The organism is Streptomyces spinosisporus (genome assembly GCF_022698145.1).
GTDB classification, from domain to species: domain Bacteria; phylum Actinomycetota; class Actinomycetes; order Streptomycetales; family Streptomycetaceae; genus Streptomyces; species Streptomyces spinosisporus.
Genome location: NZ_JALDAX010000020.1, coordinates 1 through 115,343, shown reverse-complemented (window position 1 = coordinate 115,343; position 115,343 = coordinate 1). Strand labels below are relative to the sequence as shown.

Genomic DNA, 115,343 nt, shown 5'->3' with positions numbered 1-115,343 from the left:
GCTCACGATGGCTGAGCTGATGGCCGGCCACGGTGCGCGTCTGCTGGAGGAGCTCGCCGGTGGCGACGGAGAGGCTGGAGAGGTACGCGTTGCCGCGCCCCGCCGCCGGGTTGGTCCTCGCGTCGTAGGCGGAACCGGCGATCTGGTAGATGACGTCGCCGTGCAGGGCGTAGCCCTGGAAGGGGATCGCCGGGTCGGGGTGGGCGCCCGTCTGGGCGAGGTCCGCGACCGGGTCGTCGTAGCGGCGGGCCACGAACGCGTCGAGGTCCCAGACGCGGTAGCGGGGCCGGTTGTGCCTGTCGCGGTAGCGGACGGCGATGCGCCGGGAGGTCATGCAGACCGACGGCTGGTTGTTGACGGAGTCCGCCACCGGGTGGCGGACGGCGACCTGCGTGTGGGTGCGGACGGCGCCGTTCCTGAAGTGGAAGCGGGTGACGCCCTGCCCGAAGCCCCGCTCGGCGTCGGCCTCGGTCCAGATCCAGGTGCTGCCGTCACGGGCGTCGCGCTGGACGCCCATGCTGACGCCGTGCCCGAAGCGTCTGAGGTACATGTGGCCGAGCCGCTTGCCGCCCAGGTCCAGCTGGTTGAGGCACAGGTCGCCGGCCGCGTGGCCGTGCGCGGTGACCTGCAGGACGTAGAGATGCCCGTTCGCCTCGTCGAAGGCGAAGGACTGCAGCACCGTCGGCTCCTTGAGCGTGGCCTTCTGCCACAGCCAGCGCGCGGACGGTACGGCGAGGTCGATCGCAGTGGACATTGGTCCCCCCATGTCCTGCGGATGCCCTCGCGGCACCCACAGGACATGAGAGCGTCAACCGCCGTTCAGCGGTTGCAATTCTGCGGACTCACAGGTTGCCGCGCTTGGCCTGCTCCCGCTCGATCGCCTCGAACAGGGCCTTGAAGTTGCCCTTGCCGAAGCCCATCGAGCCGTGGCGCTCGATGATCTCGAAGAAGACGGTCGGACGGTCCTGGACCGGCTTGGTGAAGATCTGCAGCAGATAGCCGTCCTCGTCGCGGTCGGCCAGGATCTTCAGCTCGCGCAGGGTGTCCACGGGCACGCGGGTGTCGCCGACCCACTCGCCGAGGGTGTCGTAGTAGGAGTCCGGGGTGTTGAGGAACTCCACGCCCGCCGCGCGCATCGTCCGTACGGTCTGCACGATGTCGTTGGTGTTGAGCGCGATGTGCTGCACGCCCGCGCCGCCGTAGAACTCCAGGTACTCGTCGATCTGGGACTTCTTCTTGGCGACGGCGGGCTCGTTGATCGGGAACTTCACCTTGAGCGTGCCGTCGGCCACCACCTTCGACATCAGCGCGCTGTACTCGGTCGCGATGTCGTCGCCCACGAACTCCTTCATGTTCGTGAAGCCCATGACCTTGTTGTAGAAGCCGACCCACTCGTTCATCCGGCCGAGTTCGACGTTGCCGACGCAGTGGTCGACGGCCTGGAAGGTGCGGTGGGCGGGCGGCTGGACGATGGGCTCGGCGGCGACGAAGCCGGGGAGGTAGGGGCCGTCGTAGCCGGAGCGGTCGACGAGTGTGTGGCGGGTCTCGCCATAGGTGGCGATCGCGGCGAGGACGACGGTGCCGTGCTCGTCCTTCACCTCGTACGGCTCGGCCACCGAGCGGGCGCCGTGCTCGACGGCGTAGGCGTACGCGGCGCGGGCGTCCGGCACCTCGATGGCGAGGTCGACGACGCCGTCGCCGTGCTCGGCCACATGCTGGGCGAGGAAGTGGCCCCAGGTGGTGGCGGGCTTGATGACGGAGGTGAAGACGAAGCGCGCCGAGCCGTTCTCCAGGACGTAGCTCGCGGTCTCGCGGCTGCCGTTCTCCGGTCCGGAGTAGGCGACCAGCTGCATGCCGAAGGCGCTGGAGTAGTAGTGCGCCGCCTGCTTGGCGTTGCCCACGGCGAAGACGACCGCGTCCATTCCCTTGACCGGGAAGGGGTCGGCCTGCCGGGCGGTGTCGGGAGTGTGGTGTGTGGTCTGCGTCATAGCGGCAGCCTGGCCCCCATACGCAAGGTGCGCAATAGTTCGCGTATTCGCTGGGCATTCTGCTCAGTGCGAGCCGCGTATCCACCGGCTTTCTGTACAGGATGACCACTGCCCGGGGAGGCTGATGTGGCGATCGACCGGCTGGACGGGCGGATCATCGTGCTGCTGGCGCGGGAGCCGCGGATCGGGGTGCTGGAGATGTCCCGGCGCCTCGGGGTGGCGCGCGGGACGGTGCAGGCGCGGCTGGACCGGCTTCAGTCGAATGGAGTCATCCGCGGGTTCGGGCCGCAGGTGGACCCGGCCGCCCTCGGCTATCCCGTCACCGCCTTCGCCACACTGCAGATCCGACAGGGCCAAGGCCCGGACGTACGAGCCCACTTGGCGACCGTGCCGGAGGTGCTGGAGCTGCACACCACCACCGGCAGCGGGGACATGCTGTGCCGGCTGGTGGCCCGCTCCAACGCCGATCTCCAGCGGGTCATCGACCGGGTTGTCGGTTTTGATGGCATTGTCCGGGCCGCCACCGCTATCGTCATGGAAAATCCCGTTCCGCTGCGGATCATCCCGCTGGTGGAGCAGGCGGCGGAGGAACCGGAGAGGACCTAGCCGACCCTGGGGTGAGCGCGCGTGAACTTCTGGGAGTATCTGAGCAACCGCCATCAGCAGCTGCTCACCGATGCCTACCAGCACGCGAGCGCCGTGTTCCAGTGCATGGTCGCGGCGACCGTGATCGGCGTACTGATCGGGATCGTCGCCTACCGCACCGAGTGGGGCGCGAGCCTCGCCACCACGGCCACCTCCACCATCCTGACCATCCCCTCGCTCGCCATGATCGGTCTGCTGATCCCGATCGTGGGCCTGGGCGTGCCGCCCACCGTGATCGCGCTGACCCTGTACGGGCTGCTGCCGATCGTGCGCAACTCCATCGTCGGGCTGCGCGGCGTCGACCCGTCCCTGGTGGACGCGGCGACCGGCATCGGCATGTCCCGGCTGATGCGGCTGGTACGGGTCGAGCTGCCGCTGGCCTGGCCGCCGATCCTGACCGGGATCCGGGTCTCCACCCAGATGCTGATGGGCATCGCGGCCATCGCCGCCTACGCCTCCGGGCCCGGCCTCGGCAACGAGATCTTCCGCGGCATCGGCTCACTCGGCAGCAAGAACGCGCTGAACCAGGTGCTCGCGGGCACGCTGGGGATCATCATCCTCGCCCTCCTGTTCGACGCCGCGTACGTCCTGATCGGACGGCTGACCATTTCGAGGGGGATCCGTGCCTGAGTCTTCCGACGGTCACGCGGCCACCGGCGCGACCATCGAGCTGGACAATCTGACCAAGGTCTACCCGGGCAGCCCCGCCCCGGCCGTCGACAACGTCTCCATGGAGATCAAGGCCGGCGAGATCGTCATCTTCGTCGGCCCCTCCGGCTGCGGGAAGTCCACCACCCTGAAGATGATCAACCGGCTGATCGAGCCGACCGGCGGCCGTATCCGCATCGGCGGCGAGGACGTCACCGACATGGACCCGGTGAAGCTGCGCCGCAAGATCGGCTACGCCATCCAGTCGGCCGGTCTCTTCCCGCACATGACGGTCGCCCAGAACATCGCCCTCGTACCGAAGATGGTCGGCTGGCCCAAGCCACGCATCAAGGCGCGGGTCGAGGAGCTGCTCGACCTCGTCGGTCTCGACCCGGGCGAGTTCCACGGGCGCTATCCGCGCCAGCTGTCGGGCGGCCAGCAGCAGCGGGTCGGTGTGGCGCGGGCCCTGTCGGCCGATCCGCCGGTGCTGCTGATGGACGAGCCGTTCGGGGCGGTCGACCCGATCACCCGCGACCACCTCCAGGACGAGCTGATCCGGCTGCAGCACGAGCTGCACAAGACCATCGTGTTCGTCACCCACGACTTCGACGAGGCCATCAAGATCGGCGACCGGATCGCCGTACTGCGCGAACGCTCGCACATCGCCCAGTTCGACACCCCGGAGGCCATCCTCACCAACCCGGCGGACGACTTCGTCTCCGGGTTCGTGGGCGCGGGCGCCGCCCTGAAACGGCTCAACCTCACCCGCGTACGGGACGTCGAGATCACCGACTACCCGACCGTCACCCTCGACGACCCGCTCCAGGAGATCTTCAACCGGCTCCGCGGCAGCGGCACCAACGAGATCCTGCTGCTCGACAAGCGCCACCGCCCCTACAAGTGGCTCAGACGTGGCGACCTCATGCGCGCCCGCGGCTCGCTCGCGCGCGCGGGCACCCTGGTCAGCGACACGGTGACCCGGGACGCCACCCTCCGGGACGCCCTGGAGGCGGTGCTCACCGACAACGCCGGACGGGTCGCGGTCACCGGGCGGCGCGGCGAGTACGAGGGCGTCGTCGACATGGAGACCCTGATCAACTCCGTGCACGAACTGCTGGAGGCCGACCGGCTCGACGCGCTGGAGCACCAGCACGAACTGCAGGAACTGCGCAGCGCCCAGACGCACGCCGAGCAGGAGGGCGCCGAAGGGGGTACGAAGGCGTGACCACCCCCGAGCTCGACGAGCGGGAGGACCAGGAGGAGGCCGGCGCGACCCGGCCGCCCGCGCCCGAATCCCCGAAGGCCCGCATCAGCTGGCAGAAGCTGACGATCCTGCCCGCCGTGCTCGTCGCCGTCCTGCTCGCGACCTGGCTGTGGTTCCGGCAGGCCGACCTGGACTCGATCTCCGAGAACGCCCTGTCCGGCGGCCAGGTCTCCAAGGCCCTGTGGCAGCACATCCAACTGACCGTGATCTCCACCTTCTTCGTGCTGATCATCGCGATCCCGCTGGGCATCCTGCTCACCCGCAGGGCCTTCAGGAAGGCCACCCCGGTGGCGATGGCCTTCGCCAACATGGGTCAGGCGACCCCGGCGCTCGGCCTGCTCGCGCTGCTGGTGATCTGGCTCGGCACCGGCACCAGGGCCGCGCTGATCGGCATCATCATCTACGCCATCCTGCCGGTGCTGTCGAACACCATCGCCGGCCTCAGGGCGAACGACCCGACCCTGCTGGAGGCGGCCCGCGGCATCGGCATGTCGCCGCTGGGCGTGCTGGGCAGGGTCGAACTCCCGCTGGCCGTCCCGCTGATCCTCGCCGGGGTCCGCACCGCCCTCGTCCTGAACGTGGGCACCGCCACCCTGGCCACCTTCGGCGGGGGCGGCGGCCTGGGCGTACTGATCACGACCGGCATCACCAACCAGCGGATGCCGGTGCTGATGCTGGGCTCGATCCTCACGGTCGTCCTCGCGCTCCTCGTGGACTGGCTGGCCTCGCTCGCCGAACTGCTCCTGCGGCCACGGGGGCTGGAGGTGGACGTATGAGACGGGGTACGGGTCTGCTGCTGGCCGCCGTCCTGGTGGCGGCGTCCGGCTGCGGACTGCAGAGCGGCTCGCCCATGACCGACGACGTACGGCCCGGCACGGTCGGCCGGGGCGAACCCCTCGAGGGCGCCCATCTGACCGTCACCTCCAAGGAGTTCACCGAACAGCTGATCCTCGGCGCGATGATGGGCATCGCCTTCGAGGCGGCCGGCGCCGACGTCCTGGACCGCACCGGCATCCAGGGCTCGATCGGCTCACGCGAGGCGGTCAAGGCGGGGGACGCGGACGGCGGTTACGAGTACACGGGTACGGCCTGGATCACCTACCTCGGCAACAGCAAGCCGATCGTCGACCCGCACAAACAGTGGGAGGCCGTCCGGGACGCGGACCGGAAGAACGGCGTGACCTGGCTGCCGGCCTCCGAACTCGACAACACCTACGCGTTGGCCATGAACCAGGCCAACTACAAGAAGTACCGGACCAGGAACCTGTCCGAGGTGGCCGCGCTGGCCAAGAAGGACCCGGGGGCCGTGACCCTGTGCGTGGAGGGCGAGTTCGCCAACCGGGCGGACGGGCTGCCGGGCATGGAGAAGAAGTACGGGATGAACATCCCGGCGAAGAACGTCACGCAGATGGACACCGGGATCATCTACACCCAGGTGGCGAAGGGGAAGTGCACCTACGGCGAGGTGTTCACCACCGACGGACGCATCAAGTCGATGAACCTGGTGGTCATGGCGGACGACAAGCACTTCTTCCCCAACTACAACGTCGCGCCGATGATCAACACGAAGACGCTGGAGAAATGGCCGGCGATCGCGCAGGTCCTCGCCCCGATCACCAAGAAGCTCAACAACGACGTGGCACGGACGCTGAACGCGAAGGTCGACGTCGACGGGGAGGATCCGCACCAGGTGGCGCTGGACTGGATGAAGCAGGAGGGGTTCGTGAAGTCCGGCTGAGCGCCGCGAGCGTCGTCAGCAGGAGGGGACGGAGCCCTTGCCGGAGTTCAGGGCGACCAGGGCGTCCACCGCGCCGTCCAGCGTCTTGACCGGGATCAACCGCATCCCCTTGGGCAGCTCGGACTTCGCGTCGGAGCACTCGGCCTTCGGCACCAGGAACACCGTCGCCCCGTCGCGGTGCGCGGCCTGCGTCTTCAGCGCGACGCCGCCCACGGCGCCGACCGTGCCGTCGTCGTCGATGGTGCCCGTACCGGCGATGCTACGGCCGCCCGTGAGATCACCGCCGCTGCCGTTGCCGTCCAGCTTGTCGATGATGCCGAGGCTGAACAGCAGCCCGGCGCTCGGGCCGCCGACGTCGGCGAGCTTCAGCGTGACCTTGATCCTGTCGTCGCCGAGGTGCAGGTAGTCCAGCGCGGCCCGGGTCGCGGCGTCCTGCGACTCCTTCATCTGCGCGCGGTTGTGCTCCTCGATCTCCTTGGTGGAGTCGCCGCTCGGATAGACCGAGTCCCGCGGCATGACGGCCCGGTCCGTGGCGAACCAGGCACTGACCACGTCACCCAGCGACACATCCGTGTCCGGGCTCGTCGCCTCGATCGTCGTCATCCGCAGCTGCCCGCTGGTCCTGCGGGTCTTCGCACCCGTGATCGTGATCACCGCGGAGCCCTGGTTCTCCCCGAGCACATTCGCCGTCATCCCGGGCTGCGCCAACGAGAACGGCAACGGCGCGAAGACCGCCGCAGCGATCAGCGCCACAACGGGCAGAGCACAGACAGCAAGGGCCTGGGGGCGTGTGAGGCGAGAGAGCACGGGATCAATCTAACGCCCCGGGGACCCCCGACCGGGCGCCGGGGAGCGCCGGGGGGTGCCGCTTTTCAGGGGCGCGGGGAACTGCGCGACCAGCCACGACGAACCCGCACCCGCGCACCCCCCGGCGCGACACCTCTGCAGCTAGCGCAAAGCCTCCGCAACCTCCTTGGCCGCGTGCACCACGCGAGGCCCCACCCGCTCGGGCACCGCCTCCGCCAGCATCACGACACCCACACTCCCCTCGACCCCGGTCACCCCGAGCAGCGGCGCAGCCGCCCCACTGGCGCCCGCCTCCAACTCCCCATGGGTCAAGGTGTATCCGGGCTCCCCCACGGGCATCGACCGCGCAGCGAGAATCGCCCGCCCAGCGGCCCCCCGGTCCAGCGGATGCCGGAACCCGGCCCGGTAGGCCACGTGATAGTCCGTCCAGGTCGGCTCCACGACGGCCACGGCCAGCGCGTCCGACCCGTCCACGAGGGTGAGATGCGCGGTGGCGCCGATGTCCTCGGCGAGCGAGCGCAGGGCCGGCAACGCGGCCTCCCGCACCAGCGGATGCACTTGCCGCCCCAGTCGCAGCACACCGAGCCCCACTCGGGCACGGCCGCCCAAGTCCCGGCGTACAAGGGCATGTTGTTCGAGCGTGGCCAGCAACCGGTACACCACGGTCCGGTTCACGCCCAGTCGATTGGATAGCTCGGTGACGGTCAGCCCGTGGTCCGTATCGGCCAGCAGCTTGAGGACGCGCAGTCCTCGGTCGAGCGTCTGAGAGGTCTCCGCGGTCACGACGCCCACTCCTCCAAGTGGTGAGGTCGGCGACCTTTGCGCGGCGGTGCGTCACCGAGTCCCGTCAGTGACGCGCAACAGAGGCCGCCGATCGGCCGGCGGCCCGGCCTGTACCGAGCCGCGTCGCTTCACGGCTGCGCTCCGCGGCGGCGCTGCCACGGGGCGTGTGCGTAGCGGGACCCTAGCGAAGCGGGTTCGCTCAGCGGAAGTCTCCGTCCAGAATCCGGGCACCGGCTGGTACGGGCTATGTCCGTATGTCGTGATTCGTACGGGGCGCAACAACCGGCTGCACCAGGATGCTGCGCCCCCCTGACCGGGCGTGCGCCGGGTCAGCGCATGCGGGTCAGCGCATCCGGGTCACCGCATCCGGGTCACCGCATCCGGGTCACCGCATGCGGGTTGCCCACTCCTGCACCTTGGCGATGCGCTGTTTCAGCTGCCCGGCGGTGGCCTCCGCGCTCGGGGGTCCGCCGCAGGTGCGCCGCAGCTCGGTGTGGATGACTCCATGGGGCTTGCCGCTCTGATGGACGTAGGCACTGACCATGGTGTTGAGCTTCTTGCGGAGCTCCATCATCTCCTTGTGCGAGACGACCGGGCGCCGCTCGGCGGGCATCTCCAGCAGATCGGCCTCGGCGTCCGGCTTCTTGCGGCTGTGCGCGATCTGCCGCGCCTGCCGCTTCTGGAGCAGCAGCTGCACCTGGTCGGGCTCCAGCAGCCCGGGGATCCCGAGGTAGTCCTGCTCCTCCTCGCTGCCCGGGTGGGCCTGCATGCCGAACTCGGCGCCGTCGTAGAGGACCCGGTCGAAGACCGCGTCGGACTCCAGCGCCTCGAAGGAGAACTGCTCCTGCTCGCCGGTGTCCTCGTCCTGCTCCTTGTTCGCCTCCTCCATCTCCTGCTCGGACTCGGCGTACGGGTCCTCCTCGCCGTCCTTCTTCGGCTTGTCGAGGGCGTGGTCACGCTCGACCTCCATCTCGTTGGCGAAGGTGAGCAGGTCGGGGACGGTCGGCAGGAACACCGACGCGGTCTCGCCGCGCCTGCGCGACCGTACGAAACGGCCGACGGCCTGGGCGAAGAAGAGGGGGGTGGAGATGGTGGTGGCGTACACCCCCACCGCCAGCCGGGGCACGTCGACGCCCTCGGACACCATGCGCACCGCGACCATCCAGCGGTCGTTGCTGCCGCTGAAGTCGTCGATCCGCTTGGACGCCCCGGCGTCGTCGGAGAGCACCAGCGTCGCCCTGCTGCCGGTGATCTCGCGGATGAGCTTGGCGTAGGCGCGGGCGGAGTCCTGGTCGGAGGCGATGACGAGGGCGCCGGCGTCGGGGATGGCCTTGCGGACCTCGGTCAGCCGCTGGTCGGCGGCGCGCAGCACGCTGGGCATCCACTCGCCGCGCGGGTCGAGGGCGGTGCGCCAGGCCTGGCTGATCGCGTCCTTGGTCATCGGCTCGCCGAGCCGGGCGGCGATCTCGTCGCCGGCCTTGGTGCGCCAGCGCATATTGCCGCTGTAGGAGAGGAAGATGACGGGGCGCACGACCCCGTCGCTCAGGGCGCTGCCGTAGCCGTAGGTGTAGTCGGCGGCGGAGCGCCGGATCCCGTCGTTGCCCTCTTCGTAGACGACGAAGGGGATGGGGTTGGTGTCGGAGCGGAACGGTGTACCGGTGAGCGCCAGCCGCCGGGTGGCGGGCTCGAAGGCCTCCAGACAGGCCTCGCCCCAGGACTTGGAGTCACCCGCGTGATGGATCTCGTCGAGGATGACGAGGGTCTTGCGCTGCTCCACGCGGTTGCGGTGCAGCATGGGCCGCACCCCGACACCGGCGTACGTGACGGCCACGCCCTGGTAGTCCTTGCCGAGCGGCCCCGCGCTGTACTCGGGGTCCAGCTTGATCCCTATCCGCGCCGCCGCCTCCGCCCACTGCTTCTTCAGATGCTCGGTCGGCGCGACCACGGTCACCTGCTGCACGACATGGTGGTGCAGCAGCCAGGACGCGAGGGTCAGCGCGAACGTCGTCTTCCCGGCGCCGGGTGTCGCGACCGCGAGGAAGTCGCGCGGCTGCTCCTGGATGTACTTCTCCATCGCCCCCTGCTGCCAGGCACGCAGCTTGCTGGCGGTGCCCCAGGGGGCACGGCCGGGGAAGGCGGGAGAGAGATGGTGGGAGTGCGAGGCGGAGCTGGCGGCGGTAGTACTCACGGTCTCCGGGGGTGTGGGGTCGGGCGGCTACGGGGTCTTACGACTACGGGTCTTACGGCTACGTATGACAACCGGGCCACCCTACCGGCGGCACCCCACCACAAACCTCCGCACCAGGCCGGGTCGGACGGAGGTGCGACTTACCTCACACACCCGCCGACCGCGCCCGCGACACCGCCCTTCATGAACGGCGTATGGCAGTCCCGTTGCAGCCCCACCGATGACCTTGAGCACCCTTCCCACGCCCCCGTACGGTCATCTCCATCGAGCTCGGAGCGCCCGGCCCCTCCGACCCGACCCGGCCGTGTGCCCGAGTGGCTCAGGGACTCGCCTGCAAAGCGAGTTACGCGGGTTCGATTCCCGCCACGGCCTCTGCACGAGAGTCGCTCAGCGATAGGCCCCTTTACGGGGGCCTTTCATATCGCCCCGCCCGGCTCCTCCAGCAGCGCCCGTGTCCAGTAGTGGTGGCTCGGGGGTGTTGTCGTGGTGGTGGGGTCGACGGTGGAGAGGGTGTGGAGCAGGGTCAGGGCCAGGTGGTCGTGGGCGGTGGTCCGGTGGGTCTGGTTCAGGGATTTTTCGTGGTGGAGGAGCCAGAGGGTGAAGGCCAGGGTGGAGACGTCCGTGTTCAGGGGGTTCAGGGCGGCCTCGGGCTCGCTCCAGTTGAGGACCTCGCCCGTCTCGCCGTCGACCACCAGGCTGTTGCCCTCGACGAGATGGCCGAGGCGGATCAAGTGGGAGGCCCTGCGCGGGAGTCGGGTGGGGTCGAAGCCCTCGGGCCCCTGGTAGGCGTAGTGCTCGGCGAGGGTCGGCAGGGGGACGTCCGTGTCGAGGTGGAGGAGCGTGCCGTCCTCCGGCAGGCCCGTCTCGCCGAGGAAGCGGCGGGTCGGCTCGTGGGTCAGCGTCGAGGGGAAGTCGACGTCCTCGAAGCGCCACACCTTGCCTGGGCCGAACTCCTGGTCCAGGAGGCGGGAGGGGAGGTCCAGGGCGAGTCCGGACACCGTGCCGGGGCCCGCCACGAGGGACAGGGGGCGGATCAGGGCCGCCATCCGCCAGAACGGCGGGATCTCGCCGCCCGTGCCCTCCTCGAACACCGCCAGCAGATGACGTGACGCCTCTGCCGCCGCCTTCGGGCCGAAGCGGCCGGCGTACGAGGCGAACTGGCCGCGCAGCCCCGCCAGTTCGTCCGCCGCCGCCGCGAACCGCACCAGGGTGCGCAGCGAGGGCGCGAGCGGGCGGGTGTCCATCAGATCGGGCCGGTCGTGCAGCATGTACGTCGTCGCGACCGCGCCCGTGGTGCCGTCCAGCAGCACCGACTCCCCCGCGGTGCCCCGGGGGTCGAGCAGCGCGCCTATGACCAGCTGGTCCCGCAGCCGCGCCGTCAGACGGCCGTCGGGGTCGCCGGTGGAGTCCCCCACCGTCCGCAGCCCCTGTGCGCACAGCTCCTCGAAGGTGAACAGATGGCTCTCGCCGGGCAGTCCGGGCCCGGTCAGCCAGCTGCGCGTCGGCGCGTGCGTGACGTACGGATAGAGCTGGTCCTCGGTGAGGGTGATCGCCGTCGTGGCGGCACCGGTCGTGCTCATTGCATCCCCCGCAGGTGCGTCAGCGCATGTGCGTCATCACTCGTGCCTGGGCGCACGCGCCTCGGCGCACGCGCTTGCTCACGATCCCCGAACTGGGCACGGCCGGGCGCGCGTCATGACGCCGTACGGCCCGGGCAGGCCGTCCCCACTGCCCAGAACACTACGCCCCGCCACTGACAACGCCCCTGGATCACAGGACGCTCGACGCACCCTCGCCGTTCCCTCCCCGCGAGGACCACGCCCACCATGTCGCCGGGCGCGGGCACCTGGCGGCGCGCGTCGCACGGCCCGGTCTACGTGAAGTACACGCCACCGAGCACGACGGCCAGCGCCGCCACCATGAACACCAGGAACCAGATCAGCAACTTGCCGACGCTGGGCGGGGGTTCGTACCTCGGCTCCTCCGGCCCGCGCTCCGGCGCGCTCACCGTTCCGTCACCACCGCGGCCTGCGGCCTTATCGGCAGCCGGTTCACCGGGCGGCCCGTGGCGGCGCGCACCGCGGAGGCGATGGCCGCCGGGGAGGTGACCACCGGCACCGCGCTGACGGCCTTCGCGCCGAAGGGGGCGACCACGTCGCGTTCCTCGACGAGTTTGACGATCCGGATGTCCGGCGCGTCCAGGGCGGTCGGCAGGGCGTAGCCCGTCAGGTCCGGGTGGCGGATCAGTCCGCGCGCGGTGCGCAGGTTCTCCGTCAGGGCGATGCCCACCCCCTGGGTGACACCGGCCTCGATCCGGGCGGCCAGCTGGGCCGGGTTGAGCACCCGGCCGACGTCCTGGGCGAGCGCCAGCTCGACCACGCGGACCGAGCCCAGCTCGATGTCGACGTCCACCACCGCGCGGATCGCGCAGAAGGCCATGCCGACGAACGCGTCACCCTGGCCCGCCTCGTTCAGCGGTTCCGTGGGGTGGGGGCGGCACTGGGCCGTCGCCCACAGCTCCTTGCCGTCCATCGCCTCGGAGACGGTGGTCGACAGGACGCCGTCGTACGAGGTGATCTTGCCGTCGGTGATCTGCAGGAGCTCGGTCGACATGCCGAACTTGTGGGCCAGCGGCTGCAGCAGCTGGGTGCGGACCATCTTCGCCGCGCGCTCCACCGCGCCGCCCGACACCCAGGTGTGGCGGCCGCGGCAGCCCGCGCCGGCGGGCGGCTGGTCGGTGTCGACGGGCGCGACGTGCACCTCTTCGATGCCCAGCGTCTCCTGGACGATCTGGCGGGCGAGGGTGGAGAACCCCTGACCGGTCTCGACGGCCGCGCACAGCACGGTCGCCACCCCGTCCTGGACCTTGACGGTCGCCGTGGAGACCTCGTCGGCGCCCTCCGCGCCGAGCATGTGCACCATGCCCAGGCCGTAGCCCACGCCCCGGCGCACCGCGCCCGGTTCGCCGGCGCCCTCGGGGCCGCCGGGCAGCAGCCACTCGTCCTCGGGGGTGTCCTTGGGCAGGTCGGGCAGCGGGAAGTCCCGTACCGCCTGCAGCAGTTCGGCGACCGGCGCCGGGCAGGTCACCGTCTGGCCCGTCGGCAGGACGTCGCCGGTGGCCAGGGCGTTGCGCAGGCGCAGCTCGGCCGGGTCGATGCCGAGCTTCTTCGCCAGCTTGTCCATCTGCGCCTCGTAGGCGGCGCAGACCTGCATGGCGCCCTCTCCGCGCACATGCCCCGAGGGCGGGTTGTTGGTGCGTACGGCCCAGCCCTCGATGAAGGCGTTCGGGACGACGTACGGGCCGCAGGCGAAGCCCACGGCGGCGGCCAGGGCCTCGGAGGAGGTGTCGGCGTAGGCGCCCGCGTCGAGCAGGATCTGTGCCTCGACCTTGACCAGCCTGCCTTCGGCGTCGGCGTGGTGGCGGTAGCGCAGCAGGGTCGGGTGCCGGTGGGTGTGCCCGAGGAAGGACTCCTCGCGCGTGGCGGTGAGTTTCACCGGGCAGCCGGTCTTGAGGGCGAGCAGGCCGAGCGGGAGCTGGAAGCCCTGGTCCTCGCGGTCGGCGGTGGCGCCGGGGACGCCGGTGACGACGATCTTGACGCGCTCGGGTTCGAGGCCGTAGCAGGCGGCGGCGGTGTCGCGGTCGGTGTGCGGGTCGGTGGAGGCCAGGTACAGCTCGACGCCGCCGTCGGGGCGGGGCACGGCGAGACCGGCCTCGGCGCCGATGGGGGCCGGGTCCTGGCGGCCGATGCGGTACTGGCCCTCGACGACGATGTCACCGGCGGCGTCCGGGTCGCCGTGGCGCAGCGGGATGTGCCGGATCAGGTTGCCGTCGGGGTGCAGCGGTTCGGCCTCGAAGGCCAGCTCGGGGTCGGTGACCGGGTCGAGTACTTCGTACTCGACGATGACGGCCGCGGCGGCCATGCGCGCGGTGTCGGGGTGGTCGGCGGCGACGGCGGCGATGGGCTCGCCGTGGTGGCGTACGACCTCGGAGGCGAACACGGGCCGGTCGGCGTTGCCGCGGCCGTAGCGGGCCTCGCCCGGCACGTCCTCGTGCGTGACGACGGCCCGTACGCCGGGCATCTCGCGCGCGTGGGTGGTGTCGATGGACACGATGCGCGCGTGCGCGTGCGGGGAGCGCAGCACGGCGGCCCACAGCAGGCCCTCGGCCCACAGGTCGGCCGCGTACGGGAACGTGCCCTCGGTCTTGGCGCGGGTGTCGGCGGCCGGCAGCGAGACGCCGAGGCCGTGCGGCAGCGGCTCGGGGGCGGGTACTGGCTCCGCGGAGGTGGTCGCGGTCGCCGCTTCGTTGCTCACGCCTGGCCTCCGTCCTGGCCGTACGGCTGGTCATGCGGTCCCGGTGCCGCCGGGGAAGGGGGCGAGTCGAACGCCGAGGGGTTGACCCCGCCGGCTCCCGGCCCCGCCTGGTGAGGGATACGCGCCTCGTCACCGTCCTGTTCGGAGCCGTCGCCGGACTGTGCGTCGCGTTCGGCGACGACCTCCTGGACGGCGTCCACGACGCCCCGGTAGCCGGAGCAGCGGCACAGATTGCCGCACAGGGCCTGGCGGGTCTCCAGGCGGGTCGGCGCCGGGTTGCCCTCCAGCAGGTCGTGCACGGTCATCGCGATGCCGGGCACGCAGAAGCCGCACTGCACGGCGCCGCACCGGGCGAGCGCGCGCTGCACGTCGGACGGCTGGCCGTCGACGGCGAGCCCCTCGACGGTTCGGACCTCGCTGCCCGCGGCGGTCACGGCGGGCACCAGACAGGAGGCCACGAGCCGCCCGTCCACCTGCACGTTGCACGCGCCGCACTCGCCCTGCGAGCAGCCGTCCTTGGCGCCCGCGAGGCCGAGGCGCTCGCGCAGCACGTAGAGCAGCGACTCGCCGATCCAGGCGTCCGAGACGGGGCGCTCCACGCCGTTGACGCGCAGCACGTAGGAGGCGAGGGGGTGTTCCTCGCCGGGGAACGACGAGGGCTCGGCCGCGTCGTCCGGGGCGCCCGCGGGCTCCGGGGAGGCCGAAGTCCCGGCGGATTCGGGCGTGTTGGGGGCGGCGGGCGCGGGCGCGGCGTCGGCCGCGGGCTCCGCGAGTGGCTCCACAGGCCCCTCAGGCGCCTCCGCGGCCCCCTGAGCACCCTCGGCGCCCTCGGCCGCTGCCGCGGCCTCACCGGCCCCGTGGACGCGCTGTGAGGCGGCTTCGGCGCGCTCGGCGGGTGTCTCGCCATAGGGGTCGGCGGCGCGCTCGGCGTAGGCGTCGGTGCCCGGCGGGCGGGCGGCGTCCTGCGCGGCCTGCGCGGCTTCGGCGGTGGACGCCTGCGCGTCCTCCCGCGCGCGTGCGGCCGGGTCCGGTTCCGCGGGTGCGGGGTGCTCCGGTGTGTGCTGGTCGGGGTGGGCGCCGGGGTGTGCCGGGGGCTGCTGGTACGCGTGGCCCGCACCGGCCGGCGGCTCGGCGTGTTCGCGCTGCTGCCCGGCCTCGTCGCCGGGTGCCGTCGGCTCCCCGGTCTGCGGCTGTCCCCAGGGCTGTCCCGCCCCCTCTGTCGCCCAGGGGGCGGCGGCGCCGCCCGGGAGCGTGGCGGGCGGGGTCCCGCCCCACTGCTGCACCAGGGACGACGTGGTGAACTCGCCCGATTCGTCCGGAAGGTCGCCTCCGGCCACGGGGATCGACCACTGCCCGGTCACGTCATGACCGGGAGCGGCCCCCTCGGGGCCGGAGGTCTCCTCGTAGGTCCACTGCTGGGTGGCCGCGGGGTTGTACGTGAACCGGTCGTCCGCCCCGTCCTGCGGCACGGCGTTCGGGTCGGGCCACCGGGCGCCGTCGGCGGGCGCCCCCCAGGTACCGCCGGCCGCCGGGTCACCGCCCTGGGCCGGGTCCTGGTCGGCAGCTATCGGCGGCGGCACATAGCCGTGACCGGGCGCGGCGAGCGGGTCGGAGGCGGCCAGCAGGGCCTCGATGCCGCCCTCCGGGAGCTTCACGAAGGCGGTCGCGCCGTCGTCGTAGTCGCCCTGGGGCAGCGGGTCCCAGCGGCCGCCGCTGCGGGGCGTGCCCTCTCCGTGCTGGTCGTCGGTCACGACAGCGCCCTCCCCAGTGCTCGTCGGGCCAGCGCGGCGACGGTGCGCCGCAGGTGCAGTACGGCGGGCGGAAGCGGCTGGACGGTGCCGTCCGCCTCGGGGACCGGGTCGGGGATGCAGGCCGCGGCCACGTACTCCCCGAAGGCGGCCAGCGCCTCCGGGACGATCGTGCGGCCGTTGTCCCAGTCGATGAGCCGGGCGACCCACTGCTCGGCGTCCAGCGGCCTGAGCGGCATCGGCGCTATGGCACCGACGGCGCACCGCACTCCGCGCCGGGCGGGGTCGAGCACGAGGGCGACGGACGCGACCGCGCGGCCGGGGCCGGTCCGACCGGTCGCCTTCAGGAAGACCTGCGGCGCGTGCAGCAGCGGCACGCGCACGAAGCCGATGAGCTCGCCGCCGCGGAGCATGTCCACGCCGGCCAGCAGATGCGACACCGGGAGCTCCCGGCGGGCTCCGCCCGGGCCCGCGATGATCAGCGTCGCCTCCAGGGCGGCCAGCACCGGCAGGGCGTCCCCGGTGGGGGCAGCCGAGGCGATGTTGCCGCCCAGGGTGCCCGCGTTGCGGATCTGTGGCGGGCCCGCCGCGCGCGCGGCGGCGGCGAGCGCCGGGATCAGCGCGGCGAAGTCGGGGCGGCCCATGCGCGCGTGCGTGAGCCCGGCGCCGAGCAGGGCGTGTCCGTCCAGGTACTGCCAGCCGCGGATCTCACTGATCTTGCCGAGGCCCACCAGTGCGGAGGGCCTGAGCTGCCCGGAGTTGACGGCGGCCATGAGGTCGGTGCCGCCGGCCACCGGCACGGCGGTGGGCACGGCGGTGAGCGCCGCCACGGCCTCGTCCAGCGTCGTGGGCAGCGTGACGGCCTGCGCCGCCTGCGGTGCGTGCGTGGTCAAACCGGCTGCCCCTTCCCGCTGCCCCACCTGGTCCCACCTGTGTTGCCGTACGGTACGTGCTGACAGGGCGGACGTGGCAACTCTGGCACATCTTCGCAGGGCTCGAAGACAGGGGTCCGCTAGGAGGCATTCGCCCGCCTCACCAGGGAGATGGTCCGTTTTCGCACAGCATCACCGATGAGCTCCGATTGGCACTCTTCGGTGATGCTTACGACATTTTTGCCGCGCCTGTTCGGTGGCTGCGCTGTCTGTTCGGGGCTGTCTGTTCAGGGCCGTCTGTTCGGAGCTGTCTGCTCGTGGCTATCTGTTCGGCGGCGCGCCCTCGATGGGCCGCCCGAGCACTCCGGGGCGCTGCTGCCAGGGCAGGGGCCCGGTCGGTGGCCGGTATCCCACCCCCAGGGCGTCAAGTCGCCGGTAGTGGACGGCCATCCGCCGCTCGAAGGCGGCGAAGTCCCGCTCCCCGGGGGCGGGCAGGGAGCTCCAGGCCACCTCGGCGAAGGCAGAAAGCCGCGGGTAGGACTGGTAGTCGACGCGTTCCTGGCTCTCCATCACCTCGGTCCACACATTGGCCTGGGTGCCCAGCACATGCCGGGCCTCGGCCTCGGTGAGCCGCTGCGGCACCGGCTCGAAGCGGTAGACGTCCTCCAGGGTGCGTACGTAGCCGATCGGCACCGGCTCGTCCTCGCCCGCCGCCTGCCGGTGGTCCAAGTACACGTACTGCTCGGGGCACATGACGACGTCGTGGCCCGCCTGGGCGGCGGCGACGCCGCCCGCGTACCCGCGCCACGAGGCCACGGCGGCGTTCTCGGCGAGTCCGCCCTCCAGGATCTCGTCCCAGCCGATGAGCCTGCGCCCGCGCGCGGTCAGCCATGTGTCGAAGTGTGCGATGAACCACGCCTGCAACTCGTCCTCGTCCGCGAGCCCGAGTTCCCTGATACGGGCCTGCGCGGCCGGCGACTGCCGCCACTGGTCCTTGCGGCATTCGTCACCGCCGACATGAACGAAGGCCGAGAACTCGCCCGCGTGTGCCGGGAACAGCTCCAGCACTTCCTCGAAGACCCCCTCGTAGAAGCGCAGGGTGTTGTCAGTGGGGGCGAGTACGTTGGCGGAGATCCCCCAGGTGTCGAGGACGGAGAGGGCGGTGGTGTCGATGACATCGGTGTTGCCGAGTTCGGGGTACGCGGCGATGGCGGCCTGCGAGTGTCCCGGTACGTCGATTTCGGGGACGACGGAGATATGCCGCTCGGCGGCGTAGGCGACGATCTCGCGGATGTCGTCCTGGGTGTAGAAGCCTCCGTGCGGCTTCTCGTCCCACAGCGGTGAGGCCCGGTGACCGAATTTCGTGCGTGCCCGCCATGAAGCGGTCTCGGTGAGCTTCGGGTATCGCTTGATCTCGACGCGCCAGCCCTGGTCGTCGGTCAAGTGGAAGTGGAAGACATTGAGTTTGTGCGCGGCCATCAGGTCGAGCTGGCGCAGCACGCCTTCCTTGGGCATGAAGTGCCGTGCGACGTCGAGCATGAGACCGCGCCAGCGAAAGCGCGGGGCGTCCTCGATAGTGACGTGCGGCACGGCCCAGGCGCGGTCGCGGTCGAGCGGCGCCCTGCGGTGGGCGTCGGGGCCGAGCAGCTGACGCAGTGTCTGGGCGCCCCAGAAGACACCCGCCTCGCTGCCGCCCTCGATGAGGACGCCGGTCGAGTCGCTGACGAGGCGGTACTCCTCGGGCCCGAGCCGGGGGTCGAGCTGGAGGCCGATGCCGCCCTCGGCGTCGTCGAGTTCGCGCCCCTCGCGCAGGGGCAGGCCGGTGGCCTGCCGCAGGACGGTGCGCAGCCAGTGGCCCGCGCCCTCCGTCTCGGGGGATGCGTAGATCCGGGAGCGCGCCGTCAGCCGTACCTCACCGGAACCGGCGACGACGCTGCGGGGCGCTGGAATCAGTTCGGTCACATCAGTCCTTTACCGCTCCGCCCAGCCCGGAGACCAGACGTCGCTGTACGAGTACGAAGAACACCAGCACCGGAATCGTCATCACCGTGGAGGCGGCCATGACTCCTCCCCAGTCCGGGTCGTCCGGCTTGTAGAAGACCAGCAACGCCATCGGCAGGGTCGACTGCGAAGTGTCGCTGATGATGAAGGACTTGGCGTACAGGAAGTCGTTCCAGGCCGAGATGAAGGAGAACACGCTCGTGGCCACAAGACCCGGCAGGACAAGGGGGAAAAGGATCTGCCAGAGGAATCGCGCGCGGCTCGCCCCGTCGATGTAGGCGGCCTCCTCCAAGGCCTCGGGAACCGCCTTCACAAACCCCCGCAGCATCCAGATCGCGAACGGCAGCGAGAAGGCGATGTGCGGCAGGATCAGCGAGCCCAGCGTGTTCAGCAGACCGAAGTCCCGCATCTGGAAGAACAAGGGGATGGTGAGTGCCTCGACGGGCACCATCTGGGCCACCAGAAACATGATCAGCAGGGTGGTCCGGAAGCGGAACCGGAATCGCGTCACCGCGGTCGCCGCGAGAAACGCGATCAGTGCCGAGATGAGGACCACACTGCCCGCGACCACAAGGCTGTTGACGAAATACCGACCAAAATCCTGCTGCCCGAACACGCGCCGGAAGGAATCCAGCGAAGGGGCCGAGGTCCACGGCCGCGGCTCGGTCGACTCGATCTCCCCGGCCGGTTTGAAGGCGCTCAGCACCATCCAGTAGAGGGGAAAGGCGACGACGATCGCGATCAGCAGCGCCGAGGCCTCCGCCGCCAGCCGCCACGGACGCCGCACACGTACGCCGGAAAGATTCACAGCTCCTCCCCCTGCCGGCGCAGCAGCCGCAGATACACCAGCGTCACGGCGAGCAGGATCAGCAGCATCACGATGCCGATCGCCGAACCGAGGCTGTACTGCGACGACGCGAACGCCTGCTGATAGGCGTAGACGTTCAGGACCAGGTTCTGGCCCGCGATGCCGCCGCCGTTCGTCATGACGTAGATCTGCGTGAAGACCTTGAAGTCCCAGATGACCGACTGGATGGTGACGACGGTCAGGATCGGCCGGAGCATCGGGGCGAGGACCGAGCGCCAGATGCGCCACTGCGAGGCACCGTCCAGCGCGGCGGCCTCCAGCACCTCGGCCGGGACGGCGCGGATCCCGGCGTAGACGGTGACCATCACGAACGGGAAGGAGCACCACACCACTTCGAGCAGGACGAGGAAGAAGGCGCTGATGCGCCCGTACGTCCACGAGTGGTCGCCGAGCCCGACGATCCGGTTGACCGGCCCGAAGTCGGGGTCGAAGAGGAACAGCCAGACCGTCGACCCGGTCACCGCCGGTGTCGCCCACGCCCCCAGCGCGGCCAGCATCAGCGCGAGCCGGGGCAGCGCGCGCACGCGCGTGAGCAGCACCGCGAGCGCACACCCGACGGCGAGCGTCGATGCGACACACGCCGCCGCGAACAGCACGGTCGCCAGCAGCACCCGCCAGAACTCACCGTCGGAGAACAGCTCCGAGTAGTTCCCGAACCCCTCGAAGGTGGCCGGCTCACCCCCACTGACCTGAGCCTGCGTGTAGTGGAAGAACGAGATCAGCCCGAGCTGATAAATGGGGTAGAGCAACAGCCCACCGAGGACCACGAGAGCGGGGGCGAGGTAGATCCAAGGGACGGCGGAACTCCCCAAGGGGCGCGGGGAACTGCGCGACAAGCCACGACGAACCGGCACCCGCGAACGAACAGCACCCCCCGACCCGGCAGGCGCCGTCATCCGGCGGAGCCAAACGCATCGTCCATCTTCGTCGCCGCCTCCCCCGCGGCAGCGCTCACACTCTTCTTCCCGCTGATGATCTCCTGCAGCATCGTCGGCAGCACCAGTTGCGAGTCGATCTGGGACCACCCGGGCGAGGCCGGCACGAACTTGGTCCCGGCGGCGAGGGTCTGCGCGAAGGGCTTCACATACGGGTGCTCGGCGGCCACCTGCGAGCGCACGTCCGCGAACGTCGGCAGGAAACCCATCGCCTTGAACATCTCGCCCTGTGTCTTCTTCGAGGTGAGCTGTTCCATCAGGTCGACGGCGAGCGTGCGGTGCGAGGTGCTCTTGAGCACACCGATGTTGTTGCCGCCCGCGAAGGCGGGCGCGATCGAGCCGGACTTCACGCCCGGCAGCGGTACGACGGCGTACTTGCCCTTCACCTTCCCGGCCTCGACGGCGGTGTGGCTGAAGTCGCCGCCGATCGCCATCCCCGCCTTGCCGGCCGCGAACGCGGTGATGGTGTCGTTGCCGCCCATGCCCGCGCACTTGGCGGCGGGACAGTTGTCGTCACCGAAGAGGGACGTGTACGCCTTGATGCCCTTCTGGGCGGCCGCGCTGTCGATGGCGGAGGCGTACGAGTCGCCCTTGCCAGTGGCCAGTTCGCCGCCGTTGGCCCACACGAAGGGCATCGCGCCGTAGGTGTAGGCGCCGCCGACCACGATGCCGTACAGATCGCTCCTGGCGGTGTGGATCTTGCGTGCGGTGGACGCCAACTCGTCCATGGTCTTGGGGGGTTGGAGCCCCAGCTCCTTGAAGACGTCCGTGCGGTAGTACAGGGCGCGCACGCCCACGTAGTACGGGGAGCCGTACACCTTGCCGCCGACGGTGACCGACGTCTTCGCGGTGGGGTCGGTGTCCTTGGACTCGCTCCAGGCGCCGAACTCCTTGGTGACGTCGAGGAGTCCGCCGTCCTTCACATAACCGGCCGTGTCGGTGTTGCCGAACTCCATCACGTCGGGCGCGGACTTCGGGTCGTTGAAGGCGGCCTTGACGCGCTGGGCCCTGGTCTCGACGGGGATGTACTCGACGTGGACCTTGGCGCCCTCGTGCTCCTTCTCGAAGGCGGCCACCACGGAGTCGACGGCCTTCTCCTTCGGCTTGTTGCCGACCTCCTGGAAGAGCCAGACCCGCAGGGTGCCGCTCTTGTCGTCCTTGTCCGAGGAGGAGTTGGAGGAGGTCTGGGGGGCGCAGGCCGCGGTGACGGCCAGGGCCGTGAGCAGGACGGCGAGACGCGGGGACGGCTTCATCGAGTGACCCTCCGAGCAGGCGTTGCAACATATGCAATGACAGTTTCGCTCTGCACAACACCACGGAGGCTAGGGACCACATGAACATGACCACAAGAGGTCTCAACCACTTCGTGACCGGCCGACGCATCCCCTGCAACGGCGGGCAGCACAAAGGCCCCCGAAGCGCGTCAAAACGCACCCCGAGGGCCTCACGGCTCTCAGGCGGGAGCGGGCCGTCCTACTTGTCGCCGCCCTGGTCGTCGCCGCCGGCACCCATGGACTCGTAGATCTCCTTGCACATGGGACACACGGGGTACTTCTTCGGATCGCGGCCCGGCACCCACACCTTGCCGCACAGCGCCACGACGGGCGTGCCGTCGAGGGCGCTCGCCATGATCTTGTCCTTCTGGACGTAGTGGGCGAAGCGCTCGTGGTCGCCGTCGCCGTGCGACACCTGCGGCGTCGGCTCTACGAGGGTCCCCGTACCAGTCCCGCGCTCGGGCTCAAGAGTGCTCATAAAGGCCAAGGGTACTGAAGGTCACACGGATCAGTTGAGCGACGGGTCGTCCGGATACGTGGCCACCATCGCGAGCTCGTTGCGCTGACGGCGCAGGACCTCGCGCCAGAGTCTTTCCGGCGACGGGGACGAGACATCGCCGGGCTCCGACTCGACGACGTACCACGCGCCCTCGACCAGCTCGTCCTCCAGCTGGCCGGGGCCCCAGCCGGCGTATCCGGCGAAGATCCTGAGCGAGCCGAGGGCCGAGGCGAGCAGCTCGGGCGGTGCCTCCAGGTCGACCAGACCGATCGCGCCGTGCACTCTGCGCCAGCCCAGCGGCGCGCCGTCCGGGGCCGTGCCGCCGGGGATGACGGCGACCCCGAGCGCCGAGTCGAGGGAGACCGGACCGCCCTGGAAGACGACACCCGGCTCACCGGCGAGGTCCGCCCAGCCCTCGAGGATGTCGCCGACGTCCACCGGGGTCGGACGATTGAGGACCACACCGAGCGAGCCCTCCTCGTCGTGGTCGAGAAGGAGCACCACCGCACGGTCGAAGTTCGGGTCCGCCAGGGCGGGCGTTGCCACGAGCAACCGCCCTGTGAGCGAGGACACCTCGGTCATGGCAGACATGATCCCGCATCTTGCCCCGGCGCGGGGAGGCAATGCGGGTAAGAAGGGTGATTGCAGCTCAGGGCAGAAAGAAGCATGCCCGGCGCACAATAGGAACGGTGACCCCATGTGCCCGGCCAGGAGCGGTTCGTGTTGTGACGAAGCTATGACGTAGCTGGGTGGCACTTGGGCTTACAGAAGGGGGGTGGGCGGCGATTACCCTTTCCCTTCTGGCCCCTGCCCCACTCATCGGAACGCGAGATACATGACCGTCAACGACGATGTCCTGCTTGTCCACGGCGGAACTCCGCTGGAGGGCGAGATCCGTGTCCGCGGTGCGAAGAACCTCGTACCGAAGGCAATGGTCGCCGCCCTGCTGGGCAGTGAACCGAGTCGACTGCGCAACGTTCCGGACATTCGTGACGTCCGAGTCGTACGTGGCCTGCTGCAGTTGCACGGAGTGACGGTCCGTCCGGGTGAGGAGCCGGGCGAGCTGGTGATGGACCCGTCCCACGTGGAGAGCGCGAACGTCGCTGACATCGATGCCCACGCGGGTTCGTCGCGCATCCCGATCCTCTTCTGCGGACCGCTGCTGCACCGTCTCGGCCACGCCTTCATCCCGGGCCTCGGCGGCTGCGACATCGGCGGCCGGCCCATCGACTTCCACTTCGAGGTGCTGCGGCAGTTCGGCGCGCGGATCGAGAAGCGGGCGGACGGGCAGTACCTGGAGGCGCCGCAGCGGCTGCGCGGCACGAAGATCCGGCTGCCGTACCCGTCCGTCGGCGCGACCGAGCAGGTGCTGCTCACGGCGGTCCTCGCGGAAGGGGTCACCGAACTCTCGAACGCGGCCGTGGAGCCGGAGATCGAGGACCTGATCTGCGTCCTGCAGAAGATGGGCGCCATCATCGCGATGGACACCGACCGCACGATCCGCATCACGGGTGTGGACCGGCTCGGCGGCTACAACCACCGCGCGCTGCCGGACCGCCTGGAGGCCGCCTCCTGGGCGTCCGCCGCGCTCGCGACCGAGGGCAACATCTACGTCCGCGGCGCCCAGCAGCGCTCGATGATGACGTTCCTCAACACCTACCGGAAGGTGGGGGGCGCCTTCGAGATCGACGACCAGGGCATCCGGTTCTGGCACCCCGGTGGGCAGTTGAAGTCCATCGCGCTGGAGACGGATGTGCACCCGGGATTCCAGACGGACTGGCAGCAGCCGCTGGTGGTCGCTCTCACGCAGGCGACGGGGCTGTCCATCGTCCACGAGACGGTCTACGAGTCCCGCCTCGGCTTCACCTCCGCGCTCAACCAGATGGGTGCTCACATCCAGCTGTACCGCGAGTGCCTGGGCGGCTCCGACTGCCGCTTCGGCCAGCGCAACTTCCTGCACTCCGCGGTCGTCTCCGGCCCCACGAAACTCCAGGGCGCCGACCTCGTCATCCCCGACCTCCGCGGCGGCTTCTCCTACCTCATCGCGGCCCTCGCAGCCCAGGGCACCTCCCGCGTCCACGGCATCGACCTCATCAACCGCGGCTACGAGAACTTCATGGAGAAGCTCGTGGAGCTCGGCGCCAAGGTGGAACTGCCGGGCAAGGCCCTCGGATAGAGCCCTCGCAGAGTCGTACGAACGCCGGTGGGGCGGTAACCCGAGCTCGGGTTACCGCCCCACCGGCGTTGTGCGGAAGGCGCCCCTGAAGGGGCGCGGGGAACTGCGCGACCAGCCACGGACGCACCGTCAGCCGGAGTACGGCCCGCAGTCGCCCGGCGCTCGAAGCGGAGCGCCTACTTGCCCTTGGCGGCTTCCTTGAGCTTGCTGCCCGCGGAGACCTTCACGCTGTAGCCGGCCGGGATCTGGATCGGGTCGCCGGTCTGCGGGTTGCGCGCGGTGCGAGCGGCACGGTGGGTGCGCTCGAAGGTCAGGAAGCCGGGGATGGTGACCTTCTCGTCCCCCTTGGCGACGATCTCGCCGACCGTCTCGGCGAACGCGGCCAGAACGGCGTCGGCGTCCTTGCGGGTCACCTCGGCGCGGTCGGCCAGCGCGGCCACCAGCTCACTGCGGTTCATGTTGTTACTCCCGTGTTCTTCTTGCCGTTGAGGCGTGCCACGCGGCGGAGCCGCATGTTGGGCACGGTGAAGCCGATGCTGCCAGGGTCCTCGGTGAGGCCCGGGCCCCGGGTCCGACGTCAGACCCTCGCGCCCAGAGACGCATCCTGCCCCCACCTGCGGCGCGAAAGCCAATCCGGCACCCGCAGGAGTCGTGAGAACACCCTTGGGAGTCACACGAAAAGAGGGTCTGAGCCTGGCCGACACGATAAACGTCGGCCAGAAGGGCCGGGTTCCACGACGCGCCGATGCAAGGCCTTGCCGTGGCGATCCTCACAGCCTGAGCACATCTACGCCCCTGCCACGGCCTTCGCCGCGTCCCGCACCGCCCCGGCCACCGCGCCCGCGACCTTGTCGTTGAAGACGCTCGGGATGATGTAGTTCGGGTTCAGCTCGTCCTCGGTCACCACGTCCGCGAGAGCGGTCGCGGCGGCCAGCATCATGTCGGTGTTGACCGTACGGGACTGGGCGTCCAGCAGACCGCGGAAGACGCCCGGGAAGACCAGCACGTTGTTGATCTGGTTGGGGAAGTCGGAGCGGCCGGTGGCCACAACCGCCGCCGTCTGACGGGCGATCGCCGGGTCCACCTCGGGGTCGGGATTCGCGAGCGCGAACACGATCGCACCGTCCGCCATGGCCGCGACGTCCTCGCCGTCCAGCACGTTCGGGGCCGAGACGCCGATGAAGACGTCCGCGCCGCGCACGGCCTCCTTGAGCGTGCCGGTCAGGCCCTCGGGGTTGGTGTTGTCGGCGATCCAGCGCAGCGGCGAGTCGGCGGGGGCCTGGCGCAGATCGTCCCGGCCGGCGTGCACGACGCCGTGGATGTCGGCGACGACGGCGTTCTTCACACCCGCGGCGAGCAGCAGCTTGAGGATGGCGGTACCGGCCGCGCCCGCGCCGGACATGACGACGCGGATGTTCTCGATGGCCTTGCCCGTGACCCGCAGCGCGTTCGTCAGGGCGGCGAGCACGACGATCGCGGTGCCGTGCTGGTCGTCGTGGAAGACGGGGATGTCGAGGGCCTCGCGCAGCCGGGCCTCGATCTCGAAGCAGCGGGGCGCGGAGATGTCCTCCAGGTTGATGCCGGCGAAGCCCGGGGCGATCGCCTTCACGATCTCGACGATCGCGTCGGTGTCCTGGGTGTCGAGGCACAGCGGCCAGGCGTCGATGCCGGCGAAGCGCTTGAAGAGGGCCGCCTTGCCCTCCATGACCGGCAGCGCGGCCTTGGGGCCGATGTTGCCGAGGCCCAGCACGGCCGAGCCGTCCGTCACGACCGCAACGGAGTTGCGCTTGATGGTCAGACGGCGGGCGTCCTCGGGGTTCTCGGCGATCGCCATGCACACCCGGGCCACACCCGGGGTGTAGACCATGGACAGGTCGTCACGGTTGCGGATGGGGTGCTTCGACGCCATCTCGATCTTGCCGCCGAGGTGCATCAGGAACGTACGGTCGGAGACCTTGCCGAGGGTGACGCCCTCGATGCCGCGCAGCTGCTGGACGATCTCGTCGGCGTGGGCGGTGGAGCTGGCCGCGATGGTGACGTCGATACGGAGCTTCTCGTGGCCGGATGCGGTGACGTCCAGGCCGGTCACCGAGCCTCCGTGGGACTCCACGGCGGTGGTGATCTGGGAGACCGCGGTGCCGCTCGCGGGCACCTCCAACCGGACCGTAATCGAGTAGGAGACGCTGGGCGCCGTTGCCATGGCCGACTTCCTCTGCTTTCACCGTGACGCTGGATATGCCGTCCGATCGTCGCACCTACCGTCGAGTAGGCGTTAGTCGCCCCCGATTACGGACGTTTTGTTCACGGCAAAACTCAGGCCCGCGTCACCGGGTGACGCGGGCCTGTGTGGTTCAAGTGGCACCGACCCGCCATGCTCGCCTCGCGGCAAGTGGTCGCTCGTAGCGACGAAGGTTGGGCCCGGGGGCTTGGATCGAGCCGGTGCCACGTCCAGGCTAACAAACAGATCCCGTAAGGCCATTCCCGTACCGGGACTTCATCCGCTTCTAATCCCTGAGCAGGTCGGGCACCGCGTTCGCGTCGGGTTCGTCACGGTCCGCCGAGACGATCGTCAGCTGCTGCGTGGCGCGGGTGAGGGCGACGTACAGGACGCGCAGACCGGCCGGGGACTCGTCGGCGATCTCCGCGGGCGAGACGACGACCGTCGCGTCGTACTCCAGGCCCTTCGCCTCCAGGCTGCCGAGGGCGACCACCCGGTCGCCGAGTCCGGCGAGCCAGCGGGCGGCCTCCTCGCGGCGCTGCATGGCGACGACGACGCCGACGGTGCCGTCGACCCGGTCGAGGAGACGGGCGGCCTCCTCCCGGACGGTGTGCCCGAGCAAGGAGCGTCCGCCGGGGCCGCTCTCGGTCCGTACGAAGCGGGGCTCGACGCCCGTGGAGCGGACCGCCGTCGGGGATTCTGCGCCCGGCATGGCCAGGGCGAGCACCTTGGCGGCCAGCTCGGCGATCTCGGCCGGGTTGCGGTAGTTCACCGTCAGCTGGAAGCGGCGGCGCGGACGGGTGCCGAGGGCCTCGTCGCGGGCCTCGGCCGCCTCGTCGACGTCGGACCAGGAGGACTGGGCCGGGTCGCCGACGACCGTCCAGGTGGCGTGCCGGCCGCGGCGGCCGACCATGCGCCACTGCATCGGGGTGAGGTCCTGGGCCTCGTCGACAATGACGTGCGCGTACTCGGTGCGCTCCTGTGCGAGGCGCTCCGCCCGCTCGCGCTGCGACTCCTCGCGGACCGGCATCAGCTCCTCCAGGCCGGTCAGCTGGTCGAGCGGGTCCAGTTCGCGCCTCTTCTTCGGGCGGGCCGGGGTGCCGAGGACGGCCTGGAGCTCGTCGAGCATGGCGATGTCGTGCACGGAGTGGCCGTCGCGCGCGAGCGAGCGGGCGACCCTGCGGACCTCGCCGGGGTTGAGGATGCGGCGGGCCCAGCGGCCGAGCCGGCGTTCGTCCGCCATCGCCTCCAGTACGGCGGCGGGGGTCAGCTCCGGCCACCAGGCGTCCAGGAAGTCGGTGAAGACGTCCTCGGAGGTGATGTCGTCGTCGAAGGAGGAGCGCAGTTCGGCGGCGAGTTCCGGGTCGGTGTGGCGGGCGGCGGACCCGGACTGCTCCCACAGGGCGTCGAGGAGCAGCTTGCGGGCGCGGGGGCGCAGCAGGTTCACGGGCGCGGTGCCGCCGAGCGCGGCGCGGCGGATACGTTCCAGCGCGTCCGCCTCCAGCTCCAGGCGGCGCCCGAAGGCGACCACGCGCAGCCGCCGGGGCGCGCCCTCCCGCTCCAGCGCCCCGCGCGCCGCCTTCCGCAGGACCTTGAGCATGCGGTACGAGCCCTTGGCGCGGGCGGTGGCCGGGGAGTCGTAGAGCGTGGCCTCGACGCCGTCGACGAGCGAGCCGATGGCGCGGATGGCGACCTGGCCCTCCTCGCCGAGTGAGGGCAGAACGCCTTCGGTGTAGGCGACCAGGAGCGGGGTCGGGGAGACGATCAGGATGCCGCCCGCGTAGCGGCGCCGGTCCTGGTAGAGGAGATAGGCGGCGCGGTGCAGGGCGACGGCGGTCTTGCCGGTGCCGGGGCCGCCCTCGACGTAGGTGACCGAGGCGGCGGGGGCGCGGATGACCAGGTCCTGCTCGGCCTGGATGGAGGCGACGATGTCGCGCATGGTGTGGCTGCGGGCCTGGCCGAGCGCGGCCATCAGGGCGCCGTCCCCGATCACGGGCAGCTCGTGGCCGTCGAGGAAGGCCTTGAGCTCGGGGCGCATCAGGTCGTCCTCGACGCCGAGGACCCTGCGGCCCTTGGAGCGGATGACGCGGCGGCGCACGACCCGGCCGGGGTCGACGGGGGTGGAGCGGTAGAAGGGGGCGGCCGCGGGGGCCCGCCAGTCGATGACGAGCGGGGCGTACTCGGAGTCGAGGACGCCGATGCGGCCGATGTGCAGGGTCTCGGCGATGTCGGCCGTGCCGTCCTCGCGCACGGCGCCGTCGGCGGGTTCGACGGCGGTGTAGGCGCCGTCGGGCCCCTTCTTTCCGTCCTTGCCGGGCAGCAGGTCGATCCGGCCGAAGAGGAAGTCCTCGAACTCGTTGTTGAGGCGGTTGAGGTGGATACCGGCCCGGAAGACCTGGGCGTCCCGCTCGGCGAGCGCGCCGGGGGTGCCGACCTGGCCGCGCATGGCCGCGTCGTTCATCAGGAACTCGGCCTCGTGGATCTTCTCCTCGAGCCGCCGGTACACCCGGTCCAGATGTTCCTGTTCGACGCTGATCTCCCGGTCGCGACGTGAGTCGTGATCCGAGCCGACCGCGGTTTCCTGCTGAGCCTGAGCGGCCACCGGGCCCCCTTCTGACGTGCTGGGCAGCCGTCAACCGTACGCGAAGGGGACCCGGCAAAGCTACGTAGGAGCCACAGGCTCTTGGCTACGCGTCGACCTGCACGAGCTTCTTGCCGTCGAAGGTCATGACCTCGAAGTGGTCGATCTCGTTCGGCTGGAGGGCGGCGCCGCCCTGGGCGTACAGGGGCGACTTGGCCTGTGCGACCTTGGCGTTCGGGATGCCGTAGCCCCACTTGGGGACCGACCAGGAGGACATCGTCTCGCGCTCGCCGTTCTTGCCGACGGCGATGAGCGAGCACTTCAGCGGGCCCTTGACGTTGCTGAGCTCCACCACGCCCCAGGTGCCCCAGTCCTTCTTCTCCATCGCGACGGTCGCCTTGACCTTGGTGGAGGCGTCGGTCGCCGTCACCTTGTCGGAGATGGTGCCGAAGGCCGCCTTGGCGCCGGCCGCGAGCGGGGTCGCCTCGGTGCCCGAGTCGCTCCCGCCGTTCGCCGCCATGACCGCGAGCGGGCCGCCGATGATCAGTGCGGCCGCGGCCGCCACCAGGTAGAAGCTCTTGCGGCGCTTCAGTGCCCGGCGCTCGGAGACCTCGTCGACGAGCTTCTCCGCGAGCCGTGGGCTGGGCCGTGCGGAGAGGGACTCACCGATCGCGGGCGAACCGGTCCCCGGCAGGTCCGCGAGGGCGGCGAGCATCGGCTCCATCCCGGCCAGCTCGTCGAGCTGCTGGGCGCACCATTCACAGGTGGCGAGGTGTGCCTCGAAGGCGGTGGCCTCGGCGTCGTCCAGGATGCCGAGGGCGTAGGCGCCGACCGTTTCGTGCTCGCTCGGGCCCGGAGATCCCATCATGGAGCCAGACATACCCGAACCACCTGTGCCGAATCCCTGGTTTCCCCCGTAAACACTCATCACGCCGTCACCCCCCGCTCCTCCAGTGCGAGCTTCATCGACCGCAGGGCGTAGAACACCCGTGAGCGCACCGTGCCACTGGGAATGCCCAGCGTCTCGGCCGCCTCATTGACCGTACGCCCCTTGAAATACGTCTCGACGAGCACCTCCCGGTGGGCCGGGGTCAGGTCGTCCAGCGCGTCCGACAGCGTCATCAACCACAGCGCCTTGTCGATCTCGTCCTCCGCGGGGATGACCTCCAGCGGCGACGGATCGACCTCCTGCGGCCGGGCCTGCCGGCTGCGGTGGCCGTCGATGACGATGCGGCGTGCGACCGTCACCAGCCAGGGGCGTACCGATCCAGTCGCTCGATTGAGCTGACCGGCGTTCTTCCAGGCACGGATTAGCGTCTCCTGAACCACGTCCTCGGCGCGTTGGCGATCTCCGGCCACGAGCCGGAGGACGTACGCAAGGAGAGGTCCGGCATGCTCTCGATAGAGGGCACGCATCAGCTCCTCATCTGGTTCCGAGGGCTGGGACATGCGATGTCGGGCCCTCGATCCACGTTCATTGGCCACGACGGAATCCTTGCGCACGCCCACCTCCGATGTCCGGGGGTTCCCCCAGTCGGTCGCTCGCCCCCACTTACGGATGTGGTGCGGGTCATGTTCAAAGTGAGGTGACAGTTTCCTTCGGCGTGACGTGATGAGAGGGGACATGCGGGCACATTCCCACCGTGCGATCTTTACATTTCCGCCACACTGGCAAGATCCGGCCTGGCGCCCGAGTCACGCGTGAGGCAAACGGTGTGTAATCGAAATCACTTCGAGACTCGTTTCATGGAACTCCCACAGAAACGGCATATAGGGCGTCAGGCGCGCGCCAGTGCCGCCCTCCGCCGGTGCCGGGCCACCCTCTCCCGGTTCCCGCAGACCTCACTGGAGCACCAGCGCCTCCTGCGTCCCCGGGACGAATCCACGTAGATGATCGGGCAGTTGTCCCCCTCGCACTGCCGCAGACCGGCCCGCGCGACCGGGTCGGTGAGCAGCTCCACGGCGTCCCGGGCGATCGCCCCGAGCAGCTGCGCGCACTCGGGCGGCGCGGCCAACTCCCTGATGAGCGAGCCGTCCTGGTTCCGTACGGCCCGCGGGGCGGGGGGTGCGGTACGGGCGATCTCGTTGACGCGGGCGAGTGCGATGTCGTACGAGGGGCGGGGCTCGGCCCCGAGCCGGCTGTGGATCAACTCGGCGACATGTCCGCGCAGTTCGCGGAAGGCCACCAGCCAGGAGGCGTCGGCGTGCGCCAGCGGTGTGCCGGGCGGGGCGAGACCGGCCGCGGCGATCCAGGCGCGCAGCACGTCCACGGAGTCGAACCGTTCCTCGGGATGGGTGGTCGCGAGGAGGTCCAGGCAGATCCGCCCGGCGTCGAACCGCAACTCGTAACCGACCGTGGCCGTACCCAGTGCCATGTGCCTGTCACCGCCTGGCTAGGGAACCCGAGAGGCTGGGAGAACCGATCCCTCTTACAGTGCCTGCCCGTTCCCACGGCCGGAACCCCTCGTACCGGCGGCCGGTGGACGTCTGCTTATGCGGGCGCGCGTTTCGGCGATGTTCCGCCCCGGACGCGGTGCGTTGACTTGAGGGCATGACAACCCACAGCAGGAGCACGGCATATGTACTGGGTGCGGCCACGGTCGCCATGGGTCTGATCGCCGGGACCTTCTACATCTTCGCGTGCTGTGTGATGCCGGCCCTGGCCCGCAGCGACGACCGCGTCTACGTCGACGTCATGAACGACATCAACGACGTGATCCAGAACCCGGTGTTCTTCCTCAGCTTCATCGGCGCGCTGCTGCTGACCGGGGTGTCGGCGTGGCAGCTGCGCGGACAGCCCTGCCGGTGGTGGGTGTGGGCGGGCCTGGCCGCGTACGCGCTCGGCTTCCTGACCACGATCGCCTTCAACATCCCGCTCAACGACGACCTGACGACCATGACCGACCCGACCGCCGCACGCGAACGCTTCGAGAACCCATGGGTGACGTGGAACGTGGTACGGGCCGTGTCGTCGACGGTCGCACTGGGATGTCTGGCCCGGGCCCTGGTGCTCTACGGCCGTGTGACACACGGCACTTGGGAACACCCGACAGCTGCGGTCAGCGGGGTTGGCGGGTGAGCGGGGGGCTGGCGCGTGAGGGGGGCCCGACGTGTGAGCCGGGATCCGGCGCGTGAGCCGAGTCCGACGCCTGAGCCGAGTCCGACACCCGAGCCGGGTCCGCGCATGAGCCGAGTCCGACACGTGAGCGGGGCCCGGCGGCGCGTGAGCGGGTCCGGCGCATGAGCCAGGGTCCGGCGCATGAGTCGGGGCCCGACGCGTGAGCCGAGATCCGACACCTGAGCCGAGTCCGACACCTGAGCCGGGATCCGGCGCATGAGCCGAGTCCGACACCTGAGCGGGACCCGGCGGCGCGTGAGCGGGTCCGGCGCATGAGCCAGGGTCCGGCGCATGAGTCGGGGCCCGACGCGTGAGCCGAGATCCGACACCTGAGCCGAGTCCGACACCTGAGCCGGGATCCGGCGCATGAGCCGAGTCCGACACCTGAGCCGGGCCCGGCGGCGCGTGAGCGGGTCCGGCGCATGAGCGAGCCCGACGCGTGAGCGGGTCCGGCGCGTGAGCGACCCCGGCACGTGAGCGGTTCCGGCGCGTGAGCGAGCCCGGCACGTGAGCGAGCCCGGCACGTGAGCGGGACCGGCACGTGAGCGGGACCGGCGCGTGAGTGGGGCCGGTGGCGGTTACTCGTCCGCGTACTTTGCGTCGGCCGCCGGGTCCAGGGCCAGTCGGTATCCCCGCTTGACCACCGTCTGGATCAGCTTGGGGGCGCCGAGAGCCGTGCGCAGGCGGGCCATGGCGGTCTCCACCGCGTGCTCGTCGCGGCCCGCCCCCGGCAGGGCCCGCAGCAGCTCCGCCCGGGACACCACCCAGCCCGGCCGCCGGGACAGCGCGCGCAGCAGCGCCATCCCCGCGGGCGGTACGGGCCTGAGCTCCCCGTCGACGAGGACCGCGTGACCGCGGATCTCCACCCGGTGCCCGGCGATCGGCAGGACACGTGCCCGGCCCGGCAGCTCCTGGCACAGCAGCTGGACGAGCGGCCCGAGCCGGAAGCGCTCGGGCTGCACCGTGTCGATGCCACGGGCCTGCAGCGGCAGCGCGGTGACCGGGCCGACACAGGCCGGCAGCACATCGTGGTGCAGGGCGGCGAGCAGCTCGGCCGTCAGCCCGCGCTCCTCGGCCCGGTCCAGCAGGGAGACGGCGGCGGGCGCGCTGGTGAAGGTGATCGCGTCCAGTCCCCGGGAGACGGCGGCGTCCAGCAGCCGGTCCACCGGGCCGAGGTCCTCCGGCGGCATCCACCGGTACACCGGCACCCCGACGACCTCCGCTCCCCCGGCCCGCAGCGACTCCACGAACCCGGGCAGCGGCTCCCCGTGCAGCTGTACGGCCACCCGGCGTCCGTCGACCCCCTCCTCCAGCAGCCGGTCCAGCACCTCGGCCATCGACTCGCTCGACGGCGACCAGTCCTCCGTCAGCCCGGCCGCCCGGATCGCGCCCTTGACCTTGGGCCCGCGTGCGAGCAGCTCCACCTGGCGCAGCCGGTCGATCAGCAGCTCCCCGAGCCCCCAGCCCTCGGCGGCCTCGACCCAGCCCCGGAATCCGATGGCGGTCGTCGCGACCACGACGTCCGGCGCCTGGTCGAGCAGGTCCTTCGTCGCCGCCAGCAGTTCGCTGTCGTCGGCGAGCGGCACGATGCGCAGGGCGGGTGCGTGCAGGACGGCGGCTCCCCGTCGCTGCAGCAGTGCGCCCAGCTCGTCGGCCCGGCGCGCGGCCGTCACGCCGACCGTGAAGCCGGCGAGCGGCCCGTGCCCGGCGGTGTCGGGTTGCTGCTGTTCGTCGTACATGGCTCTCGTCCCGAAGAGTCGTCGTACATGCAGTACGGCGGTACTGCCTGCATGCCGATCGAGCCTGTCAACGGTCCGTGACAGGCTCGGTTCGGCTTGATGTCGCCGGTGTTACGTCACACCTCGGCATAGCTGAGCTGGGGCTTCGCCTCTGTGGCGGCCGTCGCACCGCCCCGCGTGGCCGGTCGGCGAAGGTATACGGCCCAGGTCACGCCGAAACAGACAGCGTAGTAGGCGAGGAAGGTGACGAAGGCACCCGTGCCGGAGCCGTAGGAGAGGAACGACTGCCGGAACGCCAGGTTGATGCCGACGCCGCCGAGCGCGCCGACCGCGCCGATCAGGCCCATGGAGGCGCCGGACAGGCGCCGTCCGTGGGCGGCCGCCTCCTCGCCCTGAAGACCCTGGGCGAGGGCCTTGGTCTGGAAGATGCCCGGGATCATCTTGAACGTGGAGCCGTTCCCGATGCCGGTCAGCGAGAACAGCACCACGAACGCGGCCACGAACAGGGGCAGCGACTTCTGCGTACTGGCGAGGACCAGCACCGCCGTCGCGGCCGCCATGGCGACGTAGTTGTAGAGCGTGATCCGCGCGCCGCCGAACCGGTCGGCGAGCCTGCCGCCCACGGGCCGGACCAGCGAGCCGAGCAGCGGGCCCATGAAGGTGAGATACGTGGCCTGCAGCGGCGTACGCCCGAACTGGTTCGTCAGCACCTGGCCGAACGCGAAGCTGTAGCCGATGAACGAGCCGAACGTGCCGATGTAGAGGAAGGACATGATCCAGGTGTGCGCGTCCTTCGCGGCGTCCCTGGCGGCACCGGTGTCGTTCCTGACGTTCTCGATGTTGTCCATGAAGAGCGCGGCGAGGACGGCGGCGACGACGATGAGCGGGATGTAGATCCCGAGCAGCACCCGCGGTCCGCCACTCGCGCCGATGACGGCGAGGGCCACCAGCTGGATCGCCGCGACACCGATATTGCCGCCGCCGGCGTTCAGCCCGAGGGCCCAGCCCTTCTGCCTGAGCGGGAAGAAGGCGTTGATGTTGGTCATCGAGGAGGCGAAGTTGCCGCCGCCGATGCCGGCCAGCAGGCCGATCCACAGGAAGGTGGCGAAGGACGTCCCCGGCTCCATCACCGCGAACGCGGCGACCGTCGGGACCAGCAGCAGACCGGCGGAGACGACCGTCCAGTTCCGGCCGCCGAAGATCGCGACGGCGAAGGTGTAGGGGACGCGGACCACGGCGCCGACCAGGGTCACCATGGACGTCAGCAGGAACTTGTCGGCCGGGGTCAGGCCGTACTCCGGGCCCATGAAGAGCACCAGCACGGACCACAAGGTCCAGATCGAGAATCCGATGTGCTCGGAGAGCACCGAGAAGAAGAGGTTGCGGCGCGCGATCTTCTCCCCGGTCTCCTTCCAGAAGGTCTCGTCCTCGGGATCCCATTGCTGGATCCAGCGGCCACCGGCTGTCATGACGCCTCCACGTGCTCCGGGGTGATGCATCCCGAAGTTAGGGAGGCGGGGTTTCCGCGCTGTGGCACCGGGTGACCGGAAGGGAACGTTGCTCTCACCCGGCACGGTGGCCGGATGAGAGGTACCGGACCCTCACGTTACGAACAGCTCTCAGCGCTGGGGGGACTGCCAGTTGGGGTTCTGCTGGGGGTTGGGCTGCTGCGGCGGGTACGGCTGCTGCTGCGGGTACGGCTGCTGCTGCGGGTAGGGCTGCTGTTGCGGATACGGCTGCTGGGGGGCGTACGGGCCGGGGGCCTGCGGCTGCGGATGTCCGTAGGGCTGCGGCGGCTGCTGCGGATATCCGTACGGCTGCTGCGGGGGCTGCTGCGGCTGGGCGCCGTACGGGCCGTTCGCGAAGGGGTTGCCGCCTTGCGGCATCTGCGTTCCCGGCATTGGCGCTCCCGGCATCTGCATGCCCGGCGGGAGATAGCGCACCCGGCCCGTCTCGTCCGTCATCGGCAGGAAGCCGGCGGTCTGCAGCCGGTGCGCGAACTTGGCGTTGCGCTTGCGGTTCACCAGCAGGCCGACGCCGACGAGCGCCATGAGGATCACCCAGACGATGCCCGCGATGACGAAGTCGACCGACTCGCCGCCGAGCCGGAACCCGGCGATCGCACAGGCCACGGTGACGCCGGCCGCCGCGTACCCCATCCGCTTCTCGCCGTTCTTGCCGGTGAGGTCGAACTGGATACGGGCCTTGAGGAGTTCGACGGCGTCCGGGACGAGGGGCGGCAGGGACTCCCCGTCGCTCGCGTTCGGATACTGCGCCCAGTTCTGCGCGGCCCGCGCCCGCGCCTGCGGACTGGGATCGGGCACGATCAGCATCTTCAGCTGGTTGTTGCGCGAGCCGGTGAACCGGGCGTCCATGTACTCGTAGCCGAACTGCTGGGCCACGAAGGCGAGCCGGGCCAGCTTCTTGACCGAAGCCATCGGGCTGGTGAGCTCGACGGGCTCCCCACCGGCCATCAACCCCAGCATCTTCTGAACCTGCCGCTTGCTCATCTCTCCTGCTCCCCCGTGGGCACGCCGTTCACCTGGACAACCGGGGCAGTCTGTCATGCACGCGAGGCGCCGGGGAATCGCGGCCGCGGGTCTTGACGGGGGCTTGACCGTCGTACGCAGAGGGAAGCTCTGCCCCGGTCCCGGCTATTCTCTAGCGGACCCCGCACAGGAATGGGAGAGTCCATGTCCGCCGAGTCGAGGCCCGAACGCCCCAAGGCGCAGCGCACCGCTGCCGGGAACGTCGTTTTCGCCCTGGGGCTGATCGTCGTCCTGGCGACCACGATCCTCGGTGCCTTCGCGGCGGTGGCGCTCCTGCTCGACGCCACCGACGCGGCGCCGCTGTCCTCGGTGGTCCCCGACGACGGGCGCAACGCCCTGGTGGTCGGGGGCATCGCGCTCGGCGGGGCGACCGGGCTGGTGCTGCCGGTGGTGCTGTTCGGCATGGTGAAGGGGACGGAGGAGACACCGAGGGTCGGCGCCGGCGCGGCCGGGCGCAAGCTCCTCGCCCTGCTCGCCTTCGACGTCTACGTGCTCGTCCTCGCGGTGGTCGTGGCCCAGCTCGGCCGGCTCCTCCCCGAGGGGATCACGACCGTCGTCGCCGTGTTCGCCGTCGGGTTCAGCTGGATGCCGCTGGCGATGATCCCTCCGGAGAGGCTCGGGCTGCCCGCACGCAAGGCGAGGTGAGCGCTGCCTGCACGCAGGCGCCAGTGCTTTCACGGCAGTGCCTGCACACCAGCGTGTCTTCACACCCAGCGTGCCGTCACACCAGCTGCAGTGACCGCGCCAGCTCGTCCGCGACCTTCTCCAGTTCCTCGCCGAAGCCCAGCGTCGACCACAGCAGCCGGCACTCCAGCGCCGTGGCGTGCCCGCTCGGCAGCACGTAGTGAGCCACGCCCTCCAGGACGCCGCCGCTGTCGGACTCGGGGTCCGTGGGTTCCAGCCGGTGGACGCGCAGGGCCGGTCCGAGCGGGAGGTCGACCTCGTCGAGGGTCTGTTCCCCGAAGAACGGCCCCTCCGCCTGCTCCACCTCGGCCCGCAGCGCCGCCCTGCTCAGCAATTCCGGCGGCACCCTCAGCTCCCGCACCGTGCAGCTCGCCATGACCGCGCCGTCGGCCGGTGCCAGCAGGGCCGCGCACAGGGCGCCCTGCCGCCGCGCCGCGCCCCAGTACCAGAGCAGGTCGGCGGTGAAGGCCTCACGCCACTCGGGTCGCGCCGCGCTGTCGAGGTGCTCGTCGGCGAGGGCGCGGGCCCAGGCCTCGGGGTCCTCGGTCGCGAGGTCGAGGACCAGCCAGTTCTGCAGCGGCGGCAGCGCCACACGGCACTCGGTCCAGTCCGCGGTGGATTCCATGGCGCCGCTCACTTTCCGGCCAGGGACGCGTCGGAACCGGTGACGTCGGGCTCCGGGTCGCTGCCGAACAGCCCGATGAAGCTGTTGGTGTCGGACGCGGCGCCCGTGCCGGTGCCGCCGAGGGCCAGCGAGTTGTAGTGCATGGCCTGCTTGAAGGCGTCCGGTGTGCCGATGAAGCTCAGGTCGGACGGGTCGATGTTCTTGATCCGGCCGAGTTCGTCGACCATGCCGGGCCCGACGTACATGCTGGCAAGGCCCCGCGGACCGGCCGCGGTGTACGCGTCCCGGGCCGCCGACAGGTTGTCCCCGAACTTGAACAGGTCTCGCCAGTTGCTGCGGATGGTGCCGAGGTCGTCCGCGAAGGCACGGGGCAGCCCCCGGAAGGCCGCCGCCGCCGAGACGTCGGGCAGGGCCGCGGCGGGCGTGGCGCCGGCCCGCGCCCCGACCATCGACTCGACGAGCACGCGCCGGGCGGCCGAGGACATCCCCGGGTTCCAGCCGCGGACGTACTGCGTCGCGGCGGTCCACACCCTGCTGCGCCCGAGCGTGGCGGCGAGCTTGGCGCCCGAGGAGAAGACGCGTCCGATGCCGAAGGTCGCAAGACCGAGGACGTCCATCGCGACGTCGCCCCAGGAACCGTCGCCGTTGATGGCGAGCAGCAGGTGGCAGACCAGTGAGACCGCCGTCGCCACCAGGGCGATGGTGCCGAGCACGCCGGCCAGGGCCTGTCCGATCACCGGGATCCAGCCGACCACCAGCGACAGCACCCCGCAGACGGCGGCCACGGCTCCCGCGATGTCGGCGACGGCTTTGAGGGTGTCGCGCAGGTCGTCCAGCCACGAGTCGTTGAGGCCGTCGCCCTCGGTGGTGTCGTGGATGGCCTTGGCGGCCGCGTCGCCCGCGTTCTTGTGCCGGGTCTTCAGCTTGGAGAGCTGTCCGCGCAGTCCGTTCAGCCCGTTCTGGAGGTCGGTCACGCTCTTGTCGAGCTTCTTCTGCCCGGCGTCGTCGGTGTCCTTGGGCGGATTGTCCGCCGCGGACTTGGCCTTCGACAGCGCACCGGCCTGCGTCTCGGCCTCGTGCAGCAGCTTGTCGGCCTCGCCCTGGATGGTTGTGAGGTCGGTGTAGTACGTCTTCAGGGCGGATCCGGCGTCGGCGTAGCGGTCGTGCGCCTTGCTCACCGTCTTCGCCGTCTCGGTCGCCTTCTCGGCGAAGGCACGGCCCGCCTTGGAGTCCCAGCTCTCCAGATTCCCGAGGCGGCGCAGCGCCGCGGCGGTGTCGGAGATGGTCTTCGCGGTGAGAGCGAAGCGGCGGGAGAGCGCCTTGAGGTCGTCGACGTCGCCGGGCACCGGGTCGCTGTCCTCCCCGAGCACCTCCCAGCGGTGGTCCGCGGGCCGGGTCACTTCTTCTGCCCCTTGCCCACGAGCGCGTCGTACAGCGCGGTGTCGATCTCCTTGTAGGCCTTGCCCGCCTCATGGGCGAGGGTGCCGAGGCCCTGGATCTGCTCGATCATCTTCTTGCGGTTGTCGTCCCAGCCGTCGGAGAAGTCCTGCAGCCGCTCGTACAGCTTCTGGTGCCCGACGGTCCGGCGGTCGTAGGCGTCCATCAGCTTGTCGAGCCCTTCCAGCTCGGTCGCGACGGTCCGCAGCCCCTTGCCTGCCGTCGTCAGGTCGTCCGTGGAGACCTTGAGCTTCTCGCCGCTCACCTCTGCTCCCCCTTCGTCTCCTCGTCCGGGCGCTGCCAGCACAGGGTTTCGGCCACGGCGTCGAACAGCCCCACCATGGCGTCCGCGATCGGTTCCAGCGGTGTGCTGAACGTCAGCATCAGCACCTCGTCGCGGTCGGGCACGGGCACGAAGTACTCGACGACGGTGTCCGCGAACTCGGAGCCCAGCTTCCGTGACTGCTTGGTGCGCTCGCGCCGCAGCAGCCGGGCCGCCCGCCCCGCCGCGGGCAGCGTTACCAGGCCGACCTCGCCGGATCCGGCGAGCGCGGCGACGGCGTCCAGGCCGTCGAACCTCTGGTGCAGACGGGAGACCAGCAGCGAGGCGGACAGCGGGATGCCGCCCACTTCGAGGAACGACAGGTACAGCACCACGCCGCCCTGGTCGACCCCGGCCTGCGCGGTGTCGCGCAGCTGGGCCTCCGCCTTGCGGCGCAGCACGGGCTGGTCGTCCACGCCGGCGAACTGCCGCTTGATCAGCGCACTCACGGACGCCTCACGGCGCTCCGGCGGCTGCAGCGGAATGCGGTACCAGTCCTCGGGCGTGATCAGCCCGAACACCGGGGCCGCCCTGCCGGACGCCCCGCCGGACGTCTGTGTGATCGGCACATGTCTCAATGTGATCTCCTGCCCCCGTGATGCCTCGCGCATCTTAGCGACCGGCAGCCGACCCGCACGGAGACCACACGAACCCGTCACACCCTCCGGCGCCCCCCGCGCTTCGCCCCGTTCGGCCACAGCCGTGGGCTGCGTTTTGCGGCGATGTCCTCGATCCAGCCGAAGGCGAGGATGGCCAGGCCGATGAGGGGCCAGACGAGGACGAACATCCAGAGGGTGTAGGTGGAGTCGAGGGTCGCGGACGCCCGGTCGCTGCCCATGAAGGGCAGGCCGTACGCCTGGTCGATGATCGGGACGGTGGCCATGATCAGCAGGTTGTGCCAGAGGTAGATGGTGACCGCGCGGTTGTTGGCGAGGGTCACCAGCTTGTCCCACTTCGCCAGCCGGCCCGGGAGTTCCTGCCAGGACGGCGAGTACTGCAGCAGGATCACCACGAAGCCGAAGGACCAGGTGGCCTGGGCCAGCGGGATGTCGTTGAGGTCCCAGCCGTCCTCGCCGAGGTGGCCGGACGCCCACCACAGCCCGAACGCCATCACGAACACCGAGCAGGAGACGGCGACGTAGCGCGGGACCTGCTTGAGGACGCCCTCGTGGTGGGCGAAGCCCAGCACCCAGCAGCCGCCGTAGACCGCGAAGTCGGTGACCGCGTTGCCGGTCTCGCCGGGGATGGTCACCAGGCCCGTGCCGACGATCGCCGTCAGGCCCAGCGGGGCCAGCAGCGTCGCCCACGGCACACGGCGGAACGCCCACAGCAGCAGCGGGGAGGCGACCACGAACCACAGATACGCCCGCAGGTACCACAGCGGTCCGGCGGCCTGGTCGGCCCAGTCGGCGTCCAGCAGGCCGCCCTCGTGGCCGAGGTGCCAGGGGTAGGGCGGGGCCCCGATCGGGATGATGTAGTCGATCAGCTCGACGACGCCCCAGGTGCCGCCGTTGTCCGGGTCCTTCGACGGGTTCCAGCCCTGCGCGAACATCATGACCAGGACCACCGCGCTGAACGCCCACAGCGGCGGCAGCAGTCGGCGGACACGGCCGCGGATCACGCTCACGGCCGGGCGGCTGAGCGAGCGCGCCATCAGCGAGCCCGCCAGCGCGAACATCACGCCCATGGAGGGGAAGAGGACCGACAGCCAGGCCCAGCCGAACAGGTGGTAGACCACGACCCGGACGAGTGCGATCGAGCGCAGCAGGTCGAGGTAGCGGTCGCGGCCCGGCTTCTTCGGGGCCGACGTCGGGGACGGGGAAGGCGCGGGGGCCGCTTGCGGCTGGAACGGCCGCTGCTGCGGGACGCCGTACGACGGCGTCGACTCCGAGCTTCCGGTCGTGTATCCGTGGGTCATGCCACGGGCCTCCGATCACTGCTGCGCGTGCGCTGGGTCGGCACCGGGCCGCCGGGTGTCTCGACGACACCCGTGCGCCGCAGCTTCTGCCAGCGCAGGCGGCCGCCGGTGAGCGCCGTGATCCAGGACTGGAGCAGCACGACGTACATGAGCTGGCGGTAGAGGATCTGCTGCAGCGGCAGCGAGATCAGATGGGTCATGCGTTCGCGGTCCAGACGGAAGGCGTACGCCGCGCAGACCGCCTGGATGGCCAGCACGCCGAGCCACGCCAGGATCGTCTTCTGCGTCGGGCCGAAGACGACGCCGTAGAGCAGGAAGATGTCGATCAGCGGGGCCAGCAGCGGGGCCACCACCATGAACAGGGAGACGAACGGCAGGCCGACGCGGCCGAAGCGGCCGGACGGGCCGCGCTCCACGATCGCCTTGCGGTGCTTCCAGATCGCCTGCATGGTGCCGTACGACCAGCGGTAGCGCTGCGACCACAGCTGCTGGACCGTCTCGGGGGCCTCCGTCCAGGCGCGGGCGTTCTCCGCGTACACCACCCGCCAGCCGTCGCGGTGCATGGCCATCGTGACGTCGGTGTCCTCGGCGAGGGTGTCGTCGCTCATGCCGCCGACCCGCTCCAGCGCCGAACGCCGGAAGGCGCCGACCGCGCCGGGGATCGTCGGCATGCAGCGCAGGATGTCGTACATCCTGCGGTCGAGGTTGAAGCCCATCACGTACTCGATGTGCTGCCAGGCTCCGATCAGCGAATCCCGGTTGCCGACCTTGGCGTTGCCGGCCACCGCGCCCACCTTCGGGTCGCCGAAGGGCTGCACCAGCTCGCGTACGGTGGCCGGTTCGAAGACGGTGTCGCCGTCCATCATCACGATGATGTCGTAACGGGCGTTGGCCAGGCCCCGGTTGAGCGCGGCGGGCTTGCCCGCGTTGAGCTGGCGCACGACCCGCACGTTCGGCAGGCCCATCGCCTCCACGATCCGCGCCGTGCCGTCGCTCGACCCGTCGTCGATGACGATCACCTCGATGGGGTGCTCGCTCGCCATCAGTGAACGGACCGTGTTCTCGATGCACTTGGCCTCGTTGTACGCCGGAACCAGCACCGACACCGGTTCGGTGACCGGCGGTCCCCAGCGGAAGCCCTTGCGGCGCACCCGGCGCGCATGCGCTCCCGACAGCAGCAGCATCAGCACGAAGCGGCCGATGACCGTGGCGCCGACGACAGCCAGGGCGACCACCATCACCCCGGTGATGTCGTCCGAGGCCTGGACCAGGAAGATCCACGCCTTGCCCTTCCACAGATCGGCGCCGGTGACCTTGGTCAGGGCGCTGGGGGCGTCGAGCGCCTCGGTGAGGTTGTCGAACTCGTAGCCCTTGTGCTGCATTTCGGGCAGGAACTTGTCGAGCGCCTGGACGGTCTGGTGGCGGTCGCCGCCGGAGTCGTGCATCAGCACGATGGCGCCCTTGCCGCCGCGCGGGGTGGCGTTCTTGATGATCTTGTCGACGCCGGGCTTCTGCCAGTCCTCGCTGTCGGTGTTGTTGACGACGGTGAGATAGCCCTTGGTGCCGATGTACTCGGTCACCGGCCAGGACTTGTCGTCCATGGCGTCGGCGAAGGAGGAGTACGGCGGGCGGAACAGCGAGCTGCGGATGCCGGCCGCGCCCGCGAGCGCCAGCTGGTTCTGGGACAGCTCCCAGTCGATACGGCTCTTGGACTGGTAGGAGAGGTCGGGGTGGTTGAAGGTGTGCAGGCCGACCTCGTGGCCCTCGTCGACCATGCGCTTGACCAGGTCCGGGTAGCGCGAGGTCATGGTGCCCGTGACGAAGAAGACCGCGTGCGCGTGGTGCTTCTTGAGCACGTCCAGGACCTTGGGGGTCCAGGTGGGGTCGGGTCCGTCGTCGAAGGTGAGGACCAGATGGTGGTTCGGCACCTTCAGGCTGGTGGCGCGGCCGCTGCGGGTGTCGATGACGGGGCCGCCGTCCAGGATCTTCTCGGGGACCTTGTCGGTGGCGGCCTCGGGCTGGATGCGGTGGTCGGCGAGGATCTCGCTGTGCACGTACCCGCGCAGCATCAGCATCGCCACCAGCGCCACGAGAAGGAGCATGGGCAGCAGCAGGCGCATGGGCAGTCGGCGGCGCGGAGAGCCGCCACGGGCCGGTGCGGCGGGCCCGTGACGGCGGGTGCGTGATGCCATCAGAGGTTGTTCTCCGGGGACGATGCGGACGTAGCGGTGGGCGTTCCCGGTTCCTCGGCGACGGGCGTGGGGCTGACGGGGCCGTCGGCGACGGAGCCGGTGCCGGTTCCTGTGCCGGGGCCCGTCGTCTCGGTGGGTCCTGCGGGACTCTCGCTCACGGTCGGGTCGGGCGAGCTGGACGTCGGCGGCTGTTCGACCGAGTTCGACGGCTTCGGGTTGCCCCCGCCGCCGGTTCCCGGGTTCGTCTGGGACTTGGTCGGCGTCGGGTCGGGCTTCGTGGACGTGCCCGGGGCCGCGGGGTCGGCGGACGCGCCGGAAGAGGCGCCGCTCGTGCCCGCCGAGGGCGACGTGCCGTCACTGGCGGTCGGCGTCGACCCGGCCGGGACGCTGCCGGTGCCGGAGGGCACGGCGGAGTCGGCGGGCCGTGAGGTCGGGTCGACCTGGCCGGCCGGCTTCTCGTCCTTCTGGCCCGGTACGGGCAGCCAGGGCGCGTCCGAACTGCCGGACAGCAAGGTGATCACGATGACGACGGCGTAGACCGCGCACGCGATGCCGACGGCGATGCCCAGGCGGCGGAAGCGCCGGCTGCGGCGGCCCGACTCGTCGACGAACACCGGTCCGTCGGAGCCGTCCGAGCCGCCGGGTGTGCCCTCGGCCGTGCGCAGACGGGCGTCGTCCAGGCTCACGGCGTCGAGCTGGACGGTCACCTCGTGCGGATCGTGGGTCTGGGGGCTCTCGCCCGCCGGCTCCCACGGGTCGCGCAGATCGAAGGTGCGGTCGTGCTCCGGCAGGGGTCTGGGTCCGCCGCTCAGGACCTGGGTGCCGTCGAGATCGGCGAAGTCCCCACGAGAGACTCCGTCGACTCCGGTTCTCCCGGTGTCCGGAAACGACTGGGTGGCCGCCCGCCCTCTGACTTCCCCCGTTGCAGGAATGACCTGGGTGTCCAATGGAGCTTCGGGCCACTCCGGTTGGGCGTCTTTCCGCCACTTTTTCACGTGCACGCACATCCCCCCACGGGACAGTTCCGGGTGCGCGTACGACTCGAGCACACGTCGACCGAACCCGGCCCCCACCGGGTTCGAGCGCCCCCCTTATCACAACGTGCTCGGGGCACGAATGTAGCGCACGCGGAGGTTGTGTGTTGGCCACGTGTCAGTAGATGGACCGAACGAGGGCCTCGTCGATGGCTGGAATCCATCCCTCGGGGGGCCTTCTCAGCCACCCTTCCCCGTCCGAGAGCTCGCGTGCCGCCCGTCGAAGCGCGTCGAATTGCAGGTGCACCAGCCCCTTACGCCACACAAGGGACACCGGTGACAAAGGCACAGGCTCGGCCAATGGGCGCAGGACCGTTCTGGGCATGACCGGAAAATCCACCACGGCGAGGATCGGGTTCCGCAGCTTGGCCATGATCCGCCGGAACTCCTCGTCCCCCACCGCCAGCGGCACAGGTGACGCGATTTCGATGTCATGTCCACCAAAAACACGACGGGCCAGATCGACCCACTCCGCCGACCCTCGGGCAGCACCACCATCGGCTCGCGGCACGCGTGAAGACGCGAGGACGACCCCCGCCTGCTGCGGGACTTCGTCGCCGTCGCCGAGGAGCTGCACACCCCCGAACCCCCACCAGAACCCCACCCCCGCACAGCAATTCCCGTCCGATGCATTGACGGGCCCCCGGCCCGCACCTACCTTCGCCCGTCGAAGCGCTTCGACGTCACGCATCGAATCGATTCGACGGAGGGCACGGTCGCCGCGTGGCGCCCCGATTTTCCGCCCGGCTCTCCTGGAGGCAGGGATGTTGACGGCACGAAGGCGTGTGATGACTGTCACGGCCGCGGTCCTGGGAGGAGCGCTGCTCGCGACCGCTTGCGGTGGTTCGGGCGACGACTCGTCCTCCGACGCCAAGACGCTCAGGCTCTGGCACTACGAGGGCCCCGACAGCGCGATGGGTGTGGCCTGGAACGAGGCGATCAAGGAGTTCGAGGCGTCACATCCGGGCGTCAAGGTGAAGTTCGAGGAGAAGGGCTTCGAACAGATCCAGAAGACCGCGCCCATGATCCTCAACTCCTCCGACGCGCCCGACCTCATGGAGTACAACAAGGGCAACGCGACCGCGGGCCAGCTCTCCAAGCAGGGCCTGCTGACCGATCTGAGCGCCGAGGCCGCCAAGCGCGGCTGGGACAAGAAGCTGAGCGCGGGCGTCGCCACGACCAGCCGGTACGACACCGACGGGGTCATGGGCTCCGGCAAGTGGTACGGCGTGACCGACTACGCCGAGTACACGATGGTCTATTACAACAAGGACCTCTTCAAGAAGTACAAGATCGCCGAACCGAAGACGTTCGACCAGCTCACGGCCGCGATGGACGCCTTCGTGAAGAAGGGCGTCACCCCGCTCGCCAACGCCGGCGCCGAGTACATGGCGCAGCAGTACCTCTACCAGCTCGCCCTCTCCAAGGCCGACCGCTCGTGGGTCGACGCATACGAGCTGTACAAGGGCAAACCCGACTTCCACGACCCGGCCTGGACGTACGCCGCCGACACCTTCGCCGACTGGGTGAAGAAGGGCTACATCAGCAAGAAGTCCACCAGCACCAAGGCCGAGGACGCGGGCGTCTCCTGGATCCAGGGCAAGGCACCGATCCTGTTCTCCGGCAGCTGGTGGTACGGCCGCTTCCAGTCGGAGGCGAAGTTCGACTGGGACACCACCCTGTGGCCCGGCTCCGATCTGACCCTGGGCTCGGGCGGCAACCTCTGGGTGGCCCCCAAGAACGCCAAGAACAAGGACCTCGCCTACGACTTCATCGACATCACCCTGTCGAAGAAGATCCAGAACCTGCTCGGCAACAAGGGCGGCATCCCGATCGCCGCCGACACGAGCGCCATCACGGACCCGAAGTCCAAGAAGCTGATCACCGACTTCAACACGGTCAGCCAGAGGGACGGACTCGCCTTCTACCCGGACTGGCCGATCAACGGCTTCTACGACGTCCTCGTCTCCGAGACCCAGAAGCTGATGACGGGCAACGCCAAACCGGACGGCTATCTCGACGCCCTTCAGCAGGCCTACGACAAGGACGCACCGAAGCAATGACGGTGACCGTCGAACGGGGCGCGCGGGCCGTCGGCAAGTACCGGCAGCCCGGCCCGCGCAGCCCCCGTACCCGCGATTCGTACGCCCTCTTCCTGCTCCCGGGCATCCTCGCGTTCCTGGCGATCGTCGTCGTGCCGTTCCTGATGAACACGGGCGTGAGCTTCACCGAGTGGCAGGGAGTCGGCAGCCCGAAGTGGACCGGGCTCGCCAACTACCGCGAGCTGATGGACGACTCGGAGTTCTGGGCGTCGTTCCGGCACAGCCTGTTCATGGTGGTCGCCATGGCGGCCGTACCGACCGTCATCGGTCTCGTGCTGGCCGCCGCCCTGTTCGACTACATCGGCAGGCACTTCGGCTCCCGCTGGGCCGCGGTCCTGCGCGCCTGCTTCTATCTCCCGCAGGTGCTGCCGATCGCGGTCGCCGGCATCGTCTGGAGCTGGATCCTCGCGCCGGACAACGGCTCGCTCAACGAGCTGCTGAAGGCGGTGGGCCTGGGCTCCTGGCAGCAGGACTGGCTCGGCGACCCCGACATCGCGCCGTACAGCGTGATGGGCGTGATGGTCTGGGTGCAGATCGGCTTTCCGCTGGTCGTCTTCATGGCCGGACTGCAGCGTGTGGACCCGCAGTTGCACGAGGCGGCCGAGCTGGACGGGGCCGGCTGGTGGCGCCGCTTCTGGCACGTCACGCTGCCGCAGATCCGCCCGGAGATCTATGTCGTCCTCACCTGGTGCACGATCGCCGCGCTGAAGGTGTTCGGCGCGGTGTACGTCCTGACCAAGGGCGGCCCGGGCGGCGCCACCGACGTGCCCTCCTACTTCTCCTTCTCCACCTTCTTCGAGAAGACCCAGGTCGGCTACGGCGCCGCGATCTCCACGATCCTCACCGTGATCATCCTGGTCCTCTCCCTGATCGGCCTGAAGCTGCAGACGCGCTCCGAGGACGCGGACGAAGGGATACGGACATGACCGCTGCCCTGCGCCGCTACCCGGTGCTCATCGCCCTGTGCATCGCGGCCCTGTTCATGGTCGTGCCGTTCCTGATCGTCGCCGTCAACGCGGTCAAGTCACCGTCCGAGTACGCGCAGAACGGCCCGCTCAGCCTCCCCGACGGCCTGTATCTGGACGGCTTGAAGGACTTCTGGCAGCGGGTCGACTACAGCCAGAAGCTCGTCAACTCCGTCCTGATCAGCGGCTCGGTGGCGATCCTCGCGGCCGTCCTGTCGGTCCTGAACGCGTACGCGATCGGCATCGGCAGGGTCAAGGGCCGCACCTGGGTCCTCGCCTTCTTCGTCCTCGCGAACATGCTCCCGCAGGAGGCGCTGGTCTACCCGATCTACTACCTGAGCAAGCAAGTGGGCCTGTACGACACCAGGTTGAGCGTGATCATCGTCTTCACGGTGATCCAGGCGGCCTTCGGCACCTATCTGCTCTCCTCGGTCCTCGGCCGCTTCCCGCGCGAGATCATCGAGGCGGCCCGTATCGACGGGGCGAACAAGTGGCAGGTGCTGTGGCGGATCGTCGTCCCGGTCAGCCGGCCCACGATCGGCGTGCTGCTGGTCTTCTTCTTCATCTGGACCTGGAACGAGTTCCTGCTCCCCCTGGTCATGCTGATCTCCAACGACAACCAGACGGTGTCGGTGGCCCTCGGCGTCCTCCAGGGCCAGCGGCTGATGGACGCCACGATGACCAACGCGGCGGCCCTGCTCGGCGTGCTCCCCGCGATCGTCTTCTTCCTCGTCTTCCAGCGGACCCTCACCCGCGGCATCGCCGTGGGTGCCGTCAAGTAAGGACTCCCCACGTGAAGTTCACCGATGGTTACTGGCTGCTGCGCGAGGGCGTCACCGCGGCCCACCCGGTCGAGGTCCTCGACGTCGAGGCCATGGACGGCACGCTGGAGATCCACGCACCGACCCAGCCCATCCGCCACCGCGGCGACCTGTTGAAGGGACCGGTCGTGACGATCAGCGCGAGCGCCCCGATGCCCGACGTCATCGGGGTCACCTTCACCCACTTCGAGGGCGAACAGCCCCGCGGCCCCGAATTCGACGTCACCGGACAGGAGTTCTCGCCCCACATCTCCTACGACGAGGAACACGCGACCCTCACCTCTGGTGCGCTGTCCCTGAAGCTGGCCCGCTCCGGCAGCTGGCACCTGGACTTCCTCGCGCACGGCCGCACCCTCACCTCCAGCGGTCCCAAGGGCATGGGCATCATGCGTAATGCCGCCACCGGCGCCCACTATCTGCGCGAGCAGCTCGGCCTGACGGTCGGCACCTCCGTCTACGGCCTCGGCGAACGCTTCGGCCCGCTGGTCAAGAACGGCCAGGTCGTCGACATCTGGAACGCCGACGGCGGCACGGCCACCGAACAGGCCTACAAGAACGTCCCCTTCTATCTGACGGACGCGGGCTACGGCGTCTTCGTCGACCACCCCGGAAAGGTCTCCTTCGAGGTCGGCTCGGAGGCGGTCTCCAGGGTCCAGTTCAGCGCCGAGACACAGGAGTTGACGTACTACGTCATCTACGGCCCGACCCCGAAGGACATCATCCGCAAGTACACGGCGCTCACCGGCCGCCCGGCCCTGCCGCCCGCCTGGTCGTTCGGCCTGTGGCTGTCGACGTCCTTCACGACGTCGTACGACGAGGAGACGGTGACCTCGTTCATCGAGGGCATGCGGGAGCGTGAACTGCCGCTGTCCGTCTTCCACTTCGACTGCTTCTGGATGCGCGAGTTCAACTGGTGCGACTTCCAGTGGGACCCGCGGGTCTTCCCCGACCCCGCGGGCATGCTGTCCCGGCTGCACGAACGGGATCTGCGCGTGTGCGTGTGGATCAACCCCTACATCGCCCAGCGCTCACCGCTGTTCGCGGAGGGCAAGGCGCTCGGGCATCTGCTCAGACGGCCGGACGGCAGCGTCTGGCAGTGGGACATGTGGCAGCCGGGCATGGCCCTGGTCGACTTCACCAGCCCCGCCGCCCGCGACTGGTACGCGTCCAAGCTGGAGGCGCTGCTCGCGCAGGGCGTCGACTGCTTCAAGACCGACTTCGGCGAGCGGGTGCCCACCGACGTGGCGTGGTCCGACGGCTCCGACCCGGAGCGGATGCACAACTACTACACGTACCTCTACAACCGCACCGTCTTCGACGTGCTGCGCAAGCACCGCGGCGAGGGCGAGGCCGTCCTCTTCGCCCGTTCGGCGACCAGCGGCAGCCAGAAGTTCCCGGTGCACTGGGGCGGTGACTGCGAGGCGACGTACGAGTCGATGGCCGAGTCGCTGCGCGGCGGGCTCTCGCTCGGCCTGTCCGGCTTCGGCTACTGGAGCCACGACATCGGCGGCTTCGAGGGCACCCCGACCCCGGCGCTGTTCAAGCGCTGGATCGCCTTCGGCCTGCTGTCCTCGCACAGCAGGCTGCACGGCTCCTCCTCCTACCGCGTGCCCTGGCTCTTCGACGAGGAGTCCGTGGACGTGCTGCGGCTGTTCACCCGGCTGAAGCTGAGCCTGATGCCGTATCTGTACGAGGCCGCGCGCACCGCCCACGCCGAGGGCCTGCCGATGATGCGGGCGATGGTCCTGGAGTTCCCGGACGATCCCGGGTGCGCGCATCTGGAGCGGCAGTACATGCTGGGCCCGGACCTGCTGGTCGCGCCCGTCTTCGACGACGAGGGAGACGTGTCCTACTACGTGCCCGAGGGCACCTGGACGCACTTCCTGAGCGGGCGGACGGTGACTGGTCCGCGCTGGGTGCGCGAGCGGCACGGGTTCCTGAGCGTGCCGCTGCTGGTCAGGCCGGGTGCGGTGATCCCGGTCGGCGCGGTGCAGGACCGGCCCGACTACGACCTCGCGGACGGCGTGACGCTGCGGGTGTACGGCCTGGAGCGGGGTCGGCAGGTGACGGTCCCGGTCGGCGACGTCACCTTCACCGTCGTACGGGAAGGGGACACCCTGCGCGCCACGTGCAGTGATCCGGCGGCGGCCTGGGCGCTGGCGGCCGGGGAGCGGACGGCGCGGGCGCAGGCGGGCACCGGGTTCCTCTCGCTGGAGCTGGGCTGATGGTGAAGATCACCGATGTGGCGCGGCACGCCGGGGTCTCCCCCAGCACCGTCTCCTACGCGCTCAGCGGCAAGCGCCCGATCTCCGAGGAGACCCGGCGCCGGGTGGAGGAGGCCATCCGTGAGCTGGGCTACCGGCCGCACGCGGGCGCCCGGGCCCTGGCCAGCAGCCGCTCGAACGTCCTGGCCCTCGTGATCCCGCTCCGGGCCGGCATCCATGTCCCGGTCGTGATGCGGTTCGCGGTGTCGGTGGTGACGACGGCCCGCCGCTACGACCACGACGTCCTGCTCCTCACCCAGGAGGAGGGCGACGACGGTCTGCGCCGGGTCGCGGACACGGCGCTGGTGGACGCGCTGATCGTGATGGACGTCCAACTGCACGATCCCCGGCTGCCGTTGCTGCGCTCGCTGGAGCGGCCGTCGGTGATGATCGGCTTCCCGGCCGACTCCGCGGGCCTGACCTGCATCGACCTCGACTTCAAGGCGGCCGGCGAGGTGTGCGTGGAGCATCTGGCGCGGCTCGGGCACCGGGTGGTCGCGCTGGTCGGCTCGCCGCCGGAGGTGTATGTGCGGCGGACCGCGTTCGCCCAGCGGGTGGTCCAGGGCTTCACCGCGGCCGCGGACCGCAGCGGCCTCGCCTCCTCCGTGCACCCCTGCGAGGCCTCGCCCGCGGCCGCCCGTCTGGTCGCCGAGCAACTGCTGCGCGAACAGCCCGCGTTGACCGGGGTCGTCGTCCACAACGAGCCGCTCCTGGAGCCGTTGATCGACGCCTTCGAGCAGCTGGGGCTGCGGGTGCCCGGCGACCTCTCCGTCACCGCCATCTGCCCGGACGAACTCGCCGAGTCCGTCCGGGTTCCCGTCACCTCCGTCGCCCTGCCGTCCGCGGAGGTGGGCGAGCAGGCGGTGCAGCTGCTGATGAAGAAGCTGGGCGGCGACGCCGTGCCCGAGGCGACGCTGCTGCCGCCCAGGATGACGGAACGGGCGAGCACGGCGCCGCGGACTACGAGTTGAGCCCCCACGCCTGCCCGAGCCGGTGGGCGGCGCACAGGTTCACATCGAGGATGTAGGCCCCGGCGGTCCCGCACTGCTCGCTGCCGCTGCCGGGGTCGACGGGCTGCCCGTGTCCCATCCCGGTGATGCTGTACGTCTCGACGACCGGGTTCCCGCTGGCGTTCCTGTAGATCTGGTGCGGATATCCGGCCACGGTGTCACTGACGTCGACGCTCTGGTCGGCGCCCTGCACATCGGTCCACTGCTTCATCAGGTCGGTCATGTTGACGGGCTTGACGGTGTAGTCGGCGGTGCCCTGGAAGACGGTCAGGGTGGGCCAGGGGCCGGTGTAGCCGGGGCGGGCGGCCCGCACCCGGTCGCCCCACTGCCGCGCCGTCTGCGTGGCACCGACGTACATGCACACGTACGGCGACCCGGCGGCCTGCGCGCATCCGTACGGCAGCCCGGCGACGACCCCTCCGGCCGCGAACTTCTCGGGGTAGGCGGCCATCATCACGGCGGTCATGGCGCCGCCGGCGGACAGCCCGGTGACGTAGGCGCGCGAGGCGTCGCCGCCGGTGTCGGCGAGCTGACGGTCCAGCATCTGCGCGATGCTCGCGGCCTCGCCCTGGCCGCGCGCGATGTCCCCGCTCTGGAACCAGTCGAAGCAGTTCGATGCGTTGTTGGCGCTCTGCTGCTGCGGCAGCACGACGGAGAACTTCCACCGGTCGGCGAGCTGGGTCCACCCGCTGCCGCTGCCGTATCCGGCGGCGCCCTGGGTGCAGCCGTGCAGCGCGACGACGACGGGCCGTCCGGTCGGCAGTCCGTCGGGCACGTAGCGGAACATCCGCAGCGCACCCGGGTTGGATCCGAACCCGGTGACCTCCTGGAGGGAGGCGGCGTGCGCCCGGCCCGGCACGACGAAGGAGAGCAGGGCGACCAGGAAGGTCACCAGCAGGGCGATACGGCGGCTTGCGGCTCTGGTCTGTGTCATGGGGAGGGACCGTAGAAGCGTGAACCAGTCGCCGATATAGAGGCGGAACCCATAAAAACAGCGAGGACCCAGTGGTCCGTGACCACCGGGTCCTCGCTTGGAAAACATGGAGATTGTGGAGATGGCGGGAATCGAACCCGCGTCCAACGGTGCGGAATCAGGGCTTCTCCGTGTGCAGTTCGCTGTGATTTTCTCGGCCCCGGCGATCACGCGAACAAGTCGCCGACGGGCCCAGTCACTGTTTGATTTCCCACCGAACCCCGTGACCGGGCTCGATGGTTTAGTTCCCTAGCTTATGCCAGGGTCCGGGTCGGGAACATCCCCGGTCTGACACCCGTTAGGGCCTTCACTCACTGCTTATCAGGCAGCGAGGGCGAAGGCGCGGGAATCGCTCTTGGTATTGGCGATTATTTTTTGCGACATATGGTTAACGAGATCATTGCCGCTTCCTCGACACGCTTCCCCTGCTTCGACAGCCGCTGTCGAAACCGATCATCCCCATGTTGTGTTTTCAATCCCTCCGCAGAGGGCCCCTCCGAGGAGGGCGCGCACCCGCTGTGAGGTGCGATGCCATCGTACGTGAACAACAGGCGACGATGCCACCGTATTCCCGCGCCTAGACGCCCCGCTGCCTGCGCCGGGCCGCCGCGATCGCGCGGTCCGACTCCCGCCGGTCCTGCTGCTCGCGCAGGGTCTGGCGCTTGTCGTACTCCTTCTTGCCTCGCGCGAGCGCGATCTCGGCCTTCGCGCGCCCGTCCTTGAAGTACAGGGCGAGGGGCACGATCGTGTGGCCCGTCTCCTGGGTCTTGGCCGCCAGCTTGTCGATCTCCTCGCGGTGCAGCAGCAGCTTGCGCTTGCGGCGCGCGGAGTGGTTGGTCCAGCTGCCCTGGTGGTACTCCGGGATGTGGGCGTTGTGCAGCCACGCCTCGCCCCGGTCGATCTGGACGAAGCCGTCGGTCAGCGAGGTCTGCCCCTCACGCAGCGACTTGACCTCGGTGCCGGTGAGCACGAGACCCGCCTCGTAGGTGTCGACGATCGCGTAGTCGTGCCGGGCCTTCTTGTTCTGGGCGACGATCTTGCGCTTGCCGCCCTTCTCGCCGTCCCTGGCCTTGGCCGCCGACCCGCCCTGCTTGGGCTGGGACTCCTTCGGTACGTACATTCCCTTGCTCATAGTGCTGTCCATTTTCGCACTACGAAGGGGGGTGCGGGCCAGCCCTTAATCGGCGTCGCCCACTCCGGCGAGCACCGTCTCGGCCCGCTCGACGGCCGCCTCGCCCGGTGCGGCGACGTCCAGGTCCGGGGTGATGCCGTGGCCGTCGACGCTGCGGCCGGAGGGAGTGCGGTAGTGCCCGACGGTCAGCTCGGCGACAGAGCCCCCCGGCAGCCGGCTCGGCATCTGCACGGAGCCCTTGCCGAAGGTGCGGGAACCCACGACGACCGCACGGCCGCGATCCTGGAGGGCTCCGGTGAGCAGTTCGGCCGCGCTCATCGTGCCGCCGTCGACGAGCGCGACCAGGGGTCTGGTGGTGTCGGCGCCGGGGTCGGCGTGCAGCGCCTGCTGCTTGCCGTCGACGTCGTAGGTGGCGACGAGGCCGCCGTCCAGGAAGGCGGAGGCGGTCGTCACGGCCTCGGTGACCAGGCCGCCGGAGTTGCCGCGCAGGTCGAGGATGATGCCGGCCCCGACCGGGGCCTGCCGCACGGCGGTGCGGACGACGTCGCCGGAGCCCTTGGTGAACGCGGCGATTCTGATGACGGTGATCCCGCCGGCAAGCCTTCGGACACTGACCGAGTGTGTGGACAGCCGGGCCCGGTGCAGGGTCTTCGTCCACGCGTGCGTGCCGCGTCCGAGGCCGAGGCGGACCGCCGTGCCGGCGGAGGCGTCCTTGTCGTCGCCGCGCAGCAGGGAGACGACCTCGGTGACGGGCTTGCCGTCGACCGTCTCGCCGTCGATGCTGCGCAGCCGGTCGCCCGCGCGGATCCCGGCGCCGGCCGCGGGCGAGCCGTCGGCCACCTTGGTCACCTCGATACGGCCGTCCCGCTCGCGCCGCGCCCACAGTCCGACGCCGGTGTACTGGCCGTCGAGGGCTTCCTCGAACTCCTCGTACTCGCCCTCGGAGTAGACGGCGCCCCAGCGGTCACCGCTGCGGCTGACGGCGCGTTCGGCAGCCTCCATGGGGGACTTGCCGTCGGCCATGGCCTCCTCGGCCGCCCTGGCCACGTCCTCGTGATGACCGGCGGGCACGGCCGAACGCGCTTCGCCCGCCGCGGACTTCCGGCCGGACTCGGGAAAGGAGCCGGTCGCCGCGCCGGCGACCAGCACGCTCGCGAAGACCAATGTCAGGGCGGCCCCGCGGCGGATGCGGCGGGGCTGGCAGAACAGGTCACGACCTGACATGCCGGTGAGTCTAGGACAACGCGAAGGGCCGTACGGCCGGTTGACCGTACGGCCCCCTTGGCATGTGTCACACCTTCAGGTACTTGCGCAACGCGAAGAACGCGGCCAGCGCGGGCATCAGCAGACTCGTGGCGAGGATGAGCGGCAGTTTGGTCAGCACGGCGTCCCAGCCGATGAAGTTGATCAGATTCAGCTTGTGGGACAGATCCAGGCCGTGGTCGATGATGAAATACCGGGCGACCACCAGGAATCCACAGGCGACGCCTCCCCCGATGAGCCCGGCGACCGCCGCCTCCATGATGAACGGCGCCTGGATGTAGAAGCCCGAGGCACCGACCAGGCGCATGATCCCGGTCTCGCGCCGCCGGCTGAACGCCGAGACGCGCACGGTGTTGACGATCAGCATCAGCGCGACGACGAGCATCAGCGCCATGACGGCACGGGCCGCCCAGTTCATGCCGTTCAGCAGCCCGAAGAGGTTGTCGAGGATGCCCTTTTGGTCCTGCACGGACTGCACACCGTCGCGCCCGTCGAAGGCGGTCGCGATGACCTGGTACTTCTGCGGGTCCTTCAGCTTGATCCGGTACGACTCCTGCATCTGGTCCGGCGTGAGGGAGCTGGCCAGCGGCGAGTCACCGAACTGCTGCTTGTAGTGCTTGTAGGCCTCGTCCTGCGACTCGTAGGTCACCTTCTCCACGACCGACGACATCTTGTCCAGGTCGGACATGATGTCCTTCTTCTGGTCGTCGGTGACCGCGCCCTTGGCGCAGTTGGGGTCCGACTCGGCGTCGCTCTTGTTGCACAGGAAGATCGAGACGTTGACCTTGTCGTACCAGTAGCCCTTCATCGTGCTGACCTGGTCGCTCATCAGGAGCGACCCGCCGAACAGGGCGAGCGACAGGGCGACGGAGACGATCACCGCGAAGGTCATCGTCAGATTGCGGCGGAGACCGACACTGATCTCGGAGACTACGAACTGGGCGCGCATGGCGTCTTCTTCAGGCCTTTCCGTGGACGGTCGCGGTCAGTGCTGGTAGCCGTAGACGCCACGTGCCTGGTCGCGGACGAGGCGGCCCTTCTCCAGCTCGATGACGCGCTTGCGCATCTGGTCCACGATGTTCTGGTCGTGCGTCGCCATCACCACGGTGGTGCCGGTCCGGTTGATCCGGTCGAGCAGCTTCATGATGCCGACGGAGGTCTGCGGGTCGAGGTTTCCGGTGGGTTCGTCCGCGATGAGCAGTTTCGGCCGGTTCACGAAGGCGCGCGCGATGGCCACGCGCTGCTGCTCACCACCGGAGAGCTCACCGGGCATCCGGTCGTCCTTGCCACCGAGACCGACGAGGTCGAGCACCTGCGGCACGGACTTGCGGATCTCGCCGCGCGACTTGCCGATCACCTCCTGCGCGAAGGCGACGTTCTCCGCCACCGTCTTGTTCGGCAGGAGCCGGAAGTCCTGGAACACCGTCCCCAACTGGCGCCGCATGTGCGGCACCTTCCAGTTGGAGAGGCGCGCGAGGTCCTTGCCCAGGACGTGCACCTGACCGTGACTGGCCCGCTCCTCGCGCAGGATCAGCCGCAGGAAGGTGGACTTTCCGGAGCCGGAGGACCCCACGAGAAACACGAACTCGCCCTTCTCCACTTCCAGGGAGACATCCCTGAGTGCGGGACGGGTCTGCTTGGGGTAGACCTTGGAGACGTTGTCGAATCGGATCACGGATGCACCACGGGTCGCCGGGGGTAGGTGAGCGTGACCATACGCGAGTCGGGTGTACGACCGCAGTCGCCGGTGAGGGTTGCGTAAGACTTGTGCCTTTTGTACCGCCGGTGTCTTCACGGATGACCCTGCGACGGCAGCCCTCGGGGGCGACCCCCGCGCGGCCTCGGGAGGAACCTGGCACAGTAGAGAGGGGAACGTTCGGCGACCCGCGAGCGTTTTCCGTGTAGAGGCGTTGTCAAGGAGGGCGAGCGCATGACGTACGACCGGCTGGTGTGCGCGAACTGCGCGGCGCCCGTGAGCGAGGGCCGGTGCCCCGTGTGCCGTGCGAACCGCCAGCGGCTGCAGCAGGAGAACTTCTTCGCGGGGCTGAACCCCATGGCGCTGATCGCACTGCTGGCGGTGCTGATCGCGGCGGTGGCGCTGCTGGCGCACCAGACCGCCTGAGGCGCGGCACAAGCACCCACAGACACACAGACGCCCGAGGGGCCCGGAGCGACTTCCCGCTCCGGGCCCCTCGTCGTACGTCGTCGCACACCGTGCGTGTGCGAGCGGCTACCGTCAGGCAGCCGCTCCGCCGCGGCCGTTGACCAGACGCGGCAGCATGCGGAAGCCGATGCCGCCGGCGATCATCGTCGCGGCGCCGACCAGCAGGAAGGCGGTCTGACCGGCACCGGTCTCGGCCAGCTGGGCGCCGTTGTCGTTGGGCTGCTGGGTGTCCGTGCCGGTGTCGGTGAGGGCCGAGGAGCCCTCCTCCTGCGCGGAGTCGCCGGAGCCGCCGTCGGGGCCGTTGTTGTTGCCGCCGTTGTTCCCGGTGCCGCTGCCGTCGGTCGGGGTCGCCGTGGTGGGCTCCTCGGTCGGCTGCGTCGGCTCCTCGGTGGGCTCGGTGGGCTCCTCCGTGGGCTCGGTCGGGTCGTCCGTCGGGTCGGTCGGCTCACCGGTCGGCGGGTCGGTCGGGATGTCGGTCGGCGGGTCCGTCGGGTCCGTGGGAATGCCGGTCGGCGGGTCCGTCGGGTCGTCGTCGCCCAGGCCGGTGTCGACGTTCACGGCGACGCCGCTGTTGTCGACGCTGACGCCGAGGTCCAGAGCGGAAGCGGCACCGGCGGCGGTCAGCGAAGCACCCGCGGCGATCACGGCACCCGCGGCGATCCGTGCGACACGGATCCGCGTCTTCTTGGTCATGTGGTTGCTACCCCCAGTAGCTGATCGTCAGTTGGGCGGCGCTCGGGGCCGTGATCGACGGAGACAGCTACGTGAAAGCCCCCCGGTTCACATGCGCCCCAGAGATACGCATGCCACGCTTCACCCTTCCCATTTTTCAAAGCATCGTCAAGGCCATTGCGTGCGCAATGTCCAACTACGTGCTCTATGCCGGGCATTGAAGCCTGTGAGTGTGATGTAAAACCCAGACATCGGGCATGCAAGCGGGCACACAAAAGGCAACTGCCGCCTCGGGGGCGGCAGTTGCCTTGTCGACAAACTTACTTCTCCTGCTGCTTGCGCCAGCGAATTCCGGCCTCCAGGAACCCGTCGATCTCGCCGTTGAACACGGCCTCGGGGTTTCCGACCTCGAACTCGGTGCGCAGGTCCTTGACCATCTGGTACGGGTGCAGGACGTACGAACGCATCTGGTTGCCCCAGGAGTTGCCGCCGTCGCCCTTGAGCGCGTCCATCTTGGCCTGCTCCTCCTGGCGGCGCCGCTCGAGCAGCTTGGCCTGGAGGACGTTCATCGCGGTCGCCTTGTTCTGGATCTGCGAGCGCTCGTTCTGACAGGAGACGACGATGCCGGTGGGCAGGTGGGTCAGGCGCACCGCGGAGTCGGTGGTGTTCACGCCCTGGCCGCCGGGGCCCGAGGAGCGGTAGACGTCCACGCGCAGCTCGGACTCGTCGATCTCGATGTGGTCGGTCTGCTCGACCACGGGCAGCACCTCGACACCCGCGAAGGAGGTCTGGCGGCGGCCCTGGTTGTCGAAGGGCGAGATGCGCACCAGCCGGTGGGTGCCCTGCTCGACGGAGAGGGTGCCGTAGGCGTAGGGGACCTGCACGGCGAAGGTGGTCGACTTGATGCCGGCCTCCTCGGCGTACGACGTCTCGTAGACCTCGGTCTTGTAGCCCTTCTGCTCCGCCCAGCGCAGATACATCCGCTGCAGCTTCTCGGCGAAGTCGGCGGCGTCGACGCCGCCCGCCTCGGCGCGGATGTTGACGAGCGCCTCACGGGCGTCGTACTCACCGCTCAGCAGCGTGCGGACCTCCATCTCGTCCAGCGCCTTGCGGACGGCCGCGAGCTCGGACTCGGCCTCGGCGCGGGTGTCCGGGTCGTCCTCCTCCTCGGCCATCTCGAAGAGCACGGCGAGATCGTCGATCCGCCCCCGCAGCGCCTCGGCCTTCCTGACCTCGGCCTGCAGATGGCTCAGCTTGCTGGTGATCTTCTGCGCCTCGTCCGGGTTGTCCCACAGGGACGGCGCGGCCGCCTGCTCCTCGAGCACGGCGATGTCTGCCCTCATCCTGTCGAGGTCCAGAACGGCCTCGATCGACTCCATGGTCGAGGAGAGGGACTTGAGCTCTTCGGATACATCGACGACTGCCACGCCCTCCAGCGTAACGGCTCCGCCGGTTAGGGCGTGTCGGGCCGCCGGTGACTCGGGTGCCGCCCGCTGCCCTCGTGGCCGTGAGCTGTCGTGGCCGTCGACCTGGGGGCTGCGCCCCCAGACCCCCGCTTCGGCCCTGGACGGGCCTCGTCCTCAAACGCCGGACGGGCTGACAGGACCGGCCCGGGCTGAAAGGGCGGACTGTCGGCCGGACTGTCACGGTGTAGCCGGGGCCGAGCTGCTTCTGTCCTGGGGGGTGGCGCCCGCGTCGTCGCCCGAGGTGGCCAGCCAGGTGCCCACGCCCGCTGCTGCCGCCAGGAGCAGGGCGGCGGCGCCCAGGGTCAGGCGGCGGCGTCGGGTGACGGCGCGGTGGCGGGCGGAGCCGGGGCGGGGGGCTCCGCTGGGGCGGGGGACGCGGGCCGTGCCGCGGGCGCCGCCGGCCAGTTCGTCGGGGGCCGGTACGCGCATCGAGGTGTGGGTGTCCCGGTTGGAGTCGGCCGGCTTGGCGCCCGGCACCAGGGGGACGGCACCCCGGCGCACCTGTTCGCGCTTCGGGGCCTCGGTCTGCCCGGCCGCCGTCTCCGGTTCGTCGCCCGGTTCCGTGTCGGGCTCGTCGACGTCCAGCGGTGGCATCCCGTCGACCAGCGGCAGCAGCTCGCGCAGCCGCCCGCCCAGCTCCGAGGCCCGCAGCCGCGAGGCCGGCGCCTTGGCCAGGTTCTGCACCAGGAGCTGCCACAGCTCGTCCGGGATGCCGGGCAGCGGCACCACGGTCTCCGTGACGTGCCGGCGCAGGACGGCACCGGGGTGCCCGCCGCCGAACGGCGTGAAGCCCGCCAGCAGCTCGTAGAGGACCGTGGCGAGCGCGTAGATGTCCACGGCCGCCCGCGGGGGCAGGCCCTCGACGATCTCCGGGGCGAGGTAGTCCGGCGTACCGATGATCTTCGTCGCGCGGGTGCGGCGCGGGGAGTCGATCAGCTTCGCGACCCCGAAGTCGGTGAGCAGCGCCGGGTGCGAGCCGCCCGGGCCGAGCGGGCCCTGCATGTCCAGCAGGACGTTCTCGGGCTTGACGTCCCGGTGCACGACGCCCGCCGCGTGCGCGGCCGCGAGCCCGTCCGCGACGTCGGCGACGATCGCCACGGCCGCCGCGGGAGCGAGGCGCCGCTCGCGCTCCAGGCGGGTGCGCAGGTCGGTGCCCCGTACGAGATCCATGACCAGCGCGAGGTCGTTGCCGTCCACCACCAGGTCGCGCACGGAGACGACGTTCGGGTGGTCGAGGCCGAGCAGCGCCGTGCGCTCCTGCACGAAGCGGCCGACGAGTTCCTGGTCGGACGCGAGGTCCTCGCGCAGCAGCTTGACGGCGACGGGTCCCTCGGGCCCCTCGCCCAGCCACACCGTGCCGGCGCTGCCGCGTCCCAGGATCTGGTTCGCGGTGTACCGGCTGCCGATCTTCCGTGCCAAGACTGCTCCTACCGACCCGACGCGTGTTAATCGCTAAAACTACGCGTCCGAGGAGCCAACCTTCACCGCCGAGACCGAAATCACCCGCCAGGTGTCGACAAATCACCAAGCTCGCGGCTCAGTTGCCGCCGCCGAGCTTCCCGACCCAGTCGCTCACGGTGTCGTACATGTGGGTCAGCTGCTGCCAGTAACCCCTGGTCGTGTGCAGCCAGTCCTGCAGCGGGCTCAGCTCCCAGACCAGCCAGCCGGCCACGAACAGGATGACGATCGTGAACAGGCAGCCCTTGAGGCAGCCGAGCCCGGGGATCTTCATCGGGTTCGCGCTGCGCTGCCGCGGCTGCCGCGGCTCGCGCGCGGGCTGCTGCGGGGGCGGTGCATAGCGCTGCGGCTGAGGCTGGGGCTGCGGGGGCGGCGCGTACCGCTGGGGCTGCTGCTGCGGCTGGCCGTAGCCCTGCGGCGGTCGCTGCTGCTGGGGCCGCTGCTGCGGCCTGGCGACCTGCCGCTGGGGGCGGCGGCGCAGCGGGTCCTCGTTCGGGTCGAGGTACTGCTGGACCTGCGTCTGTTCGTTGCGGTCGCGGGCGGCGCGCAGCTGGTTCTGCCAGGGGTGCGGCTGCTCGGGCCCCGGCTGCCCCTGGGGCATCGGCGGCATGACCGCGGTCGGGTCGGCCGCGCCGGTGCTGGGCAGCACGGCGGTGGGGTCGGCGGCGCCGGCCGGGCCCGGGTGGCCGGTGGTCGGCAGGACGTTCGTCGCGGCGTTCGGGTCGTAGCCGCCGCCGGTGTGCGGCAGGACCTGCGTCGGGTCGGCGGAGCCGGGGACCGCGGCGGGCGCCGGGTCGGGGGCGAGCAGTGCTCCCACGCCCTCGGCTGCGGCGATCTGCGCGGAGTTCGCGTGCACCCCGATGCCCTCGGCGACGACGCGCAGGCCGCGCGCGAGGTTCTCGGCGCTGGGTCGCTCGTCCGGGTTCTTGCGCAGACAGCGCTCTATGACCGTCCACAGCGGGTCGGGAACCGTCGAGGGGCGGCGCGGCTCGGCGCTCAGGTGCTGGTGCAGGACCTCCAGGGCGGAGCTCCCGGCGAACGGCGGGCGGCCGGTGACCAGCTCGTACAGCAGGATGCCGGCGCCGTAGATGTCGACGGCGGAGGTCTGGGGGCGGCCCTCGGCGCTCTCCGGCGCCACGTACGCGGGCGTGCCCACGAACTCCTGGGTCCGGGTCAGGCCCGGGGAGTCGGCGAGGCGGGCGATGCCGAAGTCGGTGAGCATCGGATGCATCTGGCCGCCCTGCTGCGCGAGCAGGACGTTGGCCGGCTTCAGGTCGCGGTGGACGACGCCGTCGGCGTGGCTGGCCGCGAGCGCGTCGGCGATCTGCGCGGTGAGCAGGGCGGCGGCCACCGGTGTGAAGGGGCCGTTCTCGCGCAGATAGCGGTGCAGGTCGGGGCCCTCCACGAGGTCCATGACCAGCGCCAGCAGATCGCCCTCGACCACCAGGTCGCGGACCCGGACGATGTTCGGGTGGGTCAGCCGCAGCAGGACGGAGCGCTCGCGCAGGAACCGCATCACGATGTCGGGATCGCTTGCGAGCTCCTCCTTGAGGACCTTGATCGCGACGGTCTCGCCGGGCTGACCGGCCACGGCGGCCTCGGCCCCCGCGGTCTCTCGCTGGCGGGCCCGCCAGACGGTGCCCGTGGCGCCGCGACCGAGCGGCTCCTCGAGCAGGTACTTGCTGCCTACCGGCCGCACGTCATGTGCTCCCTGCTGCTTGCTTACCGTTCCGACCCACTGTAGTGCCGCCGCGCGGGGCACCGACCTGACACCGTCCCAGCGTCTTACGTACACATCCCGGGACATGTTCGAAGGAAAGACGCTCGACCCGGTCCGCCGGTTGCCCGAAGCGGACGTGACCGATCTCAAGCGGTCGCGGGTACGCCACCTGTCAGGCACTTTTGCGGGCAGAGCCGACCAATCAAGATCACTTGTGCCCGAGCGGCGGGCGCGTTGTCAGTGGCAGGTGCGAGGATGCCTGCAGTACTGGCCGATGTGCTCGTGAGGGGTGGGGAGCACCGTCTGATCCGTCAGACGGGCTTTGGTCCGCGTCCGGGCAGAAGGGACCGCTGACGGCGATGCAGATCCGGCTGACCGTCGTAGACCCGATGGGCCCCTCCGAGCGCGGGCGGGGCTCCACCGCAAGCTGCGACGTGCTGGTCACGGCGCCCGCCGGTACGGCCTTGTCGGTGGTGGCCTCCGCGCTGGCCTCGGCCGTCGCGGGCGACCCGGCCGCCCCGTCCGAGCGGGGCCGCGAGCCCGGAGGTCCGGTGGTGCTCTACGCGGGCGCGGAGCGGCTGGACGACCGGCGCAGCACCCTCGGCGAGCCCCCGCTGATCGACGGCGCCGTGCTCTGTCTGGGCGCCCCGGCCGAGCCCGAGCCGCACCCCGAGCTGGACGACGCCCCCACCCAGCTCCATGTGATCGCGGGCCCGGACGCGGGCGGCGTCCACCTCCTGCACGGCGGCGAGATCCGCATCGGCCGCTCCGCCGACGCCGACGTCCCGCTCGACGACCCGGACGTCTCCCGTCTGCACTGCGCGGTCACCGTCGCCGCCGACGGCCGGGTCTCGGTCGCCGACCTCGACTCCACGAACGGCTCGCTGCTGGACGGCGCCCGCCTGGGCACGCGTCCGGTGCGCTTCGCGCCGGGCGCGCTGCTGCGCATCGGGGAGTCGGCCCTGCGGGTCGCTCCGGCCGGCGGGCCGGGGGCCCGGGTGCCGACGGCTCCGGACGGCGAGGGCCATGTGCGGCTGACGCCCGGTGACGCGCCGGAGGCGGCCCACGCGGACGCCGCGCAGACGGCCCCCGCGGGCGGCGCCACGCACGCCGTTCCGGCGCCCCACGCGCGCGTGCCCGACGGCAGCGACCCGGCCGCCACCCCCTCGCGCGGCCTGCCCACCGCGCAGGAGCACGGCCCGGTCGAGCCGCCGCTCGTGCCCGAGCAGGGCAGGCCCCCGCGGATCGAGAGCCGGGGCGCGGACGTCCCCGCGGCGAGCCTCGACACGCACGCGGGGCGGTCCGGTGCGGTGGTGTGGGACACGGCGTCCGCCGCGCCGGGCGACGGCGAGGTGTCCGGCGCGCGCAAGGGCACCCCGCTGCGCGGGACGGACGTACCGCAGGGCGTGCGCAGGCGCGGCGGGCTCTCGGCGTGGGCGCGGCGGCTGGCGGGCGGACGCGGCGAGCAGCCGGCGTCGAGGGACGAGGCGTACGAGGAGGACGACGGCCACACGGCGACCCGGTCGGCGCCGCCCGCCGGACCGCAGCTCCCGGAGACCTGGCCCGACCCGGCGGCCCTGCTGCTGACGGCGCTCGGCCCCGGCCCTCGGCTCTGGGAGCGCGGCCCTGATCACCCCGAGGCGCTCACGGTGCGGCTCGGCACGGCGGACCGGGCGGCCCCCGACGGCTCCGGGCTGCTGCCCGCGGTGCCGGTGACGGCCGATCTGCGCGAGGCCGGGGCGCTGGGCCTGGCCGGTCCCCGCACCCGGCTGTCCGGGCTGGCCCGCGCGGTGGTGGCGCAGCTCGCCGCACTGCACTCCCCCGACGCCCTGGAGATCGTCCTGATCGCGGCGGACCGCTCGCGCCCCGTGGAGGAGCGCACCGCCGAGTGGTCCTGGCTCGGCTGGCTGCCCCATCTGCGTCCGGGCCACGGTCAGGACTGCCGTCTGCTGCTCGCCTACGACCGCGAACAGGCCACGGCCCGCACCGGCGAGCTGCTCCGGCGCCTGGAGGACCAGCAGGCGGAGGTGCGCAACGGCACGCGCGTGCCGGCCCGTCCCGCCGGCGGCCAGTCCCGCACCGCGCGCCGGCCATCCTGGGCCCGTGCGGACGACGGCGGGCCGGAGACGGACGGCTTCGCCGGGCCGTACACGGTGGTCGTGGTGGACGGCGACCCGGGCGGCGCCGCCGTGCGCGAGGCGGTGGCGCGGCTGGCCCTGGAGGGCCCGCGCGCGGGGATCCATGTCGTCTGCCTCGCCGAGACGGCCTCCGCGTCGCCCGCGTCACCGGTGACGGAGACGTACGAGGCGGCGTGCGCGGTGGCCCCGGCGTTCCGGGACTGCGGTGCGGTCGCGCTGCTGAGCGGGGACGTGGCGACGGCCCTGCGGCTGATGCGGGTCGCCCGCACCGCCGCCCCCGGGGCTGCCACCCCGGAACCGCCCGGCACCACCGCACCACCCGCGGGGACCGCTCCCGGCGCCACCGCACCGGGCGAGGGCTCCCCCGCGCCCGCGTCCGGCCCTGTGGGCCCCGGCACCGTGGCCGTCGTGGACGCCGTGTCGCTGCCCTGGGCGGAGCGGTTCGCGCGGGCGCTGGCCCCGCTCAGGACGGACGGTTCAGGCACCGAACGGCAGACCCGGGTCTCGGTGCCGTTGCCCCAAGCGGCCCGGCTCCTCGACGAGTTGGGGCTCGCCCGGGCCACCCCGGCGTCGCTGATGGCGCGTTGGGCGGACGCCGCGGACGACGACCGGGCGCTCGGCGGACGGGCCCGGGCCGTGCTCGGCGCCGGTGCGCGCGGCCCGGTCGGCGTGGACCTCGCCGCCGACGGCCCGCATCTGCTGATCGAGGGCCCGCCGGGCAGCGGCCGTACGGAGCTGCTGCGGGCCGTGATCGCCTCGCTGGCCGCCGCCGAGCGCCCCGACCGGCTGGGCATCGTCCTGATGGACGGCCGCGACAGCGTCGGCGCCGGGGGTGCTCCCTCCGGCGGAGGCGGCCACGGCGAGGGGCTGCGGGTGTGCACGGACGTCCCGCATGTGACGACCCATCTGACCGCCAACGACCCTGTGCGCATGCGGGAGTTCGCCCAGTCCCTCAGCGCCGAGCTCAAGCGGCGGGCCGAGCTGCTCGGCCGCGGCGAGTTCACCGAGTGGCACACCGGCCGCGAGCTGTCGGGCCGCATCGTCTCCCAGCGCACGTCCGGCACGAGCGCGGCCGGCGACCTGGACAGCCCGCCCAGTTCGACGATGCGACTGCGTCCGGGTGCGGCCCGCCGGCAGACGGAGGCGGCACCGCCGCTGCCCCGCCTCGTGGTGGTCGTGGACGACCTGGACGCCCTGGTCTGCCCCGCGCTCGGCTCACCCGGCAGGCCCGCGGCGGGCTCCGTCATCCGCGCGCTGGAGGCGGTCGCCCGTGAGGGTGATCGGCTCGGCGTCCACCTGGTGGCCGCGACCGCCCCCGGAGGCCGTACGGCCGACACGGAACCCGCGCGGCGGGCGACCCTGCGGGTGACGCTGGAAGCCCCTGCCACGGGTCCGGACGAGCCGGCTCCCGGCCGTGGCCGGCTGGTCCGGCCCGACGGCCGGTCGGCCCCCTTCCAGGGCGGCCGTGTCACGGGCCGCATCCCGCGCACGGCGACCCTGCGCCCCACGGTCGTCCCCCTCGACTGGCAGCGCATGGGCGACCCCCCGACCCGCCGACCCGTACGGGAACTGGGCAACGGCCCCACCGATCTCGCCCTCCTGGCCAGCGCTCTGGAGCGCGCGGCGCGCGAGGTGTCGGCCTCGGAGGTGCCCTCGCTCCTGTAAGAGGGGGCGCCCGCCGAGGGCAACCGTCACGAGGCGGTCACGATCCCCCGGTTGACAACCGACGCGCACTTGCCGACCCATTCGGACGGGCGTACACCAGATCCACGGGACAGCGCTCGACGTTCGACGAAGATCGCAGAACGGGGCAGTGATGCGCAGCACGAGCAGCAGGAACCGAACCACCAGGGCCGCCAAACCCGCCGCAGCCCTCCTCGCGGCGGCGCTCGCGCTGGCGCTCACGGGATGTGGCGGCAGCGACGACGACAGCGACAGCGGCGGCTCCAAGACGAGCGGTAGCGGAAGCGGCAGCAGCGTGACGCTGCCCAAGCTCGACGGCCAGACCCTCGAGGTCGCCGCCGTGTGGACCGGCGCCGAGCAGAAGAACTTCATGAAGGTCATGGACGAGTTCAAGAAGCGGACCGGCGCCAAGATCAACTTCGTTCCCACGGGCAACAACACCTCCACCTTCCTCGGTACCAAGATCCAGGGCGGCAAGCCGCCGGACGTCGCGTTCCTGCCCCAGGTGGGTGTGCTGCACCAGTTCGCGGACAAGGGCTGGCTCAAGCCCATGGGCGCGGAGGCCAAGGCCCAGCTGGACAAGAACTTCTCCAAGGGCTGGGTGGACCTGGGCGCCTGGAAGGGCAAGCAGTACGGCGTGTACGCCAAGGCCGCCAACAAGTCCCTGGTCTGGTACAACACGGCGGCCTTCGAGGCGGCCGGCATCACCAGCCCGCCCAAGACCTGGAAGGACTTCCTCACCACCGCGCAGACGCTGTCGGACGCCGGCTCCCCCGCGGTCTCCGTGGGCGGCGCGGACGGCTGGACGCTCACCGACTGGTTCGAGAACATCTACCTCTCGCAGGCCGGGCCCGAGAAGTACGACCAGCTCGCCGCCCACAAGATCAAGTGGACGGATCCCTCGGTCACCAAGGCGCTCACCACGCTCGCCCAGCTCTGGGGCAAGAACGACCTGCTCGCGGGCGGCAACAAGGGCGCGCTGAACACGGAGTTCCCGAAGTCGGTCACCCAGACCTTCTCCGGTGACAACCCGGCGGCGATGGTCTTCGAGGGCGACTTCGTGGCCGCGAACATCAACGCCGACACCAAGGCCAAGATGGGCACGGACGCCAAGGTGTTCCCGTTCCCGTCCGTCGGCGCCAACCCGCCCGTGGTCAGCGGCGGTGACGTCGCCGTGGCCCTCAAGGACGGCAAGGGCGCCCAGGCCCTGCTGACCTTCCTGGCCTCCACGGACGCGGCCCAGATCTGGGCGGCGCAGGGCGGCATCCTCTCCCCGAACAAGGAGATGGACATGTCGTCGTACAAGGACGCCATCACCAAGCAGATCGCCCAGGCGCTGCTCGCGGCCGGTGACAACTTCCGCTTCGACATGTCCGACCAGGCACCCGCGGCGTTCGGCGGCACGGCCGGCGTGGGCGAGTGGAAGGACCTGCAGGACTTCCTGCGCAACCCGAAGGACATCGCCGGCACCCAGCAGAAGCTGGAGGCCGACGCGGCCAAGGCCTACGCGACGGGCTGACGGCGCGGTCATGACGTCAGTCGCGAACACGACCGGGGGCGCCGGCGCACTGCCGACGCCCTCCGTCTCGCCGCGCAAGAGCGTCACGGGGACCCGGCTGTGGGTGGCGGTGCTGTTCCTGCTGCCCGCGCTGGTGCTCCTCGGGGCGCTCGTGGTCTACCCGATCGGGTACTCGATCTGGCGCAGTCTCTACGACGCCGACGGCTCCGGCTTCGTGGGGCTCGACAACTACGGCGACATCTTCTCCAACGACGCCACCCTGACCGCCGTGCGCAACACCGCGATCTGGGTCGCGGTCGCGCCCGCCATCGTCACCGCGCTCGGCCTGATCTTCGCCGTGCTGACCGAACGGGTGCGCTGGGGAACGGCGTTCAAGCTGCTGATCTTCATGCCGATGGCGATCTCTATGCTCGCCGCGGGCATCATCTTCCGTCTGGTGTACGAGCAGGACCCCGATCTGGGCGCCGCCAACGCGGTCGCCAAGTCCGTCCACGACACCTTCGTGTCGTCGTCGGTGTATCCGGACGCCCGGCCCAACGCGACGGCGAGCGACCTCAAGCCGTCCGGCGGCGGGTCGTTCACCACGACGGGCACCGTGCACGCGGGCACACCGGCCCTGCTCCCCCTCGTCGGCATCGCGCCCAACAGGCTGCCCGGCAGCCCCGAGAACGCGAAGGCGGCGACGGGTTCCGGTGTGACCGGAACCGTCTGGCTGGACTTCAAGCTGGGCGGCGGCGGCACCAAGGGCCAGATCGACGCCGGTGAGAAGGCGCTGAAGGGCGTGAAGGTCGAGGCGGTGAAGGACGGCAGGACCGTTGCCTCCGCCAAGACCGGCGCCGACGGCACCTTCAAGCTCCCGGACGAGGCCGACGGGGCCCAACTCCGGCTCCCCGCCTCGAACTTCTCGGCGCCGTACAACGGCATCGACTGGCTCGGCCCGACCCTGGTCACCCCGGCCATCATCGGCAGTTACGTGTGGATGTGGGCGGGCTTCGCGATGGTGCTGATCGCGGCGGGACTCGCGGGCGTGGACCGCAACCTCCTGGAGGCGGCGCGGGTCGACGGGGCCAACGAGTGGCAGGTGTTCCGCAGGGTCACCGTGCCGTTGCTCGCACCGGTCCTCGCGGTCGTCCTCATCACGCTGATGATCAATGTGATGAAGATCTTCGACCTCGTCTACATCATCGCCCCGCAGCCGAGTCAGCCCGACGCCAACGTCCTCGCGCTGCAGCTGTTCCTGTCGTCGTTCGGCGGCGGCGGCAACGAGGGCGTGGGCAGCGCGATCGGCGTCATCCTGCTGCTGCTCGTCCTGCCGGTGATGTGGGTCAACATCCGCCGTCTGCGAAGGGAGCGTCAGAGGTGACCACCCTCGACACGACCGTGCGCGCCAAGCGCTCCCTCGCCTCCCGGGTCGCGAGCAGGGCGAGCGGCGGGGTGCTGCAGATCTTCCTGATCCTGGTCGCCCTGTTCTGGCTGGTGCCCACCCTCGGGCTGCTGGTCTCGTCGTTCCGCGACCCGACCGACATCGCCACCTCGGGCTGGTGGAAGGTGTTCACCGCGCCGGGGCAGCTGACCGCCAAGAGCTACCAGTCGCTGCTGGAGAACGACGCGATCACGCAGTCCCTGCTGAACACCGTCTGGATCACGGTGCCGGCCACGCTGCTCGTGGTGCTCATCGGCGCGATGGCCGGATACGCCTTCGCCTGGATGGACTTCAAGGGGCGCGACTGGTGGTTCCTGGTCGTGGTCGCGCTGCTGGTCGTGCCCGTCCAGATCGCCCTGATCCCGCTCGCCGATCTCTTCGGCAAGATCGGGATCTTCGGCGACATCATCGGCGTGGTCCTCTTCCACGTCGGGTTCGGCCTGCCGTTCGCCATCTTCCTGCTGCGCAACTTCTTCGCCGAGATCCCGCGTGAACTGCTGGAGGCGGCACGGCTGGACGGTGCCGGCGAGACGCGGCTGTTCTTCACCGTCGTCCTGCCGCTGGGCGCACCGGCGATCGCCTCGCTGGGCATCTTCCAGTTCCTGTGGGTGTGGAACGACATGCTGGTCGCGCTGGTGTTCTCGGACTCCGAGTCGCAGCCGCTGACGGTCGCTCTGCAGCAGCAGGTACGGCAGTTCGGCAACAACATCGACGTGCTGGCACCCGGCGCGTTCATCTCGATGGTCATCCCGCTGGTCGTGTTCTTCGCGTTCCAGCGGCAGTTCGTGTCCGGTGTGATGGCGGGCGCGGTGAAGTAGGCCTCAACACAACGGAGTCGAGGGGTCGGGACGTCACGGTCCCGGCCCCTTTTGTTCACCCCGGATCCCCCGTATGCCGTAGGGGACGTAACCAAGTCACTCCATCGGCCGTTCCCGGGCAAGGCCCAGTCGTCCGCGCCGACCCATGGATGTGCCTTGCCCAGGTTCAGTGTCATCGTCCCCGCGTACAAGGTTCAGGCGTATCTCCACGCGTGCCTGGACTCGGTGCTGTCGCAGTCGTATCCCGATCTCGAACTGATCGCGGTCGACGACTGCTCGCCGGACGCGAGCGGTGCGGTCATCGACGAGTTCGCCGCCCGCGACCCACGGGTACGGCCCGTGCACCTGACCGGGAACCAGGGCCTGGGCGGCGCCCGCAACGCCGGGATGCGGCGGGCGAGCGGCGACTACCTGATCTTCCTGGACGGCGACGACACCCTCACCCCGGACGCGCTGCGCTCGATCGCCGACCGGCTGAAGGAGACGGGCGAGCCGGACGTCCTGGTCTACGACTACGGGCGCACCTACTGGTCGGGCGAGACCGTCCGCAACGTGGCCTCCGTACAGCTCACCGAGCAGGGCCCGGCCCCCTTCCGGCTGGAGGACCGCCCGGGCCTGCTGCAGCTGCTGATGGTGGCTTGGAACAAGGCCTGCCGCAGGGAGTTCGTCGAGCGCGAGGGCCTCGCCTTCCCGCCGGGCTACTACGAGGACACCCCGTGGACCTTCCCGGTCCTGATGTCCGCGGAGTCGATCACGACCCTGGACCGGGTCTGCGTGCACTACCGCCAGCGCCGGCAGGGCAACATCCTCGGCACCAGCAGCCGCAAGCACTTCGACGTCTTCGAGCAGTACGACCGCGTCTTCGCGTTCCTCGACGCACGCCCTGAACTCGCGTGCTGGCGACCGGTGTTGTTCCGCCGCATGATCGACCACCTCATCAAGGTGTTCGCCCACCGCGAGCGCCTGCCCCGCGGCTGCCGCGCCGAGTTCCTGCGCAAGGCCCGTGTCCACTACCGCCGTTACCGTGTCCCCGGCATCCAGGTCCCGCCGCGCTCCCGGGTGCGCCATACGCTGATCCGCTGCGGCCTGCACCGCACGTACCGCACGCTGCAGCTCGCGGCGTCCCTGCGCCGCAGGGCGGCCAAGCCCGTCGTCAGACTCCTGCGCGCCGCACGGGCGTCGGCGCTGCGTCTGCACTACCGCGTCCAGCTCCGTCTGCCCCTGCGCAGCGACCGCGCCGTCTTCACCGCGCACGACAGCTGGGGGAACACCTGCAGCCCGGGCGCCCTGGAGGCGGCGTTCCGCTCCGTCGTCCCGCACATCCGCACGGCGTGGATCGCCCGCCCCGAGCACCGGCGCGCGGTCCCGCAGGCCGGCGCACGCGTGCGTCCCGGAACGGCCGCCTACTGGACGGCCCTGGCCCGCTCCACGTACCTGGTCAGCGACGCCGGCTTCGACCGCCGTCTGGTCAAGCGCCGCGGCCAGGTCCTCGTCCAGACACACGCCGGCACCCCGCTGGGGCACACGGGCCTGGACCTCCAGGAGCGCCCGGCGGCCGCACGCGACACCGACTTCGCCGCGCTCCTCGACGACGTGGACAAGTGGGACTACGTCGTCTCGGCCAACCGCCACTCCACCCTGATCCGGGAACGCGTGCACCCGGGCGGCTACACGACCCTCGAATACGGCTGTCCCGGCAACGACGTGTTCCAGAAGGCGACTTCGGCGGACGTGAGCCGGTTGCGCCAGGTGTTCGGCATCCCCGAGGACAGCGTCGCCCTCCTGTACGCGCCCGCCCACCGCGACCACCTGCGCACCCAGCGCCCGGTGCTCGACCTGGAGCGCGTCCTGCGCCGGCTCGGCCCCCGCTTCGTCGTCCTGGCCCGTGTGCACGGCCCCGTCCCGCAGGGCGCACGGATCATCGACGTCACGGACCATCCGGGCGTGGAGGATCTGTGCCTCGCCTCGGACGCCCTGCTCACCGACTACGCGTCGCTCATGTTCGACTACGCGGGCCTGGACCGCCCGATCGTGATCCATGCCCCCGACGACGACTGGGCGGCGTACCAGGCCTGTCGCGGCACCTACTTCGACCTGCGTTCCTTCCCGCCGGGCGCGGTGGCCCGGAGCGAGGACGAGCTGATCGACATCTTCGCCACCGGTCACTGGCGCGGCTCCCGCTCGGCCCAGCTGCGGACCGCCTTCCGCGAGCGGTTCTGCCCGCACGACGACGGACGCGCCGCCGAGCGGGTCGTGCGCCGTGTCGTGCTGGGCGGCCAGGGCCTGCCGCCGGTGATCCCGTTCGCCGAGCGCCATCCCGTGCCCTCCGGGTCCGCCCTGCTCACGCGCTTCCCGCACGCCACCGTGCCGCAACCCGCCGGCCCGTCGACCGTCACCGACAGCCTCTGAACGCCGTTCTCACTCCGGGGAGTTCGCATGCCCTCCAGCCCGTCGCGGCCCACACCGAGCCGACCGTCCACCTGGCGTCCCGCCGGGCGGCCGGGACGCCTCGGCCGAGACGCTTCCGGGTCCTGAGGAACGCCAGTCCTGAGGAACGCCCAAAGGAAAGCACCGACAGAAAGAGCAGAATGCCCCGCTTCAGCATCATCGTCCCGTCCCATGGGGTGACAGGCCGGCTGTCCCAGGCCCTGGACTCCGTTCTCACCCAGTCCTTCGGCGACTTCGAGCTGATCCCGGTCTGCGACGCCCCCGGCTCGCCCGCGGCGGACGTCGTCGCCGGGTACGCCGAGCGGGACTCCCGGGTGGCGCCCGTGCACTCGCCCCCGTCGGGCGGTCTGGCCGGGGCGCGCAACAGCGGGATCCGGGCGGCGACCGGCACGTATCTGCTGTTCCTCGACTGCGACGACGTCCTCGCCCCCGGCTCGCTGGCCGCGCTGGACGCACGCCTGGCCGAGACGGGCGACGTGGACGTCCTGTACGCCGAGCACGAGCGTGTCCCCTGGTGGGAGGGCGAGCCGACCAACCCGGCCGCACCGCTGCTGGCGAAGGCGCCGGCCGGGGCCTTCTGTCTCGACCAGGTGCCGACGCTGACCGGAGTGCAGCTCCCGGCGTGGAGCGCCGCCTACCGCAGGGCCTTCCTCGCCGAGCAGCACCTCGCCTTCCCCGACGGCCACTTCACCGATGTCGGCTTCGGCGGTCTGGTCGCGCTCAGGGCCGAGAAGGCCGCCGTACTGCACCAGGTCCTCGTACGGCATCTGGTGCGCCGGCAGGGCAGCAGGCTCGGCCTGCCCGGTGAGCACCATCTCGAACTGCTCGCCCAGACCGACCTGGTGCTCACCCGCGCCACCGAACAGGGCCTGTCCGCCGAGCGGTTCGGCCCTCTCTTCGAGCAGCTCTTCGCGGCCGTGCTGAAGACCGCCGCCCACCCCAGGCGGCTGCCCGCACGGCGCCGCGCCTTCTTCCGGCTGGCGAGCAGGCTCTACCGCCGCCACCGCCCGGCCGGCCATCGCACGCCGGGCGGCAGCCTGGGGGTGCAGCACCGGCTGCTGGCGACCGGGGCGTACACCGCGTTCCGGGCCCTGCGCGGCGTCAACCAGTCGGCGGCCAGGGCGGCCGCGCGCCTGCCGCGCCCGCGCATGGTGCGCACCCGGCTGCGCTACGCGCGCGCCCTGCGCCGCCCCCTCGACGCCAACCTAGCGGTGTACTGCGCCTATTGGGGCCGCGGCTACGCCTGCAGCCCGGCCGCGATCCACGCCAAGACGCGCGAACTGGCCCCGCATCTGCGCTCGGTGTTCCTGGTCGAGGCGGACCAGGCGCACACCATGCCGAAGGACGTGGAGTACGCGGTGATCGGCAGCGCCGAGTACTGGGACGTGCTGGGCCGCGCCAAGTACCTCATCAACAACGCCAACTTCGCGGACGCCGTCGTCAAGCGCGAGGGCAGCGTGCACCTTTCGACGCAGCACGGCACGCCGCTGAAGAAGATGGGCGTCGACCAGGCGACGTATCCGGTGGTGGCGGCCGCGACCGGCAGCTTCGCCAAGTTGCTGGCCCGGGTGGATCGTTGGGACTACAACCTCACCTCCAACCGGCACTCGACCCAGATGTGGGAGCGGGCCTTCCCGGCCGTGCACGAGACGCTCGAGTACGGCTATCCGCGCAACGACGTCTACTACACGGCGACCGCGGACGACGTCGCCCGCGTCCGGCGGGAACTCGGCGTCCCCGAGGGCAAGACGGCCCTGCTCTACGCGCCCACCCACCGCGACCACCACACCGGCTTCGAGACGGGCCTGGACCTGGAGGCGATGTGTGAGGAGATCGGCGAGGACTTCGTGATCCTCCTGCGCGCCCACTACTTCTACGACCGGGGCGCCGCGAACAGCACCGGCCGGATCATCGACGTGACCGCGCACCGCTCGTCCGAGGACGTGTGCCTGGCCGCCGACGCCCTGATCACCGACTACTCGTCGATCATGTTCGACTACGCCAACCTGGACCGGCCCGTCGTCGTGTACGCCGACGACTGGGAGGTCTACCGGGAGCTGCGGGGCGTCTACTTCGATCTGATGGACCAGCCGCCGGGCCCGGTGGCGCGGACCCCCGGTGAGCTGGCGCGGGTCTTCGCCGACGGCTCCTGGGCGGGAGCGGAGTCCACCGCGGCCCGGGCCGCGTTCCGGGAGCGGTTCTGCCAGTTCGACGACGGGCGCGCCGCCGAGCGCGTCGTACGCCGGGTGCTGCTGGGCGAGCCGCCCGAGTCGATCCCGCCCGTGGTCCCGCTCGCCGAGCGCGTCCCGGCCCCCGCCGCCTCCACCCTCGTAAGGAGCTGAGCTCAGCAGTGCCCCGCTTCAGCATCATCGTCCCCGTCTTCAAGGTGCAGGGCTTTCTGCACGAGTGCATCGACTCGGTGCTCGGACAGTCGTACCCCGACTTCGAGGTGATCGCCGTCGACGACCGCTCGCCCGACGGCTGCGGCGCCATCCTCGACGAGTACGCGGAGCGCGACGCGCGGGTGCGGGTGCTGCACCTGCCCGAGAACGTCGGCCTCGGCCGGGCCCGCAACGCCGGTCTCGCCGAGGCCCGCGGCGACTACGTCCTCTTCCTCGACAGCGACGACTTCTACACCCCGGGGCTGCTGGCCGCGGTCGCCGAGCGGCTGAGGGGCGCCGAGGACCCGGACATCCTGGTCTTCGACCATGTCCGCACCCACTGGTGGGGCCGGGGCGGCCGCAGCGAGGCGTCCGAACTGCTGGCCCGCGCGGGCCTGGACACCTTCGACCTGCGGACGAGTCCCGAGTACGCCCGTCTGTTCCTGGTGGCCTGGAACAAGGCGTACCGGCGTGACTTCTTCCAGGGGCACGGGCTGCAGTACGCGCCCGGGCTGTACGAGGACGCGCCGGTCACCTACCGGTCGATGGTGCTGGCGGAGCGCATCGCCTGTCTGAACCGGATCGGCGTGGAGTACCGGCAGCGCCGGCAGGGCGCGATCACCAAGACGCCGGGGCGCCGGCACTTCGACATCTTTCCGCAGTACGAGGGCCTGTTCGCGTTCCTCAAGGAGCGCGAGGACCTCGCCTGGGCACGGCCGCTGCTGTTCGAACGGGCCCTGGACCACGTGCTGTTCGTGATCGCCCGCGAGGACCGGGTGACCCCGGCGGACCGCCGCGACTTCCACCGCGAGATCCGCGCCTTTTACGCCCGCCACTGCCCCGAGGGCTTCACCCCGCCGGAGGGCCCCCGCGGCACCGAGATGCGGCTGCTGGCCTCGTCGTCCTACGCGTCGTTCGCGGCCCTGCGCGGGGCGCGCGGCCTGCGCAGGCTGGCCGGGGCGGGCAAGCGCCGTACGGTGGGCCGGGCCTCGAAGGCGGCCCGACACGCCTACTACAAGGCCCAGTTGCGGCTCCCGCTCGACCCGCACCTCGCGGTGTACTCGGCGACGCATCACGCCGGCGTGCACGGTGATCCGGCGGCGATCCACGCCAAGGCCCGCGAACTCGCCCCGCACATCAGGGGCGTGTGGGTGGTGCGTCAGGACGCGGTGGACGCGCTGCCGCCCGGCATCGACCATGTGACGCCGGGCTCGCGGGAGTACTACGCGGTGATGGCGCGGGCCACGTACTGGGTGAACAACGTCAACTGGCCCGGCTCCCTCACCAAGCGCCCCGGCAGCGTCCATCTGCACACCCACCAGGGCACCCCGCTGAAGTACATGGGCGCCGACCTGCTCGACAAGCCGGGCGCCCGGCACGGGTTCAGCGTGCCGAAGATGCTGCACCGCGCGGACCGCTGGGATCTGAGCCTGGTCGCCAACCGGTACTCCGAGCTGGTCTGGGACCGGGCGTACCCCTGTCACTTCACCTCGCTGCGCACGGGCAGTCCGCGCAACGACGCGCTGGTCGACGCCTCCGCCGAGCGCGCCGCCGCGGTCCGCGCGCGGCTCGGGATCCCGGACGGGAACACGGTCGTGCTGTACGCGCCGACCCGCCGCGAGTACCGCAGGGGCGGGCATGTCGACCGGATCGACCTGGCGCGCTTCGCCGCCGACCTGGGCGCCGGCCACACCCTCGTCGTACGGCTGCATCCCTCGCTCGCGGCCGGGACGGCGCGCGGCCTGGGGCTCGCGGATCTGCATGCGCGGGGTGTGCTGGTGGACGCGACGGACGAGCAGCACGTCGAGGACGTGATGCTCGCCTCCGACGTGCTGGTCACCGACTACTCGGCCCTGATGTTCGACTACGCCAACCTCGACCGGCCGATCGTGGTCCACGCCGACGACTGGGGCGCGTACGCGGCGAGCCGGGGCGCCTACTTCGACATCACCGCCGAGGCTCCGGGCCATGTGTCGCGCTCCTACCGGGAGTTGGCCTGGCTGTTCGCCTCCGGGACCTGGCAGGACGAGGAGTCGGCGGGCCTGCGGGCCGCGTTCCGCGAGCGGTTCTGCGAGTTCGACGACGGGCGGGCCGCCGAGCGCGTGGTCCGCACGGTGCTGCTCGGTGAACAGCCGCCGCGGCCGGAGCCGGCCCCCGTGGTGCCGGCTCCGGCCGCGGAGCGCGCCCACTCGCTGAGCTGACGGCCGCCCGGCCGCCTGCTCGGGCGCTCGACTACTCGATGACGAGGTCGACGTCGATGTTGCCGCGGGTCGCGTTGGAGTAGGGGCACACCTGGTGGGCGGTCTCGACCAGCTTGCGGCCGGTCGCCTCGTCCACCGTGTCGGGCAGCTCGACGCGGAGGGTGACCTTGAGCCCGAAGCCCTGGCCCTGCTTGCCTATGCCGACCTCGGCGGTCACCGCGGCGTCGCTGACGTCGACCTTCGCCTGGCGGCCGACGAGGCCGAGGGCGCTGCCGAAGCAGGCGGCGTAACCGGCGGCGAACAGCTGCTCCGGGTTGGTGCCCTCGCCGTTGCCGCCCATCTCCACCGGCGGGGCCAGCTTGACGTCGACCTTGCCGTCGTTGGTGAAGGCGCGACCGTCACGGCCGTGGGTGGCGGTGGCGACCGCGGTGTAGAGCGCGTCCATGGGAACCATCCCTCTCGAATTCACGTTCCGGCGGCCTGTCCTGGCCGCCTCACGACCACAAGTAGAGCACACAATTCAGTTGTGCACAACTAAATGGCTCGCCAAGGGCTATCCTGGAGACATGTCCACCACGCCCGGCACCCCGACCACCGACTGGCTCCGGCTCGACCAGCAGATCTGCTTCTCGCTGAACGCCGCCTCGCGCGCCTTCGGCGGTCTCTACCGCGTGCTCCTGAAGGACCTCGGACTCACCTATCCGCAGTACCTGGTGATGCTGGTGCTGTGGGAGCACGGCGATCTGCCGGTCAAGAAGCTGGGCGAGCATCTGCGGCTCGACTCCGGGACCCTCTCCCCGCTGCTCAAGCGGCTGGAGGCGGCCGGTCTGGTCCGGCGTGAGCGCAGCGCGCGCGACGAGCGCTCGGTGGAGGTGGGGCTGACCGAGGAGGGCGCCGCGCTGCGCGAGCGGGCCGTGCAGGTGCCGCTCCGGATCGCCGCGGCCACGGGCTACGAGGTCGAGGAGATCGGCCGTCTGCGGACCCAGCTCGACGAGCTCACCGAGGCGCTGGACGCGGCTGCCGCGGCGGAGTCGGCCGGACGGCCGTGAGCGTGCGGTGCGCCCCGGGCGGCGAGGCCGCCGCGATCGCCGCACCGCGGACGTAGAGGCGGAGGGTCACCCGGCCGCTGACGAACTGCTGCCGGGCGGTGAACTGCTCCTTTACGACCGCGAGCTTGAGGCGGTCGAGCGGATTGGCGGGCTGCCGCTGGGAGTTGAGGATTCTGGAGTCGGCGACGACCCAGATCCGGCCGAGGCCGGCCAGTTCGCGCCGCAGTCTCTGCGGTGTGGTCTCCCGGCCGCTCAGCGTCCCCGACCGCGCCGCGGACTCCGCGAGCGCCACGTCCCTGGCCCCGCGGAACCCGTCCGGATACGTCAGCGCCGCCAGCCGCCAGGTCGACGGCAGATACAGCACCGGATCGCCGGGGCGGATGTCGCGGGCGGCGACGGCGGCCACCGCGGCGAGGTTCTCGGGACGGTGCGCCGGGGAGCGGTCCTGCCGGTAGAGGGGAAGGCACTGGACGAAGGCGACCACGGCGGCCAGGACCCCGGTGAGCGTGACGAGGGAGCCGTACGGCAGCCGGTACGCGCGCGGGCGCAGGCGCATGAGGCACCCGGCCACCCGGTCGAGGCCCGCGGCGGCCAGCAACGGCGCCCCCGCCAGCGCGTACAGCACATACCGCTCATGGAACAGCGGCCGGTACTGCGACACGGAGATCAGGATCGCGGGCGGCAGCACGAGCAGGGGCAGCGCGAAGGCCGCCGTCCGCCGCGCCGTCAGGCCCACCACCATCAGGGCGACGCTGACCCAGAACACCGCGCCCTCGGGACCGGTGGCGAAGTCCCGGACCAGCACATCCACCTTGCTCCAGTCGGGCGCCACCAGCCATGACACCTGCCCCGACTGACGCCGCGACACCCACACCAGCGGCAGTACGACGGCGGCCACCAGGCCTGCCGCGCGCGCCCAGTCGAGCCAGACAGCCCGGGACGCCCGCGCCAGGGCCAGGGTCGCCGCATGCGCGCACAGCGCCAGGACGACCAGCTCGTGCAGCAGGGCGGTCACGGCGACCAGGCCGCCGTAGCGCCACCACCAGCCCGGCCGGGCCCGTCCCTCCAGGACCGGCACCAGCAGGAGCGTCGCCCCCGCGACACCGGCCGAGACGATGGCGTACGAGCGCCCCTCCTGTGCGTAGTGGCCGGTCAGCGGTGTGATCGCGTAGAACAGACCGGCCCACAGCCCGACCCGCGGCCGGGCCAGCCGTGCGCCCAGGGCCCCCACGAGACCGGCCGTCGCGGCCGCCCCGCACACGGACGGAAGGCGCAGCACGACCTCGCCGGGATGGACGGCGAGGACGACGTGCATGAAGAGGTAGTACAGGCCGTGGACCGCGTCGATGCCGTGCAGCAGCTGCCAGATCTGCGGCACCGTGCGCCGCCCGACCAGGAACGTGACCCCCTCGTCGCCCCACATGCCGCCACGGTCGAGGCCCCAGAGCCCGATCGCGAGCATGACGACCGTGGGAACCGCCACGGCCACGACCTCCGCATGTGCCCAACGACGGTTCGCCCGCCCAGCGTCCTCGGTGTTCACCAAGCCGATTTTGGGCGTTAGGTGGGCTCTTACCGGGTATTGACGGTGTTTTAGCTCTTACACACCATTCGCCCGGCTTACGATCCGCCGTGATGAATGCAGTGAAGACCACCGCGCCGACCACCGACCGCACCCACCGCCTCCTCGCCCTCGCCGCGGCCTGGCTCGCCACCCGGGCCCTGATGCTGTGGCTGCTCCTGCACAACTCCGCGCCCCTGCTGGGCCACGGCTATGTGGCCCGCGAGGTCTGGCGCCTGTACCACCACTGGTACGGCGTCCTCGTGCACGGCGCCTTCCCCGCGCACGACCACCTGTGGCAGTACCCGCCGGGCGCCGGCCCGGTGCTGCTGTCGCCCGCGCTGCTGCCGGGCATGACGTACTTCCAGGCGTTCGTGACCCTCACCCTCGCCACCGACGCCGTGATCGCCCTGGCGCTGTCGCGGGCCGGCACCCGCCCCGGCCGCACCCTCCTCGGCGCCGCGCTGTGGGTGGGCGGCCTTCCGCTCATGCTGCATGTGCCGCTCGCCCGCTACGACGTGCAGGTCACGGCGTTCGCCGTGCTCTCCCTGCTGGCGTCCTCGCGCTCCACGCGCGCGTACGGCGCACTCGCCGCGCTCGGCGGGCTGGTGAAGGTGTGGCCCGCGCTGGTACTGCTGGGCGCGCCGAAGGGACGTGCGACCCGTTCCGCGTGGACCTGGGCCGCCGTCGCGGGCGCCGTCTCGCTCACGCTGCTGTCGGCGCTGTTCACCAGCCCCTTCGCGTTCCTGCGCCAGCAGAACGGCCGGGGCGTGCAGATCGAGTCCCTCGGCGGCACGGCGCTCGCCCTCGCGACGCACGCCGGGTGGCCGGGGCAGGTCCGCTACCAGTACGGCTCGATGGAGTTCACCGGTCCGCACGTGCGGACCGTCGCGCACCTGATGCTCGGGCTCACGGCGCTGGCCTTCGCACTGCTGCTGCTGTGGCGGCTGCGGGCCCGGCACTGGACGCCCGCGACGCCGTACGACGCGGCGCTGGCCGCCGTGCTGCTGTTCACCGTCACCAGCCGGGTGATCAGCCCGCAGTACATGATCTGGCTGCTGGGCGTGGCCGCCGTGTGCCTGACCTCCCGGCACACCGTGCAGCGCCCGGTGGCCGTCCTGATCCTGCTCGCCACCGCGATCAGCGCCGTCGCCTATCCGGCGCTGTACTCCGAGGTCAAGGGCTGCACCTGGACGGGCTGCGGTCTGATGCTGGCCCGCAACGGACTGCTCGCCGCGGCCGCCGTGCTGTCCTTCGTCCGCCTGTGGCGCTCCACCGCCGCTTCGCCCCCGGCGCAGCTGCGGACACCGCGCGTGGCGTCCGACGCACGGGGAGTCGTCCCGCCCGTGCACGCGTGAGGTCCCTCGCCTGCTTCACTGATACGGACCTCAGCGCACACCGCACACCACGGGCCAACTGACGAGGGGACGGCCGTACATGACCTGGTTGATCACCGGCGGCGCCGGCTACATCGGGGCGCACGTCGTCCGGGCGATGACCGAGGCCGGCGAGCGGGCCGTGGTGTACGACGACCTGTCGACGGGCATCGCCGGGCGGGTGCCGGACGAGGTGCCGCTGGTCGTGGGGTCGACGCTGGACGGTGAGCGGGTGGAGCGCGTCCTCGCGGAGCACGAGGTCACCGGCGTGGTGCACCTGGCGGCGAAGAAGCAGGTGGGCGAGTCCGTGGAGCTGCCGCTGCACTACTACCGGGAGAACGTCGAGGGGCTGCGGGTCCTGCTGGAGGCCGTGACGGCAGCTGGTGTGCCGTCCTTCGTCTTCTCGTCGTCCGCCGCCGTGTACGGCATGCCCGACGTGGACCTCGTGACGGAGGAGACGCCCTGTGCGCCCATGTCGCCGTACGGGGAGACGAAGCTGGCCGGGGAGTGGCTGGTGCGCGCGACCGGCCGTGCGACGGGCCTCGCCACGGCCTCGCTGCGCTACTTCAACGTGGCGGGCGCGGCGAGCCCGGAGCTCGCGGACGTCGGCGTCTTCAACCTGATCCCCATGGTCTTCGAGCGGCTCACCGAGAACCTGCCGCCGCGGGTCTTCGGGGACGACTATCCGACCCCCGACGGCTCTTGCGTCCGCGACTACATCCACGTGGTCGACCTGGCCGAGGCCCACGTCGCCGCCGCCCGCGCCCTGCGCTCCTCCCCCGGCCGCGACCTCACCCTCAACATCGGCCGCGGCGAGGGTGTCTCCGTCCGCGAGATGATCGACCACATCAACGCGATCACCGGCTACGACCGTCCGCCCACGGTCACCCCCCGCCGCCCCGGCGACCCGGCCCGCGTCGTCGCCTCCGCCGACCGCGCGGCCACCGAACTCGCCTGGAAGGCCAAGCACGACGTCCAGGCCATGATCACCTCGGCCTGGGAGGGCTGGGTGCGGCTGCATCCGGGGGCGGCGCGGGGCTAGCGGGTGTGGGGGGCTACGGCGCTGCAGATTCGGGCCCGCCCACGACCGGCGTCCATGCGCGGATCGAGCGGACCTCGACGCCGGGGGTGCGGCGGTAGTAGGGGTCGGTGTCCAGGATCTTCTCCAGGTGGTCGCGATCGGTCGTGAAGACCAGGAGGGCGCCCTCGTCGCCGGACCAGGGACCTGCGGCGAGGAGGTGCCCCTCGGCGTGCAGGCGGGTGAGGGTCTCGCGGTGGGCGGGGCGGGCGGCGAGGCGTTCGGGAGCGGGGGTGAAGGCGAGTTCGACGACGAGCATGGGGACCCTTTCTGAAGGCTCCGGGTGGGGTGCGACGGCCGGTGCGACGGCCTGTGCGACGGCCGCGAGACTAGGGGCGGCGTGCGGTGCTCCGCTGTATCGGCCGATACAGACACCCCGGGCGGGAGGAGACGGTGTGAAGAGCGCAGAGGGCTGGGCGCGGCTGCGGGAGGTGCCTCTCTTCGCGGCGCTGCCGGACGACGGGCTGCGGCGGCTGTGGCAGGCGTCCGTGCCCCGTCGCTACGACCGGGGCGAGGTGCTGCGGGCCCAGGGAGAGCCCGCCGAGCATCTGCTGGTCCTCCTCGACGGGCGTACGGCGGCGTCGGCCACGACCTCGGGCGGGCGCGTGGTGCGCTTCGGGGCGTGGAGCGGGCCGTGCGCACTGGACAAGGTGGCGCTGCTCGACGGCGCGGGCCACACGGCGACGTTCACCGCCCTGACGCCGTGTGCCGTACGGGCGGTGCCACGGCCCCGGTTCATGGCGCTCCTGGACGACTCCACGGCCGTACGCGCCCATGTGCTGCGTCTGCTCGCCGCGCAGGCCCGCGCCCAGCAGCACCGGCTGACCGACGCCGCGACCCTGCCGTGCGAGGCCCGCCTGGCGGCCTGGCTGCTGGACACCGCGACGGCCGACGGCCAGGTCGCCCTGGACGGCAGCCAACGCGACCTCGCCGACCTGCTGGGCGTCACCCGCGTCACCATCAACCGCGCCCTGTCCCGACTGCGCCACGACGGCCTGATCGCAGGCCCCGAGGCCGGCCGGATCAAGCTCCTCGCCCCGGAACTCCTCGCGTTGCGCGCGGGGCGGGGTGGGGGCTGAGACCCGGGAGGGGGCGAGTGATGGTGCCGCGGGACCCGGGAGGGGGGCGAGTGACGGTGCCGCGGGACCCGGGCGGCGGGGCGTCGAGGTCGAGACGGGGATGCCCAGGCCGGGGCAGGGGCGCCGAAGCCCGGATTCGGGGCGCCGTAAGGCCAGGACCAGGGCACCGGTGCCAAGACCAAGGTGCCGCGGCACCGGTGCCAAGACCAAGGTGCCGCGGCACCGGGCCGAGGTGACGGCGCCGGGTGCCGGAGACCCGACCGTGGCACCGAGGCCGGATCCCGGGCCGAGACCGAGGTGCCTCTTCAGGGACGTAGGGCGCCGGTGTCGCCGGCGCCGAGGCCGGGACCGGGTTGCCGGTGTCGGCACCGGAGCGCCATGGACGCGGGCGTCGGTCGAGCAGCCCAGTCAGAGCGCCTTGACCGCGGCCGCCGTGGCCTGTGCGAGTGAGGCCAGGTAGCCCTTGGGGAGTTTGGGGCTGCGGATGACCACCGAGCGCCAGTAGAGCGGGCCGGAGACCAGGTCGAGGGCCAGTTCGTCGTCGAAGCCCTCGCGGATCTCGCCACGTCGTTCGGCGGCCACCAGGATCTTGCTGGCCACCCCCTCCTGGCCCTCCCGCAGCGCCTTCTGCATGGCCTCGGCGATCTCGGGGTTGCGGGCCGCCTCGGCCTGCAGGTCGGGGATGATCTGCGAGGCCACGGGGTGCCGCAGCGCGCGCGACGTGACCTCGTACAGCAGCCGCAGATCGCCCTCCAGGGTGCCCGTGTCCGGCGTGGGCAGCCCCATCACCGCGATCGCCGAGACCACGTCGAGCACCAGGTGCAGCTTGGAACGCCAGCGCCGGTACACCGCCGTCTTGCCGACGCCCGCCCGCCGCGCGATCCCCTCTATGGACATCCGCGCATAGCCGACGGCCGCCAGCTCCTCGAAGACGGCAGCCCGGATGGCTTCCGTCACGTCCTCCCGGAGTACGGCCGCACCGGCGGGAGTGCGGCGGCGCGGACGCGTCTGGGGCTCATCGGCGTTCGTCGTCATACGGACCAGCATAGGGGCGTCACGACGAAACGGTTGCGTTCCGACGTCCCCACGCCCTACGCTCACGTTGCGACGATACGGTCCCGTCCCAACGTAAGAAAACGTGAAGAGAAGCGTAAGGAAACGCCGGGTGACGGACCGTCCGGTCCCCCGCCGGACGCGCGCAGTCCCACCCCCCTCCCGAGCGAAAGCAGCGGATGTGAGCCAGGTCCTCCACACACCGCCCCCGTCACCGGCCCCGGCCGACGACGACCTCGCGGCGCTCGCCGCCCGTCACGGCCTCTCGGTCAGCGGTGCCCGTCCCACACTGCCCGCGTACGTCCGGCAGCTGTGGGACCGGCGGCACTTCATCACCGCCTTCGCCACCGCCAAGCTCACCGCGCAGTACAGCCAGGCGAAGCTGGGCCAGGTCTGGCAGGTCATGACCCCGCTGCTGAACGCCGCGGTGTACTACTTCATCTTCGGCATCCTGCTGCACACCAAGAAGGGCGTGCCGGACTACATCCCGTTCCTGGTCACGGGCGTCTTCATCTGGACCTTCACCCAGAGCTCGATCCTCGCCGGCACGCGCGCGATCTCCGGCAACCTCGGCCTCGTACGCGCCCTGCACTTCCCCAGGGCCGCCCTGCCGATCTCCTTCTGCCTCCAGCAGCTGCAGCAGCTGCTGTTCTCCATGGCCGCCCTGGTCGTGATCCTGCTCTGCTTCGGCGTGCCGGTCGCCTTCTCCTGGGTGCTGGCGTTCCCCGCCCTGGTGCTGCAGTTCACCTTCAACGCCGGCGTGGCGATGATCATGGCCCGGATGGGCGCCAAGACCCCGGACATCGCGCAGCTGATGCCGTTCGTGCTGCGCACCTGGATGTACATCTCCGGCGTGATGTGGAACATCGACAAGCTGACCGGCGCGGGCAGCGGACTGCCCCACTGGGTGGCCCCGGTCCTCAAGGCCAACCCGGCCGCCGTCTACATCGACCTGATGCGCTACGCCCTGATCGACAGCTTCCACGCCCACCAGCTGCCGCCGCACGTGTGGGCGCTCGCGACCGGCTGGGCCCTGCTCGCCGGCGTCGGCGGCTTCATCTACTTCTGGAAGGCTGAGGAGACGTACGGCCGTGGCTGATCACACGAACGACCCCCGCACCCCCACCGTCGTCGTCGACTGCGTCGACATCGTCTACCGGGTCAACGGCACCGGCGCCGGACGCGGCAGCGCGACCGCAGCCCTCAACCGCATGCTGCGCCGGGGGCACGCAGAGCGGGCGGCAGGCGTGCGCACGGTGCACGCCGTCAAGAACGTCTCCTTCGTCTCCTACAAGGGCGAGGCCATCGGCCTGATCGGCACCAACGGCTCCGGCAAGTCGACCCTGCTCAAGGCGATCGCGGGCCTCCTGCCGGTGGAGAACGGCCATATCTACACCGACGGCCAGCCCTCCCTGCTCGGCGTCAACGCGGCCCTGATGGGCGACCTGACCGGCGAGCGCAACGTCTTCCTCGGCGGCCTCGCGATGGGCATGTCCCGCGAGGAGATCAGGTCCCGCTACCAGGACATCGTCGACTTCTCCGGGATCAACGAGAAGGGCGACTTCATCACCCTCCCCATGCGGACGTACTCCTCCGGCATGGGCGCCCGGCTGCGCTTCTCCATCGCCGCCGCCAAGGACCACGACGTCCTGCTGATCGACGAGGCGCTCGCCACCGGCGACCGGTCCTTCCAGAAGCGCTCCGAGGCGCGCATCCGCGAACTGCGCAAGCAGGCGGGCACGGTGTACCTGGTCAGTCACAACAACAAGTCCATCCGCGACACCTGCGAGCGCGTGCTGTGGCTGGAGCGCGGCGAGCTGCGCATGGACGGCCCGACCGAGGAGGTCATGAAGGAGTACGAGGCCTTCACGGGCGACAAGAGCGACAAGGCCAAGCCGAAGCCGAAGCCCAAGGCGACCGCACCGAAGGTGCCGCAGCCGAGCTGAACTCCCGCACGCGAAGGGGGCGCCCCGAGCCCGACGGCTCGGGGCGCCCCCCTTGTCGTAGTGCCCGTAGTGCCTACGAGTGCGTGCGCAGCAGCGTGCGCATCGTCCGCATCGCCACCGACAGGTTGGCGAGGTCGAACGTCTCCGAGCCCTGGATCTCGTCGAGGGTCGTGCGCGCCCGGCCCAGGATCGCCGCGTTCTTCTCCTGCCACGTCTTGAAGCGCTGCTCGGGAGTCGAGGTGCCGTTGCCGACGGCCAGGACGTCCGCGGTGAGTGCCGCGTGCGCCGCGTACAGGTCCTCGCGGATGGAGGCGCGGGCCATGGACTGCCAGCGGTCGGAGCGGGGCAGCTCGATGATGCGGTCCATCAGCTGGGTGATGTGCAGCCGGTCGGCGAGGTCGTAGTAGACCTCGGCGACGTCCATCGGCTCCTTGCCCATGCGGTCGGCGATCGAGACGATGTCGAGCGCCGGGAAGGCGGAGGAGAACCCGGCCACGCGCGTGGCGAGTTCCTCCGGCACGCCGGAGTCGGTCAGCTCGTCGTGGATCTGCTGCCACCACTCGAGGTCCGCGCCCCGCAGCAGCTTGGTCAGCTGCTGCCAGACCAGCTCGACGCGCTCGGCGAAGAAGTCGACCGTCTCGGCGAGCTGCAGCGGCTGCGGCCGGTTGTTGAGCAGCCAGCGCGTGCCGCGCTCGACCAGTCGGCGCGAGTGCAGCCGGATCCGGGTCTGGACGTCCGCCTCGACCTTGTTGTCGAGAGCCTCCACCGCGTCCCACACCGGCGCCGAGCAGAAGATCGTGCGGGCCGCGGTCTGCGCCCTGACGATCTCCTCCAGCGAGGCGCCGGTCTCCTCGCGCAGCCGGTGCAGATACGTCGTACCGCCCGTGTTGACCGTGTCGTTGACCAGGACCGTCGTGGTGATCTCGCGGCGCAGCGGGTGGCTGTCGATCCGGTCGGCGAACTCGCTGCGCAGCGCCGACGGGAAGTAGGCGTGCAGCAGCGTGCGCAGATACGGGTCGTCCGGCAGCGAGGTCGCAAGGAGCTCGTCGGCGACCGTGATCTTCGTGTACGCCAGCAGGACGGCCGTCTCCGGGCTGGTCAGGCCCTGGCTCTGGGCGAGCCGCTCGCGGATCTGGCGGTCGGTGGGCAGGAACTCCAGCGCCCGGTCCAGGTGGCCCTCGCGCACCAGGTGCTTCATGTAGCGCTGCTGGGCGTGGAGCATGTCCTTGGACTGGGCGAGCGCGTTGGCGATCGCCGTGTTCTGCGCGTAGTTGTTGCGCAGGACCAGGCTGCCGACCTCGTCGGTCATCTGCGCCAGGATCTTGTTGCGCTGCTTGACGGTCATGTCGCCGTCCGCGACCAGGCCGTTGAGCAGGATCTTGATGTTCACCTCGTGGTCGGAGGTGTCCACGCCCGCGCTGTTGTCGATCGCGTCCGTGTTGATCTTGCCGCCCTGGCGTGCGAACTCGATCCGGCCGAGCTGGGTCAGGCCGAGGTTGCCGCCCTCGCCGACGACCCGGACGCGCAGGTCGGCGCCGTCGACGCGGATCGGGTCGTTGGCCTTGTCGCCGACGTCCGCGTGCGTCTCCGTGGAGGCCTTCACATACGTACCGATGCCGCCGTTCCACAGCAGGTCCACCGGCGCCAGCAGGATGGCCTTCATCAGGTCGGCCGGCGTCATCTTGGAGACCTTGCCCTCGATGCCGAGGGCCTCGCGGATGTGCGCGTTGACCGGGATGGCCTTGGCGCTGCGCGGGAAGACGCCACCGCCCGTGGAGATCAGGTCGGTGTTGTAGTCGGCCCAGCTGGAGCGCGGGAGCTCGAAGACCCGGCGGCGCTCCGCGTAGCTCGTGGCCGCGTCCGGGTTCGGGTCGATGAAGATGTGCCGGTGGTCGAAGGCGGCGACCAGGCGGATGTGCTCGCTCAGCAGCATGCCGTTGCCGAACACGTCACCCGACATGTCACCGATGCCGACCACCGTGAAGTCCTCGGACTGGGTGTCGACGCCCAGCTCCCGGAAGTGCCGCTTGACGGACTCCCAGGCGCCGCGGGCCGTGATGCCCATGCCCTTGTGGTCGTAGCCCGCGGAGCCGCCGGAGGCGAAGGCGTCGCCGAGCCAGAAGTTGTACGTCTCCGCCACGCCGTTGGCGATGTCGGAGAAGGTCGCGGTGCCCTTGTCGGCGGCGACGACGAGATACGTGTCGTCCTCGTCGTGCCGGACGACGTCCTGCGGCGGCACGACCTCGCCCGCCACCATGTTGTCGGTGATGTCGAGCAGCGCCGAGATGAACGTCTTGTAGCAGGCGACGCCCTCGGCGAGCCAGGCGTCGCGGTCCACGGACGGGTCCGGCAGCTGCTTGGCGACGAAGCCGCCCTTGGCGCCGACCGGCACGATGACGGTGTTCTTCACCATCTGCGCCTTGACCAGGCCGAGGATCTCCGTACGGAAGTCCTCACGCCGGTCGGACCAGCGCAGACCGCCTCGGGCGACCTTGCCGAAGCGCAGGTGCACGCCCTCCACGCGCGGCGAGTACACCCAGATCTCGTACGCCGGGCGCGGTGCCGGCAGGTCCGGGATGGCCTGCGGGTCGAACTTCATGGAGACGTACTCGTGCGGCTTGCCGCCCGCCGCCTCCTGGAAGAAGTTCGTCCGCAGCGTCGCCTTGATGACGGTCAGGAAGGACCGGAGGATGCGGTCCTCGTCGAGCGAGGCCACCTGGTCGAGGGCCGCGTCGACCTCCTCGAGCAGGGCGTCGACGATCTCGTGGCCCGCGCGCTGGCGGTCCGGCGACATCCGCGCCTCGAACAGTGAGACCAGCAGCCGGGTGGTGTGGACGTTGTTGCGGAGGGTGTCCTCCATGTAGTCCTGCGAGAAGGTGGAGCCCGCCTGCCGCAGGTACTTGGCGTACGCGCGCAGCACCATCGCCTGGCGCCAGGTCAGACCGGCGCTGAGCACCAGCGCGTTGAAGCCGTCGTTCTCCGCCTGACCGGTCCAGGTCGCGGCGAAGGCGTCCTGGACGCGCTCGCGGGCGTCGTCGCCGCCGTACTCCCCCGCGCCGTTCTGCGACGCGGGCATGCGCAGGCCGAAGTCGTAGATCCACGCGGTGGTGCGGTCCGCGCAGCGCAGCTCGTACGGCCGCTCGTCCGTCACCTCGACGCCGAGCCGGCTGAGCGCGGGAAGCACCGCGGACAGGGAGACGGCCTCGCCCTTGCGGTAGATCTTGAAGCGGCGCTCCTCGGGGGCGGCACCCACCGGCTCGTACAGGCTGAGGGCGAAGTCCTTGCCGCTCTGGGACTGTGCCTCGTCGAGCTCCTCGAGGTGGACGAGGTCGGCGACCGCGGCGCGCGGCGTGTGGTCGGCCTTGTAGCCCTCGGCGAAGGCGCTGCCGTACTTGCGCAGCAGCTCGGCGGCCTTCTCCTCGCCGCACTCGGCGTTCAGCGCCTCGGCGAATCCGTCGGCCCAGGAACGCGCGGCCTCCACCAGCCGGGCCTCGATCCGCTCCTTGTCCGCGTCGGACAGCTCCGGCAGCTCGGTGCCCTGCGGGACACGGACCACGAAGTGCAGCCGGGAGAGGATCGACTCGGTGTTCCACGCGGTGAAGTCGACGCTGGTGCCGCCCAGTTCCTCCTTCAGGATGTCGATGATCCTGAGCCGGACGCCGGTGGTGTAGCGGTCGCGCGGGAGGTAGACGAGGGCGGAGTAGTAGCGCCCGTACTCGTCCTGGCGCAGGTAGAGCCGCAGCCGCCTGCGCTCCTGCAGATACAGCACGGAGGTGGCGATGGCCTCCAGCTCGGCGGGCGGCGTCTGGAAGAGCTCGTCGCGCGGGTAGGTCTCCAGGATCTGCAGCAGGTCGCGCCCGTCGTGGCTGTTGGGCGAGAACCCGGCGCGCTCCAGCACCTCCTCCACCTTGCGGCGGATGACCGGAACCCGGCGCACCGACTCGGTGTAGGCGGCGGAGGAGAACAGTCCGAGGAAGCGGCGCTCGCCGACGACATTGCCGTTCTCGTCGAACTTCTTGACGCCAATGTAGTCCAGATACGACGGCCGGTGCACGGTCGCGCGGCTGTTGGCCTTGGTCAGGACGAGGAGCTTGTGCTCACGGGCCTTGGCACGGGCGTCTGCGGGCAGCCGCTCGAAGGACGGGCTGACCGGGTGGCCCTCGTCCTCCGTGTGCTTCGGGTCGGAGCGCAGGATGCCGAGGCCGGTGCCGGGCACGGCGCCCAGCGAGTCGTCCTCGCGCAGCTGGTACTCGCGGTAGCCGAGGAAGGTGAAGTGGTTGGCGGCCAGCCAGCGCAGCAGCTCGCGGGCCTCGTCGATCTCCTGCTCGCGCAGATCGGTGGCGACGGGCTCGGTGGGCAGTTCGTCGGCCATGCGCAGCGCCGCGTCCCGCATCTTGTCCCAGTCCTCGACGGCCTCACGGACGTCGGACAGGACGCGCAGCAGGTCGGCGGTGATCTGCTTGAGGTCGCCGCGGTCGGTCTCGCGGTCGATCTCCACATGGATCCAGGACTCGATGTGCGCGTCGTGCGGCAGCTCGCCGCCGGCCCCTTGCGCGCTGAGCACCTCGATGAGCTTGCCGGTGACGTCACGGCGGACGACGATCTGCGGGTGGATGACGACGTGGATGCCACGCCCCTGCCGCGTCAGTTCATTGGTGACCGAGTCGACGAGGAAGGGCATGTCGTCGGTGACGACCTCGACGACGGAGTGGCTGCACGTCCACCCGTTCTCCTCCACCGTGGGCGTGTGCACCCGTACGTTGGCCGTGCCCTGGGGGCGATTCTCGGCCAGCCGGTAGTGGGAGAGGGCTGCTCCGAAGACGTCGACCGGGTCGCGGTCGGCCAGGTCTTCCGGGGCGGTGTGCAGGTAGTAGCGCTGGAGGAACGCGAGCACGGTGTCCCGGTCCGGGGTGCTCTCTTCCGTCGTCCCGGTCGGTAGGTGCCCCCCGACCGGGCTGTTCTCAGCTACCCGGGCGGCCCGTTCGAGCAGCTCGGCCTTGGCTTCGTCCAGCTTGGTCTGCATTGTCCTCTGGCTCCTGTCGCGCGCCGTTGCGTGACGTAGAAGGAAGTACGGTCTCTTCCCCTGCGGCCCGTCGCCACGGCCCGGGTTCTCCGGTCTGCTCCGACGCTATGCCGCACGGTGAGATGAGCGGGGGGTTATCGGCCATTCTCGACACGCCCGCGGAATGTGATGCTGATCTCTGCGGCATGCGCTTCCGGGGCGTGTACGGCGTCCTGGGGGTCCGCACGACCCCGTCCCGCCCGCGAGGACCAGCGACTGCCACCCGGTCACGGAGGTGGTCCGTGCTCACCGGGCGCAGGGCAGGGGCAGCACTGCCCCCGCGAGATATCGCGCTGATCACGCCACAAGGCTATCGCTCAGTACGGGGGGCCCGTCATGAGCCGTATGTGTACAAAACCAGGGGTCGAACTTTGACACTCTGCACAGGGGCACAGGCCCCCTTATCGTGCAAACCGGCGATACCGGACCCACATCTGATCCCCCTTGCCCGAAACCGACCGAACCTCTTGGCAAGACCACTTTCCAGAGGCACGTTTCCCATGACAGCGCACGCCCGCCCGAGGGGAGCGGCCCGACATGACAGCGAAAATCCTCATCGTCACCGGCGACGCAGCGGAGTCACTCGAGGTCCTGTACCCCTACCAACGCCTCCGCGAGGAGGGCTACGAGGTCCATATCGCGGCCCCCGCCCGCAAGAAACTGCAGTTCGTGGTCCACGACTTCGAACCCGGCTTCGACACCTACACCGAGAAGCCCGGCTACACCTGGCCCGCCGACCTCGCCTTCGCCGAGGTCGACCCCGGTCAGTACGCCGCCCTCGTCATCCCGGGCGGACGCGCTCCCGAGTACCTGCGCAACGACCCCGAACTCCGCAAGATCCTCAAGTCCTTCTTCGACTCGGACAAGCCGGTCGCCCAGATCTGCCACGGACCCCTGCTCACCGCCGCGGTCGACGGCCTGCGCGGCCGCCGCGTCACCGCCTATCCGGCCCTGGAGCCGGACATGCAGACCGCGGGCGCCACCTTCCAGGACACCGAAGCGGTGGTCGACGGCACCCTGGTCTCCTCCCGCGCCTGGCCCGATCATCCGAGCTGGATGCGCGAGTTCCTGACGGTGCTACGGGCGAAGGCACCGGTGACGTAGCCGTGCGGGGTCGGCGCTGGCCGAGGCGCGCGGCGCCGTCGTGCGCTGGGTGACGTGAGCGCCGTCCGGCCGATGCTCGCGCAGCGAAGCCGCTCACGCCGCGAGGCGCTGGGCCTCCGCCACTGCGTCCGCCAGTGTGTCCACCACCGGGACCCCGACCTCCTCGAGGCTGGCCCGGCTGTGCGACCCGCCGGTGTAGAGCACGGCACGGGCGCCGGCGTGCTGCGCGGCGACCGCGTCGTCCGCGGCGTCGCCTATCACCACCGCGCGCGCAGGGTCGACGTCACCGAGGGCGGCGAGGTGGCGCACCATGTGCTCCGCCTTGCTGCCTCCCGAGGGCCCCGTCCGCCCGTCGACGCGTATGAAGTGCGCCTCTATCCCGAACTTCCGGACCAGCGGGACCAGTTCCTCGTGCCCGTACATGCTGAGGAGCGACTGGCTGCCGCCCGCCGACCGCCAGTCGGCCAGCAGCTCGGTCGCGCCCGAGGCGAGACTGCACGCGGCGTGCTGCTCGGAGTAGTAGCGGTGGAAGGTCTCGTCCATGACCAGCCACTCGGCGTCCGTCGGCAGCCGGCCGAGCAGCCGCTCGTAGAACTTCGGCACCGGCACGCAGTACAGCGCGCGGTACTGCTCCATGGTGATCGGTTCGAGGCCCAGCTCCGCGAAAGCCGCGTTCGTCGCCCCGATGATCGCATCGTTGTCGTGGAACAGCGTGCCGTTCCAGTCCCAGACGATGTGCGCCGCCCCTGTCTTCTTCCCCATGCCAAAAAAGTACCCGCCGCCACTGACAATCAAGAGTTGCGCAGGTCAAAGCGGGCTTGATCCGCAGGTCGAAGGGGGCGCGAGAAGAGAGGACCGAGGGGGCACGGGAGGGGACTGAGCGGCCTCGGCCGGTCTCAGTCCCCGAGCCCCACCAGATTGGGGATCTCCTGCGTCGCGTACCAGAGCAGCTCGTGGTCCTCGGCCCCGTCCACCACGAACTGCGCGTCGTCGTCCCCGCGGTCCGCCGCCTCCAGCGCCTCGGCCGCGGCGGCCACGTCCGCCTCCGCCTCGTCGAGGTCGACGTGCACGGCGGCCGCCTTGGCCAGCCGCACGGCCACCGTCACCCGCACCTCGCCGAGCGCCGCCGGGTCCAGTCCCCGGTCGGGATCGGCGGACGCCGCCCCGTCGGGCACGTCGACGGCGACCACGACCCGGCGCCGCGCCGCCCCGGGATCCGCGGCCAGCAGCCGCAGGGAGGCCAGTGCCGCGCGGTTCAGGGCCGCGTACTCCAGCTCCTCGATGTCGTCGGAGAGGTACCACTCGCGCAGCGCGGGGGTGACGGCGTACGCGACGAGCGGTACCGCCCCGAGCTCACCCGTCTTGTACGCCTCGGCGAGACCGGAGAGGGTCAGGGGGACGTAGACGCGCATGGCCGCTGCTTTCGTGGTCGGTGACCGGGCGCACTCCCGCCCTGTCAAAGGGCCTTCAGGATACGTGCGGGCGTCCCCTTTCGAGTCCCCACCCAGGGGCCGGCGGGCGTCCACCTCCGGCCCGGAACTCACCCGGTACTCCCCCGTGATCATGGGCCCGCGCACCCTCCCGGTCACCCTGATAGGTGAACATTCCGGCTGCCCCGCCGCGGGCCCCGCGGTCCTTGCCGACGCCCGCTCCGGCCCCGTACAAGATCCCCGACGCCAAGTTACCGCCCGGTATCCGCCGGGCCCGCAGAACGGGGACGCTCATGCACAAGGTCATGACCAGGGCACAGCACCAGCCGGGCACCCGGCCGCCCGGCCGCCGCGACTCCCGCCGCCCCGGCGGCGCCCCGCCCCGCCACCCGGGCGGAAGCCCGGCCCGTACCGCACCGGGCGGCGGCCGCCCGCCCCGCTCCAGGTCCAACAACGCCCTGGCAGGCACCCGCCCCACCGACAGCCGCCCACCGACGGCGGGCGCGACAGCAGCACGGACGCGTACGGCACCCGCACGCCCGGCTCCCGCCCGCCCCGCACCCGCACCCGCACCCGCTGCACCGGAGAGGAGCACGACCACCGGCAGCGCCATGCCCACTCCCCACCGGCCCCGCCCCACCGATGTCTTCGCCGACCTCCTGGTCGCGGTGCTGAGCGGGCAGCGCCCGGTGCACGCGATGCTGGGGCACACCGCGGGCCGGGCCTACGACGAGCTGGCCTGGCTCGCGGAGCGCGGCCCGCTGCGCGCCCGCGGCACCCGTCCGGTCGTCCGCGACATCGGCTACTACGAGGCCGGTCCCGGCGCCGTGGAGGCCTTCGCCCGCATCGGCGCGGGCGACCAGCTCCGGGCCATGGCCTTCCGCCTGGAACGCGGCCGAGACCTGCGCTGGCGCTGCACGGCAGTGGAACTCGGCGGCCCCCGCCCACCCCACCCGGCCGACGACTAGGGCCTGTCCCCGGATCGGTCCGGCTGTACGGAGCTGCGGCGGCGTACGCCGAAGGGCCCGGCGGCGTACGCCGAAGGGCCGGGTCCCCGGAGAGGACCCGGCCCTTCACGTCGCTGCCGCGCCACAATTCCCTGTGGCGCAGTGCGCTACTTCTTGCGGCGTCGACCGCCCCGCGCCTGCTTGCGGCGCTCCGCGCGCGTGAGGCCGTCGGCCTCGGAGCGCACCGGCTCGTCGTCGCCGACGAAGTCGCCCTCGATGGTGCCGCCCTCGCCGTCCACGGTCGGGGCGGAGAAGTGGAGGTTGCGGCGCTGCGGGGCGTCCAGGCCCTTGGCACGGATCTCCGGGCGGACACCCGCCTGGGCCGGCACCGCGTCCTGCTTCTGCATGTCGACCGGCGCCGTGTCCTCGACCGGGACCTCCTCGACCTGCTGCTCGACCTGGACCTCCAGGTTGAACAGATAGCCGACGGACTCCTCCTTGATGCCCTCCATCATGGCGGTGAACATGTCGAAGCCCTCGCGCTGGTACTCGACCAGCGGGTCCTTCTGCGCCATCGCGCGCAGGCCGATGCCCTCCTGGAGGTAGTCCATCTCGTAGAGGTGCTCGCGCCACTTGCGGTCCAGGACCGACAGCACGACCCGGCGCTCCAGCTCACGCATGATCTCGGAGCCGAGCTGCGCCTCGCGCTGCTCGTACTGCTCGTGGATGTCGTCCTTGATGGACTCGGAGATGAACTCGGCGGTCAGACCGGCCCGGTCACCGGCCGCCTCCTCCAGCTCCTCGACGGTCACCCGCACCGGGTAGAGCTGCTTGAAGGCGCCCCACAGCCGCTCCAGGTCCCAGTCCTCCGCGAAGCCCTCGGCGGTCTCGGCGGAGATGTAGGCGTCGATCGTGTCGTCCATGAAGTGGCCGACCTGCTCGCGCAGGTCCTCGCCCTCCAGGACGCGGCGGCGCTCGCCGTAGATGACCTCGCGCTGGCGGTTGAGGACCTCGTCGTACTTCAGGACGTTCTTACGGGTCTCGAAGTTCTGCTGCTCGACCTGCGACTGGGCGGAGGCGATCGCGCGCGTGACCATCTTGTTCTCGATCGGCACGTCGTCCGGCACGTTCGCCATGGACATCACGCGCTCGACCATCTGGGCCTTGAAGAGCCGCATCAGGTCATCGCCCAGGGAGAGGTAGAAGCGGGACTCGCCCGGGTCGCCCTGACGGCCGCTACGACCGCGCAGCTGGTTGTCGATACGCCGCGACTCGTGCCGCTCGGTGCCCAGCACATAGAGCCCGCCGAGCTCCTTGACCTCCTCGAACTCGGCCTTCACGGCCCGCTCCGCACGCTCCAGGGCGGCCGGCAGGGCCTGGGCCCACTCCTCGATGTGCTCCTCGGGGTCGAGGCCGCGCTGACGCAGCTCCGCCTCGGCGAGGTCGTCGGGGTTGCCGCCGAGCTTGATGTCCGTACCACGACCGGCCATGTTGGTGGCCACGGTCACGGCGCCCTTGCGGCCGGCCTGGGCGACGATCGTCGCCTCCCGGTCGTGCTGCTTGGCGTTCAGCACCTCGTGCTGGATGCCGCGCTTGGAGAGCTGCTGCGAGAGGTATTCGGACTTCTCGACCGACGTCGTACCGACGAGGATCGGCTGGCCCTTCTCGTGCTTCTCGGCGATGTCGTCGACGACCGCCTCGAACTTCGCGACCTCGGTGCGGTAGATCAGGTCCGACTGGTCCATGCGGATCATCGGCTTGTTGGTCGGGATCGGGACCACACCGAGCTTGTAGATCTGGTGGAACTCGGCGGCCTCGGTCATGGCCGTACCGGTCATGCCGGAGAGCTTGTCGTAGAGGCGGAAGAAGTTCTGCAGGGTGATCGTGGCGAGCGTCTGGTTCTCGTCCTTGATGTCCACCCCTTCCTTCGCCTCGATCGCCTGGTGCATGCCCTCGTTGTAGCGGCGGCCGGCGAGGATACGGCCGGTGTGCTCGTCGACGATCATGACCTCGCCGTCGATGACGACGTAGTCCTTGTCCTTCTTGAAGAGCTCCTTGGCCTTGATGGCGTTGTTCAGGTAGCCCACCAGAGGCGTGTTCACCGACTCGTAGAGGTTGTCGATGCCCAGCCAGTCCTCGACCTTGCTGACGCCCGGCTCGTGGATGGCGACCGTGCGCTTCTTCTCGTCGACGTCGTAGTCGCCGGTCTCCTCGATGCCCTTGAGCGGGTTGCCCGCCTCGCCCTTCTTCAGGCGCAGGACGAGCTTGGCGAAGTCGCCGTACCACTTGGTGGCCTGGTCGGCCGGGCCGGAGATGATCAGCGGCGTACGGGCCTCGTCGACGAGGATGGAGTCGACCTCGTCGACGATGGCGAAGTTGTGCCCGCGCTGGACCAGTTCGTCCTTGGACCACGCCATGTTGTCGCGGAGGTAGTCGAAGCCGAACTCGTTGTTCGTGCCGTAGGTGATGTCCATGCCGTACTGCTCACGGCGCTCGGCCGGAGTCATGTTGGCGAGGATGCAGCCGACCTCGAGACCGAGGAACTTGTGGACACGGCCCATCATCTCGGAGTCGCGCTCGGCCAGGTAGTCGTTGACCGTGACGATGTGGACGCCCTTGCCCGACAGCGCGTTCAGATACGCCGGCAACGTGCCGACGAGGGTCTTGCCCTCACCGGTCTTCATCTCGGCGACATAGCCGAGGTGGAGGGCGGCGCCGCCCATCAACTGCACGTCGTAATGGCGCTGGCCGAGGACGCGCTTGGCGGCCTCGCGCACGGTGGCGAACGCCTCGGGCAACAGGTCGTCCAGGCTCTCCCCGTCCGCGTACCGCTGCTTGTACTCATCGGTGAGGGCCCGCAGCTCGGCGTCGGAGAGGGCGACGAAATCCTCTTCGATGGAGTTGACCTGGTCCGCGATGCGGTGCAGCTTGCGCAGGATCTTGCCTTCGCCTGCACGCATGATCTTCGAAAGGACGGACACGGGGGTTGGTCTCCTTGCCGGTCGGGCCTGGGACGGTCGGTTTTCCATTTGACGTACTGAGCAACGGCCATCGTATGCGAGGACCCCACCCAGCCGGGAGCCTGCCGGGACGACGACCGCGACCGGCTTCTCGCACCGCTTCAAATCTTCTTCAAAAGGGACAACGGACGGGCGCCGCGGATGGTGCCGCATCGCGCCGACGAATTGCGCGAATTGTGATCACCCGCTCACGCAGGGCCAAAAACATGGCGTCCCCGCCCGACATCCACGCAGAATCGGGCGATGGAACCCGTGACGCTCACCACCGCCCGACTGCTGCTGCACACGGTCGGCCCCGAGCACACCGACACCGTGCACGCCGCCGCCCAGGACCCCGACATCCAGCGCTGGACCACCATCCCCTCGCCCTATCTGCCCGAGCACGCACGGAACTTCACGCACCAGCTGGTCCCCGAGGGCTGGGCCAACGGTTCGTCGCTCACCTTCGGCCTCTTCCTCCCCGAAGGGGAGGAACTGGTGGGCATGCTCGGCCTGGCCATGCGCTCCCTGAGCGTCACGGAGATCGGTTTCTGGGGCACCAAGGAGCACCGCGGCAACGGCTACATCACGGAGGCCGTCGTCGCCGCCTCCCGCTGGGCCTTCACCGACCTGTCGGTGGACCGTGTGGAGTGGCGTGCGGAAGTGGGCAACCGGGCCTCGCGCGCGGTGGCCGAACGCGCGGGCTTCGTCGTCGAGGGCGTCCTGCGCTCCGCGCTCGTCCACCAGGGAGTACGCCGCGACTGCTGGGTCGGTTCGCTGCTGCCCTCGGACCTCGGCCTGCCGTCCAGGGCGCCCTATCTGCCCGCACCCGACCACGCCCAAAAGCCGCGGTCCCGATGATGTGCGCCCGGGTCACGGTGATGTCTCCCCAGGTCACGGGCGATTGTCAGTGCCGCCTTCTATCGTGCGGACCATGACGACCCCGCGCCCCACCACGGATCTCTCGGCAGCCGACGCACGCCGCATCGCCCTGCGCGCCCAGGGCCTCCTCGGCAGCCCGGACCGCCGGGCCGGCGTCCGCGGCGTGCTGCGCCATCTCGGTGCGGTCCAGCTGGACACGATCTCGGTCCTCGCGCGCTCCCACGAGCTCATTCCGTACGCCCGGCTCGGCGCGGTGGGCCGCAAGGCGGTGGAGCGCGCCTACTGGAAGGCCGGATCAGCCCACCCGCACACCTTCGAGTACTGGTCGCACGCCGCCTGCATCCTCCCCGTGGAGGAGTGGCCCCACTTCGCGTTCCGGCGCCGCGCCTACCGCAACCGCCCGCACTGGAACCACGAACTCCCGGACGGCGCGTACGACCAGGTCATCAAGCAGCTGCGCGCCGAAGGCCCGCTCACGGCCACGGAGTTGGGCGGCGCGAAGCGCACCAGCGAGTGGTGGGACTGGTCCGGCGCCAAGGTCGCCGTCGAGCGCGCGCTGATGTACGGCGAGGTGGTGTGCGTGGAGCGCCGCGGCTGGAAGCGGGTCTACGACCTCGCCGAGCGCGCGATCCCGCAGGAGCTGCTGCACGACGAGCTGGACGACAGGGAGTGCGTGCGCCGGCTGGTCCGTCTCGCGGGCCAGTCCCTGGGCGTCGGCACCCGCGCGGACATCGCCGACTACCACCGTCTCAAGGGCGAGCAGGTCGATGCGGTCATCGCCGACTCGGGCCTGGTCCCGGTCACCGTCGAGGGCTGGGGCAAGCCCGCTTGGGCCGACCCGGCGGCCCTGGAGACCCCGCCGCGCGGCCGCCACCGCACCACGCTGCTGTCCCCGTTCGACTCGCTGGTGTGGGAGAGAGCGCGCACCGAGCGGATCTTCGGCTTCACCCACCGCCTGGAGGCCTACGTCCCCAAACCGAAGCGGGTGTACGGCTACTTCGCCATGCCGGTGCTCGCCGGAGGCCGTCTCGTCGGCCGCGTGGACCCGGCCCGCGAGGGCAGCACCCTGGTGGCCCGGCAGGTCACGCTGGACGGCCCCAAGGCGGTGCCGGCCGTGGCCCAGGCCCTGTGGGAGGCCGCGAGCTGGGTGGACTGCACGGATGTGCGCGTGGAAAGAGTGGACGCGCCCGAACTGCGCGAGCCCCTGGCCAAGGAGCTCACCCGCACCCTCGGCTGAGCATCACCGACGGATGCCGGGCGTCGGCGGATTTCAGCGGATCTCGAGGATCTTCTCCCGCATCGCGTACACCACCGCCTCCATCCTGGAGTGCAGCTGCAGCTTCTCCAGGATGTTGCGCACGTGGTTCTTCACCGTGTTCTCGGAGATGAACAACTCCTTGGCGATATCACGGTTGTTCATGCCCGTGGCGACGAGTTTGAGGACCTCCAGCTCACGGTCGGTCAGCCGCGGTGCGGGCACCAGCCGGCGCTCGTCGGTCCGCTGGATCATCGACTTGAACTCGGTGAGCAGCTTCGACGCCATGGACGGACTGATCTGCGACTGCCCGTCGGCCACCGCGCGGATGGCGGTGGCCACCTCGTCGGTGGAGATCTCCTTGAGGAGATAGCCGGTCGCCCCCGCCTTGATCGCGTCGTAGAGGTCGGCTTCCTCGTCGCTGATCGTCAGCATGATGATCTTGGCGCTGGGGGCGACCTCCTTGATGGAGGTGCAGGCCTCGATACCGCCCCGCTTGGGCATCCGCACATCCATCAGAACGATGTCGGGCAGCAGGTCGGCGGCCTTGTCGACGGCCTCCGCGCCGTCCCCGGCCTCGCCCACGACCTGGATGTCCTCCTCGGCCGCGAGCACGATCTCCAGGCCCCGGCGGAAGAGGGCGTGGTCGTCCACGACCAGGACCCTGATGGGCTCCTTGCGTGGAGAGCCCGCTTCCGGGCCCATGCCGACGACGCCGCCGTCGGCATCCCCGTCATGCGTCGCTCCGAAGCTGTCCGCCATCGTTCCTCCCCCTGAAGGCTGTGGCCTGTGGTGCTGTGCCAACGCCAACCCAAGGCAGCGGCCCACCGGTTGGGCCGTTGCGGCCATGATTCCATGCCTGGGCGACAACGCGGTGACGGAGCCGGGCACGAACGGGTCGCACACCGGTGCCCCTGGGGGCGCACGGGCGCTCCAGGGGCACGGGCTCAGCCGTCAGCCGCGCGGGTCAGCCACCCAGGGTGCCGCCGGGCGCGGGAGCCTGCGCCTGGGCGACCATCGGGTCGGTGCTGAGGTGGATGACGCCGTAGTCGTATGCGTGCCGCCGGTAGACGACACTCGGCTCCTTGGTCTCGGAGTCGACGAACAGGTAGAAGTCGTGGCCGACCAGTTCCATCTCGTAGAGGGCCTGGTCGAGCGTCATCGGGGCTGCGACATGGGTCTTTTCGCGGACGATGAGAGGGCCTTCGCCCTTCACCTCGAGAGAGCCGATCTTCTTGGTGGGCACGCCGTCCGGCTCTTCGTCCCGGACCGCGCTGCCGTTTCCGTTGAGCGTCGCGGCGCCGGGGACGTGGTCGGGGACCTCGGCCGCCGAGATCCTGCGCGAGCCACGGCGGGAGAACCGCTTGTCGTGCTGCTTGCGCAGCCGGGCGTCCAGCTTTTCCGCCGCCAGATCGAGCGCCGCATACGGATCGCTTGCCGCCGCCTCCGCCCGGATCACCGGACCGCGGGAGCGGAGCGTGATCTCCACTCGGTCGCAACGGTCGGCCTGTCGGGGGTTGGGCTCCTTGGACACCTCGACGTCGAGGCTGATCACCTTGCCATCGAGCTTCTGGATCTTCTCCAGCTTCAGCTTCTCGGCCACGTGCTTGCGGAACCGCTCGGGCACCTCGGTCTTGCGGCCCTTGACGACGATGTCCACGCAGAACTCCGTTCCCGGATCACTCCGCTTCAGTGGCGGAGCATCTCCCTTTCGCACCAGGCTCCGGCAGCTCCGGAACCTCGGACTCGGTGACTTCCACCTCCTCCCCCGCGGACAAGATCTCCACTCCACCGCCGCGGGTGATTGCGAAAACCCGCGGCCCGGCATTCGCGCATGAGAGGGATGGCCTGCGCCTTTCTCTCACAACCGAACATATCTCGCCCGGACGGATGTCGTCACCCTCTACCGCGGCGTACCTCCGTTCAGGTGAATTGACCCTCTCATTACCTGCAACGATGCAACTACGCAGTCAGTTCCGGTTTATTTCGAAAGAATCCGGCATCGCTGCGACCACAGCGGCGCAGATGCCGTCATCCGCGCGGCCCGCGCCCGCGAATCCCGGCACGGCGTGCCTTCGGCCGGTCCCTTCGTGCCTTGATCCATTCATTCGTTCCCCCATGACTTCCCAAGCAGTTGCCCCGTACACAACCGGAGTTGTTCCACGGCAAGAAATCGGCCCCTCTTCTGCCGTCCCTCCTTCCCGCCTCGTCCGCGCCCACGCGTGCGCCGTCGCCGCCCGCACGGCGCGCGCCGCCTCCGTCAGGGACGCACCCGTGGTCATCAGGTCGTCCACCAGCACGACCGAGCCGCCGCGCAGCAGCCGGCCACCACCGGGCGCCACGGCCAGCGCGCCCGCGAGATTCTCCAGCCGCTGACGGGAGTTGAGCCCCGACTGGTCGGCCACCGCACGCCGCTGCCGCAGCACGGCGAGCACCCTGGCCGCGGTCCCGGTGCGCCGCAGCTCGGCCGCCGCCGCGAGCGCGATCCGCCGCGCCGGATCGTGCCCCCTCGCGCGCACCGCCGCACGCGAGGACGGAACGGGAACGAGCAGCACCGGCCCGCCACCGCCCGCGGCCGTCACACCGGGCGTCGCTCCGGACGTCGCCCGGAGCCCGGCCAGCACAGCCCCTGCCAAGGCCGTGCCGAGCGGCGCCGCGAGCGCCAGCGCACCGCGCTCCTTGTGGGCCAGCAGCACGGCCCGGACCTCGTCGGCGTACCGGGCGGCCGCGTGCACCACGGGCAGCCCGGGCGGCTCCGGCGCCGGTCGCACCCGGCTCGGTACGGCCCCGCTCAGGGCGGCACGGCACTCCTCGCAGAGCACCGTGCGAGGCATCCCGCAGCCTCCGCACTCGGCCGGCAGCACCAGGTCGGTCAGGTCCTGCCACCACCCCCGCATGCCCACCACTGTGCCAAGGGCCGAGTCCCCCTGCCAGCCCTGTGGAAAACTCCCTGTGGACAACCAGCGTGGGGTCGCGCCGACGCGCAGAACCCCGCCGGCCGGGCGAGGCGCCATCCGGTGACTCACCCCGGATAGACCGGCGCCACCCCGTCCGTGACCTTCTGCCACTGCGCCCCGGACTGCAGTCGTACGATCCCGTCCTCCGAGTACGCCACCATGGGCAGGCTGTCGGAGTCGGCCGCGGTGATCTCCTTGATCCCGCTGAGGGCCGCGGGCGCGGGCCCCTCCGGTGTGGAGCCGTCCGCCTGGACGTAGCGCATGGTCTGCACCCCGCCCTGCTCACGCCCGGCCACCACCAGCCGGCTGTCCCCGGCCCAGGACATGGCCGTGACGCTCTCCAACTCCGGTGACGCGGGACGCAGTTCGAGCACGGAGACCGTCGGGCGGTCCTCCCCGGTCTCCTGGCGCCGCTCGATCCGCCCGATGACCAGCGACGTCTTGTCGCCCTTCGCCACCACGAGCGCGACCCGCACCCCGTCGGCGGCCACCCGTACGGCCTGGATACGGCCGTCCAGCTCCGGGATCTTCACCACGACCGGCTCGCCCCTGCCCTGCTCCAGCAGAAGCAACCGGGGGTCGTCGGGGTCACGGTCGGCGATCCAGAGGTCGCCGTGCGAGTCCCAACTCGGCGCCGTCAGCCGGTCCTTCTCCGTCTTGCCGCGGCTGGTCAGCACGGGATCGGCGAGCGAACCGACGGCCGCCAGCGGCGCGACGTACAGGTCCTTGCCGTCGCCACTGACCGCGGCCCCCGTGTCCTCGTCGCGCGAGACGGCCACCGACTTCAACGCCCTGCTGCCCTCGCCCAGCGCCCCGGGCACCGGCTCCGCCTTGGTGCCGTTGTTGCCGGCCGCGATCCGTACGAGCCGGCTCTTGTCGTCGAGGAAGTACACATAGCCGGGGTCGCGCGCCGTACCGCGCACGGCCGCGGCGCCCGGCTGGTCCTCGCTGAGCGAGCACAATTGCTCGTCGCCGGACCGCAGCTCGACCTCGTCCACCGCGGGGGTCAGATTCTGCAGCGTGAACAGGACCTGCGCCGCCATCTCGGTGCACCGGTGCGTGCCGACCTTGGCCGCCTTGGCGTTGAGCGGCACGGTCAGCCTGTTCTGGTCGTCGGGCGTCAGCGTGTTGACACCCTTCTGCAGCTCCGTACCCGTGGGGAAACTCGTGCGCACCACGGGATCGAGCCAGTTCGTGGGCCCGTTGAGCAGCGAGCGCACCATCTGTGTCATGGGGTCCACGCGCCGGCGCACATACACGGGGTCGGCGACGGCCGTGGGGTGCGACGCCGTCCCCGCCGAGGCGTTCGTCGCGAAGTAGTACTTGTTGACGGGCAGGTAGTTGCGCTGGAAGTCCGACTTGCCCATCACGACGCCCTGCGGCAGCCGATCGATGCGCCACTGGTTGGTCTTCTTGTCACGCGTGAGGTGCACCGGCGCGTTGTAGACCCCACTGGCGGGCGAGTACGCCTGCTGCGAGTCCACCCGGGCGACCTTCTTCCCGGTCAGCGTGAACGAGAGGTCGTTGCCGTCCTCCCGGCCGCCCAGGCGGTTGGAGTCGATGCCCGGCCCGTCCGCGAGGACCGTGCTGGACTGCCCCGGCCGCCACGCCTGCGACGCCTCCTTGGTCAGGTACTGACGCGCCGTGGAGTAGTTCGGGTCGTCGCTGGTCAACGCCTCCAGGAAGCCGGAGACGATGTCCGAGGGCAGGGCGTTGTCCGGGGGCGGCATGGCGAAGACCCGCACCTGGGTGTCCTGCCGCGGCGTGGAGTCGACGCCGCTCACATCCCCGCTGTCGGGCATGGAGGCACACCCCGACAGCAGTACGACGCCGCAGATGCCGTACGCCAAAACGCGCATCGGACTTCGCCCGGCGCCCCCCTCGCGGTCAGCGCCCACGGAATGCCTCCCCCTGCTTCCTCGAGTCCTCCGGCCCGGTGTCCGGGCGGCTCGGGGTCTCGCTCACTGCCGCGCCCTCGGAGGGCGTCTCGTCCTGTCGTCGTGCTGTGGAGGCGGGCCGGGCCACCACGCGCGCGCCGTTCCCGGGCAGCGCCGTCGGGTCGACCGTGGGAGCCACCCCGGCCGCCCTCTGCGGCAGCGGCGGTATCTGGTCCGCGGCCTGCTGCGCGGGCACGGTGGCGACCTTGTCGGCGCCGCCGGACGGCAGCCCCGCGTCGCTCAGTCCGCGGTTGCGCCGTGAGTCCTTGGGCTCCAGCGGTATCGGCGAGCCCCTCAGCGGCTCGTCCGCGGTCCGCGGCAGCGTCAGCCGGAACTGCGAGCCGCCGCCCGGCTCGCCCCAGGCCTGCAGCCAGCCGCCGTGCAGCCGCGCGTCCTCCAGGGCGATGGACAGCCCAAGTCCCGTGCCGCCGGTGGTACGCGCGCGTGCCGGGTCGGCCCGCCAGAAGCGGCTGAACACGCGCGTGGCCTCACCGGGCTTGAGCCCGACGCCGTAGTCGCGCACCGCGACCGCGACCGCCCCGCCCGCCGCGGCGAGCTTGACCACGACGTCCTTGCCCTCGCCGTGCTCCACGGCATTGACCACCAGGTTGCGCAGCACCCGCTCCACGCGCCGGGCGTCCGCCTCCGCGACGACGGGCTGCTGGTCGCCCTTGACGCGTATGTGCGTGCCCTTGCGCTCGGCGAGCGGCTCGGCCCCGCTGACGACCCGCCGCACGACCTCCCTGAGGTCTATCGGCTCGGCCTCCAGCGCCGCCGCACCCGCGTCGAACCGGCTGATCTCCAGCAGGTCCGCGAGCAGCGACTCGAACCGGTCCAGCTGGTCGGCCAGCAGCTCCGCCGACCGCGCGGTCACCGGATCGAAGTCCTCGCGCGCCTCGTGGATGACGTCCGCGGCCATCCGTACAGTCGTCAGCGGCGTCCGCAGCTCGTGCGACACGTCCGACACGAACCGCCGCTGCATCCGCGACAGGTCCTCCAGCTGCTGGATCTTCAGCTGCAGGTTCTGCGCCATCTTGTTGAAGGCCTCGCCGAGCCGCGCGATGTCGTCCTCGCCGGTGACCTTCATACGTTCCTGCAGCCGCCCCGCGGACAGCCGCTCGGCGATCCCGGCCGCCATGCGCACCGGCGTCACGACCTGGCGCACCACCAGCCAGGCGATCGCCCCGAGCAGTACGACGACGAAGAGTCCCGCGGTCGCAAGGGTGCCCTTGACCAGGCTCAGCGACTTCTCCTCCTGCGTGAGCGGGAAGAGGTAGTACAGCTGGTACGGATCGCCGTTGGGGTCGTTGACCTGCTTGCCGATGACCAGCGCCGGCTGGCTCTCCTTGCTGTTGCTGTAAACGATGCTGGTGTAGCTCTGCGCGGCTCCCGTGCTGTCGCTGATCCGCGAGCGCAGAGCGACGGGGACGCTGGCCGAGGGGTCGACGTCGCCGGAGGCACGCGGTCCGCGCCCGCCGCCGCCGTTGTCACCGGCGGGCAGCGTCACCACGTCGAAGGCGCCCTGACCGCCGCTGGAGAGCGAGTACACCAGGTCGCTCATCCACTGGATGACGTTCTGCGAGGGACGGCCGTCCGCCGTCGTACCGCCGCCGTCGGTGGTCCCTGCCGCGGCCTCGTCGGCCTTCTGCTTGGCCACCGAGAACCCGCCGGTGGCCTGGCTCTGCGAGGCCTTCACCTTGGCGTCCAGCAGGCCGTTGCGCACCTGGCCGATCACGACGAAGCCCAGCAGCAGGACGACGCCCAGCGACATCAGCAGCGTCGTGACGACGACCTTGAGCTGGATGTTGCGCCGCCACAGCCGCATGACGGGCAGCAGCGGCCGGCGCACCCAGCGCATGAAGAGCCGCAGCACCGGGCTGCCCTGGACGCCGCCCTGGAGCAGACCGCCCTCCAGCATGCCGTCCCAGCGGGAGCCCGCGGTCTTCCGGCCCACAGGCCGCCCCGCGCGGGGGCCGGAAGACCCGGGCGTCGAAGCGGCACTGTGACCGGACATGTCAGCTGGGTCCTGCCTTGTAACCGACGCCCCGGACGGTCACCACGATCTCCGGCCGCTCCGGGTCCTTCTCGACCTTGGAGCGCAGCCGCTGCACATGGACGTTGACCAGGCGGGTGTCCGCGGCGTGGCGGTAACCCCACACCTGCTCGAGCAGCACCTCGCGGGTGAACACCTGCCACGGCTTGCGGGCGAGCGCCACCAGCAGATCGAACTCCAGCGGCGTCAGCGCGATCGACTGCCCTTCCCGCTTCACGGAGTGACCCGCCACGTCGATGACGAGGTCGCCTATGGCGAGCTGCTCCGGGGCCGGTTCCTCCGACCTGCGCAGACGCGCCCGGATGCGGGCGACCAGCTCCTTCGGCTTGAAGGGCTTCACGATGTAGTCGTCGGCACCGGACTCCAGCCCGACCACCACGTCCACGGTGTCGCTCTTGGCCGTGAGCATCACGATCGGCACACCGGACTCCGCCCTGATCAGGCGGCACACCTCGATGCCGTCCCGGCCCGGCAGCATCAGGTCGAGCAGCACCAGATCGGGCTTGCTCTCACGGAAGGCGGCCAGCGCCTTGTCGCCGTCGGCTACGAAAGACGGCTCGAAACCTTCACCACGCAGCACGATGCCGAGCATCTCGGCCAGTGCCGTGTCGTCGTCGACGACAAGGACTCGTCCCTTCATAAACGACATCATCCCATTCTCGTAACAGTGACAGAGGCGCTGGTGAGCAGGGTCACTGGCCCGTGACGATAGTCGTACTGCGCGGTCACTGTCTGCCTCGTACGCCGACGTCGATGTCCTCGACGGCTGTTCCTCACCCAGCGTAGGCGCACCCTGACCGCGCAATCCGCCCCAGCGCCCTTCGGACGGCGCCGGGCGACCCGGTGCGACGCCGCGCGCCCGCCGATGGCCCGCGTCAGCCGATCGTCACCTGCCGCGCCCTCGCACACACCTCTGCCAGGGCCTCGGCCGTCACGGGCGAGACGGTGCCCTCCTCCGTGACGATCGCGGTCACCAGCTCGGGCGGCGTCACGTCGAACGCCGGGTTGTACGCCTGGGTACCCAGAGGCGCCAGCGGGATCCCACCGCCCGCCTCCGCTCCCGCCAGCGGCACCTGCGGCGCCACGATCTCGGTCACCTCATGACCGGGACGCTGCTCCACCTCGATGGACGCCCCGTCCGGGGTGTCCGGATCCACCGTCGTCACCGGCGCCACGACGATGAACGGCACATGGTGGTACCTCGCGAGCACGGCGAGCGGATAGCTCCCCACCTTGTTCGCCACCGAGCCGTCGGCCGCGATCCGGTCCGCCCCGATCAGCACCGCGTCCACCTCGCCGGCCGCGAAGAGCGAGCCCGCCGCATTGTCCGTGAGCAGGGTGTACGCCATGCCGCTGCGCGCCGCCTCGTAGGCCGTCAGACGCGCCCCCTGCAGCAGCGGACGCGTCTCGTCCACCCACAGCCGCCGCAGACTCCCCGCCCGGTGCGCCGCGAGCGCCACCGCGAACGCCGTCCCCTCCCCACCCGACACCAGCGACCCGGTGTTGCAGTGCGTGAGAATCCGGTGCCCGCCGCCGGGCAGCAGCTCGTCGAGCAGCGCGAGCCCGCGCTCGGCCATCCGCGCGCTCGCCTCGGCATCCTCCTTGTGCAGCTGACGCGCCGCGGCCAGCGCCGCGCCCGCGGCCTCCGCGCCGTCACCGCGCTTGGCGAACTCGGCACGCCACGCGGAATGGGCCCTGCGCACACCGACGGCGAGGTTCACCGCGGTGGGCCGGGCGCCTGCCAGCGCGTTCGCCGCGTCGTCCACGTCGAAGCCGCGCGCGGCGGCGAGCGCGACACCGTAGGCTCCCGCGATGCCGAGCAGCGGCGCCCCGCGCACGGCGAGCGAACGGATCGCCTCCACCAGCGCGGGCGCGTCCGTGCAGACCAGCTCGACCTCCTCGGCCGGCAACCTCGTCTGGTCGAGAAGTACCAGTACGGGGCCTTCGGGTGGCTCCTCCCACCGGATCGCGGGGATCTCGGTCGGCCTGCCGTCTTCGCCGGAATGCGCGTGCTGATCAGCCATGCGGTCAGTCTGCCCCTTGTGCGGCGGACAATTGAAGGTGTGCAGCCCATACCGCGGCCGGTACCCGGGCGAGCACCCCATGGCACGATGGCTGCCAACCTGCCGCCGCGACCGCGGACGGGCACCGTGAAGGAGCGACGATGAAAGACACTCCGGGCTGGGCCTCGCCCGGATCTGCCCCCTCCGACGGGCAGGAGCCCGGCGCGTCCGGTCCCACCGGTCCCACCGACCGCCCCAGTGGCGCGGAGCCTGCGGACCAGCCCGGCCCCGGCCCTCAGGATCGTCCCGACCCGCAGAGCCACGGCTCGCAGTGGTCCAAGGAGCAGCCGCCACCCGGCCAGTGGTCCGCGCCCACCGGGCCCACCGGCCCCGGCAGCCCCGCTCCGCCCCCGCCGCCCGGCCCCGGCTGGGGCAATCAGCCTCCCCCGGGTCCCGGTGGCTACGGGCCCTACGGCGCTCCCGGACACCCCGGTTGGGGCGGCGGCTGGGGCGGCCCGCCGCCCGCCGCCAAGCCGGGCGTCATCCCGCTCCGCCCGCTCGGCGTCGGCGAGATCCTCGACGGCGCGGTCTCCACCATGCGCACCCACTGGCGTACGGTCCTGGGCATCTCCCTGACCGTCGCCGTGATCGCGGAGATCATCGTCATCCTGCTCCAGGGCCTCGTGCTGAACGACACCAGCACCGCCACCCTCGACGATCCGAGCGCCACCGCGAGTGAACTGACCCGCGCCCTGGGCCAGGCGATGCTGAGCTCCGGCGCCGTCTTCCTGGTCTCCCTGATCGCCACGGTCGCCGCGACCGCCCTGCTCACCACCGTCACCAGCCGCGCCGTCCTCGGCCGGTCCGTGACCACCCGGGAGGCCTGGCGCGACGCCCGCCCTCAGGTGCTCAAGCTGCTCGGCCTGATCCTGCTGCTGCTCGTCATCTCGGCCGCCATTGTGGCCGTGGGCGTACTGCCTGGGGTCCTCGTGGCCGTCTTCGGGAACGCCGATGCGGGCCTCGCTCTCGCCGTCCTGGGCGGCCTCGGCGCGGGCGTCCTCGCACTGTGGCTGATGATCCGCTTCTCCCTGTCCTCGCCCGCGCTGATGCTGGAGAAGCGGGGCGTGACCAAGTCGATGGGCCGGTCCGCGAAGCTCGTCCGCGGCTCCTGGTGGCGGGTCTTCGGCATCCTGCTGCTCGCCGGAATCATCGCCAACATCATCTCGGCGATCGTCGTCATCCCCTTCACCTTCCTCGCCGCGGCATTCAGCGGCGACGGCATCGGCAGCCTGCTGGACAGCGGGACGGGCGACCTCGGCTGGACCTTCCTCATCATCAGCGGAGTCGGCTCGGTGATCGGCTCCATGATCACGTACCCGATCAATGCCGGTGTCACCGTGCTTCTCTACATCGACCAGCGCATCCGCCGGGAAGCCCTGGACCTGGAACTGGCCCGCGCCGCAGGCGTCACGGGCTACGGCACCGACGCCGGCGCGCGGGGCTGATGACGTGAGCGTGACGGGGGGAGTTCTCGCGGCCGAGCCGACGGCGCTGCCACGGGCCGCGGGATCGGCGGTGAGGACGCTGACGCTGGCGGCCGGCCCATCCGGCTGGTCGCTCGCGCGCAGCGACGACCAGCCGCCGGTGACGATCGGCCGTGATCCCGCGCGCGAGGCGGCCCGTCGCGAGCTCACCAAGGGGATGTACCACGAGAACGACCCCAGCCTCTTCCAGCGCGCCCTGAACGCGTTCTGGGAGTGGGTCGACAAGCTCTTCGGCTCCGCGGCCTCCGCGACACCCGGGGGCGCGCTGGGCCTGGTCGTCATCATCGTGGCCGTCGTGCTGGTGCTCGCCGCCCTGTGGTGGCGCCTGGGCACGCCGCGCCGCCAACCCACCTCGGCGGCCGCCCTGTTCGACGACCGCCCCCGCAGCGCCGCCGAACACCGCGCGGCCGCCGAGGCACACGCCGCCCAGGGCCACTGGAACCAGGCCGTCCAGGAACGCATGCGCGCCATCGTCCGCTCCCTGGAGGAACGCGCGCTCCTCGACGTCCGCCCCGGCCGCACCGCGGACGAGGCAGCAGCCGCAGCGGGCCGCGCCCTGCCCTCCCACACCGACCGACTGCGCGCCGCCGCCCGGGACTTCGACGACGTGACGTACGGCGGCCGAAGGGCGAGCGAGCAGTCGTACCACCGCATCGCCGAACTCGACCGCGACCTCGAACGCACCAAGCCCCGGCTCACCAGCAGCAGCACCAGCAGCACGGCCGACAACGCCCGCCAGGGAGCCGCCGGATGACCACCGAGGCCACGCTCCCCTCCACCTCGGCCTCGCCCACCGCCCGCCAGGTGTGGACCCGCGCGCGAGGCATCGCGCTCGCCGTCGTGCTCCTCCTCGCGGCGGCCGTGGCGATCGCCGTGATCCGCTCCGACACCAAGCACGGCGAACTCGACCCGCGCTCCGTCGGCCCCCAGGGCAGCCGTGCCGTCGCCGAACTCCTCGCCGACCGCGGGGTGTCCACGCGCGTGGTCACCACCCTGGACGAGGCGCGCGCCGCGGCCGCCCCGGACACCACCCTTCTGGTCGCGGTGCCCGACCTGCTGACGCGCTCTCAACAAACCCGCCTGCACTCCTCCACCGCGGACTCCGGCGGACGCACCGTCCTCGTCGCCCCCGGCAGCTGGTCCGTCGAAAAGCTCGCCCCCGGCGTCACCGCGGACCCCGCCACCAGCTTCGACTCGACACTCGACCCCGAGTGCGAACTGCCCGCCGCCCGTCGCGCCGGCAGCGCGGACACCGGCGGCATCCGCTACACGACCACCCACCTCGACGCCGGCGAGTGCTACCCCAGCGAGCGCCTCGCCACCCTGCTGCGCATTCCGGCGGCCTCCGGCAACGGCGACACCATCGTCCTCGGCGCCCCCGACATCCTCTTCAACGACCGCCTCGACAAGCAGGGCAACGCCTCGCTCGCCCTGCAACTCCTCGGCTCCCGCCCTCATCTGGTCTGGTACCTCCCCTCGCTCTCCGACGCCTCCGCCGATCCGGACGAGGAAAAGGGCTTCCTCGACCTGCTCCCCTCCGGCTGGCTCTGGGGCACGCTGCAACTCTTCGTCGCGGCAGCCCTCGCCGCCCTCTGGCGGGCACGCCGACTCGGCCCCCTCGTGCCCGAGAAACTCCCCGTGGCCATCCGCGCCTCCGAAACCGTCGAAGGCCGTGCCCGCCTCTATCGCAAGGCGAACGCCCGCGATCGCGCGGCCGCCGCTCTTCGCTCCTCCACGCGCATCCGCCTCGCCCCCCTCGTCGGCGTCCCCGTCACCCAGGCGCACACGCCCGAGACCCTGCTTCCCGCCCTGTCCGCCCACCTCCACGGCGACGGACACCACCTGCACCCCCTGCTCTTCGGCCCGCCGCCCGGCGACGACGCGGCCCTCATCGCACTCGCCGACCAACTCGACGCCCTCGAAAGAGAGGTACGCCGTCCATGATGGACCCGACCACTGACAACGCCGGGTACACCGGGGACCCGGGCAAGGCCCGCGCCTCCCTGGAGGCCCTGCGCGCCGAGATCGCCAAAGCCGTGGTCGGCCAGGACCCCGCCGTGACCGGCCTCGTCGTCGCCCTCCTCTGCCGCGGACACGTTCTCCTCGAAGGAGTCCCCGGAGTCGCCAAAACGCTGCTCGTCCGCGCCCTCGCATCCGCACTCGAACTCGACACCAAGCGCGTGCAGTTCACCCCGGACCTGATGCCGAGCGACGTCACGGGCTCCTTGGTCTACGACACCCGCACCGCCGAGTTCTCCTTCCAGCCCGGCCCGGTCTTCACCAACCTCCTCCTCGCCGACGAGATCAACCGCACGCCCCCGAAGACCCAGTCCTCCCTCCTGGAGGCCATGGAAGAGCGCCAGGTCACGGTCGACGGCACCCCGCGCCCCCTCCCCGACCCGTTCCTGGTCGCCGCGACCCAGAACCCGGTCGAGTACGAGGGCACGTACCCCCTGCCCGAAGCCCAACTGGACCGCTTCCTGCTCAAACTGACGATCCCTCTGCCCTCCCGCCAGGACGAGATCGACGTCCTCACCCGCCACGCCGAGGGCTTCAACCCGCGCGACCTGCGCGCCGCCGGCGTACGCCCCGTGGCCGGCCCCGCCGACCTGGAGGCCGCCCGCGCAGCCGTCGCCAAGACGGCGATCTCCCCGGAGATCACCGCCTACGTGGTGGACATCTGCCGGGCCACCCGCGAGTCCCCCTCGCTCACACTGGGCGTCTCCCCTCGCGGCGCGACTGCTCTCCTGGCCACCTCGCGCGCGTGGGCGTGGCTCACCGGCCGCGACTACGTCATCCCCGACGACGTCAAGGCCCTGGCCCTCCCCACCCTCCGCCACCGCGTACAGCTACGCCCCGAGGCAGAGATGGAAGGCGTCACGGCCGACTCCGTCATCAACGCGATCCTCGCCCACGTCCCCGTCCCCCGCTGATGACACTCACCGGACGCGCCGCGCTCCTCGCGGCCCTCGGCTCCCTCCCCGTCGGCATCTGGGACCCCAGCTGGACGGGCATCCTGGCCGTGAACGCCCCCATCGCCGTGGCCTGTGCTTGCGACTTCGCACTCGCGGCACCGGTACGACGACTCGGCCTGACCCGCTCCGGCGACGCCTCCGTACGTCTGGGCGAGACGGCGAACGTGACCCTCACGGTCACCAACCCGTCCGGTCGCCTCCTCCGGGCCCGCCTGCGCGACGCCTGGCCGCCGAGCAGCTGGCAGCCCGGCACCGAGGTGGCGGCCTCCCGTCACCGCCTTACAGTCCCCGCAGGCGAACGCCGGCGCATCACCACCCGTCTGCGCCCGACCCGCCGCGGCGACCGCCACGCGGACAGGGTGACGATCCGCTCGTACGGCCCCCTCGGCCTCTTCACCCGCCAGGGCACCCACAAGGTCCCCTGGACCGTACGCGTCCTGCCGCCCTTCACCAGCCGCAAGCACCTGCCCTCGAAACTCGCCCGCCTCCGCGAACTGGACGGCCGCACCAGCGTGCTCACCCGTGGCGAAGGCACGGAATTCGACAGCCTCCGCGAGTACGTCCCCGGCGACGACACCCGCTCCATCGACTGGCGAGCAACCGCCCGCCAGACCACGGTCGCCGTACGCACCTGGCGCCCCGAACGCGACCGCCACATCCTCCTGGTCCTGGACACGGGCCGCACCTCCGCAGGCCGCGTGGGCGACGCCCCACGCCTCGACGCCTCCATGGACGCGGCCCTGCTCCTGGCAGCACTCGCCTCACGCGCCGGCGACCGGGTCGACCTGCTCGCCTACGACCGCCGGGTACGAGCCCACGTCCAGGGCCGCACGGCCCGCGACGTCCTCCCGTCCCTGGTCAACGCCATGGCCACACTCGAACCCGAACTGATCGAACTGGACGCCCGAGGCCTGACCGCGACCGCCCTTCGTACGGCGCCCCGCCGTTCCCTCATCGTGCTGCTCACCAGCCTCGACACGGCACCGGTCGAAGAAGGCCTGCTCCCCGTCCTCTCGCAACTCACCCAGCGCCACACAGTCCTGGTGGCCTCCGTCGCCGACCCCCACATCGCGCAGATGGCGAAGAGCCGCGGAAACACCGAAGCCGTCTACGACGCTGCAGCCGCCGCGCAGGCCCGGAGCGAACGCCACCGCACGGCGGAACAACTCCGTCGTCACGGGGTGACGGTCGTCGACGAGACTCCGGACGAACTGGCGCCGGCCTTGGCGGACGCGTATCTGGCACTCAAGACTGCGGGGCGCCTGTA

Annotated in this window: 92 protein-coding genes, 1 tRNA gene, 1 other RNA gene and 1 pseudogene (1 of these 95 running past the window's edge); 37 read left to right on the top strand and 58 right to left on the bottom strand. The window is 70.9% G+C overall.

Annotated elements, in window-relative coordinates; translation table 11 throughout:
- Positions 1–754, bottom strand: partial view of a phage baseplate protein gene (locus tag MQN93_RS36710; protein WP_242712933.1) — the 5' portion only. It extends 125 nt beyond the left edge of the window; 754 of the gene's 879 nt are visible here — the first part of the coding sequence; it begins with the start codon at positions 752–754; its stop codon lies off the left edge, out of view.
- 88 nt (positions 755–842) lie between these two features.
- On the bottom strand, positions 843–1,988 hold the full coding sequence (hppD, locus tag MQN93_RS36705; protein ID WP_242712932.1) for a 4-hydroxyphenylpyruvate dioxygenase: 1,146 nt from the start codon (positions 1,986–1,988) through the stop codon (positions 843–845).
- 126 nt (positions 1,989–2,114) lie between these two features.
- Here hppD and MQN93_RS36700 point away from each other — a divergent pair, with 126 nt between their 5' ends.
- Genes MQN93_RS36700 through MQN93_RS36680 form a run of 5 tightly spaced genes read left to right on the top strand, consistent with a single transcriptional unit; the run spans position 2,115 to position 6,283 of the window.
- Complete coding sequence (locus MQN93_RS36700; protein WP_016438078.1) at positions 2,115–2,594, top strand: Lrp/AsnC family transcriptional regulator; 480 nt, start codon at positions 2,115–2,117, stop codon at positions 2,592–2,594.
- A 21-nt stretch (positions 2,595–2,615) separates the two neighbouring features.
- The gene (locus MQN93_RS36695; RefSeq protein WP_016438079.1) at positions 2,616–3,263 is read left to right on the top strand and encodes an ABC transporter permease; all 648 of its coding nucleotides are present in this window, start codon (positions 2,616–2,618) and stop codon (positions 3,261–3,263) included.
- The gene (locus MQN93_RS36690; protein ID WP_016438080.1) at positions 3,256–4,506 is read left to right on the top strand and encodes a betaine/proline/choline family ABC transporter ATP-binding protein; all 1,251 of its coding nucleotides are present in this window, start codon (positions 3,256–3,258) and stop codon (positions 4,504–4,506) included. The genes MQN93_RS36695 and MQN93_RS36690 overlap by 8 nt, the downstream gene beginning before the upstream one ends.
- Entirely contained in the window at positions 4,503–5,321 is an 819-nt protein-coding gene (locus MQN93_RS36685; protein WP_242712931.1) for an ABC transporter permease, read from the top strand. The genes MQN93_RS36690 and MQN93_RS36685 overlap by 4 nt, the downstream gene beginning before the upstream one ends.
- Entirely contained in the window at positions 5,318–6,283 is a 966-nt protein-coding gene (locus tag MQN93_RS36680; protein ID WP_242712930.1) for a glycine betaine ABC transporter substrate-binding protein, read from the top strand. Before MQN93_RS36685 ends, MQN93_RS36680 begins: the two co-directional genes overlap by 4 nt.
- Before the next feature lie 15 nt (positions 6,284–6,298).
- On the opposite strand, the gene MQN93_RS36675 is transcribed toward MQN93_RS36680, so the two are convergent.
- The 3 genes from MQN93_RS36675 to MQN93_RS36665 form a co-directional block, all read right to left on the bottom strand.
- Positions 6,299–7,090, bottom strand: coding sequence for a YlbL family protein (locus MQN93_RS36675; protein WP_242712929.1), 792 nt, complete (start codon positions 7,088–7,090; stop codon positions 6,299–6,301).
- 141 nt (positions 7,091–7,231) lie between these two features.
- Positions 7,232–7,873, bottom strand: coding sequence for an IclR family transcriptional regulator (locus MQN93_RS36670; protein ID WP_016438084.1), 642 nt, complete (start codon positions 7,871–7,873; stop codon positions 7,232–7,234).
- A gap of 385 nt (positions 7,874–8,258) precedes the next feature.
- Positions 8,259–10,061 carry a DEAD/DEAH box helicase gene (locus tag MQN93_RS36665; RefSeq protein WP_016438085.1) on the bottom strand — a complete coding sequence of 601 codons (1,803 nt, stop codon included), beginning with the start codon at positions 10,059–10,061 and terminating at the stop codon, positions 8,259–8,261.
- 300 nt (positions 10,062–10,361) lie between these two features.
- Here MQN93_RS36665 and MQN93_RS36660 point away from each other — a divergent pair.
- A tRNA-Cys gene (locus MQN93_RS36660) sits at positions 10,362–10,433 on the top strand.
- A 44-nt stretch (positions 10,434–10,477) separates the two neighbouring features.
- Here the strand turns inward: MQN93_RS36660 and MQN93_RS36655 are convergent.
- From MQN93_RS36655 to MQN93_RS36610, 11 genes are all read right to left on the bottom strand, one after another.
- Entirely contained in the window at positions 10,478–11,641 is a 1,164-nt protein-coding gene (locus MQN93_RS36655) for an SUKH-4 family immunity protein (RefSeq protein WP_242712928.1), read from the bottom strand.
- 293 nt (positions 11,642–11,934) lie between these two features.
- Positions 11,935–12,069, bottom strand: coding sequence for a hypothetical protein (locus tag MQN93_RS44055; RefSeq protein ID WP_016438087.1), 135 nt, complete (start codon positions 12,067–12,069; stop codon positions 11,935–11,937).
- Entirely contained in the window at positions 12,066–14,375 is a 2,310-nt protein-coding gene (locus tag MQN93_RS36650; RefSeq protein WP_242712927.1) for a xanthine dehydrogenase family protein molybdopterin-binding subunit, read from the bottom strand. Before MQN93_RS36650 ends, MQN93_RS44055 begins: the two co-directional genes overlap by 4 nt.
- Positions 14,372–16,126: a 2Fe-2S iron-sulfur cluster-binding protein gene (locus MQN93_RS36645; protein ID WP_242712926.1), complete on the bottom strand. Its 1,755-nt coding sequence runs from the start codon at positions 16,124–16,126 to the stop codon at positions 14,372–14,374. Before MQN93_RS36645 ends, MQN93_RS36650 begins: the two co-directional genes overlap by 4 nt.
- Positions 16,123–17,016, bottom strand: coding sequence for an FAD binding domain-containing protein (locus MQN93_RS36640; protein ID WP_037783738.1), 894 nt, complete (start codon positions 17,014–17,016; stop codon positions 16,123–16,125). The genes MQN93_RS36645 and MQN93_RS36640 overlap by 4 nt, the downstream gene beginning before the upstream one ends.
- Positions 17,017–17,316: 300 nt before the next feature.
- Complete coding sequence (locus MQN93_RS36635; protein ID WP_242712925.1) at positions 17,317–18,957, bottom strand: beta-N-acetylhexosaminidase; 1,641 nt, start codon at positions 18,955–18,957, stop codon at positions 17,317–17,319.
- Position 18,958: 1 nt separating this feature from the next.
- On the bottom strand, positions 18,959–19,804 hold the full coding sequence (locus MQN93_RS36630; protein WP_016438092.1) for a carbohydrate ABC transporter permease: 846 nt from the start codon (positions 19,802–19,804) through the stop codon (positions 18,959–18,961).
- Positions 19,801–20,760 (bottom strand): carbohydrate ABC transporter permease, encoded by a 960-nt coding sequence (locus MQN93_RS36625; protein WP_242712924.1) that lies wholly within the window; start codon positions 20,758–20,760, stop codon positions 19,801–19,803. Before MQN93_RS36625 ends, MQN93_RS36630 begins: the two co-directional genes overlap by 4 nt.
- On the bottom strand, positions 20,757–22,052 hold the full coding sequence (locus tag MQN93_RS36620) for an extracellular solute-binding protein (protein WP_242712923.1): 1,296 nt from the start codon (positions 22,050–22,052) through the stop codon (positions 20,757–20,759). The genes MQN93_RS36625 and MQN93_RS36620 overlap by 4 nt, the downstream gene beginning before the upstream one ends.
- A gap of 220 nt (positions 22,053–22,272) precedes the next feature.
- A complete protein-coding gene (locus MQN93_RS36615; protein ID WP_016438095.1) occupies positions 22,273–22,551 on the bottom strand; it encodes a DUF3039 domain-containing protein in 279 nt (92 codons plus the stop codon).
- 30 nt (positions 22,552–22,581) lie between these two features.
- The gene (locus MQN93_RS36610) at positions 22,582–23,154 is read right to left on the bottom strand and encodes a YqgE/AlgH family protein (protein ID WP_016438096.1); all 573 of its coding nucleotides are present in this window, start codon (positions 23,152–23,154) and stop codon (positions 22,582–22,584) included.
- 253 nt (positions 23,155–23,407) lie between these two features.
- Between MQN93_RS36610 and murA the strand changes: the two genes are divergently transcribed.
- A complete protein-coding gene (gene murA / locus MQN93_RS36605) occupies positions 23,408–24,748 on the top strand; it encodes a UDP-N-acetylglucosamine 1-carboxyvinyltransferase (protein ID WP_016438097.1) in 1,341 nt (446 codons plus the stop codon).
- A gap of 176 nt (positions 24,749–24,924) precedes the next feature.
- On the opposite strand, the gene MQN93_RS36600 is transcribed toward murA, so the two are convergent.
- The 6 genes from MQN93_RS36600 to MQN93_RS36575 form a co-directional block, all read right to left on the bottom strand.
- Complete coding sequence (locus tag MQN93_RS36600; protein WP_007382399.1) at positions 24,925–25,206, bottom strand: HU family DNA-binding protein; 282 nt, start codon at positions 25,204–25,206, stop codon at positions 24,925–24,927.
- 329 nt (positions 25,207–25,535) lie between these two features.
- Positions 25,536–26,948: an NAD-dependent malic enzyme gene (locus MQN93_RS36595; protein ID WP_016438098.1), complete on the bottom strand. Its 1,413-nt coding sequence runs from the start codon at positions 26,946–26,948 to the stop codon at positions 25,536–25,538.
- A gap of 304 nt (positions 26,949–27,252) precedes the next feature.
- Positions 27,253–29,568 (bottom strand): HelD family protein, encoded by a 2,316-nt coding sequence (locus MQN93_RS36590; protein WP_242712922.1) that lies wholly within the window; start codon positions 29,566–29,568, stop codon positions 27,253–27,255.
- A gap of 85 nt (positions 29,569–29,653) precedes the next feature.
- Positions 29,654–30,475: an anti-sigma factor family protein gene (locus MQN93_RS36585; protein WP_078516786.1), complete on the bottom strand. Its 822-nt coding sequence runs from the start codon at positions 30,473–30,475 to the stop codon at positions 29,654–29,656.
- A complete protein-coding gene (locus MQN93_RS36580) occupies positions 30,475–30,996 on the bottom strand; it encodes a sigma-70 family RNA polymerase sigma factor (protein WP_010039908.1) in 522 nt (173 codons plus the stop codon). Before MQN93_RS36580 ends, MQN93_RS36585 begins: the two co-directional genes overlap by 1 nt.
- Positions 30,997–31,325: 329 nt before the next feature.
- Entirely contained in the window at positions 31,326–31,922 is a 597-nt protein-coding gene (locus tag MQN93_RS36575) for a CGNR zinc finger domain-containing protein (protein WP_242712921.1), read from the bottom strand.
- A gap of 176 nt (positions 31,923–32,098) precedes the next feature.
- On the opposite strand from MQN93_RS36575, the gene MQN93_RS36570 reads away from it, so the two are divergent.
- The gene (locus MQN93_RS36570) at positions 32,099–32,626 is read left to right on the top strand and encodes an anthrone oxygenase family protein (protein ID WP_242712920.1); all 528 of its coding nucleotides are present in this window, start codon (positions 32,099–32,101) and stop codon (positions 32,624–32,626) included.
- Between the two features lie 617 nt (positions 32,627–33,243).
- Here the strand turns inward: MQN93_RS36570 and MQN93_RS36565 are convergent.
- The 3 genes from MQN93_RS36565 to MQN93_RS36555 form a co-directional block, all read right to left on the bottom strand.
- Positions 33,244–34,404 carry a uroporphyrinogen-III synthase gene (locus MQN93_RS36565; RefSeq protein ID WP_016438103.1) on the bottom strand — a complete coding sequence of 387 codons (1,161 nt, stop codon included), beginning with the start codon at positions 34,402–34,404 and terminating at the stop codon, positions 33,244–33,246.
- Positions 34,405–34,520: 116 nt separating this feature from the next.
- On the bottom strand, positions 34,521–35,873 hold the full coding sequence (locus MQN93_RS36560; protein ID WP_016438104.1) for a nitrate/nitrite transporter: 1,353 nt from the start codon (positions 35,871–35,873) through the stop codon (positions 34,521–34,523).
- 150 nt (positions 35,874–36,023) lie between these two features.
- Positions 36,024–36,914 (bottom strand): hypothetical protein, encoded by an 891-nt coding sequence (locus MQN93_RS36555; protein WP_242712919.1) that lies wholly within the window; start codon positions 36,912–36,914, stop codon positions 36,024–36,026.
- 183 nt (positions 36,915–37,097) lie between these two features.
- Here MQN93_RS36555 and MQN93_RS36550 point away from each other — a divergent pair, with 183 nt between their 5' ends.
- Positions 37,098–37,598: a hypothetical protein gene (locus MQN93_RS36550; protein WP_242712918.1), complete on the top strand. Its 501-nt coding sequence runs from the start codon at positions 37,098–37,100 to the stop codon at positions 37,596–37,598.
- Between the two features lie 76 nt (positions 37,599–37,674).
- Here MQN93_RS36550 and MQN93_RS36545 read toward each other — a convergent pair whose 3' ends face one another.
- The 8 genes and pseudogenes from MQN93_RS36545 to MQN93_RS36510 form a co-directional block, all read right to left on the bottom strand.
- Positions 37,675–38,262 carry a hypothetical protein gene (locus MQN93_RS36545; RefSeq protein WP_242712917.1) on the bottom strand — a complete coding sequence of 196 codons (588 nt, stop codon included), beginning with the start codon at positions 38,260–38,262 and terminating at the stop codon, positions 37,675–37,677.
- Between the two features lie 8 nt (positions 38,263–38,270).
- Positions 38,271–39,662, bottom strand: coding sequence for a hypothetical protein (locus tag MQN93_RS36540; protein WP_016438108.1), 1,392 nt, complete (start codon positions 39,660–39,662; stop codon positions 38,271–38,273).
- Positions 39,659–39,964 carry a DUF6317 family protein gene (locus MQN93_RS36535; protein ID WP_016438109.1) on the bottom strand — a complete coding sequence of 102 codons (306 nt, stop codon included), beginning with the start codon at positions 39,962–39,964 and terminating at the stop codon, positions 39,659–39,661. The genes MQN93_RS36540 and MQN93_RS36535 overlap by 4 nt, the downstream gene beginning before the upstream one ends.
- Entirely contained in the window at positions 39,961–40,590 is a 630-nt protein-coding gene (locus tag MQN93_RS36530) for a hypothetical protein (protein ID WP_242712916.1), read from the bottom strand. The genes MQN93_RS36535 and MQN93_RS36530 overlap by 4 nt, the downstream gene beginning before the upstream one ends.
- An 86-nt stretch (positions 40,591–40,676) precedes the next feature.
- Entirely contained in the window at positions 40,677–41,939 is a 1,263-nt protein-coding gene (locus MQN93_RS36525) for an acyltransferase family protein (RefSeq protein WP_242712915.1), read from the bottom strand.
- Entirely contained in the window at positions 41,936–44,131 is a 2,196-nt protein-coding gene (locus tag MQN93_RS36520) for a bifunctional polysaccharide deacetylase/glycosyltransferase family 2 protein (RefSeq protein WP_242712914.1), read from the bottom strand. The genes MQN93_RS36525 and MQN93_RS36520 overlap by 4 nt, the downstream gene beginning before the upstream one ends.
- Positions 44,131–45,078, bottom strand: a complete 948-nt coding sequence (locus MQN93_RS36515; RefSeq protein ID WP_242712913.1) for a hypothetical protein — start codon at positions 45,076–45,078, stop codon at positions 44,131–44,133. The genes MQN93_RS36520 and MQN93_RS36515 overlap by 1 nt, the downstream gene beginning before the upstream one ends.
- 205 nt (positions 45,079–45,283) lie before the next feature.
- A pseudogene (locus tag MQN93_RS36510) lies at positions 45,284–45,637 on the bottom strand (LysR family transcriptional regulator); the annotation flags it as partial.
- A gap of 292 nt (positions 45,638–45,929) precedes the next feature.
- Between MQN93_RS36510 and MQN93_RS36505 the strand changes: the two are divergent.
- From MQN93_RS36505 to MQN93_RS36485, 5 genes are read left to right on the top strand one after another with little or no spacing between them, the layout of a single operon-like run.
- A complete protein-coding gene (locus MQN93_RS36505) occupies positions 45,930–47,228 on the top strand; it encodes an ABC transporter substrate-binding protein (protein ID WP_242712912.1) in 1,299 nt (432 codons plus the stop codon).
- A complete protein-coding gene (locus tag MQN93_RS36500; RefSeq protein WP_242712911.1) occupies positions 47,225–48,193 on the top strand; it encodes a carbohydrate ABC transporter permease in 969 nt (322 codons plus the stop codon). The genes MQN93_RS36505 and MQN93_RS36500 overlap by 4 nt, the downstream gene beginning before the upstream one ends.
- On the top strand, positions 48,190–49,014 hold the full coding sequence (locus tag MQN93_RS36495) for a carbohydrate ABC transporter permease (RefSeq protein ID WP_016438120.1): 825 nt from the start codon (positions 48,190–48,192) through the stop codon (positions 49,012–49,014). Before MQN93_RS36500 ends, MQN93_RS36495 begins: the two co-directional genes overlap by 4 nt.
- Before the next feature lie 11 nt (positions 49,015–49,025).
- On the top strand, positions 49,026–51,278 hold the full coding sequence (gene yicI / locus MQN93_RS36490; protein ID WP_242712910.1) for an alpha-xylosidase: 2,253 nt from the start codon (positions 49,026–49,028) through the stop codon (positions 51,276–51,278).
- Positions 51,278–52,288 carry a LacI family DNA-binding transcriptional regulator gene (locus tag MQN93_RS36485; protein WP_016438122.1) on the top strand — a complete coding sequence of 337 codons (1,011 nt, stop codon included), beginning with the start codon at positions 51,278–51,280 and terminating at the stop codon, positions 52,286–52,288. Before yicI ends, MQN93_RS36485 begins: the two co-directional genes overlap by 1 nt.
- Here the strand turns inward: MQN93_RS36485 and MQN93_RS36480 are convergent.
- The 6 genes from MQN93_RS36480 to ftsE all read right to left on the bottom strand — a co-directional run bounded on the left by MQN93_RS36480 (position 52,278) and on the right by ftsE (position 57,370).
- Entirely contained in the window at positions 52,278–53,261 is a 984-nt protein-coding gene (locus tag MQN93_RS36480; protein ID WP_242712909.1) for an extracellular catalytic domain type 1 short-chain-length polyhydroxyalkanoate depolymerase, read from the bottom strand. The genes MQN93_RS36485 and MQN93_RS36480 overlap by 11 nt on opposite strands.
- A gap of 113 nt (positions 53,262–53,374) precedes the next feature.
- Positions 53,375–53,761, bottom strand: a transfer-messenger RNA (tmRNA) gene (ssrA, locus tag MQN93_RS36475).
- A 116-nt stretch (positions 53,762–53,877) separates the two neighbouring features.
- Positions 53,878–54,420, bottom strand: coding sequence for an SsrA-binding protein SmpB (gene smpB, locus MQN93_RS36470; protein WP_242712970.1), 543 nt, complete (start codon positions 54,418–54,420; stop codon positions 53,878–53,880).
- 57 nt (positions 54,421–54,477) lie between these two features.
- Positions 54,478–55,656, bottom strand: a complete 1,179-nt coding sequence (locus MQN93_RS36465) for a S41 family peptidase (RefSeq protein ID WP_242712908.1) — start codon at positions 55,654–55,656, stop codon at positions 54,478–54,480.
- Between the two features lie 67 nt (positions 55,657–55,723).
- The gene (gene ftsX, locus MQN93_RS36460; protein WP_016438126.1) at positions 55,724–56,644 is read right to left on the bottom strand and encodes a permease-like cell division protein FtsX; all 921 of its coding nucleotides are present in this window, start codon (positions 56,642–56,644) and stop codon (positions 55,724–55,726) included.
- A 36-nt stretch (positions 56,645–56,680) separates the two neighbouring features.
- Positions 56,681–57,370 (bottom strand): cell division ATP-binding protein FtsE, encoded by a 690-nt coding sequence (gene ftsE, locus MQN93_RS36455; RefSeq protein ID WP_016438127.1) that lies wholly within the window; start codon positions 57,368–57,370, stop codon positions 56,681–56,683.
- Between the two features lie 255 nt (positions 57,371–57,625).
- Here ftsE and MQN93_RS36450 point away from each other — a divergent pair, with 255 nt between their 5' ends.
- On the top strand, positions 57,626–57,817 hold the full coding sequence (locus MQN93_RS36450) for a hypothetical protein (RefSeq protein ID WP_242712907.1): 192 nt from the start codon (positions 57,626–57,628) through the stop codon (positions 57,815–57,817).
- Between the two features lie 114 nt (positions 57,818–57,931).
- Here the strand turns inward: MQN93_RS36450 and MQN93_RS36445 are convergent, their stop codons facing one another.
- The 4 genes from MQN93_RS36445 to MQN93_RS36430 form a co-directional block, all read right to left on the bottom strand.
- The gene (locus tag MQN93_RS36445; RefSeq protein ID WP_242712906.1) at positions 57,932–58,552 is read right to left on the bottom strand and encodes a hypothetical protein; all 621 of its coding nucleotides are present in this window, start codon (positions 58,550–58,552) and stop codon (positions 57,932–57,934) included.
- A gap of 299 nt (positions 58,553–58,851) precedes the next feature.
- Positions 58,852–59,958: a peptide chain release factor 2 gene (gene prfB / locus MQN93_RS36440; protein WP_037783748.1), complete on the bottom strand. Its 1,107-nt coding sequence runs from the start codon at positions 59,956–59,958 to the stop codon at positions 58,852–58,854.
- Positions 59,959–60,174: 216 nt separating this feature from the next.
- Positions 60,175–61,416 carry a serine/threonine-protein kinase gene (locus tag MQN93_RS36435; protein WP_016438131.1) on the bottom strand — a complete coding sequence of 414 codons (1,242 nt, stop codon included), beginning with the start codon at positions 61,414–61,416 and terminating at the stop codon, positions 60,175–60,177.
- 118 nt (positions 61,417–61,534) lie between these two features.
- On the bottom strand, positions 61,535–63,154 hold the full coding sequence (locus tag MQN93_RS36430) for a serine/threonine-protein kinase (RefSeq protein ID WP_242712905.1): 1,620 nt from the start codon (positions 63,152–63,154) through the stop codon (positions 61,535–61,537).
- A gap of 380 nt (positions 63,155–63,534) precedes the next feature.
- On the opposite strand from MQN93_RS36430, the gene MQN93_RS36425 reads away from it, so the two are divergent.
- The 7 genes from MQN93_RS36425 (at position 63,535) to MQN93_RS36395 (ending at position 77,786) form a co-directional block, all read left to right on the top strand.
- On the top strand, positions 63,535–66,978 hold the full coding sequence (locus tag MQN93_RS36425) for an FHA domain-containing protein (protein ID WP_242712904.1): 3,444 nt from the start codon (positions 63,535–63,537) through the stop codon (positions 66,976–66,978).
- Positions 66,979–67,129: 151 nt separating this feature from the next.
- Positions 67,130–68,515 carry an ABC transporter substrate-binding protein gene (locus MQN93_RS36420; protein ID WP_242712903.1) on the top strand — a complete coding sequence of 462 codons (1,386 nt, stop codon included), beginning with the start codon at positions 67,130–67,132 and terminating at the stop codon, positions 68,513–68,515.
- A 10-nt stretch (positions 68,516–68,525) separates the two neighbouring features.
- Positions 68,526–69,878 carry a carbohydrate ABC transporter permease gene (locus MQN93_RS36415; RefSeq protein ID WP_242712902.1) on the top strand — a complete coding sequence of 451 codons (1,353 nt, stop codon included), beginning with the start codon at positions 68,526–68,528 and terminating at the stop codon, positions 69,876–69,878.
- Positions 69,875–70,756 (top strand): carbohydrate ABC transporter permease, encoded by an 882-nt coding sequence (locus tag MQN93_RS36410; RefSeq protein ID WP_016438136.1) that lies wholly within the window; start codon positions 69,875–69,877, stop codon positions 70,754–70,756. Before MQN93_RS36415 ends, MQN93_RS36410 begins: the two co-directional genes overlap by 4 nt.
- A gap of 156 nt (positions 70,757–70,912) precedes the next feature.
- The gene (locus MQN93_RS36405) at positions 70,913–73,165 is read left to right on the top strand and encodes a bifunctional glycosyltransferase/CDP-glycerol:glycerophosphate glycerophosphotransferase (RefSeq protein ID WP_242712901.1); all 2,253 of its coding nucleotides are present in this window, start codon (positions 70,913–70,915) and stop codon (positions 73,163–73,165) included.
- A 179-nt stretch (positions 73,166–73,344) separates the two neighbouring features.
- Positions 73,345–75,546: a bifunctional glycosyltransferase/CDP-glycerol:glycerophosphate glycerophosphotransferase gene (locus MQN93_RS36400; RefSeq protein WP_242712900.1), complete on the top strand. Its 2,202-nt coding sequence runs from the start codon at positions 73,345–73,347 to the stop codon at positions 75,544–75,546.
- 8 nt (positions 75,547–75,554) lie between these two features.
- Positions 75,555–77,786, top strand: coding sequence for a bifunctional glycosyltransferase/CDP-glycerol:glycerophosphate glycerophosphotransferase (locus tag MQN93_RS36395; protein ID WP_242712899.1), 2,232 nt, complete (start codon positions 75,555–75,557; stop codon positions 77,784–77,786).
- 31 nt (positions 77,787–77,817) lie between these two features.
- Here the strand turns inward: MQN93_RS36395 and MQN93_RS36390 are convergent, their stop codons facing one another.
- Positions 77,818–78,231, bottom strand: a complete 414-nt coding sequence (locus MQN93_RS36390; RefSeq protein ID WP_016438140.1) for an organic hydroperoxide resistance protein — start codon at positions 78,229–78,231, stop codon at positions 77,818–77,820.
- 121 nt (positions 78,232–78,352) lie between these two features.
- On the opposite strand from MQN93_RS36390, the gene MQN93_RS36385 reads away from it, so the two are divergent.
- Positions 78,353–78,835, top strand: coding sequence for a MarR family winged helix-turn-helix transcriptional regulator (locus MQN93_RS36385; RefSeq protein ID WP_242712898.1), 483 nt, complete (start codon positions 78,353–78,355; stop codon positions 78,833–78,835).
- Here the strand turns inward: MQN93_RS36385 and MQN93_RS36380 are convergent.
- Positions 78,783–80,318 carry a glycosyltransferase family 39 protein gene (locus MQN93_RS36380; RefSeq protein ID WP_242712897.1) on the bottom strand — a complete coding sequence of 512 codons (1,536 nt, stop codon included), beginning with the start codon at positions 80,316–80,318 and terminating at the stop codon, positions 78,783–78,785. The two genes, MQN93_RS36385 and MQN93_RS36380, sit on opposite strands and share 53 nt — an antisense overlap.
- 152 nt (positions 80,319–80,470) lie before the next feature.
- Here MQN93_RS36380 and MQN93_RS36375 point away from each other — a divergent pair, with 152 nt between their 5' ends.
- Together MQN93_RS36375 and galE are read left to right on the top strand one after the other, a co-directional pair.
- Complete coding sequence (locus MQN93_RS36375; RefSeq protein ID WP_242712896.1) at positions 80,471–81,754, top strand: glycosyltransferase family 87 protein; 1,284 nt, start codon at positions 80,471–80,473, stop codon at positions 81,752–81,754.
- Between the two features lie 79 nt (positions 81,755–81,833).
- Complete coding sequence (gene galE, locus MQN93_RS36370; RefSeq protein WP_242712895.1) at positions 81,834–82,814, top strand: UDP-glucose 4-epimerase GalE; 981 nt, start codon at positions 81,834–81,836, stop codon at positions 82,812–82,814.
- Positions 82,815–82,827: 13 nt separating this feature from the next.
- Here galE and MQN93_RS36365 read toward each other — a convergent pair whose 3' ends face one another.
- A complete protein-coding gene (locus tag MQN93_RS36365; protein WP_242712894.1) occupies positions 82,828–83,109 on the bottom strand; it encodes a YciI family protein in 282 nt (93 codons plus the stop codon).
- Positions 83,110–83,245: 136 nt separating this feature from the next.
- Here MQN93_RS36365 and MQN93_RS36360 point away from each other — a divergent pair, with 136 nt between their 5' ends.
- Entirely contained in the window at positions 83,246–83,929 is a 684-nt protein-coding gene (locus tag MQN93_RS36360) for a Crp/Fnr family transcriptional regulator (RefSeq protein ID WP_242712893.1), read from the top strand.
- 408 nt (positions 83,930–84,337) lie between these two features.
- On the opposite strand, the gene MQN93_RS36355 is transcribed toward MQN93_RS36360, so the two are convergent.
- The gene (locus MQN93_RS36355) at positions 84,338–84,976 is read right to left on the bottom strand and encodes a TetR/AcrR family transcriptional regulator (RefSeq protein ID WP_016438147.1); all 639 of its coding nucleotides are present in this window, start codon (positions 84,974–84,976) and stop codon (positions 84,338–84,340) included.
- Between the two features lie 187 nt (positions 84,977–85,163).
- Here MQN93_RS36355 and MQN93_RS36350 point away from each other — a divergent pair, with 187 nt between their 5' ends.
- Entirely contained in the window at positions 85,164–86,081 is a 918-nt protein-coding gene (locus tag MQN93_RS36350) for an ABC transporter permease (protein ID WP_242712892.1), read from the top strand.
- Positions 86,074–86,928, top strand: a complete 855-nt coding sequence (locus MQN93_RS36345; RefSeq protein WP_242712891.1) for an ABC transporter ATP-binding protein — start codon at positions 86,074–86,076, stop codon at positions 86,926–86,928. The genes MQN93_RS36350 and MQN93_RS36345 overlap by 8 nt, the downstream gene beginning before the upstream one ends.
- Positions 86,929–87,001: 73 nt before the next feature.
- On the opposite strand, the gene MQN93_RS36340 is transcribed toward MQN93_RS36345, so the two are convergent.
- Entirely contained in the window at positions 87,002–91,951 is a 4,950-nt protein-coding gene (locus tag MQN93_RS36340; RefSeq protein ID WP_242712890.1) for an NAD-glutamate dehydrogenase, read from the bottom strand.
- 576 nt (positions 91,952–92,527) lie between these two features.
- Here MQN93_RS36340 and MQN93_RS36335 point away from each other — a divergent pair.
- A complete protein-coding gene (locus MQN93_RS36335; RefSeq protein WP_016438151.1) occupies positions 92,528–93,094 on the top strand; it encodes a DJ-1/PfpI family protein in 567 nt (188 codons plus the stop codon).
- A 93-nt stretch (positions 93,095–93,187) separates the two neighbouring features.
- On the opposite strand, the gene MQN93_RS36330 is transcribed toward MQN93_RS36335, so the two are convergent.
- On the bottom strand, positions 93,188–93,856 hold the full coding sequence (locus tag MQN93_RS36330) for an HAD family hydrolase (RefSeq protein ID WP_242712889.1): 669 nt from the start codon (positions 93,854–93,856) through the stop codon (positions 93,188–93,190).
- A 134-nt stretch (positions 93,857–93,990) separates the two neighbouring features.
- Positions 93,991–94,506: a DUF6912 family protein gene (locus MQN93_RS36325; protein WP_242712888.1), complete on the bottom strand. Its 516-nt coding sequence runs from the start codon at positions 94,504–94,506 to the stop codon at positions 93,991–93,993.
- A 311-nt stretch (positions 94,507–94,817) separates the two neighbouring features.
- Here MQN93_RS36325 and MQN93_RS36320 point away from each other — a divergent pair, with 311 nt between their 5' ends.
- Positions 94,818–95,492 carry an Rv3235 family protein gene (locus MQN93_RS36320; protein WP_242712887.1) on the top strand — a complete coding sequence of 225 codons (675 nt, stop codon included), beginning with the start codon at positions 94,818–94,820 and terminating at the stop codon, positions 95,490–95,492.
- Between the two features lie 146 nt (positions 95,493–95,638).
- On the opposite strand, the gene secA is transcribed toward MQN93_RS36320, so the two are convergent.
- Positions 95,639–98,452, bottom strand: coding sequence for a preprotein translocase subunit SecA (gene secA, locus MQN93_RS36315; RefSeq protein ID WP_016438155.1), 2,814 nt, complete (start codon positions 98,450–98,452; stop codon positions 95,639–95,641).
- 282 nt (positions 98,453–98,734) lie between these two features.
- Here secA and MQN93_RS36310 point away from each other — a divergent pair, with 282 nt between their 5' ends.
- A complete protein-coding gene (locus MQN93_RS36310; RefSeq protein ID WP_242712886.1) occupies positions 98,735–99,331 on the top strand; it encodes a GNAT family N-acetyltransferase in 597 nt (198 codons plus the stop codon).
- A 73-nt stretch (positions 99,332–99,404) separates the two neighbouring features.
- Positions 99,405–100,589, top strand: coding sequence for a winged helix-turn-helix domain-containing protein (locus tag MQN93_RS36305; protein ID WP_242712885.1), 1,185 nt, complete (start codon positions 99,405–99,407; stop codon positions 100,587–100,589).
- 33 nt (positions 100,590–100,622) lie between these two features.
- Here the strand turns inward: MQN93_RS36305 and MQN93_RS36300 are convergent, their stop codons facing one another.
- The 7 genes from MQN93_RS36300 to mtnA form a co-directional block, all read right to left on the bottom strand.
- Positions 100,623–101,369, bottom strand: coding sequence for a response regulator (locus MQN93_RS36300; protein WP_016438158.1), 747 nt, complete (start codon positions 101,367–101,369; stop codon positions 100,623–100,625).
- Between the two features lie 205 nt (positions 101,370–101,574).
- A complete protein-coding gene (gene hpf / locus MQN93_RS36295; RefSeq protein WP_016438159.1) occupies positions 101,575–102,267 on the bottom strand; it encodes a ribosome hibernation-promoting factor, HPF/YfiA family in 693 nt (230 codons plus the stop codon).
- A gap of 310 nt (positions 102,268–102,577) precedes the next feature.
- A complete protein-coding gene (locus MQN93_RS36290) occupies positions 102,578–103,504 on the bottom strand; it encodes a ComF family protein (RefSeq protein ID WP_242712884.1) in 927 nt (308 codons plus the stop codon).
- A gap of 125 nt (positions 103,505–103,629) precedes the next feature.
- Positions 103,630–105,462 carry an LpqB family beta-propeller domain-containing protein gene (locus MQN93_RS36285; protein ID WP_242712883.1) on the bottom strand — a complete coding sequence of 611 codons (1,833 nt, stop codon included), beginning with the start codon at positions 105,460–105,462 and terminating at the stop codon, positions 103,630–103,632.
- Entirely contained in the window at positions 105,452–107,515 is a 2,064-nt protein-coding gene (gene mtrB / locus MQN93_RS36280; protein WP_242712882.1) for an MtrAB system histidine kinase MtrB, read from the bottom strand. Before mtrB ends, MQN93_RS36285 begins: the two co-directional genes overlap by 11 nt.
- A 1-nt stretch (position 107,516) precedes the next feature.
- On the bottom strand, positions 107,517–108,206 hold the full coding sequence (mtrA, locus tag MQN93_RS36275) for a two-component system response regulator MtrA (RefSeq protein ID WP_016438163.1): 690 nt from the start codon (positions 108,204–108,206) through the stop codon (positions 107,517–107,519).
- Between the two features lie 223 nt (positions 108,207–108,429).
- Positions 108,430–109,578, bottom strand: a complete 1,149-nt coding sequence (gene mtnA, locus MQN93_RS36270) for an S-methyl-5-thioribose-1-phosphate isomerase (RefSeq protein WP_242712881.1) — start codon at positions 109,576–109,578, stop codon at positions 108,430–108,432.
- A gap of 140 nt (positions 109,579–109,718) precedes the next feature.
- Here mtnA and MQN93_RS36265 point away from each other — a divergent pair, with 140 nt between their 5' ends.
- The 5 genes from MQN93_RS36265 to MQN93_RS36245 form a co-directional block, all read left to right on the top strand.
- Positions 109,719–111,062, top strand: coding sequence for a DUF7847 domain-containing protein (locus MQN93_RS36265; protein ID WP_242712880.1), 1,344 nt, complete (start codon positions 109,719–109,721; stop codon positions 111,060–111,062).
- Positions 111,063–111,066: 4 nt separating this feature from the next.
- Positions 111,067–111,855, top strand: a complete 789-nt coding sequence (locus tag MQN93_RS36260) for a DUF4129 domain-containing protein (protein ID WP_242712879.1) — start codon at positions 111,067–111,069, stop codon at positions 111,853–111,855.
- A complete protein-coding gene (locus MQN93_RS36255) occupies positions 111,852–113,045 on the top strand; it encodes a DUF4350 domain-containing protein (protein WP_242712878.1) in 1,194 nt (397 codons plus the stop codon). The genes MQN93_RS36260 and MQN93_RS36255 overlap by 4 nt, the downstream gene beginning before the upstream one ends.
- The gene (locus MQN93_RS36250; RefSeq protein ID WP_106964612.1) at positions 113,045–114,034 is read left to right on the top strand and encodes an AAA family ATPase; all 990 of its coding nucleotides are present in this window, start codon (positions 113,045–113,047) and stop codon (positions 114,032–114,034) included. Before MQN93_RS36255 ends, MQN93_RS36250 begins: the two co-directional genes overlap by 1 nt.
- On the top strand, positions 114,034–115,343 hold a 1,310-nt coding region (locus MQN93_RS36245; RefSeq protein ID WP_242712877.1), incomplete at its 3' end, for a DUF58 domain-containing protein. The genes MQN93_RS36250 and MQN93_RS36245, both read left to right, overlap by 1 nt.

Excerpts from the sequence above, each read along its gene's own strand:
- MQN93_RS36620 (WP_242712923.1), bottom strand. The coding sequence starts at position 22,052 with ATGAAGCCGTCCCCGCGTCTCGCCGTCCTGCTCACGGCCCTGGCCGTC.
- MQN93_RS36375 (WP_242712896.1), top strand. The coding sequence starts at position 80,471 with ATGAATGCAGTGAAGACCACCGCGCCGACCACCGACCGCACCCACCGC.
- MQN93_RS36565 (WP_016438103.1), bottom strand. The coding sequence starts at position 34,404 with ATGTACGACGAACAGCAGCAACCCGACACCGCCGGGCACGGGCCGCTC.
- MQN93_RS36615 (WP_016438095.1), bottom strand. The coding sequence starts at position 22,551 with ATGAGCACTCTTGAGCCCGAGCGCGGGACTGGTACGGGGACCCTCGTA.
- MQN93_RS36425 (WP_242712904.1), top strand. The coding sequence starts at position 63,535 with ATGCAGATCCGGCTGACCGTCGTAGACCCGATGGGCCCCTCCGAGCGC.
- MQN93_RS36255 (WP_242712878.1), top strand. The coding sequence starts at position 111,852 with ATGACCACCGAGGCCACGCTCCCCTCCACCTCGGCCTCGCCCACCGCC.
- MQN93_RS36495 (WP_016438120.1), top strand. The coding sequence starts at position 48,190 with ATGACCGCTGCCCTGCGCCGCTACCCGGTGCTCATCGCCCTGTGCATC.
- MQN93_RS36485 (WP_016438122.1), top strand. The coding sequence starts at position 51,278 with ATGGTGAAGATCACCGATGTGGCGCGGCACGCCGGGGTCTCCCCCAGC.
- MQN93_RS36265 (WP_242712880.1), top strand. The coding sequence starts at position 109,719 with ATGAAAGACACTCCGGGCTGGGCCTCGCCCGGATCTGCCCCCTCCGAC.
- MQN93_RS36555 (WP_242712919.1), bottom strand. The coding sequence starts at position 36,914 with ATGAGCAAGCGGCAGGTTCAGAAGATGCTGGGGTTGATGGCCGGTGGG.
- MQN93_RS36250 (WP_106964612.1), top strand. The coding sequence starts at position 113,045 with ATGGACCCGACCACTGACAACGCCGGGTACACCGGGGACCCGGGCAAG.
- MQN93_RS36480 (WP_242712909.1), bottom strand. The coding sequence starts at position 53,261 with ATGACACAGACCAGAGCCGCAAGCCGCCGTATCGCCCTGCTGGTGACC.
- MQN93_RS36450 (WP_242712907.1), top strand. The coding sequence starts at position 57,626 with ATGACGTACGACCGGCTGGTGTGCGCGAACTGCGCGGCGCCCGTGAGC.
- MQN93_RS36585 (WP_078516786.1), bottom strand. The coding sequence starts at position 30,475 with ATGAGTGTTTACGGGGGAAACCAGGGATTCGGCACAGGTGGTTCGGGT.
- mtnA (WP_242712881.1), bottom strand. The coding sequence starts at position 109,578 with ATGGCTGATCAGCACGCGCATTCCGGCGAAGACGGCAGGCCGACCGAG.
- MQN93_RS36525 (WP_242712915.1), bottom strand. The coding sequence starts at position 41,939 with ATGACCCACGGATACACGACCGGAAGCTCGGAGTCGACGCCGTCGTAC.
- MQN93_RS36545 (WP_242712917.1), bottom strand. The coding sequence starts at position 38,262 with ATGGAATCCACCGCGGACTGGACCGAGTGCCGTGTGGCGCTGCCGCCG.
- MQN93_RS36575 (WP_242712921.1), bottom strand. The coding sequence starts at position 31,922 with ATGGCACTGGGTACGGCCACGGTCGGTTACGAGTTGCGGTTCGACGCC.
- MQN93_RS36290 (WP_242712884.1), bottom strand. The coding sequence starts at position 103,504 with ATGCGGGGGTGGTGGCAGGACCTGACCGACCTGGTGCTGCCGGCCGAG.
- MQN93_RS36325 (WP_242712888.1), bottom strand. The coding sequence starts at position 94,506 with ATGCGCGTCTACGTCCCCCTGACCCTCTCCGGTCTCGCCGAGGCGTAC.
- MQN93_RS36445 (WP_242712906.1), bottom strand. The coding sequence starts at position 58,552 with ATGACCAAGAAGACGCGGATCCGTGTCGCACGGATCGCCGCGGGTGCC.
- murA (WP_016438097.1), top strand. The coding sequence starts at position 23,408 with ATGACCGTCAACGACGATGTCCTGCTTGTCCACGGCGGAACTCCGCTG.
- MQN93_RS36420 (WP_242712903.1), top strand. The coding sequence starts at position 67,130 with ATGCGCAGCACGAGCAGCAGGAACCGAACCACCAGGGCCGCCAAACCC.
- MQN93_RS36320 (WP_242712887.1), top strand. The coding sequence starts at position 94,818 with ATGCACAAGGTCATGACCAGGGCACAGCACCAGCCGGGCACCCGGCCG.
- MQN93_RS36415 (WP_242712902.1), top strand. The coding sequence starts at position 68,526 with ATGACGTCAGTCGCGAACACGACCGGGGGCGCCGGCGCACTGCCGACG.
- MQN93_RS36560 (WP_016438104.1), bottom strand. The coding sequence starts at position 35,873 with ATGACAGCCGGTGGCCGCTGGATCCAGCAATGGGATCCCGAGGACGAG.
- MQN93_RS36680 (WP_242712930.1), top strand. The coding sequence starts at position 5,318 with ATGAGACGGGGTACGGGTCTGCTGCTGGCCGCCGTCCTGGTGGCGGCG.
- MQN93_RS36655 (WP_242712928.1), bottom strand. The coding sequence starts at position 11,641 with ATGAGCACGACCGGTGCCGCCACGACGGCGATCACCCTCACCGAGGAC.
- MQN93_RS36335 (WP_016438151.1), top strand. The coding sequence starts at position 92,528 with ATGACAGCGAAAATCCTCATCGTCACCGGCGACGCAGCGGAGTCACTC.
- MQN93_RS36385 (WP_242712898.1), top strand. The coding sequence starts at position 78,353 with ATGTCCACCACGCCCGGCACCCCGACCACCGACTGGCTCCGGCTCGAC.
- MQN93_RS36610 (WP_016438096.1), bottom strand. The coding sequence starts at position 23,154 with ATGACCGAGGTGTCCTCGCTCACAGGGCGGTTGCTCGTGGCAACGCCC.
- MQN93_RS36625 (WP_242712924.1), bottom strand. The coding sequence starts at position 20,760 with ATGACGGCGCCTGCCGGGTCGGGGGGTGCTGTTCGTTCGCGGGTGCCG.
- MQN93_RS36600 (WP_007382399.1), bottom strand. The coding sequence starts at position 25,206 with ATGAACCGCAGTGAGCTGGTGGCCGCGCTGGCCGACCGCGCCGAGGTG.
- MQN93_RS36580 (WP_010039908.1), bottom strand. The coding sequence starts at position 30,996 with ATGTCCCAGCCCTCGGAACCAGATGAGGAGCTGATGCGTGCCCTCTAT.
- MQN93_RS36595 (WP_016438098.1), bottom strand. The coding sequence starts at position 26,948 with ATGGCAACGGCGCCCAGCGTCTCCTACTCGATTACGGTCCGGTTGGAG.
- MQN93_RS36300 (WP_016438158.1), bottom strand. The coding sequence starts at position 101,369 with ATGGCGGACAGCTTCGGAGCGACGCATGACGGGGATGCCGACGGCGGC.
- MQN93_RS36465 (WP_242712908.1), bottom strand. The coding sequence starts at position 55,656 with ATGTCAGGTCGTGACCTGTTCTGCCAGCCCCGCCGCATCCGCCGCGGG.
- mtrA (WP_016438163.1), bottom strand. The coding sequence starts at position 108,206 with ATGATGTCGTTTATGAAGGGACGAGTCCTTGTCGTCGACGACGACACG.
- MQN93_RS36330 (WP_242712889.1), bottom strand. The coding sequence starts at position 93,856 with ATGGGGAAGAAGACAGGGGCGGCGCACATCGTCTGGGACTGGAACGGC.
- ftsX (WP_016438126.1), bottom strand. The coding sequence starts at position 56,644 with ATGCGCGCCCAGTTCGTAGTCTCCGAGATCAGTGTCGGTCTCCGCCGC.
- MQN93_RS36505 (WP_242712912.1), top strand. The coding sequence starts at position 45,930 with ATGTTGACGGCACGAAGGCGTGTGATGACTGTCACGGCCGCGGTCCTG.
- galE (WP_242712895.1), top strand. The coding sequence starts at position 81,834 with ATGACCTGGTTGATCACCGGCGGCGCCGGCTACATCGGGGCGCACGTC.
- MQN93_RS36355 (WP_016438147.1), bottom strand. The coding sequence starts at position 84,976 with ATGCTGGTCCGTATGACGACGAACGCCGATGAGCCCCAGACGCGTCCG.
- smpB (WP_242712970.1), bottom strand. The coding sequence starts at position 54,420 with ATGTACGTACCGAAGGAGTCCCAGCCCAAGCAGGGCGGGTCGGCGGCC.
- mtrB (WP_242712882.1), bottom strand. The coding sequence starts at position 107,515 with ATGTCCGGTCACAGTGCCGCTTCGACGCCCGGGTCTTCCGGCCCCCGC.
- MQN93_RS36520 (WP_242712914.1), bottom strand. The coding sequence starts at position 44,131 with ATGGCATCACGCACCCGCCGTCACGGGCCCGCCGCACCGGCCCGTGGC.
- hppD (WP_242712932.1), bottom strand. The coding sequence starts at position 1,988 with ATGACGCAGACCACACACCACACTCCCGACACCGCCCGGCAGGCCGAC.
- MQN93_RS36570 (WP_242712920.1), top strand. The coding sequence starts at position 32,099 with ATGACAACCCACAGCAGGAGCACGGCATATGTACTGGGTGCGGCCACG.
- MQN93_RS36340 (WP_242712890.1), bottom strand. The coding sequence starts at position 91,951 with ATGCAGACCAAGCTGGACGAAGCCAAGGCCGAGCTGCTCGAACGGGCC.
- MQN93_RS36305 (WP_242712885.1), top strand. The coding sequence starts at position 99,405 with ATGACGACCCCGCGCCCCACCACGGATCTCTCGGCAGCCGACGCACGC.
- MQN93_RS36310 (WP_242712886.1), top strand. The coding sequence starts at position 98,735 with ATGGAACCCGTGACGCTCACCACCGCCCGACTGCTGCTGCACACGGTC.
- MQN93_RS36390 (WP_016438140.1), bottom strand. The coding sequence starts at position 78,231 with ATGGACGCGCTCTACACCGCGGTCGCCACCGCCACCCACGGCCGTGAC.
- MQN93_RS36550 (WP_242712918.1), top strand. The coding sequence starts at position 37,098 with ATGTCCGCCGAGTCGAGGCCCGAACGCCCCAAGGCGCAGCGCACCGCT.
- MQN93_RS36500 (WP_242712911.1), top strand. The coding sequence starts at position 47,225 with ATGACGGTGACCGTCGAACGGGGCGCGCGGGCCGTCGGCAAGTACCGG.
- MQN93_RS36365 (WP_242712894.1), bottom strand. The coding sequence starts at position 83,109 with ATGCTCGTCGTCGAACTCGCCTTCACCCCCGCTCCCGAACGCCTCGCC.
- MQN93_RS36400 (WP_242712900.1), top strand. The coding sequence starts at position 73,345 with ATGCCCCGCTTCAGCATCATCGTCCCGTCCCATGGGGTGACAGGCCGG.